The organism is Alkalidesulfovibrio alkalitolerans DSM 16529, assembly GCF_000422245.1.
Classification (GTDB): Bacteria; Desulfobacterota; Desulfovibrionia; order Desulfovibrionales; family Desulfovibrionaceae; genus Alkalidesulfovibrio; species Alkalidesulfovibrio alkalitolerans.
This window is the reverse complement of the sequence record NZ_ATHI01000026.1, coordinates 166,721-282,063: the sequence shown is the minus strand read 5'-3', so window position 1 is coordinate 282,063 and position 115,343 is coordinate 166,721. Positions and strand designations below refer to the sequence as shown.

The following is a 115,343-nucleotide window of genomic DNA, read 5'->3' as shown; positions in this document are numbered from 1 at the left end:
TGCATGATCATGCGCATGCTCAAGATGCCCGACGGGCGCCTGAAAGTGCTCGTGCAGGGCCTCACGCGTGCCAAGGTACGCGACTTCACGGCTTCCGAGCCCTTCCACAAGGCCTCCATCGAGGTCATCGAAGAAGAGCCCATGACCGAGACCACCTCCGAGGTCGAGGCCCTGATGCGTTCCTCGCGCGAACAAAGCGAGAAGATCATGGCCCTGCGCGGCGTGCAGAGCCAGGATATCGCCGGTGTGCTGGCCTCGGTGGACGACCCGGGCCGTCTGGCCGACCTTATCGCTTCCAATCTGCGTATGCGCGTGGACGAGGCCCAAGCCATCCTCGAATGCGGCGACCATGTGGAGCGGCTACGGCTGGTCAATCGCCAGCTCCTGAAAGAGGCCGAGGTCGCCACCATGCAGGCCAAGATCCAGTCCATGGCCAAAGAGGGTATGGACAAGGCGCAGAAGGACTACTTCCTGCGCGAGCAGATGAAAGCCATCCGCAAGGAGCTTGGCGAGACCGGCGACGAATCCGAGGAATTCGAGGAACTGAGGAAGCAGATCGCCAAGGCGGGCATGCCCAAGGACGTGCGCGCCGAGACCGAGAAGCAGCTCAAGCGCCTGGAGTCCATGCACCCCGACTCATCCGAGGCCTCGGTCATCCGCACCTACATCGACTGGATGGTCGAACTGCCCTGGAAAAAGGCCACCAAGGACCGTTTGGACATCGTGGAGGCCAAGCGCATCCTCGAAGAGGATCACTACGGCCTGGACAAGGTCAAGGAGCGTATCCTCGAATACCTCTCGGTGCGAAAACTCAATCCGGGCATGAAAGGCCCCATCCTGTGCTTCGTCGGCCCTCCGGGCGTGGGCAAGACCAGCCTGGGCCGCTCCATCGCCCGGGCCCTGGGCCGTAAATTCCAGCGCATGAGCCTTGGCGGCATGCGCGACGAGGCCGAGATCCGGGGCCACCGCCGGACCTACATTGGGGCCATGCCCGGCCGCATCATCCAGAACATCAAGCAGGCCGGAGCCAGAAACCCGGTCATCATGCTCGACGAAATCGACAAGGTGGGCGCCGACTTCAGGGGCGACCCTTCCTCGGCCCTGCTCGAAGTCTTGGACCCCGAACAGAACCACACCTTCCAGGACCACTACCTGAACGTGCCCTACGACCTCTCCAAGGTCATGTTCATCTGCACGGCCAACGTGCTCGACACCATCCCCGGCCCCCTGCGCGACCGCATGGAGATCATCCGCATCCCCGGCTACACAGAGCAGGAGAAGACCCGCATCGCCAAGCGTTACATCTTCCCGCGCCAAGCCAAGGAGAACGGTCTGGCCAAGGGCGAGGTCCAGATGTCGGACGCGGTGCTCGCCAAGGTCATCCGCGAATACACGCGCGAGGCCGGGCTGCGAAACCTCGAACGCGAGGTCGGCTCCATCTTCCGCAAGTTCGCGCGCAAGAAGGCCGAGGGGCAGAAAGGGCCGTTCCGCGTCACCGCGGCCTCGCTGACCAGACTCTTGGGCGTACCGCCTTTCCGCGAGGACCAGCGCGAGCGCGACCTGCCTCCTGGCGTGGCCAACGGCCTGGCCTGGACCCCTTACGGCGGCGAGATACTGCACATCGAGGTCTCGACCATGAAGGGCAAAGGCAAGCTGACCCTCACCGGACAGCTCGGCGAGGTCATGAAGGAATCCGCGCAGGCCGCCATGTCCTGGGCGCGGGCCAAGGCGGAGTCGCTGAAAATCGACCCGGACTTCTCTGAAAAGCTCGACATCCACATCCACGTCCCGGCCGGGGCCACGCCCAAGGACGGCCCCTCGGCGGGCGTGACCCTGGTCACGGCGCTCGTCTCGGCTCTCACCAGCCAGGGCGTGTGCGCCGAGACGGCCATGACCGGCGAGATCACCCTGCGCGGCAGGGTGCTGCCCGTGGGCGGCATCAAGGAGAAAATCCTGGCCGCTGTGGCCGCAGGCATGAAAACCGTTATCATCCCCAAGGACAACGAGAAGGACCTGCGCGACGTGCCGCCCGAACTGGCCCGCCGCATCGAGGTACGGCTCGTGGAGCGCATCGACGAGGTCTGGCCCCTGGCCTGTGCCACGCGACAAGATGAAAAACCCGCGTCCAAGCCGGGCAGGAAAACCGTAGCCAAACCTGGAAAGCCCGCCGCGAAAAAGGCTGGCGGCAAAGCCCGGAAAGTTCCCGCCTAGAAATTCCGATTGCCTGCCAGACGATTCAGGCCCCGCGTCCAAATCAGGCGCGGGGCCTTTGTTTGTCACCGGCTCCATTTTCCGGGCTGCGCTGATTTCGCCTTCTCTTCCCGCCGTCCTTCGTGCTAGGAAAGCCCCTGGAGGCGCGATGATCCTCGACGACAAACCCTACACTCTCGACCGCATCTTCCGCATCGCAGTCGGCGTTGTCTTCCTCGTGGGTCTGGTGCTCACGCTGCGCTGGTTCTCCGACGTCCTCCTGCCCTTCGCCATCGCCCTGGTTCTGGCCTACCTCCTGAACCCCGTGGTGCGCGCGGCGCAAAACCGCCTGGGCGGCCGCCGCGTCCCGGCCGTACTGCTCACGCTGACCCTGGTCGCAGGCATTCTCGGCTTTCTCGTCTGGCTGCTCCTGCCCATGGTCGTCCGCGAGACAGCCCAATCCGCCGCTCTGCTGGCCCAGGCCGCCGCCCGCTCCGACTGGGCCGAATTTCTGGCCCGTTACCTGCCTGAGGACATCTGGAGCGAGATACGCCGCCTGCTCCTGCACAGCGACGTGCAGCAAATGCTGCGCTCGGGCCGGGCGCTCGACGCGGCCCAGGCCATCCTGCAACGCCTCGTGCCCGGCGTCTGGAACGTGGTCAGCGGGGCCACGAGTCTTCTGCTGGGCTTCGTCGGCCTGTCCGTCATCGTCCTGTATCTGGCCCTGCTGCTGGTGGACTTCGAACGCGTGGCCCGGACCTGGAAGGAATACCTGCCCGGCGAATGGCGCGAGCGCGTGGCCGGATTCCTGCGCGAGTTCGAAAACGCCATGGCCCGCTACTTCCGCGCCCAGGCGCTTGTGGCCAGCATCGTGGGCGTCTGTTTCGCAACCGGTTTCTGGCTCATCGGCCTGCCCTTCGCCATCGTCTACGGGCTGCTCCTGGGGCTCATGAACATGGTCCCCTACCTCCAACTTCTGGGCATGCCCCCGGCCTTCTTCCTGGCCCTGGTCATGGCCGCCAAGGGCGACATGAGCGTCTGGATGGCCCTGGGCCTCGTGGCGCTGGTCTTCGCGCTGGTTCAAGTTCTCCAGGACGGCTTCCTCATCCCCAAGCTCGTGGGCGACGCCACGGGACTCGCGCCTTGGCTCGTGCTCCTCTCCCTCTCCATCTGGGGCAAGCTGCTCGGTCTTTTAGGCCTGATCATCGCCATCCCGGCCACCTGCCTCGTGCTCGCCTGGTACCGCCGCTATCTGGCACGCCTGGGCACGCCGCCACCTTCGATATCACCGGAATAAAACATGCACACCCACCTCTGCCTGCACGGGCATTTCTACCAGCCCCCGCGCGAAGATCCCTGGCTCGACGCGGTCCTTCCCGAAGCCTCGGCCGCGCCCTCCATGAACTGGAACGAACGGATCACACGCGAGTCCTACACGCCGCTGGCCTTCGCCCGCAGGCTCGACGGCCAGGGCCGGGTCGCGGACATCGTCAACTGCTACGAGTGGATGAGCTTCAACGTCGGCCCGACCCTCATGCACTGGCTGGAGAACCACGCCCCCGCAACCTACGCGCGCATCGTGGAGGCCGACAGGCGAAGCGTCGAACGCCTGGGCCACGGCAACGCCATGGCCCAGATCCACCATCACGTGATCATGCCCCTGGCCTCGTCACTGGACAAGGAGCTTGAGGTCGCCTGGGGCATCCACGACTTCGAGCGCCGCTTTTCGCGACGTCCGGAAGGCATGTGGCTCTCCGAGGCCGCAGTGGACGTGCCCACCCTGGAAGTCCTGGCCGCGCACGGCATCCGCTACACCCTGCTCGCTCCCCGCCAGATCAGGTCGGTCGCGCCCATCGACGACGGCGAGTGGCGTGACGTGGCCGAGTGGGAAGTGGACATCACCCGGCCTTATCTCGTGGAATTGCCCTCGGGCCGCTCCATCGCCGTGTTCTTCTACCACGGCCCCATTTCGCAGGCCGTGGCCTTCGAGGGCCTGTTGCGCGACGGGGAAAAATTCTGGCAGCGGCTCACCGGCGATCCCGCGCCCGGCCTTCGGGCCGTGGGCACGGACGGCGAGACCTACGGGCATCACTTCGCCTTCGGCGAGATGGCCCTGGCCTACGTCATCGAACAGGCCCGCTTGGGGCGCGACGACGTGCGCCTGACCAACTTCGCTGCCTTCTTGGCCGAGCACCCGCCCGTGATGCGCGCGCGGCTGCACGAGCCCTCGTCCTGGAGCTGCGTGCACGGCGTGGAGCGCTGGCGCACGGACTGCGGCTGCACCGACGGCGGCCACCCGGAGTACGACCAGAAATGGCGCGGCCCCCTGCGCCAGGCCCTGGATATGGTGAAGAAGAACGTGGACGGCCACTACTTCACCCGGGGCCGGGAGTGCTTCGCCGATCCCCAGACGGCGCTGCGCGAATACGGCCGGGTACTCGCGGGCAGCCTCGACCAGGCGGCGTTCGAGGCCGCCCACTGCAAGAAAAAGTGCGGCCCGGCCGAACGGCGACTGGGCTGGACGCTTTTGGCCATGCAAGCCCACGCCCTGTCGGCGTTCGCCTCCTGCGCCTGGTTCTTCGATGAAATATCGCGCATCGAACCGCTGAACGCCCTGACCTATGCGCTTCGCGCCATGGAGCTTGCGCGCGAGACCGGCGCGCCGGACATGGAGCGCCAGGTCATGGACGTGCTTTCCGCAGCGCGCTCGAACCGGCCCGAGTTCGGCAGCGGCGCGGACCTGTGGCGCTCGCAGGTGGCCGTGCGACGCGAGACGCCCGCCCGACTGGCCGCGCAGGGGCTCTTGACCTTGTGGGCGCGCCACGCCTTACCCGAACCGGGCGAGACCGCGTCCGTGCAATGGTCGGGCCTTGGCCTGACCTTCACCGCCGATCCTGACGGGCAGGCCGATTCCGTGGCCCCCAGGAGCGGAGTCATGATCGTAAGCGAACGGCTACGCGCGGACAGCCCTGCATACCGCTGGCGGATGTGCACGGACCTGAGCTTCTCGCCCCTGGCTTGCCGGTTCGAGGTCGAGGCCGAAAACGGCCCCGCGCGAAACGGCGGCGATGCGAACGGAGTCTGCATCCCGGCCACCGACCTGCCCTGGGGCAAGCAGCAGGCCCTGGCCGTGGAGTGGGCGCGCCAGTCCGAGCGCGTCTTATGGCGCGATTCCGTGCTCGCCGCCCTGGGCGGCTGCCGCATGTTCCTGCCCTGGCAGGAGGCCCAGACCGACCAGCCGCTGGGCAACTCGTGGATGACCCTTCTGCCCGCCCTGTGCTGGAACTATTGTCTAGGTCTGCCCAGGGGCGATGCCGGCGAGGAGCATCTGGCCGACTACCTGGGCAGACGCGCGGTCTCGCACCCCGGCACCGGCGAACTCACGTTCCGCCTGGAGCGCGAATTGGCCCGGCTGATCGCAGATACCGAGGACGCGCTCGAAGGCGTACGCGACGCGGCCGACGTTTACGCCAGGGCGCGGCGCATCGGCCTTTCGCCCTCTCCATGGCTGGCCGAAAACGCCCTGTGGTCGCGGCGCGGCGATCTTCCTCCGGACGCGGCCCGTCTAGCCGAGGAGGCTTTCGGCTTCGTGCCCGGCCTGCTCGATCTCAAGTGAAGGCCAGCATCCAGGCCAACACGGGCAGCGCAAGCGCCGTGACCAACAGGCCTGCGTCCAGTGCCCGGCCGGGCATTCCCATGCGGTTCGTGGCGCGCCCCGCGGCCACGCCCAGCGGGACTCCCACCAAAAAGCCGAAGATGTGAGCGCCAAGGTCCGTGTTCTCTCCGCCCGTACCAAGCATGGCCGTGAGCCCGAGCCCGGCCGCGAGCGGCACGAAGCCGCCACGAAGCCCGGAATAGGGTCCGGCCACGGCGCGAAGCCCGGCGATGCATCCGGCCGCGCCGAACACGGCCGTGGAAAAGCCGATGGACAGGTGATCAGGCCCCAGCACCGCCGCGTTGACCAGGTTGCCCAGGATTCCTGCCAGGAGCATCAGCAAGAGCCCGGCGCCAAGGCCGAGTTCCGCGCAGAGCACGGCCCCGAAGATCGTGCCCACGGCCACGTTGCCCAGCAGATGGCCCGCGTCGGCGTGCAGCGTAAGCGCCGTGGCCGCGCGCCACCACTCGCCCGCCCAGATCAGGCCCGCGTCGGCCCGGCCCTGCTGCCGCCAGATGTGCGGGTACCAGCCCTGGCGCGGCAGCACTTGAAGCGTCAGGAGATGAAAGGGGATGAGCAGCCCGAGGAAGAATCCCACGGGCACGATGGCCGAGCGAGTGTCCGGCGGCGGCGAGAGCGAGGCCAGCCCCCGCCGGTTTTCTGCCACATAGGCGTCGAGTTCTTCGCGTGCGCGGACCGCCTCGTGCGCCGGAGACACGATCACGGTGTTGCGCCCGGTTTGGCGCAGCATGTGCTCCACATCGCGCGCCTGCAAGACCAGGGAGAATTCCTCGGCCCGGCGCAGCGAAAGGCCCACAACCACTTCGCGCCAGCCGTCATCGCGTTCTTGCGGCGCGAGTGCGTCTTCCCCGTCAGGCCTCGCGGTGCTGTCGGCCCCTTGCGGCGCTGCGCGCGTAGCGGAACGCCCCAAGGCGCGGCTTTGGGCCCGCCAGACGGCCCGGGCATTCTCGCGCCGCTGGGCATCGGATTCGGCCCTGGATCGACTCACGCCCCCACGGCGAGAATTCATGGAGATTCTCCGGGTTGCCGCCTGCCGCGTACCCTTTTCAAGCCAGCCGCGATGGTGTAGGCAAGGTCCAAACCTATTTGAGCGGAGCGTTTCATGAAAACCATCCTGGCAGTCGCCGCCCTGGCCGTCTATATGATTCTTGTGATCGGAGATTTCGTGCTCATGCCCGAAGCCATTTTCATCCCGGTCTCGCTGGCCCTTTCCGCCTCCATCTTCCTTGGCGCCCCCTACGCCGTCCGCCGCTTCGCCTGCGCCAAACCCCTGCCCATGCCTTTGGCCCTGGGCGCGACCCTGAGCCTGGTGGGCATCGTCTACATGCTGTTTGCGGCCATCACGCCGGAAAAACTCACGCTCTTCGCCATCATCTGCCTGCTTGCGCTAAACGCGGTCCTGGCCCTGCTCTGCGTCGTGCTGCTGACCCAGGACAAGCAGGGCTCAAACGGCGGCGTCGCGGCCTAACGCGCGCCCAACCAGGCGACGAAGGCCTCTCGCGCACGCGCCGCGTAGGTCTCCTTGCGCTGCTTCTTCTTCACGCGGCCCGAAAGCTCGGGCATCAGACCAAAATTGACGTTGCTCGGCTGAAACCCTTTGGCCTCGCTCTTCAGATGGCCGAGCAGCGCGCCGAGCGCAGTTTCGCGCGGCGGACGGGCGAGCGTCCTTCCCGCCTCGCGCGCCGCCAGGACCATGCCCAGCCACAGGCCGCAGGCCGCCGACTCCAGATACCCCTCCACACCTGTGATCTGCCCGGCCAAAAAGGTGCCCGGCCGGGCGCGCAGTTCGAGATCATCCGTGAGCACGCGTGGCGCGTCCACGAAGGTGTTGCGGTGGATGCTGCCGAAACGCAGGAACTCGGCCTTGGCCAGGGCCGGTATCAGGCGGAAGACGCGGTCCTGCTCGGGGTACTTAAGCTTGGTCTGAAAACCCACCAGATTGAAGGCCGTGCGCTCGCGGTTCTCAGCGCGCAACTGGACCACGGCGAAGGGCCGCTTGCCCGTGCGCGGATCGACCAGCCCCACGGGCTTGAGCGGTCCGAAGGCCAGGGTCATCTCGCCGCGCTCGGCCATCTCCTCCACGGGCAGGCAGCCCTCGAAGTGCACGGCCTTCTCGAAGTCGCGGCAGGGCACCTTCTCGGCCGCGAGCAGCGCGGCCACCAGCGCCTTGTACTCCTCCTCGCTCAGCGGGCAGTTCAGGTAGTCGTCGTCCTCGGGCCGCCAGCGCGAGCCCCAGAAGGCGTGCTCCATGTCGATGCTCGCCGCATCCACGATGGGCGCGATGGCGTCATAGAAATACAGCCCCTCGCCGCCGATGTTTGCGGCCAGGCTCTTGGCCAGGCTGTCCGAGGCGAGCGGCCCGGCGCACACGGCCACGGCCTTGGCCCCGACCAGGGCGGGATCGTCCAGGCTCTCGATCTCGCAGCGCAGGACGTGGATCAGGGGGTGTTCGCTCACGGCGCGGGTGATCTCGCGGGCGAAAAGTTCGCGATCCACGGCCAGGGCCTTTCCGGCCGGCACGGACGTGGCCCGCGCGGCCCGCATGACCTCGGAGCCCAGCGCGGCCATCTCTTCCTTCAAAAGTCCCACGGCCGTGACCGGCTCGTCGGAGCGAAGCGAGTTGGAGCAAACGAGTTCGGCCAGGAGGTCGGTCTGGTGCGCGGGCGTGGTGCGCGCGGGCCGCATCTCGAAAAGGGTCACGGCCAGTCCGGCCCGGGCCAGGGCCAGGGCGCATTCCGCACCCGCCAGCCCGCCGCCGACAACGATATGGGACAAGGAGAACCTCCGGTGTTTCGCGAATAAGGGAAAGACATTGTTGACAAAAATTATTTCTTCAGGCTGTTCAAAAAGCCACAGGTGCAAGGCGCACAAAAAGTTCAAGACCGACGCGTATATCCAATACGCGAGGGTTTGAACTTTTTGCGGCAACGCGGCAGATGGGGCTTTTTCAACAGCCTGGAAAGCAGCTATACAAAAGGACCACGGAAAGGCAAGGAGCGCGACGTGACGGATTTCGGACAACCCGCGTCAGGGGCCGCCTTCGACCCGGAGCAGCAGGAGCTTTTGCGCGCCGCGAAAGAGGCGGCTGCAAAGGCCTATGCGCCCTATTCCAAGTTCCGCGTGGGCGCGGCCGTGCTCGCGGCGGACGGCCGGATATTTCGCGGCTGCAACGTGGAGAACGCCAGCTACGGCCTCACGCTGTGCGCCGAGCGCATGGCCCTGGCCCTGGCCGTGAGCGAAGGCGCGTGCGATAAGGTCGGCGGAATCGCCGGGGTGGCCGTGTTCTGCCTCGACGCCGCGCCAGACGCGGACGGGAGATTGCCCGAGGGCGCGGCAGCGCCTTGCGGGGCCTGCCGCCAGTGGCTGGCCGAACTCGCGCCCGAGGCCTGGGTGGTCACGAACTCCTTCAGCGCCCCGCGCACGACCCGCGAATTGCTCCCGCTCGGCTTCAATATTTAGCCGATAGCATCCTGAATCACCGGCTGCGGCGTTGGTGCGTAAGTGCCGGGCTCCGCACCTGCATCCTCTTGAATTCGACTTGGATCGCTGAAAATCTGAGCACCCCGCAGGCTGTTCAAAAAACGTCGGATGCAAGGCGCAAGGACAATCCAGGCCCGACGCGTATCGAGAAATACGCGAGGGACTGGATTGTTCGCCGCAACGCAGCAGATGGCGTTTTTTCAACAGACTGCGGAAAGCACCCCGCGCATGAGAAGGCCGATTGGGGGCGCTTGAGGGCCTACGGCCACGGCCTCGTCCACCAGGGGCAGCACCGCGTCGATCAGGGATTCGCTCGCGGCGTGCAGTTCCAGAACCGGCTCCCCGGCCTTTACGGCGTCCCCTTCCCGGGCCAGAAAGATCATCCCGGCGGCCGGGTCGATACGGTCGTCGAGCCTCAGACGTCCCGCGCCCAGGCGCACGCAGGCCTTGCCGAGCCCAAGCGCGTCGAGCCGCGTGACGAAGCCCGTCTCGCGCGCGGCCACGACGCGCCGGACCAAGGCCTGCGGCAGGCGCTCGGGCCGTTCGAGCACCGAGGCGTCGCCGCCCTGGGCCGCGACCATGCGCGAGAAGACCTCGAAGGCCCGGCCCGAGGCCAAGGCCCGCCGGGCGAGCCCCCTGGCCTCGTCCACGCTGAGCGCCGCGCCGCTCAGAAAAACCAGGTGAGCGGAAAGCTCCAGCGACAAGGACAGGAGTTCAGCCGTGCCGGGCGGCTCCTCGCCGCACAAGAGCGCGGCCGCCTCGGCGATCTCCAGGGCGTTTCCGGCTGCGCGGCCAAGCGGCTGGTCCATGGCCGTGAGCAGCGCCGTGACCCGCACGCCGTGCGCCGCGCCGATCTCCACGATGGTCCGCGCAAGCTCGCGCGCCCCTGCCTCGTCCTTCATGAAGGCCCCCCGGCCGCACTTCACGTCCATGACCAGGGCGTCGAGCCCCTCGGCGAGTTTCTTGGACATGATCGAGGCCGCGATCAGCGGCACGCTCTCCACTGTGCAGGTCACGTCGCGCAAGGCGTAGAGGCGACGGTCCGCCGGGGCGATCTCCGCGCTTTGCCCGGCCATGCAAAGGCCCACCGCGCGCACCTGGGCCTCCATCTCGGAGGGCGAGAGGTCTGTGCGCAGGCCCGGAATGGATTCGAGCTTGTCCACGGTGCCGCCGGTGTGGCCGAGCCCCCGGCCCGCGATCATGGGCACGGCCACGCCCAGCGCCGCGCACACGGGACCGACGAGAAACGAGGTTGCGTCGCCCACGCCGCCGGTGGAGTGCTTGTCGCCCACGCGGGGCAGGCCGGGAAAGGCGAGGGTGCGGCCCGAGCGCAGCATGGCTCCGGTCAGGGCGGCTGTCTCTTCGACCGACATGCCGCGCAGACACACGGCCATCAGAAAGGCGCTCATCTGGTAGTCGGGCACCTGCCCGTGCGTGAAGGCGTCCACCAGAAACGACAAGGCCTCCCCGGTGAGGGGGAGGCCGTCGCGTTTGGCGGCGATGATCTCGACCGCGTCCAATGAGCCCATGCGAACGCCTACTTGACGCCCTCGCGCAGGGGCATGAATTCGGGTTCGTCGGGCTTCTTCGACGGATCGTCGTAGTAGGGATCGAAATCAGGGCGATTCCTGTACTGCATGTAGAGGTCGCGCAAGGCCACGTAGGGATCGAGGCTGGCTTCCTTCATCGCCTCGTAGTCGCCCAGACGCAGGCTCAGGGCGTTCGTCTTCTCGCCGATCCAGATGAGCGTGGGTACGTACCAGGGCCTGAGGTAGGTCGGCGGCCACAGGAAGGTGTCGCCGATGTCGCCGAAGGTATGGCGCACGGAATAGGGGCCGAAGATGGGCCAGACCACGTAGTTGCCGCTCTCGATGCCCCAGGTGCGGAAAGTCTTGTCCAGATCCTGTTTGGGCGGGTTGAGATAGGCGTGGTCGCGGCTGCTCTCCACGATGCCGCCCAGGCCGAAGATGGTGTTCACCAGAAATTTGAGCAGTTCGCGGAAGGAGTTCTCCACCTTGCCCTGGAGGAGGTTGTTCACGAAGCGGATGGGAAACTTGATGTTCTCGAAGGCGTTGGCGATGCCGATACGCGCGGGCTGGGGCACCAGGATGGCATAGCCCGTGGCCGCAGGATCGAATATCCAGAAGTAAAGCGTGTCGTTGAACTGGAACATGGCCCTGTTGAAGCCTTCCCAGGGATCGTCGTGCGGCTCGTGATGTCCCAGGTCGTCGTCCTCGGGTACGTAGGCCGCGTCGAGATCGGCGTCGGAGAAGACGCGCGTGCTCTGCTCCCCGGTGGTTGCCGAGGTCGTAGTCACGAGCAGGAGCGAGGTGTCGAAGTAGCTGCGGCTGACGATGGTCACGTCACGCGGGTTCTGGCCTGACTGGGCGGGAATTGCCGCCGTCTCGAGGGCGACCGCCTGTTCTGCCGGGAGGACGGGAGCCACCGCACCGGGCTCGTGCCAGTAGCAGATCGAGGACCAGTCCTGCGTCTGCGCCGGGCCTGCCGGACCATGCCCGGCAACCGCGGCGACCGCGACCAGCGGAGTCAGCAGGACGGCCAGGACGGCGAGGACGGTCAGACTCGGCGACAGCGGGCGACGGGCTCCGGTTTCCACGGCGTCTAGGCTCCTTCCGCGACCTTGCGTCGCAGATCCTCGATCATTTCGTCAGGGGACTTGCTCGCCAGAATGTTGTTGAACTGGGTACGATAATTCTGCACCAAACTCACGCCCTCGACCTGCACGTCGTAGATCCGCCAACTGTCGGCGCGGTTGATAAGCCTGTAATTGATGGGGATGTTTTTGCCTTGGGAGCGCACCGTGGTCTGTATCTCGACCTGGGTATCGGAGAGCGAGGATTGTCCGCTGAAAACCACTTCCTCGTCCTTGTAGTCTTGGATTCGGTCCATGTAGGTCCGCTCCAGGAGCTGCTTGTACAGTTCGACGAAATCCCTGCGCTGGTCGCTGTCGAGCCGGTTCCAGTTCAGGGCCAGGGTGCGCCGCGAAAGCTCCACCCAATCGAAAATGTCGTCGGCCAGGGCGGAAAGCTTGTTGCGCTGCTCCTGACGCATGGCCCCGTCCTTGAAGGCCGGATCGCGCAGCACGTCGAGCACCTTGCCCACGAAATCCTTCATGGCGTCCATGGGCTTTTCCGCCATTGCCGGAGCGGGCGTGAGGCACACGGCCGCCACAAGGCACGCGGCCAGGAGGCGCCAGACCCCCCTAAGCCGCGACGTCCGCACGCCGGGCGCGGACACGAAAACCTGTACCGACATGATGCTCCCCCTGCTACTTTTCGACGTTACCGAACGCATATTTACTGATCAGCCCTTCGATGTCCACAGCGGATTGCGTATCCACGATTCGTCCGCCCGCAGCCAGAAAGTCGCCCGAACCACCCGGCGAAATCTCGACGAACTTGTCGCCGATGAGGCCGGAAGTTTTGATGCTGGCAATGGAATCATCCGACAGGCGCACGCTGTTGGCGATGCGCAGGGTGACCACGGCGGCCATGTCCTGCGGGTCGAGACTGATGGAGCCCACGCGCCCGATGGGCACGCCCGCGACTTCCACCGAACTGCCCGCGCGAAGGCCCGTGACCGAGGTGAACTTGGCCTCCAGGGGATAGTTGTCCCCGCCGACCAATTCCATCTTGCCGAGCTTGATGGTCAGATAACCCACGCTCAAAAGGCAGATGAAGACAAAGACGCCCACCGCCAATTCCAGTTTCACCCTGTTGCCGCTCATACTCATGACTCCCCGTCGCCGCATCGCATGCGGCCCAATTCATGAACCGAGGCACGCGCCGCGACGGCGGCCTCAATGCATCCCTTGGATATGTCCGCTGGCGCGCCGAGCACGCCGGGACTCGCAAACAGGCCCTCGGCTCCGAAACGGCAGACAGCCTCGCCGTTGCCCAGCGCCGCGCCCACCGCGTCGAGAAAGCGGGATGCATCGCCTCCCGTCGGCAGAACGCACAAAATCTCTCCGGGCCCCGTGCGGCCGAGCAGCGCGCCCTCCCCACCCTTGGCCCGGGCCAGCCCGGCCAGGGCGTCGAGCACCCGGTGCGTTGCCAAGTCGCCTATCCCTGAGCGCAATTCAGCCACGTCGGCCAGGGACAAAAGCGCGGCCGGACGGCTCTGCCCGCCCTCTTCCGCCAGCGCGACGGAAAGGGCGTGCGGACCCACAAGGCCCACGAGGTCGTTCTCGAGGTTCTCGAGGCTGGCCAAAAATTCCGCGGCCACCTCGTTGCCCGAGCGTTCGAGTTCCACTGGACTGCCCTGGAAGAGAATCTTGCCCTTGTCCAGGATGGCGATGCGGTTCGAGATATAGAAGACGTCGGGCACATCGTGGCTGACCATGATGGCCGTGAATCCGAAACGGCGCTGGTAGTGGCCGACCATGGCCAGCACCGAGTTCTTGCGCAGGGGGTCGAGGCCTGTGGTGGGCTCGTCGAAGAGCACGATCTCGGGATCGCTGACCAGGGCCCTGGCCAAGGCTACACGCTTTTGCATACCGCCGGAAAGCTGCGAGGGATAGCGGTCGGCTGCGGCCGGAAGCTCCAGGATGTCGAGCAGCCCCATGACCTTCTCTCGGATCTTGGCCTCGGGCGTCTTGCGGCGCTCCCGAAGGGGCAGGGCCACGTTGTCGAAGACGTTCATGGAGTCGAACAGTGCGTTGCTCTGGAACATGTAGCTCACGCGGCTCTTGAAGGCCCGCCGCTCCTCGCGGTCCATGGTCGAAAGAGGGCGCCCGCGCACCAAAATCTCGCCCGAATCGGGGGCCAGAAGACCCACGATGTGCTTGATCATCACGCTCTTGCCCGCGCCGGACTTGCCGATGATGGTCGTGACCTGGCCCTCAAAGAATTCGAGATCCACGCCGTCTAGCACCACGTTGTCGCCGAAGCGCTTGCGCAGGTTCTTGAATTGAATGAGCGATTCGGCCATGGCTTACATGAAGAAAGAGGTTATGACGTAATCGCTGATGAGCACCATGACGCAGGAAATGACCACGGCCGTGGTCGTGGAGAGTGAGACGCCCACCGCGCCGAAACCCTGCCTGCGCAGGTGGGTGTAATAGCCCTGGTAGCAGCACATGGTGGCCACGATGAGCGCGAAGACCAGCGACTTGACGAAGCCGCCCGTGACGTCGGCCATCTCCACGGCCGTCTCAATGCGGTACCAATAGACGCCCGCGTTCACCCCGAGCATGACCACGCCCGTGAGGTAGCCGCCGATGATGCCCATGACGTCGAAGAAGGCCGTGAGCAGGGGAAAGCTTATGACTGCTCCGGCCACCTTGGGACTGACCAGGTAGCGCACGGGATTGATGTCCATGGTGTCCAGTGCGTCAATCTGCTCGGAGATGCGCATCACGCCGATCTCGGCGGTCATGGCCGAACCCGCGCGGCCGATGACCATGATGGCCGTGAGCACAGGACCCAACTCGCGAATCAGCGACAACGCCACGGCCGCGCCAAGCATGCCTTCGGAGCCGAACTTGACCAGCGCGTAATACCCTTGAAGGCCGAGGACCATGCCCGTGAAGAGACCTATGAGCAGGATGACGGACATGGAGCGCACACCGATGAAATAAACCTGCTCCACCACCCTGACGGGCTGAAACGGCGGCCGTAACGCAAGGGCCGCGGCGCGCGCGGAAAAGCAGGCGTAGCGCCCGGATTCGAGCAGAAAAGAGAGGGCCCTTCGGCCCAGCCACTCAAGTGGCGCGCTGACCATCATCCGTGTTCCCCATGGCTGCCTGACGCGGCACCGAGCCACAAAAAGGCTCGTCTTGCACGACAACCCCTCCCACACGTGCATTTGCTGCCGCAGCGGCCCAAGCCGCCACGCGGAGCACCTAAACATCCGTTTAAACCGGTGTCAAGAACATCGCTCCGTCCAGACCCACGCCCTGACGGTTCGACTTGGATACTGCATCGTATCTGCCTTTTCCAGGTGGCAAAGTCAAATTCCGGACCGTCCGAGGCGATGGCGCTCTCTTCCGGTACACGCCACCACGTGGCGGGGCCATGATATTTTTTCCCCGCGCTTCTTGCCGGGCGGCCTCGCATTGCGCTACTCATCGCGCAGGCGGACCCGCCGCCTCGCAAAGGAGCCTTGCATGATCGACGCACGCACAGTCTGGAAGGACGTGGAGCGCATCCGCCAAAGCGCCCCCCTGGTCCACAACATAACCAACTACGTGGTCATGAACACCACGGCCAACGCGCTGCTCTCCATCGGCGCCTCGCCGGTCATGGCCCATGCCCTGGAGGAGATGGACGAGCTCGCGGCCATCGTCAAGGCGCTGGTCATCAACATCGGTACCCTCTCGCCTGGCTGGATCGAGGGCATGCGCCGGGCCGGCCTCGCGGCCAGGGAACACGGCGTCCCCGTGATCCTCGATCCCGTGGGCGCGGGCGCGACGAGCCTTCGCACCGACACCTGCGCGGCCCTTCTGACTGAGGTCGCGCCGGGCATCGTGCGCGGCAACGCGTCCGAGATACTGGCCCTAGCCCAGGCGACCTGCGGCCTTGTGGCCGAGGGCCGCACCAAGGGCGTGGACAGCGCCCATGAAAGCGCGGCGGCCCTGAACGCCGCCACGGCGCTGGCCAGCCGCTTCGCCTGCGTAGTCGTGGTCTCGGGCGCGGTGGACTACGTCACCGACGGCCTGCGAGGCCTGCGCATCGAGAACGGCGACGCGCTCATGCCCAGGGTCACGGGCATGGGCTGCACGGCGTCGGCCCTGATCGGAGCGTTTGCGGCCGTCAACACCTCGGGACTTGCGGCCGCGGGCCACGCCATGGCCGTCATGGGCGTGTGCGGCGAGCTCGCCGCCGCCATCTCGCAGGGGCCTGGCTCCATGCAACTCAATTTCCTCGACGCGCTCTACACGCTATGCCCCGAAGACATCGAGGCAAGGCTGAGAATCATCCCGCTCGAAAACGTCGCTCAGCAACCCTGAAGGAGGCGGTCATGGCTCAGGCGCTCATCATCTACGGCAGCGAAACAGGCAACACCAGACGCGCGGCGGAGATGATCGCCGCGAACATGGTCGAAGGCGGGCATGAAGTCCGCGTGCTCGACGTGACCGAAACCGGAGTCGAAATCCTCGGCGAGCCCTACGACGCGCTGCTGCTCGGGGTTTCCACCTGGGGAGCCATCGACGAGGAGGTCTGTGAGGACTTCAAGCGCTTCTACGCCGACTTGGCCGGGGTCGATCTCGCTGGCCGCCGCGTCGCGGTCTTCGGCTGCGGCGACACCGGCTACGACCGTTTCGCCAAGGCCGTGGACTTCGTGGCCGAGCGCGTCCGGCAGCGGGGCGCGACCATCATCGCCGAGCCCCTGAAGATCGACCGCGACCCGGCCAAGTCCAAGAATCTGGTCGAAACCTGGGCCGTGGCCCTGGCCCGCGCGATCTAGGCGGGACTTCGCCGCTTCCGCCCCCGGTCGAGGGGCCGGAGCGGACCCGACACGCACGAAACGATGCACATCACGCCCAGGGGGAGAACCATGTCCCGCGACGTCCAACCAAGCGCCCTGCCCGTTATCGCCTTGGGAATATTTGCGGCCGCATCCATCCTCGCGGCCCAGACCCTGCCCTCCCTGTGGCTGGCCGTCTCGCTCGCGGTTCTCGCCCTTGCGGGCGCGGTCTTCATCGGCCTGTCCGCCTCCCGGCGCGCGGCCCTTGTGGACGAGACGGCGGCCTCCGCCCAGTCGGCCGCCGCCCTGGCCGAGGCCAAGCTCAAGGGACTTCAGTCGGCTCTTGGCGAGAGCCCCCTGCCGCTCGGGCTCTTCGGCCCCGATTACGCGCCGCGCCTCGTGAGCCGAGGATTCGAGGCCCTGGCTCCACAAGCCGGTTCACGCTCCCTCAAGGACACTCTGCGCCTCGATGGCGGCGACCTGGCAGGGCTCTTCGCCCAGGCGCGCGCGCCGCGCGAGGGAACGCTCGGTTCACGTCCGGTGACGGCCACCGCCCTGCCCCTGCCGGGCGAGGAAGGCCATTTCCTGCTCGTCCTCGAGGACCGCTCCAAGGCGCTGGCGGCCGTGGCGGAAGCCGAGGCCCGGGCCAAGGAATTTGCCGAGGCCGCAGGATCCATCGTGCAACTGGCCCAGCAACTCGCTTCGGCTTCGGAGTTGATGAGCGCCTCGGCCGAGGAACAGGCCGGAAACTCTCGCCGTCAAAAAGAGCAAACCGACGCCGTGGCCGCCAGCGCCGAGACGGTCTCGGCCTCCATTTTCGACGTGGCGGCCAACGCCTCCGGGGCCTCGGACGCCACGGAAGAAGCCAGGGAGGCGGCATTTTCCGGCGTGGAACTGGTGCAGCGCTCGCTCTCGGGCATCAACGCCGTGGCCGAATCCGCGCGCAAACTGGCCGACGTGTTGCGCGCCCTGGACGAGCGGGCGGGCCGCATCGGCGACGTCATCGGCGTGATCAACGACATCGCGGACCAGACCAACCTCCTGGCCCTCAACGCCGCCATCGAGGCCGCGCGGGCAGGCGACGCTGGCCGTGGTTTTGCCGTGGTCGCGGACGAGGTGCGCAAGCTTGCCGAAAAAACCATGACCGCAACCAAGGAAGTGGCCCAGGCCGTGCGCGAGATCCAGGCCGGCTCCTCGCAGGCCGTGTCCTCCATGGAGCAGACGGCCGGACGCGTGGCCGAGAGCACGGACATCTCGAACCAAGTCGGAGAATCGCTGGAGCACATCAAGGAATTGGTGGAGCGGGCCGCAAGCCGCGTGCGGCAGATCGCCTCGGCCTCGGAGGCCCAGGCGGCCGCCGCCGAGGAGATCAAGGCCAGCACCGGCGAGATGGCCGAGATCGCCCGCGACGCCTACGAAGGCGCGGACCAGCAGGCTCAGGCGACCAAGGATCTGGCCCGCTACTCCCAGGAGCTTCTGGCCCTTTCGCGGCGCATCGGCGGACAGACGGCGCGGGGCGAGACCCCGCGCCCTGCCGCCAGCGGCAAGGGCGGGCTGATGAAGGGCATCCTGCCCAAGCTCATGCAGGAGCACCTGCGCCAGGCGCTGGGCGAGAAGGTTTACGCGGCCGTGCACAAGGATCTGGGCGAGCCCGTGTTCCTGCCCCAGGAGAGCTATCCCGGCGACATCATCCGGCAGATGGCAGAGAGCGCGGCGCGCCACTCGGGCCAGCCTATGAAAAAGCTGCTCTACGAACTGGGCTTCCACACCCCGGCCCAGTTCGCCAAGTATTATCGCAAATACTTCAAGACCGACTCGTTCAAGGATTTCCTGCTCGCCATGAACGAAACCCACGCCCAGGTCACGCGCGACATGCCCGGCGTGCTTCCGCCGCGCTTCACCTTCGAGGACAAGGGCGACGTCCTGTTCATGAACTACCGCTCCGCGCGCGGCCTGTTCGACTACTTCGAGGGCATCCTGAACGGCATGGCGGCGCACTTTAAGACCCGCGCCCGGATCACGGTCAAACCCCTGGACGCGGAGACGGCCCGGGCCGAGATCAGGTTCGGTTGAAAAATCAGCGAGGAGAAACCATGGACGTTTTCGAAGCCATGCTCACGCGGCGAAGCATCCGGGCCTTCGCGCCCGGCGAGGTGACGCCCGAGGATTTGGAGGAGATGTTGCGCGCGGCCATGATGGCCCCAAGCGCAGGCAACGCCCAGCCCTGGCAGTTCGTGGTCGTGGACGACCGCGCCATCCTGGACGCCGTGCCCGAATTCAGCCCCTACGCGGCCATGGCCAAGCAGGCCCCGCTCGGTGTGCTGGTCTGTGGCGACCTCTCGCAGGAGAAGTACCCCGGCTACTGGGTGCAGGACTGCTCCGCGGCCATCCAGAACCTCCTGCTCGCGGCCCACGGGCTTGGCTACGGCGCGGTCTGGACCGGCGTCTACCCCATGCCCGACAGGGTGCTGGGCTTCAAGAAGCTTTTGTCCCTGCCGCACCACATCATCCCGCTGGGCTTCGTGGTCATCGGCAGGCCCGGACAACGACCCAAGCACCGCGACCGCTACGACGAGGCCAAGATCCACCGCAACGGCTACCGCGCCTGAAAAGGCATTGCAAACCGCCGCCCCGCAAACCTGTTCAAAACGTGGCGGATGCACGGCGCGAAAAAAGCGCAAAGTCCGACGTGACACGGCGTGCACGTCGGCCTTGAATTTTTTCGGCAGCGCGGCAGAGGGCTTCTTTTCAACGGCCTGTCAGGCGCGGGCGAGCGTGGCCTCCAAAACCTCGCGCACGAGGTCGAGGGGCACGTCGTCGCGCCGGGTCGTCTGGCCGATGGCCGTGGGCAGGATGAAGGTGATGCGGCCGCCCGCGTTTTTCTTGTCGCCATGCGCCAGGTCGATCAGCCGCTCCGGGTCCATGTCCAGCGGATCGAGCGCCAACCCGTAGCCGTCCAGAAGGCGCTCCTGGCGGGCCAGATCGCTTTCCGGAAAAAGTCCCAGGGCATTCGCTATCCTGGCCTCCGCTCGCATGCCGTAGGCCACGCACTCGCCGTGCGTCAGGGCGTATCCGGCCGCGTCCTCGATGGCGTGGCCGATCGTGTGGCCGTAATTGAGGACCATGCGCGGCCCGGCCTCGCGCTCGTCGCGCTCCACGATGCCCGCCTTGATGGCGCAGCAGGTGGCCACGGTCCGGACCACGGCCTCCTCGTCCAGGGTCAAGAGCGCCTCCCGGCCTTGCTCCAGGAACTCGAAGAACCCGGCGTCGGCGATGACCGCGTGCTTGATCACCTCGGCCAGACCGCTCAAAAGCTCGCGCCGGGGAAGGCTTTGCAAGGTGCGCACGTCGATGAGGACTTTTTTCGGCTGGTGGAAGAGCCCGACGTAGTTCTTGGCGCCGGGTAGGTTCACGGCCACCTTGCCGCCCACGCTCGAATCCACCTGGGAGAGCAGCGTGGTGGGCGCCTGGACCACGGGCAGGCCGCGCATGTAGCATCCGGCCGTGAACCCGGCCAGGTCGCCGACCATGCCGCCGCCCAGGGCCAGCACGAAATCCTTGCGCGTATAGCGCAGGTCGCGCAGGCGGCCAAGCAGCCCCTCGAACACGGCCAGCGACTTGCTGGCTTCGCCCGGCGGCACGTCCAGCACGTCGCAGGAGAGCCCTGCATCCTCGGCGCGATCGAGCAGCGCCGGGACGAACAACTCGCGCGTGGTGAAGTCGCAGACCACGGCGCAGCGCCCGCCCGAAACGAGGCCCGAAAGCTCCTTTGCCAGGCGATCCATGAGCCCCGCCTCGACCACAATGTCGTAGGAGGCGTCCACCTCCTTGCGAAGCGAAACCCTGATGCGTCGCATAGGGCTAGTCCTTGGCCCCTTCTTCCTGGTGGCGGATGGATTCCTCGTGGATATACTGATAGACGCGCAGCAAAAACTCCTCGTCCAGTCCCAGATCCTTGCCCTTCCTGATGCGCGTCGTGAGCGTCTCCTTCCAGCGCTTGGGCTGGAACAGGGTCAGCCGCGTCTTGCGCTTGAAGCGGCCGATCTCCGTGGCGATGTCCATGCGCTGCTTGAGCAGGCCGATGAGCGTCGTGTCGAGTTGGTCGATGATGTTGCGAAGCCCCTGGATATAGGCCAGTTCGTCCTCAGACGGGGTCGAGCGCATGGGCATGAGCCCGGCCAGCATCCGGCCGAGTTCGGCTGGCTTGAGCTGCTGTTTGGCGTCGGAGAGTGCCACGTCCGGGTCGATGTGCGACTCGACCATCAATCCGTCGAAAGTCAGATCCAGCGCGGTCTGCGAAACCTCGGGCACGAGCTTGCGCGTGCCCGCGATGTGCGAGGGATCGCAGATGATGGGCAGGCTGGGCACCCGCCGCCTGAGTTCGATGGGAATCTTCCAGTTGGGCTTGTTGCGGAAACGCGACTTCTTGTAGGCCGTGAAGCCCCGGTGGATGGCGACGAGCTTGCTCACTCCCGCCGCGTTCAGCCGCTCCAGGGCCCCGAGCCAGAGCTCGATGTCCGGGTTGATGGGATTCTTGACCATCACCGGGATGTCCACGCCCTTGAGCGCATCGGCGATGGGCTGCACGGAGAAGGGGTTCACCGTGGTCCGCGCGCCGATCCACAGCACGTCGATGCCAGCCTTGAGCGCCTGTTCCACGTGCTGGGTGGTGGCCACTTCCGTGGTCACGGGCAGCCCGGCGGCCCGGCCCGCGTCCTTGAGCCAGTAAAGTCCGGGCTCGCCAACGCCCTCGAAGCAGCCAGGGCGGGTGCGCGGCTTCCAGATGCCCGCGCGCAGCATGTTCACGGGCTGTTTGGCCAGTTCGGCCACGGTGGCGTGCACCTGATCCTCGGTTTCGGCGCTGCACGGCCCTGCAACGACGAGATAGTCGCCGAAGGGAATGCCCCAGTCGCGCAGGCCCTGGGCCTTGATCTTCACTGTCATCAGGATGTCCTCGCGTTCGATGTGCGGCCGTGACGTGAACCGGAGATCGCGGTTTACGAGGCTGCCGGAACGCATGCTAGGCCCTTTCCGGGCGGCCCGCAAGCACGCCCGACCGGTCCGAAACAGACGTCCCGCCCAATGCCTGGCTGTCGGCCGTTTATTGGTAGTTGCGGCGGCAGTACAGCGTGCAGGTCGTCGCGACCTGATTGGCAACTTCCTGGCAGGTCCAGTGGTAGACCTGCTGCGAGTACATTTCCGCTGACGCGTCGCGGCACATTTGCAGACATTCGTCGAGGGTGCCGCTGAAGGCCTCGATGCGGCTGGAATATCCGCGGCAGATCTCCGCCTGGGCAAAGGGGTCGCAGCCGGTGGGGCCGCCGTCGGACCCGTCCCGCAACTGCGTGCCGCCGGTGCGGCCCGCCATGTTGCATTCCCAGCGGAAGTCCGAAAGCGTCATGGGCGGCGGCTTGCCGCAGGCTCCAATCCCGAAGGTCGCAAAACCCACGACCAAGATGATGAAACATATCCGCTTCATATGGTTTCTCCTTTTTCAGGCCACCCCAAAAATCCAAGCTGCCTCGGTGCCGCAAAACGCTCAAACTCTCGCGTAACGTTGCCGCTCGCCGACCCTGAACCTTGCTTGCGCCGCGCATCTGGATTTTTTTGAACGGCCTGTGAAATCGAAAACATCAATGGATCCTTCCTTTTTCGATCCTATACCATCTTTTGATCGAATGTGGAGGGGGACGAGGGACCATTCCCGGCATGCAGGGCAAGAAATTCCTCAGCCAGGGCCTGGGCCTGGGCCGCGTCGCCAAGCGCCATGTCCATAAGCCTCGTCTTCCCCAGAAGAACGCCGAGCAGGCGCAGGGCGCCAAGCGTCTCGGCGGCCGGACGCCGCGAGAACACGGCGTCGATCAGGTCGCCCCTGGTCTTGATCGCAAACCCCTGGCGGGCCAGCACCTCGCGCAGGAATTCCAGGCGCAGCAGACGGCGGTCGAAATCCGCGCCGCCACCCTTGAAGCGGAAAGAGACATAATTGGCCTCGTCGCGCTCTCCGCTCAGGGCGTCCACCACGGCAAAGTGGTAGCCGAAGCGGATCATGGCATGACAGTAGTCGCGCGCCAGCAGCGCGAAACTCGACAGGTTCTTGTCCGAGAGGCTTATAACCCCGCCCGCGACCCGGTCGAAGTGTTCCCAGTCGAGGTGCTTGAGCCCCTCGCTCCAGGTCACGGAGGGATCGGTCAACCCTTCCCACAGAGCGTGCATGGGTGCGGAGAGAAGCGCCTCGGCAGGCACCGAGGCGTCGGCTAGGTCCCAATTCACGCCGCCGTCCAGATCGAGCACGTAGAACGAGAGCGGCAGGCTCGTGGCCAGGGGCCGTGCGCCGCCAAGACCGCGTCCGCCCTCCGAGAGACTGAACATCTCGGCCACGCCCTTTTCGTGGCAAAAGCGCACGATGTCGTGCAGGCTCTCGCAGTTTTCGGGCGAAAAACTCGGGGATTCGGGGTCGAGCAGCGTGAGGCGCGCAAGCGACGGCATGACCGGGGCCAGCCGTTCGCCAAGACGCGTGGGAGGCCTCGCGCGCTCTCGCCGGGCGCGCTCGCGCAGTTCCTCGACCACGCCCTCGTAGACCACGCCCGCGTCCGCATCCACGGTCACCACCCTGCCGGGCGAGAGCGCGCTCATGACGTCTTTCGCGCCCACGAGCACCGGCACTCCGTGCTCACGCGCCACGGAGGCGAAGTGCCCGGCCCGGCTCCCGGCGGGCGAGACCACGGCCGTGAGGCGGCCCATGGCCGAGACGAGGCGGGGCGAAAGCGTACGGCAGACGACCACTGCTCCGGCCGGAATGTCGCGGCCGTCGTCGCCGTGCGAGGGAAAATGGACCCGGCCCACTGCCACGCCGCCAGAGGCGGTCAGCGCGCCCGAAAGGAGCACCGGATTGGCGATGCCGGGGCAGGTCTCGACTCTCGGATCGCAGGGCGCGGCCTCCTCGCGCCGAAACGGCCTCGCCTGAACCACGTAAAGACCGCCCGAAGCATCCAGGCACCATTCGATGTCCTGCGCCACGCCCGCGTCCTTTTCCAGGGCCATGCCCCAGGCGAAGAGGTCGCGCAGATGCGAATCGTCGAGCAAGGCCCCTTCTTCGGGACGCTTTTGTACCGCGCCCGCCTCGCGCTCCAAATGCCAGACCGCGGGATCGGCCGACCCGTCCACGAGCTTCTCGCCCACCCCGGACACGGCGAAGATCGCGAAATGTGGCTCGTTTGGGGGGCCGTCGGCCGTGTAGCACACGCCCGAGACGGCCGGATCGAGCATGCGCAGCACGCAGGCCGCCATGGGAGACTCCTCGTCCGGCACGCCGTTTCGTATCCTGTAGGTCACGGCACGCGGCGAGTACTTGGAGGCATAGACCTCGCGCAGGGCGCGCGCCACTTCGTTCTTCGGCACAAACAGACGCGAATCGTAAAGCCCGGCGTAGGACAGCACGCCGTCCTCGCCCACGGCCGAGGAGCGCACCGCGAACAGCCTGGCCCCGGACTCGGCGAGCCGTTCCACGGCCGACTCGACCTCGGTCGCGACCTCATCGGGCAGTTCCGCCTCGTCAAGGGACTCCTGCATGAGCGCGCACAACTCGTCCAGGCCGTCGGGATCGTCCAGACGCGCTCGGGAGAGCATTTCCTCCACGGGGCCGGTCAGGCCGCCGCGTTCGAGGAACAGTTCGAAGGCCGCCGTGGTTACGGCAAAGCCTTCGGGCACGGGGATGGAAAGGGATGCGATCCGGCCGAGTCCGGCGGCCTTGCCGCCGCAAAGCTCCGGCCGCCCGGCCGCCTCGGCCATGGAAAGGATGTAGGGCGGCCCCAAGGGACTTCTAAGCGATGCGAAGACGGACGCGACCTCGGCCTCGATGGCGTCGAGACGTTCGCGCAGCGCCTCGTAGACCCCGGGCCGCATCTCGCACAGGGCATCCACAAGTCCGTGCACGGACCAGGAAAAAGCGCGCTGCAAGGCCGCGACCCTGGTCCAGTCGGCCGCGATCTGACCGTGATGGATCTCCTCGATCTCGGTCATGCTCTCCAGGGCGCGCTTGTCGTGGGCCAACAGGCGTCGAAAGGCCTCGTAACGACGCCTGAGCGACGCCTCGGGCGTGAACAGGCGCTCGGCCCAGATGCGCAGGAAGCGGGCTAGCTGCATGGCGCTCCCTCATGGCCCGGCCGACCCGGAAAAGGCTCCCCCCTTCAACCGGGCATTGCCGAACAGCCGGCAGATAAACGGATCAAAAGACCGTGCGACCCTAAAGACGCGCAGAACGTTCCCCGAAGGCCGATCAGCGGCTTCCTTCCTCCAAGGCGATGGCCACTTTTTCTTCAAGCTCGTCCTTGTCGATGGGCTTGACGCAGTACTCGAAGGCTCCGAGCTTCTGGGCCTCGCGCGCCGTCTCCAGAGTGGGATAGCCGGTGAGCATGATGACCCGTGTGCCCGGGGAGCGGCGCTTGAGCTCGTCGAGCACCTCCACCCCGCTCATCTTCTTCAGCTTGATGTCGAGGATGGCGATGTCCACATGATTCTTCTCCACGTAGGCCAAGGCTTTCTCCTCCTCGGTGAATGCCTCCACCTCGTGACCCTTGCGCGTCAGGATGCGCTTGATCATCACTCCGGCATCCAGCACGTCGTCCAGCACTATGATCCTGGCCATGCGTCCTCCTCGCTATGATCCGCTGGCCCGAGCCAAGCGTTCCTTTCAATCTAGCCGCAATCCCGCTCTTTTGCCAGCCTCGCCGTTTCGGCCTGCCGACTTTCCAGGCAGGGCTCGTGAAAGTTGAAAAGCCTTTCCCATCCGGCCCGTTTGCAGGTAGGATATATAAAACTCCGTCATCATCCGCCGCGCGCGGCCCAACAAAGGAGCATCCCATGACCGACATCGCCTCGCTGCTCGGCGCTGAAGCCGAAAGCCTGCTCACCCACCGCTGCACCACCTTCCCCAAGGAGAACCTGCATCTGCCCGGCCCGGACTTCGTGGACCGCGTCTGGGCGCTCTCCGACCGCTCGCCGGGCGTCCTGCGCAGCCTGCAGAGCCTCTTCGACCACGGCCGCCTGCGCGGCACGGGCTACCTCTCCATCCTGCCCGTGGACCAGGGCATCGAGCATTCGGCCGCGGCCTCCTTCGCTCCGGAGCCCGCCTATTTCGACCCCGAGAACATCGTCAAGCTGGCCATCGAGGGCGGCTGCAACGCCGTGGCCTCGACCCTGGGCGTACTCGCCTGCGTGGCCAGAAAATACGCCCACAAGATCCCCTTCATCCTGAAGCTCAACCACAACGAAACCATGACACTGCCCGCCAAGCACGACCAAATTCCCTTCGCCAGCGTCCGCCAAGCCTTCGACATGGGCGCGGTGGCCGTGGGCGCGACGGTCTACTTCGGCGCGCCCGAATCGAACCGCCAGTTGCAGGAGGTCGCCGAAGCCTTCCAGGAGGCCCACGAGCTGGGCATGGCCACCATTCTGTGGGCCTACACACGCAACAACGCCTTCAAGAAGGACGGCGTTGACTACCACACCGCCGCCGATCTCACGGGCCAGGCCAACCACCTCGCCAGCACCATCCACGCGGACATCGTCAAGCAGAAGGCCCCCACGGTGAACGGCGGCTACAAGAACATCGGCTTTTCTTTCGCCTATACCAACGACCGCGTGTACGGCGAGTTGTGCACCGACCACCCCGTGGACATGACCCGCTACCAAGTGGCCAACTGCTACATGGGCCGCTGCGGACTCATCAACTCCGGCGGCGGATCGGGCGCGAACGACTTCGCCGAGGCCGTGCGCACGGCGGTCATCAACAAGCGCGCGGGCGGCATGGGACTCATCTCGGGCCGCAAGGCCTTCCAGCGGCCCATGGCCGAGGGCGCGAAGCTGCTGCACGCCATCCAGGATGTCTATCTGGACTCTTCCGTGACCATCGCCTAAAGCGTCATAACAGACCATGCGGGGCGGAAAATCCCTTTCCGTCCCGCTCGTCCTGACCAGGAAACCGCATGCCGCCGAGTCCCGAACGCGTCTTGCGCTCCGCGCGCCGCCCGCGCGCGACCAGACCCCGCCGCCACGGAGCAGCCACGTGAACGAGCGCGCGCCCTCAATCAAGCAGGCCGTGCTCCTGCCGGTGGCGCTATGCATCCTCGCGCTCATCGGGCTGGCCACGGCCGGATTCTGGCGGCTGATGGTGTCGCAGTCCGAGCACGAAGCGCTCGCCATGGGAGCGCGCCTCGAACGCGAGATCATCCGAAGCATTGAGCACGACGCCGCACTCTTCTCGGGCTTCATGGATTTCCTGGCCAGCGATCCGCCACTCATCGCGGCGCTGGCCACCCGCGACCGCGTACGACTGGCCTCGCTCGCGGGTCCGGCCTACGAGCGGCTGAACAGCCGCTTCCGCGTGACGCATCTGTATTTCATCGACGCGCAGGGCACGGCGCTCTTGCGGATGCACTCTCCTTCGCTCTTCGGCGACCGCATCGACCGCAAGACCCTACGCGACGCCCGCGCCACGGAAAAGGAGGCGCACGGCTTGGAGCTTGGGCCGCTTGGCTCGTTCAGTCTGCGCGTGGTCCGCCCCGTGTCGCTCGACGGCCATGTGATCGGGTTCATCGAGATCAGCGAGGACATCGAGCACATCCTTCCCGCCCTGGCCAGGCTGTTGGACGTGGAACTCGTGCTGACCCTGGACAAGCGCCACCTGGACCGCGACTCGTGGCTGCAAGGCAAGGGCGCGCAGATCGGCAGCGACTGGGACCGCCTGCCCGGCGCGGTCGTGGTCCAATCGACCTTGCCCGCCTTCCCCGACGACCTTGCCCGCCGCCTTGATCCGTCCACGAACGAAGGGCTGACCACAACCCTGAACGGAAATTTAGGCGCAAACAGTCCCTTCGTGATCGAAACCGGCGAGCGCCGCTACCTGGCCGTGACCATGCCGGTAAAGGATGACTGGGGCGAGCCCGTGGCCCGACTGGCCATGCTCCGCGACACGAGCGCGCGGTTTGCGGCCATGCAGGGTTTTTTGGTCTCGCTCGGCCTTTCCGGCCTCGTCATCGCCTTGTTCCTCATGCTCTTCATCAACGCGCGCATCGGCCGCGTCGAGGGCGACCTCGAAAAGGCGCTGGACAGCCTGCGCAGCGAGGTGGAGAAACACGACAGAGCGCGCTCCGAATTGGCCGTGGCCACGCAGCGAGCGCTTGCGGCCAGCCGGGCCAAGTCGGAATTCCTGGCGACCATGAGCCATGAGATCAAGACTCCCCTGAACGGCATCATCGGCTTCACGGAAATGACGCTCGAAAGCGACCTCGATCCGGAGCAGGCCCAGAACCTAAAATACGTGCTCTCCTCGGGCCGCTCGCTGCTGGCCGTGGTCAACGACGTGCTGGAACTGTCCGGCATCGATGCCGGACGCATGGAGATATCCACATCGCCGTTCGCGCTCGAACCGCTCGTGGCAGGGGTCCGGGAACTCTTCGCGCCGGAGGCCTCGCGCAAGGGGCTTGGGATCGAAGCCGGGGTGGACGAAGGGCTGCCCCAGGTGTTCCTGGGCGATCCGGGCCGCATCCGCCAGGTGCTGGTGAATCTCGTGGGCAACGCGGTCAAGTTCACGGATCAAGGCGGCGTGCGGCTGCGCGTGCAGGGCCACGCCGATAAGGACGGCCGAACGCGCCTGTCCTTCGCCGTCTCCGATACTGGGCCGGGCATTGCGCCGGACGATCTGGAACGCATCTTCGAGCCCTTCACCCAGCTTGAGGAGACGCGCACGCGACAGCACTCCGGCATGGGCCTTGGACTCGCCCTGGCGCGCCGTCTGGCCCAGGCCATGGATGGCGAGGTGCATGCCGAAAGCGTCCCCGGACGCGGCTCGACCTTCACCTTGTCGCTGGCCCTGCCTCCGGCCGATGAAGGCGAGGACGTCCCTGTTCCTTCCGCGCCCGCGCGGCCGCGCGTGCTGGCGGCCGAGGACAACCCGGTCAATCGCCATCTGGTCAAGCGTATTCTGGAAAAGCTGGGATACGAGGCCGTGCTCGCCGCAGACGGCCAGGAAGCGCAGGAGATGTTGCGCGAGGGCGGCTTCGCGGCCGCGATCCTCGACCTCTCCATGCCCAGGCAAAGCGGCGTCGATGTCGCAAGGGCCGTGCGCGCGGGACTGGCCGGGCCAAGCGACCTGCCGCTGCTGGCCGTGTCCGCGCACATAGAAACCTGGGAACAGGACGAAGCCCTGGCGGCGGGCTTTTCCGCCTTTCTGCAAAAGCCCTTCTCGCAGGACTCCCTGGCAAGCGCCCTTTCAGGAATTCTCGCCGCCTCCCGCGAGGGTTGAGGCCGAAAAGCCCGCTACTGCCGCTCGTCGAGCACCCGGCGCGACTTGGCGAAGGTCCGGGGCAACTCGCCGTGGTCCACGATGCGGATCTGGGCCGAGACGAGCAGGGACTTGTGCATGACTTGGCCCACGGCCTTGGCCAGCGCCTCGTCCCCGCCGCCGGTCGCGCCCTCGGCGCGCTCCACGGTCACGGCCATGTAGTCCTTGCCGTCCACGCGGGTGAGCACAATCTGGTATTCGCTGGAAAGCTCGGGGAAGCGCCCCAGCACCTCGGCCACCTGGCCGGGGTAGATGTTCACGCCGCGCACGATGACCATGTCGTCGGAGCGGCCGAGGATCTTGTCGTGACGCGGCAGCCTGACTCCGCAGGCGCACTCGCCCTCGATAAGGCGCGTGAGGTCGCGCGTGCGGTAGCGGATCAGGGGCGCGGCTTCCTTGGAGAGCGTGGTCACGACCATCTCGCCGATCTCGCCCGGAGCCACGGGGCGAAGCGTCTCGGGGTCGAGCACTTCGAGGATGTAGCAATCGGCCCAGTAGTGGATGCCGTCGTGGGCCGGGCACTCCAGGCCCGTGCCCGGACCGTAGAGTTCGGTCATGCCCACGATGTCGAAGGAGTCTTCAAGGCCCAAAAGCGCCTCGAAGCGCTCGCGCATCTTCGGGGTGTGGGGTTCGGCCCCGAAGATGCCACGCTTGAGCTTCAGGCGCGAAGACAGGCCGCGCTTCTCGACCTCCTCGGCCATGAGCAGGGCCATGGAGGCCGTGGAGCACAGCGTGGTGGCCCCAAGGTCGGTCAGGATCTGGACCTGGATGTCGAGCATGCCCGGCCCCACGGGCAGGGCCATGGCTCCAAGCCGCTCGCAGCCGAGCTGAAAGCCCACCCCGGCCGTCCACAGCCCGTAGCCCACGCAGATCTGCACGCGATCGAGCGGAGTGCAGCCCGCAAGCTCGTAGCAGCGGGCCATCATGTCCATCCAGGTGTTCACGTCGTTCTGGGTGTAGGCCAACACCTTCCTCTTGCCCGTGGTGCCCGACGAGGCGTGGATGCGCACCACCTGTTCCTCGGGCACGGAGAGCAGCGGCAGCGGGTAGCCCTCGCGCAGATCCTCCACGCTCGTGAAGGGCAGCCGCGATAGGTCGTCGAGGGAGGTCACGTCGCCGGGGCGAAGCCCCACCTCGCGAAACGTCCGCTGGTAGTGCGGCGAACCCGCGAAGGCGTGCTCCACGGTCCACTTGAGGCCCTGAAGCTGGCGCGCGGCGATCTCGTCCGCGGAAAGGTCGGGAAGGAAGCGGTGGCCCATGATCTCTCCTTATTTCAGAAACGGCCTGAGAAATTCGGCCGCGCCGCCTCCCTGGCCCACGTGCGTGACCAGGGCGCTGCCCACGACCACGGCGTCGGCCTCTCCGGCGGCCCTGGCCTGCTCCGGGGTGCGGATGCCAAAACCAAGCGCCACGGGCACGGAAAAGCTCCTGCGCGCCAGGGCCAAGCCCTCGCGCACCTCGCCCGGCAGGCTCTCGCGCGCGCCCGTAGTGCCGAGCACCGAGACGAAATAGGCGAAGCCCGAGGCATTTGCGGCATACAGCGCCATGCGTTCGGCGGATGTGTTTAGCCCGACCAGGGGGATCAGGTCCAGCCCCTCGGCGCAAAGGATTTCGCGCACCTCGTCCGCCTCCTCATAGGGCAGGTCGGGCACAATGAGCCCGTTCACCCCGGCCTTTGCCGCGTCGCGCGCAAGCCGCTGCCAGCCGTACTGCATGAAGGGGTTGACGTAGCCCATGAGCACGAGCCCGGCCGAAAGCCGCCCCTTGCGCGCCGCAAGACCCTCGATGATCTCGGCCAGGGTCACGCCGCTGGCCAGACAGACGTTGACCGCCTCCTCGATGACCGGGCCATCGGCCACTGGATCGGAAAAGGGCACGCCGATCTCGATGACGTCGGCCCCGGCCGCGTCCATGGCCTCGATCTCGGCCCAGAACCGCTCACGGTCGGGCCAGCCGCAGGGAAGATAGGGGATCACGGCCTTGCGGTCCTGTTCGTTGGCCGCGCGGATGCGCTGTTCGAGCACGGATGCCATCTATTTGCCCTCCTTGGAGAAAATCTCCTCGACGATGCCGAGGTCCTTGTCGCCCCGACCCGAAAGGCAGACCAGCACGTGCCCACCCTTGGGCAGGCGGTCCGCGTTGTCCAGCACCCAGGCCACGGCGTGCGAGGATTCGAGCGCCGGGATGATGCCCTCGCGGCGGCACAGGGCCTTGAAGGCCCTAAGCGCCTGGGCGTCGTTCACGCAGTGGTATTCCGCGCGGCCCAAGGCCTGAAGATGCGCGTGCTCCGGCCCCACGCCCGGATAATCCAGGCCCGGCGCGACCGAGTGCGAGGGCTCGATCTGGCCGTCCGGGGTTTGCAGGAGCATGGTGCGCGTGCCCTGGAACACGCCCAACGAGCCCGTGCTCAGGGTCGCGGAATGATGGCAGCCCGGCTCGCCCGTACCCGCCGCCTCCACGCCGATCAGGCGCACCGAGGTCTTGGGCACGAAGGCATGGAACATGCCCATGGCGTTGGAGCCGCCGCCCACGCAGGCCACCACCGCGTCGGGCAGCGCGCCAAGCCCCCTGGACGCGAACTGCTCCAGGGCCTCCTGGCCGATCACGGCCTGAAAGTCGCGCACGAGCTTGGGGAAGGGATGCGGCCCCACCACCGAGCCGATGCAGTAATGGGTGTCGGCCTGGTTGGCGATCCAATCCTTGAGGGCCAGGTTGATGGCGTCCTTGAGCGTCTTGGTGCCCGAGTGCGCGGCCACCACGCGCGCGCCCAGAAGCTCCATGCGGCGCACGTTGTGCGCTTGGCGCTCCACGTCCACCGCGCCCATGTAGACCACGCACTCCAGGCCGAGCATGGCCGCGGCCGTGGCCGTGGCCACGCCGTGCTGGCCCGCCCCGGTCTCGGCGATGATGCGCGGCTTGCCCATCATCTTGGTCAGCAGGGCTTGGCCGATGGTGTTGTTGATCTTGTGCGCGCCGGTGTGGTTCAGATCCTCGCGCTTGAGCCACAGATTGAGCCCCAGGTCGGCCGAAAGATTCGGGCAGCGATACAGCGACGAAGGGCGGCCCACGTAGTCGCGCAGGATCATGGTGAACTGGTCCTGAAATTCCCGTGACGGCACGATGCGCTCGACCGCCTGGGTAAGCTCCAGGATGGGCGGCATGAGCAGCTCGGGCACGTAGCGGCCGCCGAAGTCGCCGTAATAGCCCCTCTCGCTTGGTATGTGCGCGGATTGCATGATGTTTCCTTCTCAGTTTTTCAGGAGCGCGAAGGCCGCGCCCAGTTTTTCCGGATCTTTGACGCCCGGCGCGGACTCCACGCCGGAATTGAGGTCCACCCCGGCGATGCCGGGCAGGGCCAGGGCGATGGCGAGATTTTGCGGACCAAGCCCGCCCGCCACGAACACCGGGCAAGGGCTTTCGAGGCCCGCGAGCAGGCCGGGGTCGAAGGCTTGGCCGTGGCCGCCGCCCGAAGTTCCCGCGTCGAGCAGGAAAAAGGCGGCCGCGTCGGCATAGGCCCGCATCTCGTCCGCGAGCGCTTGGCCTGGAAGGCCGTCGGCCTCGTACGCGGCATAACGGGCGGGCCAAAAGACCCGGATGACGCGCGGCGCGCCCACGCGGGCGCAAAAAACCCGGTCCTGGTCGCCGTGCAACTGGGCCAGGTCCAGGCGGGCCGCGTCCATGATGGCGCGCACCTCGTCCGCGTCCTGGTCCACGAAGACGCCCACCTTGCGCGCCGAAGTCTTCGGCAGCGCGGCCACAAAGGCCGGGTCCACGTTGCGCGGGCTCTTCTTGTGGAAGATGAAGCCGAGCAGGTCCGCGCCGAGTTCGTCCGCGCGGCGAACGTCCTCCTCGCGCGTCAGGCCGCAGACCTTGACCAGGAGCCGTTTCACGCCGCGCCTCGGGCGAGCGCGGCCAGGGCCGCGCCGGGATCGCGCGCGGCCATCAGGCTCGTGCCCACGAGAATCGCGCCGTAGCCCGCGCGGCGCATGCGGGCCGCGTCGGCCGGGCCGGTGATGCCGCTGGCCGCGATCCACACTTCGTTCCCGCGCGGGCCGCCCGCAGCCTCCATGAGGCGTTCGGCATTGCCCAGGTCCGTGGTCAGGGTGTCCAGATCGCGGTTGTTGACCTGAATGAGCAAGGCCCCGGCCTCGCGCGCCATGGCAAGATCGGCCGTATCGAAGATCTCAACCACGGATTCGAGCCCAGCCGCTCCGGCCAGGGCCATGAGCCGGGCCAGGGCAGCCGCGTCGGGCAGCATGCGCGCGATGAGCAGCAGGGCCGAGGCGGGCGTGGCCGCCGTCTCCCTGATCTGCACCTCGTCGAAGAGGAAGTCCTTGCGCAGCATGGGCAGCCCCACGGGGCGGCACTGGGTGAGAAAGGCCGGATCGCCCTTGAAGTGGTCGCGCTCGGTGAGGATGGACAGCGCCGCGGCCCCGGCCTTGGCGTAAGCCTGACAGGCGTCCAGCGCCGGGATGCCGAGGTTGATGTCGCCCTTGCTCGGCGAGGCGCGCTTGTATTCTCCGATGACCGCGAGCGGCCCCTTGGCGCGCAGCGCATCCGAAAACGACGGACGACCGCCCAGATAGAAACCGGGAAGCTGGCCGCGCTTCTCGCGCTCGCGCAGGGCCTCGATCTCGGGGAGCTTGGCGGCCCGAAAACGCTCCAAGATGCCGGAAGCCATCAGCAGCCCCCCGGATGTTTGCCCTTGCCGCCGAAGGGGTCCATGAATCCGGCCAGGGGATCGAGTTCCGCGCCGTCGCTCGCGGCCGGGGCGAAGAGCGTCGCGGCCGCGCCGTCGAAGACCGCGCCGCGCGCCTGCATGGCCGCGGACTGCATGTCCCCTGCCTCGCCCAGCACGTAGAGCGCCACGGCCAGGTTCAGCATGACCATGTGCTGCATGATGATGTGGCCCTTGCCCGCGAGCAGTTCGCGCATGGCCAAAAGCGCCTCGTCCCGGCCCGCCACGGCCACGTCCTTGGGCCTGCCGCCGCCAAGGCCGAGCGCCTCGGGGTCGATGACGCCCTCGGCCACGCGGCCGCCCTCGATCCAAAGCACGCGCGAAGGGCCAAACGGCGTGACCTCGTCGAAGCCTTCGGCCCCGTGCACCACGGCCGCGCGCTCAACGCCCGAGCGGGCCAGAACCTCGGCCACCACGGGCATCAGGTTCGGCTCGGCCACGCCCACGATCTGGTGCGTGGGCCTGGCGGGGTTGAGCAGCGGCCCCATGACGTTGAACAGGGTGCGAAGCCCCAGGTCGCGGCGCACCGGGCCGACGTTCTTGAAGGCCGGGTGGTAGGCGGGCGCGAAAAGGAAGGCGAAGCCCGTGCGGGCAAGCTCGGCGGCCACGTCCTCGGGCGGCAGGTCCAGGGGCAGGCCCAGGGCCTCCAGCACATCCGCGCTGCCGCACGACGAGGAGACCGAGCGGTTGCCGTGTTTGACCACCTTGTGGCCCATGGCCGCCAGGATCAATGCCACGGCCGTGGAGCAGTTGAAGGAGCAGCGGTTGTCGCCGCCCGTGCCGCAGGTGTCGATGCGCGGCCCGAAGAGGCCGGGCACGGGCCTAGCCGCGCGCAGGCAGACGTTCACCCCGGCGGCCAGTTCGTCGGCCGTCTCGCCCTTGGCGCGAAGCCCCATCAGGAACGCCCCGGCCTGGGCTGGCGTCATCTCGCCGGAAAGGAGCAGGGAGAAGGCTTCCTCGGCCTGCCCAGGGGTCAAATGCTCGCGCCGGGCGAGCGATTCCAATATCTCGCGCATGTATCGTCTCCTTTCAGGACAGGAGGGCCTTGGGGAAGTTCGCCAAGAGCCGCATGCCGTCCGGGGTGAGAATGGATTCGGGATGAAACTGCACCCCGGCCCAGGGGCGGTCCTTGTAGCGAAGCCCCATGACCTCGCCCTGGTCCGTGGTCCTGGCCGTGACTTGCAGCAGGTCGCTTCGCTCGGCCGGGACCAGGAGCGAATGGTAGCGGCAGACCTCCATGGGCTCGGGCAGGCCCGTGAAGAGCCCCGTACCGTCGTGGCCGACCTCGGAGGTCTTGCCGTGCATGATGCGCTCGGCAACGAAGACCGGCGCGCCCGCGAAGTGGCCCAGGATCTGGTGTCCCAGGCACACGCCGAGCACGGGCGTGGTCTTGGGCAGCCGTTCGAGGAATTGCAGGCACAGTCCCGCGTTCTCGGGCCGCGAGGGACCGGGCGAGATGCAGACCATCTCCAGGTCAGGCGAGGCCGCCAGATCGAGGAGTTCGGGACGGTCGTTGCGCACCACCACGGGATCGCGGCCGAGCATCTGGAAGGCCTGCACGAGGTTGAAGGTGAAGGAGTCGAAGTTGTCAATCAGCAAAAACATCGCCCGTCCCTCCGCCTTCGAGAATCTTGCGCACCGCGCGCAGCTTGTTGTTCACCTCGTCCCATTCCTTTTCCGGCACCGAGTCGTGCACGATGCCCGCCCCGGCCTGCCAGGAGACCGTGCCGTTTCGCACCCACAGGGTGCGGATGAGGATGCCGGTGTCGAGGTCCACGCGCCCCTCGTCCAGGCCGAGCCAGCCCACGGCCCCGCCGTAAGGGCCGCGCGGCAGGTTCTCCAGGTCGGCGATGATCTCCATGGCCCGCACCTTGGGCGCGCCCGAAAGCGTCCCGGCCGGGAAGGTCGAGGCCAAAACGTCCAGCGCGTCCACGTCCTTTCGCGCCGTGGCCTCCACGTAGGAGGTCAGGTGCATGACGTGGGAGAAGCGCTCCACGTTCATGAACTGCTCCACGCGCACCGTGCCCGGCGCGGCGATGCGGCCCAGGTCGTTGCGCCCCAGGTCCACGAGCATGACGTGCTCGGCGCGCTCCTTGGGATCGGCCAGCAGGTCCAGGGCCAGCGCTTCGTCCTCGGCCGGGGTCTCGCCGCGCGGCCGGGTGCCCGCGATGGGCCGCGTCTCCAGGAGGCCGCCCTGGCACTTGACCAGCAACTCGGGCGATGAGCCCGCCAGGGTGATCTCGGGCAGGCGCATGTAGAACATGTAGGGCGAGGGGTTCACCTGCCTGAGCCTGCGGTACAAGGTGAAGGGATCGCCCGAGAAGGGGGCCTCGAAGCGGTTGGCCACGACCACCTGGATGCACTCGCCCTGGCGGATCATCTCCTTGGCCGCGCGCACGTTGTCCATGAAGCGCTCGGGGCCGGGCCGCATGGCGATCTCGCCCACCACCGGGGCCTTGGCGGGCCGCGTGACGCGCGCCTGATCGAAGGCCGGGGGGGCGGCTTCGTCGGCCTCCCAGGTCAGGTGGCAGCAGCGGTGGTGCAGGTGGTCGTAGAGCACCACATGGCCGGGCAGGACCATCACCCCCTCGGCCTGTTCGGGCGGAACCAGGGGGGCGATCTTCTCCTCGAAGAGCCCGGCCATGCCGTAGCCGAAATAGCCGATCAGGGAACGGGTGATGGGCGGAAGGTCCAATGCCTCGTCGGGCGGCTCGATGACGATGCCCTGCATGGCGCGGCGCAGGCCGTCGAGATAGTTCTCGCCGTGCAGGCGGTTGCAGGCGGCCACGCGGGTGTCGCCCGCGAGCACCTCCATGCGGCCTTCCTTGCAGGAGAGGATGAGCCTGAAGTCCCAGGCGATGAGGGAGTGGCGGCCCAGCCGCCCGTCCACCTCGGCGCTCTCCAGGAGAATGCCGGGGCCCTCGCCCACCAGCCCGAGATAGAGGCTGATGGGCGTCTGGATGTCCGCGGGCAGGAACCTGGCCCGCTGCTTAAGCCTGATTGGTCGCATGATCCGCTCCTGACGTGGTTTCCTGGCGGCGGGCTTCATCGCTCCACCACCAGCGGGCGCGCTCGACCAGGAGATCGACATCGCCACCCGCCGCCACGTTCAAGTGGGAACGGAAGATGCGGACAGCCTCCTGGCTGGCCGGGTTGGATTCGAACATTGCCTCGAACATGGGCGCGTCGCGCAGGCACATCTTGCGCGCGGCCTCAAGACGGCGGCGAAAGCTCGGGGTGACGAACTTGAGCACGCCTTCATGGCTGGCCACCGTGGCCAGATAGGCCACCGTGGTCACGAAATTGAGCCCCTGCACCAGCGATTGCCCCTGGTCGTGCTCGCGGGCGCTGACCGTGAAGGAGATGAAGCCAAGCCGCTCCATGAAGGCCGAGACCTCGGCCAGGGCTTCGTCGCCTCGGCCGGGGCACACGGCCACGCGCCTGTCCTCGGGCGCGGGCAGCACGCCGCCGAAAAGCGGGTGCGTGCCCACCACCGGGCCCTCGTGGACCGCGAGCATCTGACGCAGCGGCGTGGCCTTCACGGAACAGACGTCGCACAGGATCTGGGTCTTCGTGAGCAGCGGCGCGAGAATGCCGAGCACCGGCCCCATGGCGTCGATGGGCACGCACAAAAGCACCATGTCCGCGCCCGCCAGGGCCTCGCGCGCCGCCTTCTCCACAAGCGGCTTGTCCAGGGTCCGCACCTCGCACCCGGCGGCCTTGGCGCGCGAGACGAACATCGCGCCCATCTCGCCGCGCGCCCCGACCACGGCCAACGTCCTGATCTCGCGGCTCACGCGCCCCTCCCGGCCATGACCCTGGCCCACTCGGCGAAGAAGCCGGGGAAGGACTTGGACACGCAGCCCGGATCGTCCAGGCGGACCTCGATGCCCGCAAGCCCGTAAAGGCTCGCGCTCATGGCCATGCGGTGGTCGCCGAAGGTGGCGAAGTCGATGCCGCCCGTCCTGAATGCGCCGCGCGCGACGCGGATGCCGTCCGCGAAGACTTCGGCAGTGGCCCCGGCGCGGCGCAGGTTCTCGGCCGCCGCTTCGAGCCTGTCGGACTCCTTGATGCGCAGGTGGGCCACGTTCCTGATCACGGTCTCGCCTTCGGCGAAAGCGGCCAGGGCCGCGACCGTGGGCACGAGGTCCGGGCAGCGGCCCATGTCCACCTCGATGCCGCGAAGCCCGGCCGGAGCGATGGTCACATGGTCCTCGCCGCGCGCGATGTCCGCGCCGAAGGCGGCCAGGATGTCCAGCATGGCCCGGTCGCCCTGGGCCGAGTCGGGCCGAATGCCGCGCACCGTGACCGGCGCGGGGCCGATGGCCCCTGCGGCCAGGAAGTAGGAGGCGCTGGACCAGTCGCCCTCCACGGAGTAGGCGCGCGGCGTGTAGGACGAGGGCTCCACGGCCAGCCTCAGTTCGCCGGGCCTGGCCTCGGCCACCTCGCGCCAGGCGATGGGCGCGAAGGTTTCGCCCCGGCGCGCCAGGACCTGGAAGCGGCAGCCGAAATCCTCCATGACCTGCAAGGTCAAGGAGACGTAGGGCCAGGAGACGACCTTTTGCCCCGCGATCTCCAGGACCACGGCGCGCTCGGCCAACGGCGCGGCCAGAAGCAGCCCGGAGAGGTACTGGCTCGACTCGTCGAGCGAGACCTGGGCCAGCCCGCCCCGCAGGCCGTCGGTGAGCACGCGCAGCGGCGGAAAGCCGGGCTTCTCCAGCCACTGCACCTCCGCGCCCAGGCTGTGCAGGGCCGTGGCCAGCGAGCCGATGGGCCGCTCGTGCATGCGCGGCGCGCCGCGCACCTCGAAGACGCCGTGCCCGGCCGCGGCCACGGCGGTCAGCAGGCGGCAGGTAGTGCCGGACTCGTGCACGTCCAGGACCACGGGCGCGTCGCCGCCGCGCAGGGGGCCGCCGCACAGCCCGCCCGGACGGCCCACGACCTCGAAGTCGCCGCCGTCGAGTTCGGCGATGCGCACCCCGCCCGCCTCCAGGCAGGCCCGGGTCACGGAGAGGTCCACGCTGCGCAGGACGTTGGCGATGCGACTCACGCCGTTGGCCAGGCCCGCGGCGATGAGCGCGCGATGGGAAAGAGACTTGGACGGCGGTGCGGTGATGGTCACGGCGTTCATGCGTCCTCCGGTGCGGCGGCCGAATCCGGCTTGGTGTCCAAAAGCGGCCCCCTGGGGTATGCGCCGAGCACTTTGAGGCTCGCGCAGGCGTCTGCCAGCCCGGCCAGCGCGGCGGCGTTGTCCTCGCGGCCCAGATCGCATTCGAGGTCCGCGAAGAAGGCGTATCTCCACTTCTCGCCCTTGACCGGCCGCGATTCGAGCTTGGAGAGGTTGACGTCCTGCGCGGCCAGGACGTCCAGGACTCCGGCCAGCGCGCCGGGCTTGTCGGGCGTGGTGAAGATGATCGATGTCTTGGCGTTTTCCGGCCCCGGCTTGTTGGCCGCGCGAGAGATCACGAAAAAGCGCGTCCAGTTGTCGGGATAGTCCTCGATGGGCGCGGCCAGCACGTTCAGCCCGGTCATGGCCGCAAGGCGCGGATGGCCGATGGCCGCGCTGCCCTGGCCCCGTCCGGCCGCCACCTTGCGCGCGGCCGCGGCCGTGCTCTCCACGGGCAAAAGCTCGGCTCCGGGCAGGTTGGCGCGCAACCAGCCGCCGCACTGCTCCAGCGGCTGCGGATGCGAGAGCACGCGGCGCACGTCGGAGAGTTCGCCGCCCTTGGCCATCAGGCAATGGCTGATGCGCGCGAAGAGCTCGGCCTGCACGTGGACGCCGTATTTCATGAGGCAGTCCAGGCTCTGGCCCACGGCCCCTTGCAGCGAATTCTCGATGGGGATGACGCCCAGGTCGGCCTCGCCCGAGGCCACGGAGGCGAAGACGCCCTCGATGTGCGGACGCGGCGTGTACTCCGAGGACGCGCCGAGATAGCTGAGCCCAGCGAAATGCGAGAACGTGCCCTCGGGCCCGAGATAGACCACGGAAATGGTGCGCTGCAGGCTGCGCGAGGAGGAGATGATCTCGCGGTAGATGGCCCGAAGGTGTTCGTCGGGCAGCGGCCCCTGGTTCATGCGGCCGAGCTTTTCGAGCAACTTCTCCTCGCGGCCGGGCTTGAAGACCTGCCCCGAGCCGCCCGCCTTGATGCGCCCCACGCGGCGCGAGACGCGCGCGCGGCGGTTCAAGAGTTCGAGGATATCCTCGTCGATGGCGTCGATCTCGCGCCGCACGGCCGAAAGCACGGTCTCGTCCGCGATGCGGCCCTCGCCGCGCGTCTCGTCGCGGCCTTTCTCGGCCCGCGCCTCGGGTTTCACGTCATCGGGGTTCATGCTTCCACGATCTCCTCGTCAACGGCCATGCCGAAATGGCGTCCGGCCTTGTCCAGGCGCACGAGCACCTCGTCGCCTTCCTTGATCTCCACCACGCTCACGGGCGAGCCGTCGGGCCGCACCAGGCGGATGGTCTCCGCGTTCTGCAAAAAGACGCCGCCGCGCCTGCCGTCCACCTCGGCCTCGAAGGCCAGCATGGGCCGGATCTCGACCTTGGCGCGGCCGACCACGGCCGTGCGCGTGGAGCCGTCGGCAGAGGCCACGAGCACCTCGTCGCCGCCGCGCAGTTCCTCCAGATAGCGGGTCCGGCCGTCGGCCATGAAGACGTAGGCATGCACGGCCCCAGCATTGACCCTGAAGGGCCGCGCGGCCACGTAGGGGTTGGATTCGGTCTCGGCGTGCACGAGGAAGGTGAAGCCCGATGAGTTGCCCGTGAGCAGCCCCTGCCCGCGCGCCAGCACCGAGAGGGTGTCCACGCAGACGCGATGCCCCAGGCCGACGTTTCGCACGGCCACGACCCGTGCGGGCACGAGATCCACCGCGCCGCGCGAGAGCTTCAGCTCGGCCACGATGCGCGAGAGCTCGCCCGCGCCCTCGGGCGTGACCACCACTTGCGCGACGCCGCGTTCGAGCACCCCGGCCGCGAGCCGCGCCTCGTCGAGGCTGCGGGCCTCGGCGGCCAGCGCGCCGCTGCCGGGGTTTCCGGCCACGGCCAGCAGGTTCTCCATGGGGATGATCTCCCAGGGAGCCTCGATGAGCACGGCTCGCCCCTGCGAAAGGGCGCTCGCGGCGCGCTCCTCGTCGGACTTGTCCTCGATGCGCACGACCTCGTAATCGGCGGGCGTAAGCACGCTCACCCGGCCCAGGGCGCGCACGTCGTCGGCCCGCTCGGGCTCGCAGAGCACGGCGTCCACGCCGCTCTCAAGGGCCGTGGTCACGTCATCCTTGGCGAAAGGAACGGCCCGAAAGATCACGCGGCGCATCTACGCCTCCTTCCCGGTTTCGAGGAACTCCATGGCCTGGGCCACTTCCCAGTCCTCATGGACCACGCCGCGCAGCGCCCTTACCACGGCGCGCGGGTCGTCGGCCTGGAAGATGTTGCGGCCGATGGACAGGCCGCGCCCGCCCGCGAGCACGGAGTCGTGGACCATCTGCACCAGATCGCGGGTGTTCTCGAGCTTCTCGCCGCCCGCGATGAGCACGGGCACGCAGCAAGCCTCCACGACCCGGGCGAAGGATTCGATATCGCCGGTGTAGGGCACCTTGATGACGTCCGCGCCGAGCTCGACGCCCGTGCGCGCGCAATGGGCCACCACGTCGGGGTCGTAGGGATTGTCGATCTTGGGTCCGCGCGCGTACATCATGGCCAGGACCGGGATGCCGTAACGCGCGGCGTCGGAGGTCACGCGGCCCAGGTCGCGCAGCATGTCGCGCTCGGTCTCGTCGCCCAGGTTGATGTGCAGCGAGACCGCGTCCGCGCCCAGGCAGATGGCGTCCTCCACCGTGGCCACGATGCATTTGGCGTTGGGGAATGGAGAGAGCGCGGTGGATGCGGAGAGGTGGCAGATGAGGCCGATGTCCTTGCCGCCGCCGCGGTGCCCGCAGCGGATCAGCCCCTTTTGCATGAGCACGGCGTTGGCCCCGCCGGAAGCGATGTGGTTCACGGTCTCGCGCAGGTCCACAAGGCCGTAGATGGGCCCCACGGAGACGCCGTGGTCGAGCGGGACCACGATGGCGCGGCGGGTCTGGCGGTTGAAGATGCGTTCGAGGCGGATGCTCTTACCGATCTGGATACTGCCCTGGTCCATGATCCTTCTCCTTGGCCTTCCTCGGGTTTCGCGCCGACGCCCGGCGGTTTTTCCCCCGAAAAAAACAAGGGGCCGCCGGCTTTTCGCCTGCGGCCCCTCGGGTGGCTTGCTTTGGTTGTATGATTCCTAGGCTATGCCACGCACCTGACCACAGGCCTGTCCATAATACCAATACCAGCGCCAAAAGGAGGCGGCGGAAAAGGAGGAGAGGACGGTGGTCGGACGGTTCATGGCGTTGCTCTTATCCCCGTGTCGAAATCGGTGTCAAGCGAAAAAGCGGATAAAATAGAGCCGGTATCGAAATCCTCGAAACTTTGTTTTCGCGAATGAAAAAATTTACAGCTTTCAGTGGCGCGTATTTTTCAGTTTTATTCTTTTTTGTAAAAATAAATTTTGGATAACAAAAATGTACCTACCTGGCGCGACGCCCTCCTGCCGGGCATACGCGCCATGCGGGGCAGCCCACACCACCGGCTCCCCATTTCCATGCCCAAGCTGTCGAATCACTTGAGATTTCATAGCCACAGCCCCCCTGGGACGCCTCGTCGACAGACCGTCTCCGCTATTGCCGGAACGCCCCCGACTCCCTGTTCAGCACCGCTTTCGGAGCTGTGAAGCACCTCAAGACACGCCTCTTGATATTTACAAAAAAAGAAAACAGGGATGGATGTCAATTTGCTATTATCAAACAAAATCAACTCATTATGAATTGGCACAGCTTTTTGCAATGTCCGAGCGTGCCCACGGCCCCGGCCGATACCCGAACACATTTCTGGAGGAGGTTTTCCATGACGATTTCCCGCTTCTCGCCCGCAAAGGCCGCCAGATGGGCCCTGCCCGCCGCCCTGGCCTGCGCGTTCCTGGCGCTGCCCGACCCGGCGCACGCCGAAGACGGCATCGAGTTCCTGACCCAGGCCAACGCCAACATCCTGTGGACCCTCGTGGCCGCCCTGCTCGTCTTCTTCATGCAGGCCGGATTCGCATGCGTGGAGGCTGGGTTCACCCGTGCCAAGTCCGCAGGCAACATCATCATGAAGAACTTCCTGGACTTCGGCGCTGGACAAGTGACCTTCCTGTTCCTGGGCTTCGCCCTGATGTTCGGTACCGACGCCTTCGGCCTCTTCGGCACGAGCGGATTCGGTCTTTCGGGCCTGACGCTCGACTACGGCAACTTCGACGATTCGAGTTGGAACATCACCTTCTGGCTCTTCCAGAGCGTCTTCGCGGCCACCGCCGCGACCATCGTTTCCGGAGGCATGGCCGAGCGCACCAAGTTCAGCTCCTACATCATCATCTCCGTGCTGGTCACCGGCCTCATCTACCCCATCTCCGGCCACTGGGCCTGGGGCGGCCTGAACGGCGACGCCTCGGCCGGCTGGCTCGAGAATCTCGGCTTCATGGACTTCGCGGGCTCCTCCGTTGTCCACTCCGTGGGCGGCTGGGTGGCCCTGGCCGGCGCCCTGGTGCTCGGCCCGCGCATGGGCAAGTACGGTCCCGACGGCAAGCCCCGCGCCATCCCCGGCCACAACATCCCGCTGGGCGCGCTTGGCGTGTTCATCCTCTGGTTCGGCTGGTTCGGCTTCAACGCCGGGTCCACCACCACGGCCGACAACACCATCGGCCTGATCGCCGCCAACACCTCCCTGGCCGCCGCCGCCGGCGTGCTCGGCGCCATGGCCACTTCCTGGGTGCGATTCGGCAAGCCTGACATGTCCATGACCATGAACGGTGCGCTGGCAGGTCTCGTGGGCATCACCGCTCCCTGCTTCACCGTCTCGCCCATGGGTTCTCTCGCCATCGGCCTGGTCGCGGGCGTGCTCGTGGTGCTCTCCATCGAATTCATCGACAAGGTCTTGCGGGTCGACGACCCCGTGGGCGCGGTCTCAGTGCACGGCGTGTGCGGCGTGTGGGGCACCCTGGCCTGCGGCCTGTTCACCGTGCCGGGCCTGAACGACGGCGCGGGCGGCCTCTTCTACGGCGGCGGCTTCGACATCCTGGGCGTGCAGGCCCTGGGCGCGGCGGCCTACTTCGTCTGGGCCTTCGGCATGGGCCTCGTGGTCATGCTGCTGGTCAAGGCGCTCTTCGGCCTGCGCGTCTCAGAGGAAGAGGAAATCAAGGGGCTGGATATCACCGAGCACGGCTCCGAAGCCTACTCCGGCTTCCAGATTTTCCGCACCGAGTAACCGTACACGACGAAAGGAGCGACCATGAAACTCATCATCGCCTACTTCCGCCCTGAAAAGCTGAACAGCGTCAAGCAGGCGCTCTACGCCAAGGGCATCTACTCCATGTCCGTGACCAACGTGCTCGGCGCGGGCCGCCAGAAGGGCTTCACCGAAACCTATCGCGGCGTGACCATGGAAGTGAACCTGCTCAAGAAGGTCCGCCTCGAAGTGGGCCTCAATGAAGACAAGCTCGACGACGCCGTGACGGCCATCCGCGACGGAGCCCTGACCGGCAAGGAGGGCGACGGCATCATCCTCGTGCAGGACGTGGCCAAGGCCATGCGCATCCGCACCGGCGAGGAAAGCATCCTCTGATCAAGCGCCGCGCGAGCGGCCGAACACGGGAGACGCCCTCGGGCGTCTCCCTTTTTTTCCGGACAACGCCCGAAAACGACCTCGACCCCACCCAGGACCCGCGCATGCAGACCTTCGAACTCTCCCTGGACGCCATCCTCGCGCGACGCCTGCTCACGGCGCACCTGCAACCCATCGTCTCGCTCAAGCGCCAGCGCGTCTTCGGGGTCGAGGCCCTGGCGCGGGGACTCTCGCCCTGCACCGGGAACGGCAAGACCATCATCCCGCCCGCGACCCTCTTCGCCATGGCCGACGAATCGTCTTCGCGCCTGGCCCTGGACCGGCTGTGCCGCGAAACCGCGCTCGCGGCCTTCGCCGCCCTGCACGCAAACGATCCAGGGCTCTTGCTGCACGTCAATCTCGACGGCTCGATCCTCAACGACCGCACCGTGGGCTCGGGCCACATGCTGCGCTCCGCGCGCCAGCACGGCGTCGCGCCCGGCAACGTGGTCATCGAGGTCATCGAATCGCGCGTGGACGACTCCCAGGCCCTGCTGCGCTTCGCCGAAGGCATGCGCGAGGCGGGTTTTCTGCTGGCCTTGGACGACGTGGGCGCGGGCCACTCGAACCTGGACCGCATCCCGCTGCTTCGGCCCGACATCATCAAGATGGACAGGAGCCTGATCGCGGGCATCGACCAAGTCTACCACCAGCAGGTCATCGCCGCCTCGCTGGTCAAGATGGCCGCGCGCATCGGCGCGCTGGTCATCGCCGAAGGCGTGGAGCACGAGGCAGAGGTGCTGACGCTCATGGAGATCGGCGTGGAGCTGTTCCAGGGCTGGCATTTCGCCAGGGCCGCCGAGGCGGCCAATCCGCTCCCCGACCTCTCACGGCTCATGAGTGACACCGCGACGACCTTCCGCCGTCACCAGATGGCCAAGATCACCGCGCGCAAACGGCTGCACGCCATGTACGCGGGGCTCTCCAGCGAAATCGCCGAGCGCCTGGGCGCGCGGCCTCCCGAGGAATTCGACGAACTTTTGTGCGAGGCGCTGGCCCTGCACCCGGCCCTGGAATGTCTCTACGTGCTCGACGAAAGCGGTCGCCAGTCAAGCGAGACCGTCTGCCGCGAGCCCGCGCCGCGCCAGGGGCGGCTCCTCTACCAGCCCGCGCGCAAGGGCGCGGACCACTCGCTCAAGGACTACTACCTGCCCCTGGCGGCCGGGCTCTCGCGCTACACGTCCGAGCCATACATCTCACTGGCCTCGGGCAGCCTGTGCCAGACCATCGCGGCGCGCTTCGAGGACCGCGACGGCGCCCTGCGCATCCTGTGCATGGACGTGGTCAGCCAGACCTGACGTGAATTCCATCTCACCGCACGTAATTTAGCTGAGCAGCAGTCAACGACACCCTGGCAAGGCATGCCCCCTATTTCTTATCTGTCATTGCATTAATGCCTTTGATTGAAAAATTCTTTGAAAATTTTGGAGAGACATAAAACCGACCACGCGCAACAGCTGTCTCCATCAGCTCTTCTACAGCATCGCAGATCCCGTCATCAAGGTACGCTATTGATTTTGTACGAGGATGCGGAGGGTTGTTCATTTCGCAGTTGACTGTTGGATGCCTAATCTCCTCTAGATATTTATAGAAAGATTCTTTCGCCAAACATAACCCATAAACTCTCCAGGCATACTTCTTCCCCCACCAATATCCACTCCTCTCTGAATGAATCACCCTTTCATCATTCTTTGCTCTTTCTGCATTATAGATTTCTCTTCCTATCTGGAAGGCCGCAATCACACTTACCTTTGGAGACACCTTGCTTGAATTACAAATAGAGGAAGGATCAACAATACGTATTCCGCCAACATTCTTAAAACCAACATCATATCTATCACCTTCAACAATAACTGGGGACCGACTTGTGGTCTCAATCTGATAGATTGTATCTGTTCCCTGAGGTGTAAATCGGTGTAAGAAAAGGCCACCAGAATCTGTTATTGTATAGTTGCTTGCAATAAGATCAAACTGTGTATACATTTCCCTTGCCCTCATATTGCCTACCTCCAGAGATTTATAGATTCCTGACTATAGCACCCTGCATGAAAAAAATTAAAATATGACTACGGGTGAATCCACAAAAGCCATAAAACTCGCCCCAACAAATCCGAAGTGCAGGAACTTAATTAAAAGCTGCCAACATATATTCGCCATTTGAAATTTCCGCAAGCGCAAGGCGCAAGAAAGCGCCGGGCCCGACGTGTATAAAGATATACACGAGGGATCGGCGCTTTCGCGGCAACGCAGCAGATGGCGTCTTTTCAGCGGATGGATTTCAGCGAGGCGTCAAAAAACGCGAGGGCAAGGCGCGAGAGCCGGTCAAGACCGACGCGTATTCCCCATACGCGAGGGTTTGACCGGCTTAAAGCAACGCAGCCATCGCGGATTTTTCACGCCTCGCCTCTTGGCGGGCCGCTCAAAGGCGTCAGATGCAAGGCGCAAGAAAGCGCCGGGCCCGACGTGTATAAAGATATACACGAGGGATCGGCGCTTTCGCGGCAACGCAGCAGATGGCGTCTTTTCAGCGGATGGATTTCAGCGAGGCGTCAAAAAACGCGAGGGCAAGGCGCGAGAGCCGGTCAAGACCGACGCGTATTCCCCATACGCGAGGGTTTGACCGGCTTAAAGCAACGCAGCCATCGCGGATTTTTCACGCCTCGCTAGAAGAAGTCGACCATTTCGCGGGTAATCTCGCGGAAAAGATCGCCGATCAGGATCACGCCAAGCGGCTTGTCGCCCTCTTCCACGATAACCCAGTTGCGCTTGGACTCCACCAGGGCGTTCAGCACCAGCAGCAGCGGGTCCGAGGGTTTGACCATGGGCGCGTCCTTGCGCATGACCTTCTTGACCTCGACGCCGCAGCACAGCGCGCAGGCCCGGCCGAAGGCGCGGTCCCAGTCCGCCTCCTCCAAGTGACGCAAGTCTTCCTTGAGCACGCAATCCTCGGCCGTGCGCAGCACGTCCCAGGCGGTAACCACGCCCGCGAATTTTCCAGTATCGGTGACCACGACGATGAGATGGGCCTCGGGCTGACCCTTGAGCCGTTCGCGCATGGTCTTCATGACGTCGCCGAGCTTCGCCGTCTCCGCCACGCTGGCGAAATCCTCCCGCATCACGTCCCAGGCCCGCTTGCGCAATATCATGCAACCCTCCGTTCAGATCGTGCGGCACACCTTGTGCTTTGCCGCCGTGCCCGCTACATTGGCCAGCGGCTCATCAGCCTTTTGTTCCTCTAACCCGACCGGCCCCGCATGCCAAGCATCCGCAAGAGCCTTTTGCAACTCCTTTTTTCCGGCTCGTCCATGAAACGCTGGAACGACAAGCTCAGGCCCATGGAGTTGTTCGAGGTGGACAAGCAGGCGCACAAGATGATGGTCGCCTGGATGCTCTACGAGACCAACGCGCGCGGGTTGCCCCTGGACGAGCGGCTGGCCCTGGGCGAGGCCGTGGTCGAGGGCGGGCTCTTCGAATATCTCTACCGGCTGGTCATCACGGACATCAAGCCGCCGGTCTTCTATAAGATAAAGGCCAACCCGGACCATTACCGCCGCCTCACGGCCTGGGTCATGGACCAGCTCACGCCGCGCATCCAGGTGCTGGGCGAGACCTTCACGCAGCGCTTTCGCGAGCATCTGGCCGTGCCCGACCGCCGCGACCCGGCCAGCCGCATCCTGCACGCGGCCCACATCTACGCCAGCCGCTACGAATTCCACCTCATCAAGCACCTCAACCCCTGGGACGAGGAACTCGACGAGATCGAGGAGGACTTCACCGCCACCCTCACGGCGCACTCGGACATCAAGGGCGTGCCCGAGTTGCTCACCGAGGGCCACCCCTTCGAGCGCTTCGCAAGCCTTTGCGGCCGCCTGCGCTTCCAGACCCGCTGGTCGCAGACGCCGCGCATCCCCGAGACCACGGTGCTCGGACATCTGTTCATCGTGGCCGCCTGTGCCTACCTCTTCTCGCTGGAATTGAACGCCTGCCGCGCCCGGCGCGTGAACAATTTCTTCTCCGGCCTGTTCCACGACCTGCCCGAATTGTTGACCCGCGACATCATTTCGCCGGTGAAGCGCAGCGTGGAGGGCATCTCCGACCTCATCGCGCAGTACGAGCACGACGCCCTGGAACGCCGGGTTTTCTCGCTTTTGCGCCAGGCCGGCGCGCCCGATCTGGCCGATCGGCTGGCGTATTTCCTGGGCATCGAGTTCGGCTCGGAATTCGAGACCGTGGTGCGCAAGAAGGACGGCAAGGTGCTGCGCACGGACTGGCGCGCCTTGGCCGAGTCCTACAACCACGACGAATTCGACGCCAAGGACGGCGGGCTGCTCAAGATCTGCGACAATCTGGCCGCCTTCCTGGAGGCCTATACCGCGCTTCGCAACGGCATCACCTCGGACCAGCTCCAGCACGCCCTGTGGCGCATCCAGGGGGCGTATGCCCAGGAGCCGTTCCAGCATGGCGTGCACATCGGCTCGCTGCTGGCCGACTTCGACTAGGGGCCGGACGAGATGACCAGCACCCCGGCGAAATCCCCTCCTGCGGCCGCGCGCGGCATGGCCGCGCTGCCGCCCGGACTGCGCGAACTGTTGCGCTGCCCGGCCTGCCGCGCGGAACTTTCGGGGCCGGGGCCGGACTTCTCCTGCCCGGCCTGCGGCCGGGACTTCGCGGCCACGCCGGACGGGCGGCCGGACCTGCGGCTGCGCGATCCCGTGCGCATCGGGCTTTCCCTGACCCTGGGCGAGCCGTTGGACATCCCGGAGCACTTGGATTTCGCGCCGCTGGCGTTTAACCGCGGGCCTGAGGTCGATTTCGCCGGGCTGCCCGTGCCCAGGCATCTTTCGCTCGAGATTCTGTCCTGGTTCCCCAAGGCCGAAGCGCCGGGCAAGATCGCCCTGGACCTGGGCTCGGGGCGGGGGCTTCACCGCGCGGCAGTGGAACGGGCCGGGTTCGCCTGGGCGGGCCTGGACTATGCCAACAAGCGCGCCCCGCTGCTCGCGGACGCGCACGCCCTTCCCTTTGCCGACGCAAGCTTCGGGTTCATCCTCTCGGTGGCCGTGCTGGAGCACCTGCGCCACCCATATGCGGCGCTGGCCGAGATCGGCCGGGTGCTCAGGCCGGGCGGGCGGCTCATCGCCACCATGGCCTTCCTGGAGCCCTTCCACAAAAACAGCTTCTTCAACATCTCGCATCTGGGCGCGCTGTCGCTTTTGCACCACGCCGGGCTTTTTCCGCGCGCCGTGGCGCCGGGCAAGGGCGGCCTCTTCGCGCTTTCGCGCATGGGGCTCTTCGCCGGTCTGCCGCGCGGGCTGGCGCACGGGATCGTGACGCCCGTGCATTGGCTGCACCGCGTCTGGTGGAAGATCGGCCGCCGCTGGCATCCCCGGCTCACCGAACCCGCGAGGCGGCTCATCCTGTCGGGCGACATGACCGTGGTGGCGGATCGTCCGGTATGACTTTTTACGCCCCTTTGCTTGACAGGTCCGGGCAAAGGGTCTATGCAATCCCTCCTTTGAGTGGAGAATCCGCAAGGAGACGAAAGAGATGAAAACCTGGACCCCGACGCTGCAGGAAATCAAACGCGACTGGATCGTGGTCGACGCGCAGGACAAGATCCTGGGCCGCCTCGCCACGCAGATCGCCATGCACCTGCGCGGAAAGCATAAGCCCGAATACACCCCGCACATGGACAACGGGGATTTCGTGGTCGTGGTCAACGCCGAGAAGATCGCCGTCACCGGCAACAAGCTGCAGGACAAGAAGTACTACCGTCACAGCGGCTTCCCCGGCGGCATCAAGGAAATCAGCCTGCGTGACCAGCTGAACAAGAAGCCCGAGGAAGTCATTCGCCTCGCCGTGCGTGGCATGCTGCCCAAGAATCGCCTGGGCCGCCAGCTCTTGAAGAAGCTCAAGATCTACGCCGGCCCCGAGCACCCCCACACGGCGCAAGAGCCCAAGCCCCTGGACATCTAGGGACATTTCCAAATCGGAGCAGCAATGAGCCAGGAATTTTTCTACGGAACGGGCAAGCGCAAGAACGCCGTGGCCCGCACCCGCGTCTACCCCGGCAAGGGCGAAATCATCGTCAACGGCCGCCCCTACGAAGACTACTTTCCCCGGGCGACCCTGCAGATGATCATCCGCCAGCCCCTGAACCTGACCAAGACCCTTGGCAAGTTCGACATCAAGATCAACGTCTGCGGCGGCGGCGTTGCGGGACAGGCCCAGGCCGTGCGCCACGGCATCTCCCGCGCCCTGCTGAACGTCGATCCCGAACTTCGCGGCCTGCTGAAGAAGGCCGGCTTCCTGACCCGCGATTCGCGCGTCAAGGAACGCAAGAAGTACGGTCTGGCCTCCGCCCGCGCGCGCTTCCAGTACTCCAAGCGCTAGGCCGAAGTCCTACGCCTTTTGGCATCTCTGAGGCGGGGTCCGCGAGGATCCCGCCTCAAGCCGTTCAAAACGTCCCATTTGCCGTTTTGTTGCGCGGCCCTTGCGCTACGCCAGGTCGGCGGCCTTATCCGCGCGGAAAGAGAATGCTTTCGACGCTTCCGCCCGAGGTGGCGAGCGGCGTGGCGAAATGAACTCCCGCCTGAAGCCCGCTGCGCCAGACTACCTGCGCCTTGCGTGAGCCGAGAAGATTGTTCAGGCCCCGCCGCTCCGTGAGCATCACCAGATCGCCCGCGTCGAAGGCCGCCTCGCCGAGCGTCACCTCCAGGCGCGCGCCGGTCTGCGAAATGTCGCGCACAAGCGTGGGGCACTCGTTCCCCCGGCAAAGCATCATGCACAGCGCCTCTGTGTCCAGGGTCAGGCGCGGCGCGCGGCGGCGGTCGTCGTGAAAGGATATCTCGAAATCGCCCCAGGACGGGGAACCAGCCGCTCTCCCCTTTTCGATTCTTCCCTGGGAGCGGGCGCTGCCGCGGCGTCCCTGGGCCTCGCCATAGGCGGCCTCGCGGACCGTCGTTGGCATGGACGGAATCACGATACCACCGCGCGTGGCCCATGTCCTGTTCCCGTTCGCGGGCTTCGCGCCTCGCGGCTGCCCCGCGCCCGTCTTCCTGTGCACGAAGTCGAGAAACATCTCCGCCTCCGGAAAGGCGGGATTAAGATCCAGAGCGCGGTTCAGATGCTCCGCGCATTTGGCCGCCTCGCCCATGTGCCAGTAGGCCCGGGCCAAGTTGAAATGCAGGTGGTCGTCGGTCGGATTCAGACGCAAGGCCTTGTGGTAGTAAGCCACGGCCCTGCCGTAGTCTCCTTCCTTGCGCAGGGAGATGGAGCGGGTGTTGACTTCGCTCTGATGGCGGAAAGTCATGACCGAGACGTCCGGGATGGTGGCGAGCAGATCGCTGACGATGCGCAACCTGCCTGCCGCCGGGGTCTCGACCTTGGCGTCCTTGTCGTCGATCTGCAGGGCCTTGAAGACCAAGCGCTCATGCTCACTCAGGGTCTTCGTCTCCACGGTGCCCTGGGCGACGGAGACCTTGGCGGCCAGCCCCTTGAGCACCGGCAGCAGGTGCGTGGTGAAATGCTCCGGGTCGGGCACGAATCCCGCCAGGAAATCCTCCTGCCCGACCACGCGCTTGAGTCCCGCGGGCATGTGCTCGTTATTCAGCGGCTGCAGCAACACGCGCTCGTCGTCCAGGCGCACCGCGAACCAGTGCACGCGCGTCACGGTTGCCTTGCGCGTGGCTCCGGTGCCGACGTGATCATCTCTCTCGCTGAAATAGACGCCAAGAATATGCGGCATAACACCCCCTGATCCCCGCTTCCTTTCTACCATCGCGCGCCGTAACGGGTCAACGTTTTGCCGTTATTTTTTACTGGATGATCCGGCAGTCATTCCCGCAGGATACGGAAACGGATTAAAATTGCCCGTACTTCTCTGACGCTGACAAGAGGAACAAATCAGCCGTTGCCTTTTGCCCGGCGATGTGCGACCTGCCACGCCATGGCCACCCGCGAACGCCTCACGCCGCATCTTCTCGCCGCCACCCCTGAAGGGGAGATCATTGAACATCCGGACCTCCTGATGGTCGTCAGGCGCGGCCACGAACTGGCCCTGCCCCGGCCCGACGAACTCATCCCCCTGCCCGAGGAATCCGAGCTTTTCCTGCTCGAGGGACGCCGCGCCGTGGGGCTCGATCCCGAATCCGGCCGGGCCGAGGTGGTGGACGACTTCGCCGTGGCCGCTTTCGTGGCCCCGGCGCACACCCTCTCCGCCACGGCCGCCTTCGCCGTGGAGGACGACGCGCCCGTGCTGCCGCTTTTCGCCTACGGCGCGGTGGGTTTTGCCAACGGCCGTTTTTACGTCTGCGCCAAGCGCGTGGATCGCGACCGCCGCCAGGAGTTCTCGGGCATCGACCCGGAGAAGATCCGGCAGGGCGCGAACCGCCTGCTCAAGAGATTTCCTGACAACCGGCTGGTGCGCCATCTGGCGGGCTGCGCCCTGACCTACTCCTGCCCGGCGGCGCGCAATCTGGCCCTGGGCCGCTTCGAGTGCCCCCTACCCACGGCCCGGACCTGCAACGCCTCGTGCATCGGCTGCCTCTCGTCCCAGCCGCCGGACTCGGGCTTTCCGGCCACGCAGGAGCGCATCGGCTTCACGCCCAAACCCGAGGAGATCGTGGAGGTCATGCAGGCGCACGGCGCGCGCGCCAAGCAGCCCATCTTCTCCTTTGGTCAGGGCTGCGAAGGCGAGCCGCTGACCGAGGCCAAGATCATCGCCAAGGCCGTTGCGCTGTTTCGCGGCGCGGGCGGCAAAGGCACCGTGAACGTCAACACCAACGCCAGCCTGCCGCAGACCATGGCCCCGCTCGCTGCGGCCGGGCTCTCCTCCATCCGCGTGAGCCTCAACTCGGCGCGCGAATGCTCCTGGCTGCCCTACTACCGGCCGCGCGGCTACGCCTTCGCCGACGTGCGCGAGACGATCCGAGAGGCCAAGCGCCACGGCCTGTTCGTGTCGCTCAACTTCCTGTTCTTTCCTGGCTTTTCCGACACCGAGGAGGAGTTCGACGCGCTGGCCGGGCTCATAGCGGACGAAAAGGTGGACTTCATCCAGATGCGCAACCTGAACCTGGATCCAGAGCTGTATCTCGACACGCTGGCCGCCGTGCCCATGGGCCCGAGCATGGGCCTCGCCAACTTCCTCACGCGCCTGAAAAAGGCCGCGCCAACACTCGGCGTGGGCTACTTCAATCCCTCTCTCGAAACCGCGGGTTAGCCCGCGCCACGCAAAAAAGCCGGGACGCGAAACGCGCCCCGGCCCTTATTTCGCTCGCTGAAGCGGCGCTTACGGGCAGGCGTCCTCGGGGAAGTCCACGATCACCTGTTCCATGCCCTTCTCCAGCGGCTCGATACGGCCGATGACGGAGGCCGGAATGTGCATCCCCGAAAGACGATCGATGACGTCCTGGGCGACCTCCGGGGCCACGATGCACATGTAGCCCACGCCGCAGTTGAAGACCTGCAGCATCTCGGGCCAGGAAAGATTCCCCTGGGCCTTGAGCCAGGCGAAGACCGGCGGCACCGCGAAGGAGCCGAAAGCGATGCGGGCGGCCACGCCGCGCGGCAGCACGCGGGGAATGTTGTCGTAGAAGCCGCCGCCGGTGATGTGCACCATGCCCTTGATCTCCAGGTCGCGCATGATGGCCTTGATGGGCTTGACGTAAATGCGCGTGGGCGCGAGCAGCACCTCGGCCACGGTCTTGTCCGTGCCGGGAAACGCGTCGCCGCCCGAAAGATTCGAGGCGGCCAGGATCTTGCGGATCAGGGAGTAGCCGTTGGAGTGCGGGCCGGTGGAACCGAGCCCCACGATCACGTCGCCCACGGCAATGCTCGACCCGTCCACGATGCGCGCGTTGTCCACGATGCCGACGCAAAAGCCCGAGAGGTCGTATTCGCCGTCCGCATAGAAGTCCGGCATCTCGGCCGTCTCTCCGCCGAGCAGGGCGCACTCGGCCTCGCGGCAGCCCTCCACGATGCCCTGGAGCACGGTGGTGGCCTTGTCGCCGTCCAGTTTGCCTGTGGCGAAGTAGTCCAGAAAAAACAGCGGCTTCGCCCCCTGCACCAGGATGTCGTTGACGCTCATGGCCACCAGGTCGATACCCACGGTGTCGTGGCGGTCGAAGGTGAAGGCGAGCTTCAGCTTGGTGCCCACGCCGTCTGTCCCGGCCACCAGCACCGGCTCCTGCATGCCCGCGATGTCGGGCTTGAACAGGCCGCCGAAACCGCCGATGTCCGAGATCACTCCCTTGGTGTAGGTCGATGCGACCATGGACTTGATGCCGTCGATGAACCGGCCTGCGGCCTCGGTGTCCACTCCCGCGGCCGTGTAGGCGTCCGTGCGCTTGCTCATGGCATGATCCTTGATAAATTCCCCCGAAAAGGTGAAGGGATGTATAGGGGTTTCAGACCCGAACCGCAAGAAAAAGCACAAGATATCATACCCTGCGAGGAACAACCATGCAATGCCGCCACCATTTTATCGACGCTTTTATGACGCGGTGTCCCCGCGCGCCCCGCCGATTTTCGCTGCCCGGCCTGCTGCTGGCGGGTTTGCTGCTCGTCGGCTCGGTTCCGGCCGCGTGGGCCGAAGGCCACGGCGGCTACACGCCGAACCCAGACACGGCTCCCGACCGCCGCGATGTGCAGATGGGCACGGGCGGCCGCCAGGGCGCGCCGTTCATCGGCCAGGACCCCGTGACCGGCGATCAGGTCATGGAAACCGCGCCGAGGCCGCCGGTCGATCAGCCCGCGCACAACGCCACCATCGAGATCAAGGAGGTCAAGCCAGTCATCATCTGGCCCGGCAAGTGATGTCGCATTCCCCAAAAACGTGATAGCATTTCGACGCATCCAGTCGGCGTCGGGCAGCCCACGGACGGGCTACCACGCGGCAAGGACGGGACCGGGCAGGGGCCAGACGGCCCAGGGAGGTGCGTCATGCACGAGGCGCTTTTGTGGAAACCGCTTTCCAAGGACCGCGTTCATTGCGAACTGTGCAGTCATTTCTGCGTCATCGAACCGGACAGCCGGGGCAAATGCGGCGTTCGCGTGAACAAAAACGGCAAGCTGTACACCCTTGTTTTCGACCGCGTGGCGGCCATGAACCTCGATCCCATCGAGAAGAAGCCGCTCTACCACTTCCTGCCGGGCACGACCTCCTTCTCCATCGGCACCATGGGCTGCAACCTGGAATGCGGCTTCTGCCAGAACTGGTCGCTCTCTCAGTCACCCAAGACCGGCCAGCCCATCCAAGGTCAGCACGTTTCGCCCGAGGACATCGTGCGCGCGGCGCGCGAGACCGGCGCGGCCTCCATCTCCTACACATACTCCGAGCCAACGATCTTCTTCGAACTCGTACAGGCCACGGCCAGACTGGCCGCGCAAGCCGGACTCGCCAACGTCCTGGTCTCCAACGGCTTCATGTCCGGCCGCTGCCTGGAGGAACTCGCGCCGCTCGTCCAGGCCGCCAACATCGACCTGAAGGCCTTCAGCGAACGTTTCTACCAAGAGGTATGCGGCGCCCGACTGGCCCCGGTGCTGGAGAACCTGAAGACTATCCGCTCCCTTGGCTGGCACCTGGAAGTCACGACCCTGGTCATCCCGGACCTGAACGATTCCAAGGAAGAGCTTTCGGCCATCGCGGGCTTCATCGCCAAGGAGCTTGGCGCGCACACGCCGTGGCACGTCTCGCGCTTTCACCCCACCTACAGGCTCACGGACCGGGGCCCGACGCCTGTGGAAAGCCTGGAGCGCGCCAGGGCCGCGGGCATTGCGGCGGGCCTTGAACACATTTACGTGGGCAACGTTCCGGGCAGGGAAGACAACGCCACGGTCTGCCCCTCCTGCGGCTGCGCGTGCGTGACGCGCGACGGCTTCACGGTCCTGCGCAACCGGCTCAAGGACGGCCGCTGCCCGCAGTGCGGGGGCGAAGTTTCGGGCGTGTGGTCCAGGGCAACTTGAAAGCCCGGCCGCTTTGCTGTAGGCATCCGTTTCCGTCGGGGCGTGGCGCAGCCTGGTAGCGCGTCAGCTTTGGGAGCTGAATGTCGGAGGTTCAAATCCTCTCGCCCCGACCAAAAAAGATACAACGTACTCAGCGAAAAGCCGCGCTTCTGGAAGAAGCGCGGCTTTTCGCTTTTTTTGCGCAGAGGATTCCAGCTTTGCCAGACGATGACGCATATTCTCGCAGATTGATCGTCATTTCAAACATCACCCTGCCTTTTCGTCGCAAAGCGCATTCATCCCCTTCTGGACGACAGGCATCCAATATTTGTACAAAGACGGCAGGCCACGCCCATACCCACAGACAACGCTCGTGCATTGCCCAAAAATCACTGAAAAGCGCGACGACACGGAGCCACGAGAATGCCCGACGACAGCCTGCCGCCCATCGTCTTCGAGGAACCGGGCATCCCCTACGCCGACTCGTCCGAGGCGGCCCTGCTCGACTTGTTCTCGCGCGAGGCGGCCCACGACGAATACGGCCTCGTCGGCCACGACCTGCCCTGGGCTGTGCACTACCACCTCACGCCGCGCCGCAAGTCGCTTCTGGCCTGGATGGACTTCGGACCGGACGCCTCGGTGCTGGAGCTTGGCGCTGGCTGCGGCGCACTGACCTCGCTGCTGGTCGAAAAGGCCGGGCGCGTCGTGGCAGCGGAAGGCTCGCCCGACCGGGCCAAGGTCATCCAGATGCGCTGCCGCAAGGCGAAAAACCTGCGCATCGTCGTGGGCAACGCCGCGAACCTGCCGTTCACGGACGAGTTCTCGCACGTGATCCTGGTCGGCGTGCTCGAATACGCGCAGACCTACGTGCGCCACGAGCGGCCGCACGAGCACCTGCTTCGCGCCGCGCGCCGCTACCTGCGGCCGGACGGCGTCCTGATCCTGGCCATCGAGAACGCCATGGGCCACAAATACCTCGCGGGCATGCCCGAGGACCACACGGGCCGCCCCTACTGCGGGGTCAACGGCTATGCCGGGCCGTTCGGCGCGCGCACCTTCGACCGGCCCGCGCTCGCCGCGCTGCTCGCGGACGCGGGCTTCGCAGCGCAGTCCTGGTTCTATCCCTCGCCCGACTACAAAGTGCCCGACGCCGTCCTTTCCCAGCACGCCTTCGAAACCCCCTCTTTCGATCCCCTGCCGCTTCTGGACCTGCCCACGCGGGACTACGGCGGCAGGCACGAACCGGCCTTCAACGAACGCACGTTCCTGCAAAGCGCCCTGGACGCGGGCTGCGCCCACAACTTCATGAACTCCTTCCTGGTGCTGGCGGGCGATGGCGCCCACGCCCCGGCCCTGGGCGCCGACTCCGCCATGCTGGCCACGGCCTTCAACGTGGACGGCTGCCCGCGCGCCTTCCAGACCCAGACCCGCTTCGACGCCCGCGACGACGGCTCCATCAGTGTCTCGCGCCGCCGCGTCCACGACCTTGCGCCGCGCGCCTTCGCCAGCGGAGAACAACACGTGAAGCCGGTCGAGCCCTACCTCGCCGGGTACGTGAGCGTGCTCATGCGCGTCCTGTCATTGCTGGAGCGGGGCGACGCCCCTGGCGCGGGGACCGCGCTGCTCGCCTGGATGGACCTCATGGCGGCGCGAAGCATCCCGGCCTCGCCGAAGATCGCGGAGGATTTCGCCGCCTTTTGCGCCGCCCGCATCGGCAGGCCCCTCTACGCCGAGCGCGCCGCCGGGCCTTTCGTACCTGGCGCGCTGCTCGACGCGCATCCCGGAAACGTGATGTTTCATCCGCAAAGCGGCGACGTGCGCTTCATCGATCTGGAGTGGAAGCTGGCCGTACACCTGCCGCTGCAACTCGTCATCGACAGGGGCATAAACTACGTGGGGCAGAAGATCGGGGCGTGGAGCAGGCATTACGCCTACGAGAACCCGGGCCAGGGCGCGTTCCCCCCGGCCATGGAGAACGTGCTCAGACGGCGGGCCGTTTATCGCTCGGCCGACATCGCGTCGCTCACGGCCTTCAACAACTGGTTCATGGCCTGTGTGCGGCGTGGGGATCTGGATTATGCGGCGGGCGGCTAGCTAACTACGGAAAACTGGCCGAGAGCCAGAGACCGGGCTATGGCGCCCACTCGCCATCCCAGTCCGGCGCGCAGACGAGCGGCGGCAGCCCTGGCAGCTCCAGCCGCCAGGCATGCAGCATGAGCGGCGTCGCGTGCGGCGGCGCGCCGTACTTGCGGTCGCCAAGCACGGGATGGCCGCGCGTGGCGAGCTGCACCCTGATCTGGTGCGTGCGGCCGGTGAAAAGCTCCACGGCCAGAAGGCTCGCCCCCTCACCCAGGCGCAGGGGCCGCACGCGCGCCAGGGCCTGCCTGCCCGCGCCCGCGCGCACCTTCTCCAGCCCCGTGCCCGAGGCCGCCTTCTCCAGCCGGTCCGAGAGCGTCACGGCGCGTTCCTCGGGCCAGCGCCCTGCCACCCAGGCCAGATAGGTCTTTTTGGCCTCGCGGCCCGCAAAAATCTCCGAGAGGCGGCGGCGCGCCTCGTGCGTCTTGCCCGCCACGAGAATGCCCGTGGTCTCACGGTCCAGCCGGTGCACCGGCGCGGGCGAGACGTTCGTGCCCGCGTACATGGCAAGCAGCCGGTCGGCCACGGAGTCGCTCAATCCCGTTCCGCCCTGCGCAGCCAGGCCGCGCGGCTTTTTCACGACCACTGTTTCGGCGTCCTCGTACAGGATTTCGAGCGGCGGACCGGAGGCTTTCAGTCGTTCCGGCGCGGTCTCGCCCGGCTCGTGCGGCGGGATGCGCACGCTCTGCCCGGCCAGGAGCCTGTCGAAGGGCTTGGCCCGGCCGCCGTCCACGCGCACCTGCCCGGTGCGTATCCACTTCTGGATGGCCGCGCGCGGCACGCCCTTGCCCAGGCGCGCCTCAAGAAACAGCAGGAGCTTCATCCCGGACTCGGCCGGGCCGACCGTGACCGTGACGACGCCCGCCATGTCAGTTCGCGTGCCCCGAAAGCCAGAGCACGAACTCCGGGAAAATGAGCATCATGGCCAGGCAGGCGAGGAAGCCGAGCAGGAAGTAGTTGCCGCCGCGAAAGACCTCGGAGAGCGTGAGCCCCGGCGACATGGCCGCGACCACGTAGCTCGATATGCCCACGGGCGGCGTGATGGCCCCCATGGTCGTGAGCACGCAGATGTAAGCGCCGAACCAGACCGGATCGTAGCCGAGCGTCATGGCCAGGGGGAAGAAGATGGGCAGCGTGATGAGCAACAGCGCCAGGGCGTCCATGATCATGCCGCCCAGAAGATAGATCAGGCTTATTACCAGCATCACGCCGAAGCCCGGCAGTTCGAGCCCCGCCACCCAGTCGGCCATGTCGAAAGGCAGCCGCGTGACCGCCAGGAAGCGGCCGAAGATGACCGCGCCCATGATGATCACCAGGATCATGCACGAGACGCGGATGGTGTCCATGACCGCCACCCAAAGCCCCTTGAGCGAAAGCTTGCATGTGGCCGTGTTCATGAGGATGGCCAGCCCCGCGCCCGCCGCGCCCGCCTCGGAAGGCGTGAACACGCCGAAGGCGAGGCCGCCCATGACCAGCGCGAAGAGCGCGGCCATCTCCAGGGAGCCGGTCAGCGAGGCGATCTTCTCGGCCCAGGTCACGCCTGGCCCGGCCGGGCCCCAGGTGGGGTGAAGGCGGCAGACGAAATGGATGATGACCAGAAACGACGAGAGCAGAAAGAGCCCCGGCACCACGCCTGAAAGGAAGAGCTTGGCGATGGAGGTGCCGGTCTGAAGCCCGTAGATGATGAAGACCACCGAAGGCGGGATGACCACGCCGAGTGTCGAGCCCGCGGCCACCGCGCCCGACGAGAGCACGGGGCTGTAGCCGTATTTCTTCATCTCGGGCAGGGCCACGGTGCTCATGGTCGCGGCCGTGGCCGAATTGGAGCCGGAGATGGCCGCGAACCCCGCGCTGGCCATAACCGTGGCCATGGCCATGCCGCCCCTGATGGAGCCGAGCCAGCAGTAGGCCGTGTGGTACAATCGCTGGTTGACCCCGGAATAGAAGCAGACTTGCCCCATGAGCACGAACAGGGGGATGACCGTGAGTCCGTAGGAGGAGAAAGTCTCCCAGATCTCGCTGCCGGTGAGGCCGAGCGCGGCCGCAAGGCCCATGACGTGCACGAGCCCCGAGAAACCCACGGCGGCCATGGCAAAACCCACAGGCATACGCAGGAAGAAAATGACCGCCAGCAGGACGACGACGCCGAGCAGGCCTTCGAGCATCATGTTCATGCGGCGCGCTCCGGGGTCTTTCTCAGGGCCGCGAGCATGTCCACGAAGAGGACGAAAGCCATGAGCAGGCAGCCGCCGCCCACGCCCCAGACGAACCAGTAAAACGGCAGTCTGAGGGTCTCGGAAAGCTCGCCCGTGGCGACCATGAAGTTGCCGAAATCGACCACCTCGACCCCGGCCACGGCGAAGAAGGCCCCGCCGATGGCCGCGCCCAGCGCATCGAGCAGGCGGCGCAGGCGGCGCGGCAGATGCTCGTCAAGGATGGTCACGGCCACGTGGCCCTTGGCGAGTTGCGAGTAGCCCAGCGCAAAGGCCGCGGCCACGGCCCCGAAGAAGCCCATCAACTCGTAGGTGCCGCCGATGGGCGAGGACAGGAAGGTGCGGCCGATGATGTTGGCGCAGGCCAAGGCGACCATGGCCAGCACGGCCAAACCGGCCACGGCGGCCAGGGCGTTGCAGGCCAGACGGCGGAAACGTTCAAGCAATGCGATCACGAATGCTCCAGGCAGCAGGCGCGGCGGGGCCGCCCGGAACGCGTCCGGACGGCCCCCTCATGCGCGGACGACCTTTGACGGGCCTATTTGCCGTAGGCGGCTTCGGCCTCGGCCTTGAAGGTTTCGATGTCCTTGAGGATGGCCTCGGGATCGAGTCCCGCGGTCCGGGCCTCGACCTTCCAGGCGTCGATGAGCGGGGCCACGGCCTGCATCATGGCCGACTGGTCCGCTTCGGAAAGATCGTAGACTTCGATGCCGTAGGTCTCCTTGGACCAGTCGAGTGCGGTCTGCACGTGCGCATCCCAATACTTGCCGGTCCATTCGGCCTGCTCAAGGGCGAGGTCGTCGATGACCTTTTGCACGTCCTTGGGCAGGGAATCCCAGGTGCGCTTGTTCATGATGACCGCAAAGGGATAGACCGGCAGGTTCATGACTGTCTGGTAGCGGCACATCTCGGCGAAATTCATGTCCTTCAGAACCTCGAAGGAAGTCAGGAGCCCCTTGACCACGCCCTTTTGCACGGCCTCGGGCGTCTCGGGCATGGGCATGGAGACCGGCACCGCGCCAAGGCGGGCGAGCACGTCGGAGAGGTTGCCCGCGCCACGGATCTCAAGGCCCTTCATGTCGTCGAGGGTCTTGACCGGCACCCGCGACATGAGGTTCGAGGGCGCGGAGGTGAACATGGCGACGACCTTGACGGCCTCGAACTCCTGGGGCTTATATTTCTCGAACATCTTCCACAGCGTGACCGAGGCCGTGGTGGCCGAGGTGAAGCCCACGGGCTGGCTGAGCGCGAAAGAGAACGGGAACGCGCCCGGCTGGTACGACATGGAGATGCAGCCGATGTCGGCCTGGCCGGTCTGCACGCCGCGCAGCATGTTGCGCGCCGTGAGCAGGGTGCTGCCGGGGTAGGTCTTGACCGTGATGGCCCCGTTGGTGCGCTTTTGCACCTCCTCGGCCCAGCGCTCCATCTGCACGCACGGCACGGTGGACGCGGGCGGGAAGTTGGCGTAGCTCAGGGTTCTGGCCGCCAGCGGCTGGGAGGCGAGGCCCGCCGCGAACAGCAGCGTGGCCAGGAGAACGGCGAGAGTGCGCATGTCGTGGACTCCTTTCCTCGGGAAAAGACGGTTGCTGACAACGCCCGGTTTGGCAATTGCGTGAAAAAGGTGCCTACATGATTGCCTTGCAAAACGCAAAGCTGGAACAGCGTTTCTATCTATGGAGCCCGCGCGGGTGAGCCGGGCCAACCGTTCCTTTCGTCTGGTCTGCGAGCCCGGCGAGGCCGCGGCCGTCGAGGCCTGGCTCGCGGCGCAGGGCTTCGCCTTCGAAGCCGAGCCCTTCCACCCCCTGTGCCGGGTCTGCACGCTCGAACCCTTCGCCCTGGGCGACTCCCAGGCCGCGCGCTTCGGCTACATCTACATCCAGGACCGCTCCTCCATGCTCCCGCCGCTGGCGCTGGCCCCGGCGCAGGGCTCGTGTGTGCTCGACATGTGCGCCGCGCCCGGCTCCAAGACCGGCTTTTTGGCCCAGCTCACGGGGCGCGCGGGTTTCGTGCTCGGCAACGAGCCTGGCCACGGCCGCCTGCCCACGCTGCGCCAGAACCTGCGCCGCATGAACCTGGTCCAGGCCGCCACCTGCTCCTATCCGGGCGAGTCCCTGCCGCTTCGCGACGAAAGCTGGGACTTCATCCAACTCGACCCGCCCTGCTCGGGCTGGGGCACCGAGGCCAAGAACCCGGAAGTGCGCGCCATCTGGACCCCGGAGAAGACCGGGCCGCTCGTGTCCCTGCAACGAAAGCTCCTGGCCCGCGCGGCCTCGCTGCTCGCGCCGGGCGGCCGCGCGCTCTACTCCACCTGCACCACCAACGTGGAGGAGAACGAGGCCCAGACGCTTTTCGCCATGGACGAACTCGGCCTCGATCTTTCGCCCCTCGCTCCGCCGCCCGGCTTCGCGCTCGATGCGCCGATGCTGGGGCTCTCGGGCGTGGTGCGCACGGACATGACCGCAGGAGAGGGCCAGGGCTTCTATCTCGCGCTGCTGCAAAAGCCCGGTTCGGACGAGCCGCACCCCGACAAGGGCGCGCAAGCCGCCCCGAGCCTGCCCGGCCGCCGCCTTGATCCGGCGCGCCTCGACTGCCCGAACGATCCCGCCCCGGCCTTCGAGCGCCTGCCGCCGGGCGAGATATGGGATTTCGCGGGCGCGGCCTTCTTCCTGCCGCGCGCGGCGCTCGGCCTGCCGCCGGGATTTCGCTGGCAGGGCTTCCCGCTTGGCAAGATCGTCAAGAACCGCTTCCGCCCCGATCCGCGCTGCCGCGCGCTCCTGCCTCCCTGGCGCGAGGGCGCGGGCCTGAACCTGACCGACCCAGCCGGGCTTTCGGCCCTGCTCTCGGGCCAGAGCATCGCTGCCCCGCCGGGCGCGGGCCTTTATTTCCACGGCCTGCCGCTGGGCTGGCTGACTCGCAAGGGCAAGCGCGCCATCTGGTAGCAGGCCGCCCCAAAAACGCCATCTGCGGCGTTGCCGCAAAAAGTTCAAACCCTCGCGTATCTGAAATACGCGTCGGCCTTGAACTTTTCTTGCGCCTTGCATCTGGCGCTTTTGGAACGGTCTGCCCAAAATAGTTGAGCAGCAGCCTGCGCGGCGGCCGCGTTGACTTGGGCGGCTGCTTCCGTCATTACCATTAGGGAAGCCGCTTGTTGACAAACGTTTTCTTCGAGTTGCCCGCCCCCAAGATGCCAAGACAGGGAGCACGCCACATGCGCCTCACCGAATCCCCCGCCTACACCGCCCTGACCCGCCACAGCGAGACGATGCGCAAGACGCACATGCGCGACCTCTTCGCCGCCGATCCGGGGCGTTTCGCGGCCATGCACCTCACGCTCGGCGACATCCTCTTCGACTACTCCAAGAACCGCGTCACGGCCGAGACCTTGCGCCTGCTCCTCGACCTGGCCCGCCAGGAAAAGGTGGAGGAGCGCCGCGAGGCCATGTTCGCGGGCGAGAAGATCAACGTCACCGAGGGCCGCGCGGTGCTGCACACCGCCCTGCGCAACCGTTCGGACAGGCCTGTGCTCGTGAACGGCCGCGACGTGATGCCAGAGGTGCGGATGGTGCTCGCGCGCATGCGCGGCTTCTGCAAGGCCGTGCGCTCGGGCTCATGGAAAGGGTTCACGGGCAAGGCCATCGAAAACGTGGTCAACATCGGCATCGGAGGCTCGGACCTCGGCCCGCAGATGGTCTGCCAAGCCCTGGCCCACTACGCCCGGCCCGACCTGCGCGTGCACTTCGTCTCCAACGTGGACGGCACCCACGTCATGGAGACCCTGGCCCAGGTGGACCCCGAGACCACCCTCTTCCTCGTGGCCTCCAAGACCTTCACGACCCAGGAGACCATGACCAACGCGCACACCGCGCGCGACTGGCTCCTGGCCCACGCCCGGGACGAGGCGGCCGTGTCGCGCCACTTCGCGGCCCTGTCCACGAACGAAAAGGCCGTGCGCGCCTTCGGCATCGACCCGGACAACATGTTCGGCTTCTGGGACTGGGTGGGCGGCCGCTATTCGCTGTGGTCGGCCATCGGCCTTTCCATCGCGCTCTACGTGGGCATGGACCGCTTCGAAGAGCTGCTCGACGGGGCCTTCGCGGCGGACGAGCATTTCCGCTCAGCGCCGCTTGAGCAGAACATCCCCGTGCTCATGGCCCTGCTCGGCATATGGTACAACAACTTCCTCGGCGCGCAGACCCACGCCATCCTGCCCTACGACCAGTATCTGGCGCGCTTCGCGGCCTATTTCCAGCAGGGCGACATGGAATCCAACGGCAAGCGCGTGCGCCTGGACGGCCAGCCCGTGGACTACCAGACCGGCCCCGTGGTCTGGGGCGAACCCGGCACCAACGGCCAGCACGCCTTTTACCAGCTCATCCACCAGGGCACCAAGCTCATCCCCTGCGACTTCCTGATGCCCGCGCGCTCGCTCAACCCCGTGGGCGAGCACCACGCCATCCTGGCCTCGAATTTCCTGGCCCAGACCGAGGCGCTGATGCGCGGCAAGACCGAGGACGAGGCGCGGGCCGAACTTGAACGGCAGGGGCTTTCGGACGAGGCGATCGAGCGCCTGTTGCCGCACAAGGTCTTCCCCGGCAACAAGCCCACCAACTCCTTCCTCTTCCGCGTCCTCGACCCGAAGACGCTGGGCACGCTCATCGCGCTCTACGAGCACAAGATTTTCGTGCAGGGCGCGATCTGGAACGTGAACTCCTTCGACCAGTGGGGCGTGGAGCTCGGCAAGCAGCTCGCAAACGCCATCCTGCCCGAACTGGAGGACGACGCCCCGGCCACGGGCCACGACTCCTCGACCAACGGCCTGATAGACTGGTTCAAGAAGCTGCGCTGAGAGATGGAGCGGGCCGGACCCTCTCCAGCCGCCTTCATTTTTTCGCCTCGGGCTTGTCCGCGACGCCCGAACGGGTGTACATGCGGGGCAATATCCCCTGATCCCCCGATCCGGCCGGCCGGGCGCATGCCCCTTCACCCGGACGGCCGGGGCGCGCACGGAGGCCCGCATGACGCCGACATCCCTTCCCCCCGGCTTCGCCGATCTGCTCGATTTTCCGCTCGTTGCGGCCCTGCTCGGCAGGCGCTCGCGCCGTTTCGGCCTGGGTATGCAGATCCCGGACGGCCCCTTCGCCCACAAAAGCGGCCACGCGCCAAAGCCCCTCTCCGAGATCGAGACCATGCTCGTGGTCGGGGCCTGCGGGGCCAACACGGGCTGGCACAACATGATCTACCGCGCGGCCCGCTACGCGCCGCACCTGTCCAACTACGCGGGCGCGGCGGGCGGCCGGGTCTTCCCCTCGGCCGCGGGCTTCGAGACGAGCATGACCTTCTTCACGGACGACTCGGGCGTCTACGTGCTCGACGTGCGCGACGCCCCGGCCCTTGCCGGGCGGGACGCGGACGGCGGACTCGATCTCGACGCCCTCGTGCGCGCCCACGCGGAGCGGGTGCGAAAGCTCGCCGACGGCCGCCTGAAGCTGCCCGCCGAGACGCCCTTCGTCGAGGCCCACAACACCTGGGTGGTCAACAAGCCGGGCACGCTCCTGGTCGTCCCCGTGGGCGACCTGGCCCAGCACGTGCTCCTGGGGCTTTGCTACTACCTGCAAAACGGCCAGGTCTTTTTCGACGACCTGAACCGGCGGCCCATGCCGGGCCTGTCCGAGTTCGCCGACCTCGCGGCCGTGGACGCGCCCCTGCCGCTGACGTTCCTGGAACAATGGGCGTTTGGCGAACTGACCGCCGAATTGTCCTGCGCGTGCTACGCCGGGGCGCTCATGCTCCAGGCCATGGGGCTCGGCGGCTGGATGTTCAACGGCATCGACCCCTTCGCCATGCTCGGCGCGAGCGGCGATCCGGCCGTGCCGGGCCTGGGATTCAGGTACGACACCGACGAGCGCTGGGCGCTGCCCAACCCCACGGGCCTGCCCGGAGTCATGGAGGGCTTTTGCCCGCCCCACCACCCGGACATGCGCGCGGCCGTGGAGGCCCTGTGCGAGCGCAAGTTCGGCCCTGGCGGGCCGTTTCATCCCGGCACGCCCGGCCCCTGGAAGGACTCGCGGGCCGTGCGCGGCGCGGCCAGGGTCCACGACGAGCGCTTCCGGCGCTGCGTGGCCTTGCAGGCCAGCTACATCCTCGAAACCTTCGGAAAATTTCCGGGCACGGTGCCGAGCATCTTCTGCCTGCCGTATCTGCAGGCCTGCCACCTGGACCTGGAATTCTACGACCGCTTCTACGCGCCCGGCGCATACCTGCCCAGCCATCGCGGGCACATGGCCCGCTGGCACCCCGAAGACGGGTAGCGGCCCGCCCCCGGCACCGTCCCCGCGCCGCAGCCGAGCCACCGCGCTTGCGCACCGTTCCCATGCGGCGTAGTGTGCGCCGCCATGAAAAACATCTGCGTCTTTCTCGGCGCCAATCACGGTCTGGACCCGGCCTACGCGGCCACTGCCCGGCTTCTGGGCGCGGAACTCGTCCGGCGTGGCCTTGGCCTTGTCTACGGCGGCTCGGCCGTGGGGCTGATGCGCGTCCTGGCCGACGCGGTCATGGAAGCGGGCGGCGAGGCCACGGGCGTCATCCCCAAGGCGCTCTTCGACAAGGAGATCGGCCACACCGGCCTGACGAGCCTTGAGGTGGTGGACTCCATGCACCAGCGGAAGGCTCGCATGGCCGAGCTTTCCGACGCCTTCGTGGCCCTGCCCGGCGGCATCGGCACCCTGGAGGAACTTTTCGAGGTCTTCACCTGGGCGCAGCTCGGGTTCCACGCCAAGCCCTGCGGCCTGCTCGACGTCAACGGCTACTATTCGGGCCTGTGCGCCTTCCTCGACCACGTGCGCGACCAGGGATTCATGAAGGACGCCCACCGGGGCATGCTTTTGTGCGACGCCGACGCCTCGCGCCTTCTGGACCGCCTGGCGGACTACGAGCCGCCGCGCGTGCAGAAGTGGGTGCGCCAGCCGACGCAGCTTTAGCAGGCCGCTGGAAATCCCCGCTAGCCGAAGAGCTTGATGTCCGCGCCGAGCACGCCCGCGACCTCGCCGTTCTCCATGATCGGCACGGAGACCGTCAGGCAGTAGTCGCCAGAAGCGTCGGAGACGTAGATCGAGGAAAGGAACGTTTCCTTGTTCTCGACCGCGCCCTTGTACCAGGGCCGCGAGGACCAGTTCTTGCCGAGGGCCGAGGCATGACTGGCGCCCTTGAAATCCTTGGGCGCGATGTTCTCGGTCACCTGGCGGCCCGTGCCGTCCGTGAGGTAGAGCAACTCCAGGAACGAGAGGCGATCCACATAGCCGCGCATGGCCTTTTCGGCCCGCGCGCGGTCCAGGCTCGCGATGTCCTTGTTGCCTGCCATCTGTTCCACCTCGGCCAGAACCTTGCCCTCGGCGATGATCCGAAAGACCCCGCCGAGCTTGACCAACTCCTGGATCTGGGCGTCGAGCCTGGTGATGGATTCCATGGCGCCGGTCATGTCGCTGGCCGTCTCGGCCGAAAAGCGCGACAGGTTCTCCATGTTGCGGGCCACATCCTCGCTGGCCGCCGATTGCTGCGAACTGGCCGCGGCGATGGCGCGCATCTGGTCCGAGGTGGAGTTGGCCAGTTCCACGATCTCGGAAAGCATCTCGCCCGAGCGTCCGGAGGACTCCTCGGCGCTGGTCATGGCGGTCGCGGCCTGGGCCATGGAGGATAGGCTCTTGGCCGACCCCTCCTGGATGCCCCGGATGACCGTCTCCACCTCCTTGGTGGCGGACATGGTCTTCTCGGCGAGTTTCCTGACTTCGTCCGCGACCACGGCAAAGCCCCGGCCCGCCTCGCCCGCGCGGGCGGCCTCGATGGCCGCGTTCAGGGCCAGGAGGTTGGTCTGGTCGGCGATGTCCCCGATCACGGTCATGACCTGGCCGATGCTCTCGGCCTTGCCTCCCAGGGCCTCCATGTCGGTTCGAAGCCCCTGCATCACGCCAGTCAGTTCGCGGATGGCGGACACGGAGTTGCTGACGACCTCGGCTCCCCGCACGGCGGTGCCCCGCGTGCGTTCGGCGATTTCGGCCGCGCTCTGGGCGCTTCTCGCTACCTCCATGTTGGTGGCGTTCATTTCCTCCACGGCGGCCGCCGCGCTCTCCACGCGGCCGCGCTGCACCTGAGCGCCCTCGCTGACCTTGCCGGTGTCCGTGGCCAGGGAAGCCGCAAAGGTGGTGATGGAGTCCGAGACCTCCTTCAGGGTTCCGGCGGCCTCGAGCATGCTTTGCTTGGTGATGGTGTCGCGGCGTTTGGCCTTTTGCGCTCCGGCCACGGAGAGCTTGTTGGCCTTGCGCCATTTCTCGGCCTGCGCCTCGGCCACCTGGACGCGTTCGCGCGAGGACTCCAGGGCCTCGGCAAGCGTCTGGACCGCCGCGGCCGCCGGGGCCAGGGGGCCTGCAACGTCGGGCAGGGCGATGCCTTTTTCCTGGGCCAGGTTTTCGGCCGCCTTGACCAGGGCGGCCAGAGGCGCGGCAACGGCTCTTTGGACGAGGAGGAAGGCCGCGCCGCCGAACACGGCCGCAACAACGGCCGCGAATATGAAGAAAAGCGATCCGTCGTGCGCGAGCCGTCCAACGGCTGCGCCCGCAAGGGCGGCTACGGTGGCGAGGACGGTTGCGACGACGGCTGGATGCATGTGAAACCCCCAATATTACTGCATCGTAATTGACAAAATCCGTTTGGAGCTATCGTCTGGTGCGGGAAAAATCAAGAATTCTTTCCAAAGTGTGAAATATTTGCTGCCCTTGGCGCATGGGCGATGTATCGAAAATATTCGTTGGGAAACCGTCCCGCGAGGTCGGGATCGATACGATCGGCATCATGTGGATATTGCCAGGCGAAAGCGCAAGCCGATACCAGTTGACGAGAGCGGCAGTCCATGAGGGGGAGACTGAGGTAAAGAACGCACTGTGCGATCGCATACCTGCATAATTGCGAATTATTTACTTTTTTGCAAGATTTGTCTCGCAAGCCCAAGGAACACCGCACACCGTCTCTGGAGAAGACGCCGTGGCGTAGTGGACTTCAACCTGCCACGGGGGTATTGAGGGCGAGATATCGCCATGCTTTCACCCGTGCTCCCGGCATCGGCGCTGGCCGCACGAGACGCGCGCGAGGGGTTTCAGCCATGCATCGTTTCCCAAAAAGTCATCGCATCCGGGCCTTCCGGCGCGCATGCGCGCTTTCCTGCCTCGTACTGTTTCTAGCGGCCTGCGGGGGCGAGGACTCTGGCAAAGCCAAGGCCGATGCCGACGCCCCCAAACCCACACCGGTCTCGGTCATGACTCTTGCGCCACGGGACGTGGTCCTGAATTACGAGTATCCGGGGCGCATCTCGGCCAAGGAGAGCGTGGAGGTCCGCGCCCGCGTGGAGGGGTTCCTGGAGAAAATGGCGTACGTGGAGGGCTCCCTCGTCAAGCAGGGCGACCTGCTGTTCGTCATCGACGAGCGGCCCTACAAGGAGACCTTGAACCAGGCCCAGGCCGACCTTAACCGCACCCAGGCCGCTCTGGACAAGGCGGCCGTGGACGAGCGCCGCTTTTCCTCCCTGGTCAAGCAGGGCGTGGTCAGCCAGGAGGAATACGACTCCGTGCACACGCGCTACCGCGAGGCGCAGGCCGCGCGCGACGCGAGCAGGGCCGCCGTGGAGCAGGCCCGGCTGAACCTCGGCTACTGCCGCGTAAACGCACCCATCGACGGCCGCGCGGGCAAGGCCCTGGTCAAGGTGGGCAGTCTCGTGGGGCGGAGCGAATCCACGCTGCTCACGACCGTGGACTCCATCGATCCCGTGTACGTCGATTTCAGCATCAGCGAGCAGGAATATCTGGCCTACGTGCGCGAGCACCAGCAAAAGGTTGCCGAGGGGATTCCCGATCCCGCGCCGCCGCTGCATCTCATCCTGGCCGACGGCCGGGATTACGGGATCACGGGCACGGCCGATGTGGCCCAGCGCACCGTGGACCCGACAACGGGCACCTTGTCCATCCGGGGCATTTTCGGAAACCCCGACGGCCTGCTCCTGCCCGGCCAGTACGCCAAGGTCGTCGTGGGCGCGGGCGTGATGAACGGCGTCCTGCTCGTGCCGCAGCGCGCGGTCATGGACGTGCAAGGAAAGAAGAGCGTTTACGTGGTCGGCGAGAAAGGATTGCTCGAATCGCGAGCCGTCACGCTCGGTCCGAGCCACGGCAGCGACTTCATCGTCGCCGAGGGGCTTTCCTCGGGCGACCGGGTCGTGGTCGAGGGAACCCAGCGGTTGCGGCCCGGCATGCCAGTGGCCCCCCAGGCCGCGCCCCAGGCCCCGGCCGGAGCCGGGCAGGCCGGGAACTGACCCGTGCTCGTCCATTTCTTCATCGACCGGCCCGTCTTTTCGGCCGTCCTCTCCATCGTCATCACCCTGGTGGGGGCCATCTGCCTCTACCTCCTCCCCGTGGCCCAGTACCCGGAGATTGTGCCGCCCACGGTCCAGGTCAAGGCGACATATCCGGGCGCGAGCGCGGGCGTGGTCGAGGAGAGCGTGGCCACGCCCATCGAGCAACAGGTCAACGGCGCGGAAGGCATGATGTACATGCAGTCCGTCAGCGCCAACGACGGCACCATGACCCTGACCGTGACCTTCGAGGTAGGCCGCGACCTGGACATGGCCACCGTGGACGTGCAAAACCGCGTGGCCCTGGCCGAACCGCAACTGCCGCCAGACGTGGTGCGCCAGGGCATCACGGTCAAGAAGCAGTCGCCCAACATGCTGGCCGTCATCAACCTGATGGCCGACGATCCGGGCTACGACGCCCTCTTCCTCTCCAACTACGCGACCATCAACCTGGCCGACAACCTTGGACGCATCAAGGGCGTGGGCAACGTCATGGTTTACGGCGCGGGCGACTACGGCATGCGCATCTGGCTCGATCCGGAGAAGCTTGCCCGAATGAATCTGACCGTGGCCGACGTGATCGCGGCCGTGGGGGAGCAGAACGTGCAGGCCCCGGCGGGCCAGATCGGCTCGCCGCCCTCACCGCCGGGCCAGGAGGTGCAGCTCGCCATCCAGACCAGGGGCCGCCTCTCCGAGCCCGAGGAGTTCGGCGCGATCATCGTGCGCGCGGGCGCGGACGGCTCGCTCCTGCGCGTGCGCGACGTGGCCCGCGTGGAGATGGGCTCGCAGTCCTACAGCGCCTTTTCGCGCCTCAACGGCAAGGACACCGCCTCCATCCTCGTCTACCAGCTTCCCGGGGCCAACGCCCTGGACGTGGTGGCCGAGGTGCGCGCCGCCATGGGGGAGATGGCCAAAAGCTTCCCGCACGGCATCTCGTACCAGGTCAGCCACGACACGACCAGCTTCGTCACCGACTCCATCAACGAGGTGGTCCAGACGCTCTTCGAGGCGCTGCTCCTGGTCTTTCTGGTGGTCTTCATATTCCTGCAGAACGGCCGCGCGGTCTTCATCCCCATGCTGGCCGTGCCCGTCTCGCTCATCGGCGCGTTCGCGGCCTTTCAGGTACTCGGCTTCTCCATCAACACCCTCACGCTCTTCGGCCTGGTGCTGGCCATCGGCCTGGTGGTGGACGACGCCATCGTGGTCGTGGAGGCCGTGCAACGCCTCATCGACGAGGAAGGGCTCTCGCCCCGCGAGGCGGCCAAGAAGGCCATGGACGAGGTTACGGCCCCGGTCATCGCCACCTCGCTCGTGCTCATCGCGGTCTTCGTGCCCGTGGCCTTCCAGGGAGGCGTGGCCGGACGGCTCTACCAGCAGTTCGCCCTCACCCTCTCGGTCAGCGTGGCGCTTTCGACCATCGTGGCCCTCACGCTCTCCCCGGCGTTGTGCGCCCTCCTGCTCCGGCCGGAGAAGACCACGCGCGGCCCCCTGGGCTGGTTCTTCGGCAAGTTCAACGCAGGCTTCGCGCGGCTCACGGCCGGTTACGAGGCCTCGGTCACGCGGGCCATCCGGCGCTTCGGCCTCGTCTTGTCGCTCATGGCCGTCCTTTTCGGCGCCACCTGGGTGCTCCTGGAGAAGCTGCCCACGAGCTTCGTGCCCGCGGAGGACCAGGGCTATCTCATCGCGGCCGTGCAGCTTCCCGAGGGCGCGTCGTTGCAGCGCACCGACGCGATCATGCGCCAGATCGAACAGATCGCCGCGAACGAACCCGCCATCCGCGACATCCTCACCCTGGGCGGCCTGAACATCTTGACCAGCGCCAACAGCTCGTATGCGGGCACCTGCTTCATCATGCTCAAGCCCTTCGAGGAGCGCACCGAGCCCGGCATGTCGGCCCAGGCCGTACAGCAACGCCTGCAGCGAGCCTTCATGAGCCTTTCCGAGGGACTGGCCATGGCCTTCAACCCGCCCGCCATCCAGGGACTTTCCACCACGGGCGGGTTCGAGTTCCAGGTGCAGCAACGCGGCGGCGGCGAGGTGGCCGATCTGTCCCAGGCGGCCCAGGCCTTCATGCAGGATGCGGGCAAGCGGCCCGAGGTGACACGGCTCTTCACCACCTTCAGCGACAACGTGCCGCAGGTCTTCCTGGATCTCGACCGCGACAAGACCAAGCTCCTGGGCGTGCCCGTGGACTCGGTCTTTCAGACCCTGCAGACCTACCTCGGCGGCTACTACGTCAACGACTTCAACAAGTACGGCCGCACCTACCGCGTCATGCTCCAGGCCGCTCCCGAATACCGCCAGCGGGCCGAAGACGTGGGCGTCTTCCACGTGCGCGGCCAGGATGGGGCCATGGTCCCGCTCTCCACGCTCGTGACCACGCAAGGCGTCTCCGGGCCAGAGTACATCACCCATTTCAACCTCTACCGCTCCGTGACGATCAACGGCGACACGCCGCACGGCTTCAGCTCCGGCCAGTCCATCGCGGCCATGGAGAGCGCGGCCCGGAGCCTGCCCCAGGGCTACGGCTTCGAGTGGTCGGGAATCTCGCTGCAGGAGAAGCTTTCCGGCGATCAGGCCATGTACGTCTTCCTGCTGGCCCTGGTCATGGTCTTCCTGTTCCTGGCCGCGCTTTACGAGAGCTGGGCCATTCCCTTCGCGGTGCTGCTCACCGTGCCCCTGGGCATCTTCGGCGCCATGGCCGGGCAGTGGCTGCGGGGGCTTGAGAACGACGTCTACGCCCAGATCGGCCTGGTCATGCTCATCGGTCTGGTGGCCAAGAACGCCATCCTCATCGTGGAATTCGCCAAGATGAAGCACGACGCGGGCATGGATGCGCGCCAGGCCGCGATCATGGCCGCGCGCCTCAGGTTCAGGCCGATCCTCATGACCTCCTTCGCCTTCATCCTGGGCGTGGTGCCGCTCGTGATCTCCACGGGCGCGGGCGCGGCCGCGCGCCATGCCCTGGGCACGTCGGTCTTTGCCGGCATGATCGCGGCCACCTGCCTGGGCGTGATCGTGGTGCCGGTGCTTTATTCGCTCATCCAGGGCTGGGCCACGCGCATGCGCACGGGCCGGGCATCCGGTGAGGCGGCAAATGGATCACGGGAGAACGCATGAGCGGCAACACTTTCGGCAAGCTCTTTCGCCTGACCACCTTCGGAGAATCCCACGGGCCGGGGCTTGGCGGGGTCATCGACGGCTGCCCGGCAGGCATTCCCCTGACCGAGGCCGACATCCAGGTCGAACTCGACCGCAGAAAGCCCGGCACGGGCGGGATCGCGGCCACGGCGCGGCGCGAGGACGACGCCGTGCACCTTCATTCCGGCGTCTTCGAGGGCCGGACCACGGGCACGCCCATCGGCTTTTTCATCGCCAACCAGGACATGCGCTCGCGTGATTATTCGGCCATCAAGGACGTCTGGCGGCCGGGCCATGCGGACAGAACCTACGACGCCAAGTTCGGCTTCCGCGACTACCGCGGCGGCGGCCGCTCCTCGGGCCGCGAAACGGTCTCGCGCGTTGCGGGCGGCGCGGTGGCGGCAGCGTTTCTGGCCACGCGCGGCGTTTCGGTCCTGGCCTACCCCGTGGAGGTGGGCGGCGTTCCCGCGCGGGTGATCGACCCGGAGAACGCTCATGCCCGGCCTTTCTTCAGCCCGGACGAGGCGGCCGTGGCCGCCTTCGAGGAGCGTTGCAGGCAGGCGCGCGCGGCCGGTGACACCGTGGGCGGCGTGGTGGAAGTCCGGGCGCGCGGCGTTCCCGCAGGCCTTGGCGAGCCGGTCTTCGACAAGCTCGACGCGCGGCTGGCCTACGCGCTCATGGGCATCGGCGCGGTCAAGGGCGTTGAGATCGGCGCGGGCTTCTCGGCCGCGCGGGCCACGGGCGCGACGAACAACGACCCGATGACGCTTGATGGCTTCGCCTCGAACAACGCGGGCGGCATTTTGGGCGGCATCTCCTCGGGCCAGGAGATCGTGGTGCGCTGCGCCGTGAAGCCCATCCCCTCCATCGGCCAGCCGCAACGCACCATGACGCGCCAGGGCGAGGAGACCGAAATCACGGTGGGCGGCCGCCACGACGTCTGCGCCATCCCGCGCATCGTGCCCGTGTGCAAGGCCATGGTCCTGCTTGTCCTGGCCGACATGTGGCTGCTCGACCGAAGGCTCGGCGGCGAATGCCCAAGGAACTGACGCACTGGCTGGTGGCGCAGGCCACCGCAGAGAGGCTTGCGGACACGCCCTGGCAGTCCCCTCTCGCGGCCTGCCCGAACATGCTGCGCATCGGCTCGGTGGCCCACGACGCGCTCTACTACCTGCCCGCCTCGGCCCCGGCCGCCTGCCGCCGCGTGCCCTACGTCCTTTCCGGCCACGAGGGCGAGGATTCGCACGAGATCCTGCGCCTTTTGGCCCGCGATCACGCCGCGCACCCGCGCCCCTGGCTGGCCGCCTGGCTGGCCGGGCTGGCCACGCACATCGCGGCCGACACGACCTTTCATCCCCTGGTCTTCTGGGCCACCGGCGACTACCACCATCCGGACCCGAGGCGGCGCACCAGGGCCGTGCAGCGGCACCGCGCCTTCGAGACGCTCATGGACATCCATTTCATGGGCGGGATCGGGCGCGTGCTGCCCATGTCGCTCTCCCGCACGCTGCGCGGGGCCGAGACGCCGCGCGAGACGCTCTTCGCCGAGGGCAGGCTGACCGACACCACGGGCGTGGAGGCGGGGCTCGCGCGCGATTGCCAGGCGAGGGCCTGGCGCATATTCGCGGTCATGCAGGCCCTGGCCCGCACGACCTGGCTGTCGAGCGGGCTGTATGCCGCACGGGGCCTTCTGCCGTCCGGCGCGCGCGAACTTTTGGCCCTGCACTACATCCCGGCCATGACCACGCAACTTCCCCGGCTCGCGGGCGAGATAGATTATCGTCACCCGGTTACGGGCGAGGAACGGCGCGAGAGCCTCGACGCGCTCTTCGAGCGGGCCGTGCAGCGCGCGGCGGAACTGTTGCGGGCGCTCACCCCGGCCGCGTTCGAGGGCAAGGAGCCGGACCTTGCGCCCGGCCTCCCCCTGGACGGCGGAACAGCCGGAGCGCTGACGCATTTCGCCGATCCGCCGTTGATCGAATTCTAGCGAAACGCGGAGGGCTCCTCGACGCGGCTTGCGGCGCTGGCGACACGCTTGCGCCGTGGAAGATTCAGCGCCCAAGGGCTCCAAGACGCGAAAAGCGCTCCACCGGTTTTCGGGAGAGCGCTTTTCGTTCACGCACGGCAATCCAAAGGGATGGCGGGCTCAGGCCTTATAGAGAAAATCAGCCTTGAGGGCGAAGGAAACGAGCTCGGCCACGGAGTGCAGGCCGAGCTTCTTCATCAGGTTGGCGCGATGCTTCTCCACCGTCTTGACGCTGATGCACAGCCTATCCGCGATCTCGCGGTTGCGCATGCCCTCGGCGGCCATGGCCAGTATCTCGCGTTCACGCTTGGTGAGGGCGGCGAACCGGTTGTCGTCCTTTCCGCACGGAACGTCGCCCGCCTCGATGCACAGGTCGGGTTCGAGAAAGGCCCCGTCCTGCATCAGGGTCTCGATGGCCTGGGCCAGCCTGCCACGATCGGCGTTCTTGAGCAGATACCCGCTGGCCCCGGCCTTCATGGCCAGACGCACGAGATTCCTGTCTTCATGGGCCGTGAGGATGAGGATTCTGGTCTCCGGCCGCGCTTCCTTGATGCGCGCGGTGGCCTCGATGCCGTCCATGCCAGGCATCCCGATGTCCATGAGCACGATGTCGGGGTCCAGATCCAGGCAGCGCGCCACGGCCTGCGCGCCGTCCGCGGCTTCCCCGCAGACCTCCACCCCTGGCTGCGAGGCCAGGAGACGCCCCAGGCCGTCGCGCACGATGGCGTGGTCATCCGCCACGAGCAGTCTGATAGGCTTCGCCACGCAAACTCCACTTCGTATAAAGGTTCCGCAACAGGTTCTTTTTGCAGGCGATCTTTATGCGGCATAAACATTTTTTCAGTCACATACAAGGGAATGCGGCGGCAGGGGGCAAAGAAATCGCGTCCCAAAAAGGTTCCGCGAAGAAAAAAGCGCGGCATGCCATGGACATGCCGCGCTGACTCGCCGCCGGGCGATACCGCCCATCCGGGAAGACGGCGGACAATGTCCCGAACGGAGGCTGACAGACTTTTGCCTAACACCGTTCCGCAGACCGTTCGAAGGACGCCGGATTACGGCGCAAGAAGAATCCAGACCCGACGCGTATAAGAACATGCGCGAGGGGCTGGATTCTTCGCGGCAACGCGCAGGCGGTGCTTTTTGGACGGTTTGCTAAAGCCGGTACTAGCGTTTCATCTGGTTCAAGGTGCTGATAATGGAATCAGCCGTGGTGATGACCTTGGTGTTGGCCTGAAAGCCCCGCTGCCCGAGGATCAGATTCGCGAACTCCATGGCCAGATCCACGTTGGATTGCTCCAGCGTGGACTGGGCAATGGCACCCAGGCCGTCCTCGCCGGGAACGCCCTCGATGGCCGCACCGGAATTCGGCGTCTCTGAGAAGAGATTGCCACCCTCGCGCCTGAGTCCGTACTCGCTCGGGAAGTTGTAGAGCGAGACTTGGTAGAGGTCTTCCTTCTGCCCGTTGGAATAGTAGGCCGTAAGAACTCCTCCCGTATTCACGCTCAGGTAGTTCAGATAGCCGGTGGAGTAGCCGTCCTGATTCTGGGTCAAGGTCACGGAGGAACTAGCGAAGCTCGTGGTGAAGAGCGCGCTTTGCGGCGTGGCGCTCATGCTCGGCAGGCTGCCCGCATTGGAGCCCACGGCCGAGGCGCGCGCGCCCGGATCGCTCCAGTCGTCGCCAGCCACCAAGCCAAAATTGAGGTTCATGGACTGCGGGGCGAGCGTTCCACCGCCCGAGGCGCGAAACACCGCATCGAAGGAGGGGCGTCCATCTGCCAGGGTGGCCAGCCGCCAATTGTCGAGATCGGAGGAGTCGGTTGCCGACGGATCGAGCACGTAAGCCGTCTGGTCGATGACGTTGCCCGCCGCGTTGAAGGTCAGGGTGCCCATCATCAGGAGCCCCCCGGCCCTTGGATCGGCCAGCGCGCGGCCATCCTCGGAGGGATCCACCGTCACCACGTATTCCCAGTAGCGGGTTCCTCCCGGCCCGGCGTTATTGACGCCGCTGCGCACGGGATCGAAATAGATGCTCACGTTTCGCGCTGTGCCGTCCGCGTCGTAGATCTTGATGCCGTTCAGGTAGGAGTACTGCGACTCGGCCAGGGGAGGTTGGCTGGTCCCGTCCCAGGCGAGTCCCAGCGAGAAGAACGGATTCGCGGGATCGTGCGTCCGGTCAGGGCTTCCGGAGTCGAGGTTGGTGATGACCGTCATGTTTTGCGTGGCCCTGGGGTCGGAACGATAGACGTTCACGATCTGACCGTCGCGTTCCTCCTCCCCCATGGGCAGACGGATGGTCTGCGACCCGCCGCCGGACAGGCCTGTCACGGGGTCGATGGGTACGCCCTGCAACGCGAAGCGATTCATGTCGCGCAGCACGCCCTCATTGTCGAAGCGGAAGCTGCCCGCGCGTGTATAGAAGGCCCGTCCCTGGTCGTCCACGACGCGGAAGAAGCCCTTGCCGCCTATGGCCAGGTCCGTGGCGAATGTGCCCATCTCGAAGGAGCCCTGACTGTAATCGGTCATGATGTCCGAGACCCGCACGCCCTTGCCCACCTGCCCCGCGCCGAACACCGCGCCGCCGGGAGAGACTCCGCCTCCGGTAGGCTTGTTCTCGTACATCAGATCCTCGAACAGCGTGCGCGTGTTCTTGAAGCCGATTGTGTTCACGTTGGCCAGGTTGTGGCCGATGGTCTGGATCATGGTGTTGTGCGCCACGGCTCCCGTGGCGCCAACGAACATGGAACTGAACATCGCGTTCTCCCGATGCAAAGGTGCGGCAAAAATTTCTCGCCGTCCGGCTTATCGCAAGGGCGATGCCAGCCACATCCCAGAAATCGTCAACACACTGATACTGCTTGATAAAAAAGTTTTCACGGCCCATTCTGGCCCCATGGGCTGAAAAAAGTGCCCGTCCCTGCTACAGAAAAGGCGGGACGGCTCGGCCTCCCCAAAACCCGATGCGCCACATGAAGGAGAAACCGTGAACATAGCCCTTGCCGACACCTCCGCACTCACAACCGCCGAAACCCTGATGCTGCCGCTGTTCGCCGACCGCCCCGCGCCCCTGCCCAGCCCCTTCGAAGCGCTGGCCCAGACCCCTGGCCTTAGCGAGGCTTCCGCCAAATTCAAGGAGACCGGCCTTTTCTACACCCTGCCCGGCGCGCCCTGCCGCCGCCTGCTGACCGTGGGGATGGGCGACGCGGCCGACTTCTCTCTCGACAAGCTGTCCCGCGCCCTGGCCGTGGCCGCGCGCGTGGCCCGCGACCGCCTCTGCGAGCGCGCGGGCGTGTTGCTCGCCGGGCTGCCCGAGATTGAAAGCGCAAGCGCGCCGCGCATCGTGCGCGAGGCGACCGTGGCGCTCTGCCTGGGGCTTTACGCCTTCAAGCTGCTCAAGACCACGGACGAGGCCCCGGCTGACCCGAAGGAGTTTTTGCTCCTGCCGGACGAAAACGCCTCGCGCGAGAAGCTTTCGGCCGCGTTGGCTCTGGGTCTGGCCGAGGCCGAAGGCGTGTGCCTGGCCCGCGACCTCGTGAACCGGCCCTCGAACCACGCCTCGCCCGCCATCGTGGCCGAAACGGCGCGCGAACTGGCCGCGCGGCACGGCTTCTCCTGCCGCGTGCACGGCCGGCAGGAAATCGAGGCCATGGGCATGGGCGCGTTCGCGGCCGTGGCCCAAGGGTCGCGCGCCGAACCCGCGTTCATCGTCCTGGACACCGACCCCGACGGCGGCAAGCCCCTGGTCTTGATCGGCAAGGGCGTGACCTTCGATACCGGCGGCATCAGCCTCAAACCCGCAGCCAAGATGGAAGAGATGAAGAGCGACATGGCTGGCGCGGCGGCTGTGCTGGGCTGTCTGGAGACGCTCGGCCGCCTTGGAGGTGGGCGGGGCGAACGCCGCGTGATCGGCCTCTTGCCCTGCACGGACAACATGCCCGACGGCGGCAGCGTGAAGCCCGGCGACGTGGTCGAGAGCCTTGCCGGACTGACGGTGGAGATCGTCAACACCGACGCCGAGGGCCGCCTGCTGCTGGCCGACGCCCTGGCCTTCGCCGCACGCCTCTCCCCTGCCACGGTCATTGATGCCGCGACCCTCACCGGAGCCTGCCGTATCGCCTTGGGCGTGCACTATGCGGGAGTCTTCAGCCCAAGCGACGAGCTCGCCGAGCGCATCCGGGTCACGGGCGCGGACGTGGGCGACCGCTTCTGGCGGCTGCCGTTGGACGAACTGTTCGCCGAGGAGTTGAAGAGCGACACGGCGGACCTGAAGAACGTCGGACGCCGCGAGGGCGGGGCGATCACGGCCGCGATGTTCCTCAAGCGCTTCGTGCCCGAAGGCGCTTCGTGGGCGCATCTGGACATCGCGCCCACATCCTTCGTGGACGCGGCCTCGGACCTGTGGCCCAAGGGCGCCACGGGATTTGGCGTGCGCACTCTGGCGGCCCTTGCGCGCGGCCAGGGCTGATATTTGGGGATTCTGACACGGAACGGGAGGCGGCCATGCAGAATGCGCAACGCGGCGTTTCGCGCGGCGAAACGCGGGTCACGGGCTTCAGCGACCGCGAAATGGATTTCCAACTTCTGCGCTCGCTGGGCAACGGGGCCTACGGCGCGTCGAGCCCTGGCGAATGCCTGGCCCTGGTCCGCTCCATCCGGGCGGACGATCCCGCATCCTGGACCGCCGCCTTCGCCGATCTGGCCGAGCGGCTCCTGGCCGACGGCGAGACGCGCCTTGCACGCGGCCACACGGTGAGCGCGCGCGACCAATTTCAGCGCGCGGCCGAGTATTTCCGCGCGGCCGAATACTACGCCGACCCCCTGGACGCATCGCGGGCCGCCTTGGACGAGCGCTGCCTGCGCGCCTTCGCGGCCTGGCTGTCCCTGGCCGGACAGACCGCCATGCCGGGCTTCTCGGCCGAGCGGTTGCTCATCCCCTATGAAGGCGGTGACATCCCGGCCTATCTCCTGGCGCCCGCCCGCCGCCCCTCGGGGAGCCTGCTCGTGGCCATGAGCGGTTTCGACGGCACGAGCGAGGAATTGTTCAGTTGCCTCGGCCTGCCAGGCGTCGAGCGCGGCCACCGCGTGCTGCTTTTCGACGGCCCCGGCCAGGCCGGATACCGCCGCCTGCACCCGAGCGGCGTATTCAGACCGGATTGGGAGCGGGTGATCGGCCCGGTGCTCGACCACGCCCTGAGACTGCCCGGCGTCGATCCCGAGCGCGTGGCCCTGGCGGGCATCTCGCTCGGCGGCTACTTCGCCACGCGCGCGGCGGCCTTCGATCCGCGCGTCCGGGCGCTCGTGGCCAATTCGCCCATCGTCGATCTTTTCCAATACCTGGTCTCGTTCCTGGGTGGCGAGGAGGCTGCGCTGCGCATGCCCTCCTTCACCATTGCCGAGATCGTCTCCGCCCCGCCCGAGGAACTGCCGCCGCGAAAACGCTGGGAGGCCTTGAGCGCGCTCACGCGCTTCGGGTGTGAGAGCACGGGCGAGTGGCTGAAACGCTTACGGGACTTCACTATCACGGGCGAGATGCTTTCGGCCGTCCGCTGTCCTTCACTGGGGATTCTCGGCGAGGCCGAGGGCGAGGTGCCGCGCACGCATTACGAGACATTTCTCGCGGGCGTTTCGGGCAAGGCCACGGGCAGGATCTTCACGACCCAGGAGGGCGCGGACGCCCACTGCCAGGTCGGCAACCAGCGCCTGCTCGCGGCCGAGGTCTTCGACTGGCTGGAAGACGTCTGGGCGATGCACCAGACCTAGCAGGCCGTTCAAAAACGTCATTTGCGGCGTTGCCGCGGAAAATCCAGTCCCTCGCGTATTCCTTGATACGCGTCGGGCCTGGATTTTCCTTGCGCCTTGCATCTGACGCTTTTGAACGGCCTGCGGAGCGAAGTTTTTCAATTGCTGGACAGCCGGGTGGCGAGCGCCCTGCGTACAAAACAGCCTTGTTTGGAGAACAAAACGACGGATAACGGCGCATTCTCGCGCCTCAACGCGTCCGCCCAAGCCTACAGACGCGCGCCGAAACGCTCAGCGAGGAAGCTCGGCGGCAGCGTCCAGGCCCTGAGGTGCGCCTCGCGCATCAGGCCGGGGTCCGCGAGCAGGATATTCTTGTCGCGCGCCGAGAGCGCGGACGGCCCCTTTTGGAGCAGCCGCTCCAAAAGCGCCCGCCGCTCTAGGGCCACGCTCGACGCGAGGCTGCGCTCACCGCGCGCCAGACGCAGGTGCACGGCGTTGGTCAACGGGTCGACCACGGCCCGCGCGAAGCCGAAACCCAGCGGATCGGCCAGTCCCTCGGCCGGAGCCTTGAGATGTTCCTCCCCGCTCGCCGTCTCGGCCAGTTCGCGCGGAGGTTCCACTTCCTCGGGCGTGACGAAGATGCCCATGCGCCGGGCCGCCCGGCCAAGCTGCGCGCTCGACGTGAGCGAGGAGAGCGGCGCGGAGAGCAGGAGCGAAAAGATGATCGGGCACGTCCACCAGAAAAAGGCCGGGTTCACGTGCCACAAAAGAAGGCCCCACACCGCCGCGAGGCAGGTGTCCAGGCCATGGAAGCGCAGGGCCTCGGAAAACGGCGTGCCCGAGTCGGAGCGGTCCTGGCTCGGCCAGCCCGAAGCGCGGCCGATAAGGGTGTTGGCCACGAACTTGGTGTGGAACATCATGCGAACCGGCGCAAGCAGCGTGGACAGGACAACGTCCGCGACGATGCCAAGGCTGAGCGAAAGCACCCCGCCGAAACGCCTAGCCCCTCCCTTGGTCACGACCAGGAACCAGCTCGCGACCTTGGGCAGGAAAAGGAGCACAAAGGTCATGGCCAGGACCACCAGCGCCCACATGGGCTCCCAGACCGGCCACTCCGGGAAGAGCACCCTGTCTTGCGGGAAGTAGACCGGCACGGCCAGCGCCTCCAGGACCGCCTCGGCCGTGGACAGGACCAGGAACGCGAACCACAGAAAGGCCGAGAAATACGACATGAAGCCGTTGAGGAACAAAAAGCGGTGCGCGGGCAAAAGCCCCCTGGTGAGCAAAAGGCGCATGTGCTGCATGTTACCCTGGCACCAGCGGCGATCGCGCTTGAGTTCGGCCAAAAGCGTGGGCGGCACCTCCTCCCAGGTCCCCTCCAGATCGAAGGCCAGCCACACGCCGTAGGATGCGCGGCGCATGAGCGCGGCCTCCACGAAATCGTGGCTCATGATGTCCCCGCCAAGCGGCGGCTTGCCGGGCAGACGCGGCAAGCCGCAGTGCTTCATGAAAGGCTTGACGCGGATGAGCGCGTTGTGCCCCCAGTACTGGGCGTCGCCAAGCTGCCAGAAATGCAGCCCCGCCGCGAACATGGGACCGTAGAGGCGGTTGGCGAACTGCTGCGCGCGGGCGATGAGCGTCTCGCGCCCGGCGGTGCGCGGCGCCGTCTGCAGGATGCCCACGTGGCGGCGGCGCTCCATGATCTGCACCATGCGCACGAGTATGGAGCCCGACATGACCGAGTCCGCGTCCATGACCGCCATGTATTCGTATCCGGCCCCGAAGCGACGGCAGAAATCCGCGATGTTGCCAGACTTGCGCTTGAGGTTCACTCGGCGGCGGCGATAGAAGATGCGGCCTTGCGCGCCCAACTCCTCGCACAGTCGCCGCCAGATCGCCTCCTCCTGCACGAAGCGGTCGGGGTCCTTGGAATCCGAAAGGATGAAAAAATGGAAGCCCGTCAGCGCGCCCGCGCGTTCGAGGGACAGGTACGTGGCCCTGATTCCGGCAGCCGTGCGCTCGAATTCCTCGTTGCAGACCGGAAAGAGGATCGCGGTCATGGCCTTGCGCGGCTCGCTGACGTCGCCCTCGCGTTCCTTGGTGGTGGTGATCACGAAACGGTCGAAGCGCCTGAAGAGCGTCCAGAAACCGGCCATGGCCGTCCAAAAGCCGATGGATATCCAGGCGAAGAGAATCGAGAAGACGGCCACGATGGCCAGTTCGAGCGCAGTGGAGCCCTTGTGCGGCAAGACCGCACCCATATTCAGCGCGGCCAGGATCGTGGGCAGGAGCACGAGCACGATGAGCACGATGCGGCGACGGCTCGCCCGTTTCATCCAGGGTTCGTTCAGGTACTCGCGCGTCTGCCGCTCGGTCAGGAAGCCCTGTGCCGAGGGCTTTACGGGCGGCCTGCTCCACGGACGACGGTGCATCTCCTCGGGCGCCATGTGCCGCCTGACGAGCGGCGGACATGGCGTGGGGACGTCGAGCGTCTCGCTTCGGCCGAGTTCTTCCTGGACCGCCGCCACGGCGCGGCCGGTCAGCGTTTCGGCTGTCTCGCCAGGCTGCGGATCAAGGTCGCGCAGCACGCCAAGCGCCAGTTCCAGTCGCCGCGTTTCGGAGAGGGGAAAGCGGCGCAGATAGGCCGAAAGCCTGCGCCCGGCCTCGTCGAGGGCCGTGCGGATTTCCTTCGGCATCCGGCCCGGCGCGCCGGGCGTGCGTGTCTCGAACATGCTCACAGCCTGTAGGAGTAGCTCCACGTCTCGGTCAGCGTGTTCACGAGATCACGCAGAAAGACGCGCATCTCGATTGGCGGCCGCTTGTCCAGGACTACATGCAGCCCGGACGGATCGTCGGGCAGGATGCGAAACGTCAGACGCCAAGCCCCGGTGACCGGGTTCTTCTCGATGCGCTGCCCAACGAGCGTGGCCCCGGCGCCGACGGTGACCACCGCCTGAGGCGGGCTGTCGGAGGCCAACTCGCGAAGCTTCTGGCCGTCGAAGTCGAGGACGAAAACCCTGGTCTTGCCGTCGAGATCGCGACCGACACGCGTGGCGGTCACATAGCCATCGGGCGGGATGTCCTTGAAGGGGCCGCCCCAATAGACGCGGTAGGCGAAACGCAGGGGCTCGCCGGGCGTGGGCTGGACGGCCGGAGTCCAGAAGGCCGTGATGTTGTCGTTGTTCTCGTTGTCCGTAGGAATCTGCACCAGTTCGACGCGGCCTTCGCCCCACTCGCCCAGCGGCTCCACCCATATGCTGGGGCGAAGCTCCTGGCGCAGCGAAAGGTCCTGGTAGCTGGCGAAGTCGCGGTCGCGCTGCATGAGTCCAAAGCCCTTCAGGCCGGGCGCGGCGAACGAGTTGATCTGCAGCGTGCGCGGGTTCTGCAGGGGCCGCCAGATCCACTCGCCGTTTTGCAAGGCCACGAGCAGGCCGTCCGCGTCGTGCACCTCGGGCCGGTAATCTTCGAACCTGCGGCCCGTGGAGTTCTCGCCCATCAGAAACATGCTGTTCAGCGGCGCGATGCCGAGTTTATCCACGGGACGGCGCGGGAAGAGCACGCTCTTGACCTCGACTACCGTGGGCAGCCCCGGCTGCGAAGTGAAGGTGAACGCCCCGGTCACGCTCGGACTGTCCATGAGGGCATGGACCGTCAGTTGACGGTCTTTGGGCTTGGGCTTGACCACCCAGAATTTCGAGAACCAGGGGAACTCCTCGCCCCGGGGCTGGGCCGTGTCGATGGCCAAGCCGCGCGCCGAGGAGCCGTAGAACTGTCCTTTGCCCACGGAGCGGAAATACGTGGCCCCCAAAAAGACGAGGTACTCGTCCATGACCGTGGAGGAGTTGATGGGGGCGTGGGCGCGGAAGCCCGCAAATCCGAGATCGCCCGGAATCTCGTCCTGACGGGGGAGCGCGCCGTAGTCGAAGAGTTCCCGGGAGAAGGGCACGGGAGAGACCCGGCCGTCCTCGATCACGTGCACGGCCACGGCCCGGTCGTAGCGCCCGCCCGGATGGAAGAACTGCAGCGTGTGCGGAAGCTTCTCACCGTGCCACAAGGCCTTTTCTGCCTTGTAGCGGATGGCGTCCCAGTATTGATTGCCTTGCAGGAGGAAGGACGGAACGCCCGGCACAGGCGGTTCGTGCGGGGCCTTGGACAGAGCCTCGGCCATGGCCGCAACCTGTTCGAAGCCGAACGTTTCGGCGGATTCTTCCGCCATCCGGGGTTTGGCCGCGCTCTCGGCGGGCCGGGGCTGGGCGGGACGCGCCCCATTCCCTCCGGCCTCCTTGGCCGTCTTGGCGGGCAGGGCCAGCAGACAGAAAGCAAGACACAGGAGCAAAATGCGCCCCATGCGGCGAAAACGGCCGAATCGTTCGACCGCGCGTATGCTCATGATCATGGACCTCTCGTTGCGTGCGCGGGATCATCCCTTATACGCGGCGCGGTATCTAGCAGCACGGCGAAAGGAAAGCAATCGCGTCCATTCCGGCCCGCCGATCCACGGTTCGCGCCCGTCCCGCGGGAGAGGCCTGGGGATCAGGCGGTCCTGGCTGCGCCGTGCTGGTCGCAGTATCTGAGAAACTTCAGTGCCTCCGAAAACCCAGGGTTGAGGTCGAGGGCCCTGCGCAAATGCTCTTTGCAACTGTCCGTGTCACCCTTGTCGAAGTAGACGCGGGCGATGTTGAAGAAGACGTGCTCGTCGCGGTCGTTGAACTCCAAGGCCCGCTGGTAGAAACGCAGGGATTCCTCGAAGTGCCCGTTCTTGCGCAGGTTGATGCCGAAGGAATTGAAGCGCTCCCTCTGTTCCTGGTGGAATGCCTCGTCGATGCCGAGCAGCGTGTCGAGCACCTTCTTGAGCTTCACGAAGTCCTTCTTCTCCGAATAGACCTCGCCCAGGCCGTAGTTGGCGCGCACGTTCAGTCCATCGATCATCAGGGCCTTGAGAAACTGTTTCTCGGCCGCGTCGAGCTGATTCAGGGAAAAGAGGCGCTCGCCCTCCGCAATCTTCCTGGCCAGGGTCTGCAAGGCGGGAACGGTGTTCGTCCGGTAGTAGGTCGGCTCCGGCGCATAGGCAGTCAGGAACTCGATCTCCGGCAGTTCCTTGCGCAGCCCCGAGGGCACGTGGTGCGCGTTCAGCGGCTGCACTTCGTAGATCTCGGGCGAAAGCCTGCGCGCGTACCAGTACGTGATCTGTGCATGTCTAGAGGACGTGCCGCCCACGCCGATGCCGCCTTCCTTTTGCAAGGAATAGACTCCTAGAATCACCGGATACTCTTCTCCGTTCTTCACGCCGCGCCCCCCTGGGATAGTCGTTAGGGCGGGACGATACCCTGCAATGACCTGTTTCGCCAGTCCCGCGTTTGACAGCCGCACCCGCCAGACCTTTCCCAAGACCTCCGTGAAGGGGAAAAATCTGCCTTCTCCGTTTTCCACTCGAAAATATACATTTGGAATTGCTGGATTTTATTTTTTAGTACGGGCTTTGATTATTCCCGCCGCAAAGGAGCGCGAGAATGCAGATTCTTCCCGACACCAGTAAACAGACCGACCTCCTCTTCGGTTTCGGCGCGTCCGAGACGCAGAAGACGGCCGCATCCTTCGCTTCGATCCTGAACGATGCGGCGAGCGACGGCCGCGAGGCGGCCGCGCGCATCATGGGCCAGGGTGAAAACGCCGCCAGGCAGGGGCTGGCCGAGGGAGAGAATGCCCGCCGCAACGCCGGAAGCGTCGATACCCAGTCCTTCCGCCGCATCGAGAAGGAGCAGGGTGACCCGCGCGAGGTAGCGCTCACGCCCATGGATTTCGCCAGAGTACGGGAAAGCCTGCAGAAATACGGCTTGGCCAAGGCCGACATCGACGAACTCGAAGATCGCGTGAACAGCAAGGGCGGTCTCACCTGGGGCCAGCTCGTCTCCACGCTGATGCAAAAGACGCACGAACTTGGTGAGGGGAAGATATCCAATCCCCTCACCGCTCCGCAAAAACAGGAGCTTGATCTCTTTTTCCAAAAGATCGGCTTCTCGCCCGACGAATCCAAGGGACTCCTGAAGGACCTCGAACAGGGCCGCTTCCGCGATGTTCTGGCAGTGCTCCAGAAAAAGCTCGACTCCCTGCCGCCGGACAGGTTGCTGGATCTCTCTCCCAAAGGTGTGCATGCCCTGGCCGAGGCGATGAAGGCTCCGGCCGAATTGCGTGACCGGCTGGTGAGCCTGCTCGGCTCCGGAGAACGCGAGACTTTCGGTATCTCCGAGATCAAGAACGCCCTGTCCCAGCTCCAGAGCGAGGACGCGGCTCGCCTGGCCGCCCGCCGCGACGCCCTGGCCGAATTGCAGAAGGATCTGACCACTATCCTGCGTGACGCCAGGGAACGTGCCACGGGTGCGGACGGCGGCGCGGCCGACGAAGCCCGCAAGAAGATCATCTCCAAGGACAAGGACGAGACGCTGGTCGAACGCTTTCTGGGCAAGGACGCCAAGGACGACCAGAAGGTCGTGGGTGAAGCCGGGCGGGGGCGCGACGGCGAGCAAGCCGGCCGCGAGCGCGATCCCCGCGACTCATCTGAGAACCTGCGAGATCCCCGCGACACCCGCGAGGCGAACGCCAGAGCGTCCAAGGACGACCCCTCGGGCTGGAAGACGTTTTTCGAACGGCTGGACGAACGCGGCGGCGAGATGCGCCAAGCCACGGTCCGCTTCATGGAGCAGGCGCAGCTTCGGGCTCAGGACGCCGCGCCGAAATCCGAAAACACCGCGGCAAAATATTCCGACAGGGCGATCTTCGACCAGATCGACAAGGGGCTGTTCAAAAATCTGCAAAACGGAGCGAGCCGCCTGACGCTGCAGCTCGAACCCGAAAACCTGGGACAAGTCCATCTGACCCTGCAGGTCCAGGGCAAGGAAGTGCGGGCCCTGATCCGCACCGAGCATCAGGACGTCACCCGGGTCCTGGCCGAACAGCTCGCCCAGGTGCGCGAATCCCTCGAACAGCAGGGACTGCGCGTGACCGAGTTGGAGGTCAAGACCGGATTGTCGGACAATTCGCTCGAAGGCCGTCAGTGGACCAGCACCGAGCAGCACAACATGGAACAGCAGCGCCAACTCATGGCCGATCTGCGCAACCGCATGCGCGTCCTGCGCGAAGTCATCGGCGACACGAGCATGTCCCGCGACCAGACCGGCCAGTCCGTGGCCGCCCTTCTGGGCGAGAACGGCCTGTACGTCGTGGCCTGAGCGGAATCTTGAGGGAGTAGGATCATGTACGGATTTCAGGGCATCGGACGGGCGGAAAAGGATTTCTACAAGGATCCGACCAAGAGCGAGCTGAAGAAGGATCTCGACCGGGACGCCTTCCTCACGCTTCTGGTCGCGCAGCTCGGCCACCAGGACCCCCTGAACCCCATGGAAGACAAGGAGTTCACGGCGCAGCTCGCGAACTTCTCGCAGCTTGAGCAGTTGACTCACATCAACGAAGGCATCGGCAAGATGATCGAGGCCACGAACCGGCAGGAAGTGCTCTCTGCCGTGAGCTACATCGGCAAGGACATCCGCGCCGAGGGCAACGTATTGAGCAAGGTCGGCGGCCGGGTCTCCACGGCCTACTACGAACTCGAGGACACGGTCTCCGCTGTGTACGTGAACATCTTCGATTCCTGGGGCAACGTCGTCCAGACCATTCAGGGCGGAGCCATGCAGCCCGGCAGCTACGAATTCTCCTGGGACGGCCTGGATTGGCAGGGCAAGAGCACTCCCGATGGCGTGTACGGCATCTCCATCGTCGCCGAAGGCCTCGAAGGGCAGCCGGTATTCGTCAATACCCAGGTCGTGGGCCGCGTGGCAGGCGTGGTCACGGAGGACGGCCAGAACTACCTGCGCCTCACCGACGGTCGCGTGGTCAACTTCATGGACATCAAGGAAGTGGTCAACCCGTCGGCCAGCAGCGGCAACACCGGCGGAACCGGTGGAACCGGCGACTCGGACGGAACTGGCGATTCGGACGGCGATTCGGGCGACGCCGAAGCCGCCTAGGCTTCCTGATCACGACAACGAAGCACAATTTCGCACCAACGATTCACGGAGGGTCATATGGGTCTTTCAGCAGCACTTTTCTCGGGCATCACCGGACTGTCGGCGCACGGCGAGAAGATGTCGGTGCTCGGCAACAACATCGCAAACGTCAACACCGTGGGGTTCAAATCCTCGCGCATGCACTTCGAGGATGCCATCAGCCAGAACGTGGCCACGGCCCAGGGCGTGGGCCAGGTCGGACGGGGCGTGAAGATCGGGGCCATCCTCTCCGATTTCAGCCAAGGCTCCTTCGAGACCACCAACGAGTCCACTGACCTGGCCATCGGCGGCAGCGGCTTCTTCCTGGTCAAGGTCAAGAACGAGGAGCAGGTCTACTACACACGCGCGGGCAATTTCCGCTTCGACCGCGACGGCTATCTCGTGGACCCGCACGGCTACGTGCTCCAGGGCTGGGAGGTGGACGACACGAGACTCACGGCGGCCACCACGACCGCCGCGGCCATCTCTTCGGCCAGCACCCGCATCAAGGGCGTGCCCACGGACATCAGGCTCGAGAACTTCCAATCCTCCCCGCGCGAGACGAGCTCAGTGACCATCATCACCAACCTCGACTCGGGCGAGCCCAGCCGTTCGAGCGACCCGGTGGATCCTTTCTTCGCCATGTTCAAGCGCTGGGACGGCCAAGCCGACCAGCCCATAGGCCAGACCCAGTACGCCTACCAGACGACCCTGAAAGTCTACGACGAGAACGGTTCGTCGCACAACCTTTCGGTCTTCTTCGATCCCGTCACCGTGAGCAACGCGGGCGGCCGCAAGGTCTGGGAATTCATCGTCTCCGTGCCGCCCTCCGAGGACGGCCGGTTTTTCACCACCTCGGGTGGCGCGCGCATCGAACTGCGCAACACCTCGGCCGCCGGCCTTCTGGCCACGGGCACGCTGACCTTCAACGCCGCGGGCGAACTGGAGAACATGAGCCTTTTCCAACTCCAGTCGGGGGCCATGCCCAACCCCGGGAACCTCATGGACCTCTCCAACTGGCGCACGCCGCAGACCTTCTCGCAGAACGGCTACCCCATGGTCGTGGCCAACTTCCTCTCGAGAGACAGAGCCAGCTTCACCGACTCGGCCGACGCGACATCATCGAACGTGCTCATCGAACTGAACTTCGGCCTGCGCAGCCTGGAGACGCAATGGCGCTCCGGATCGGTCTCCAACGCGGCCGCGCTCTCGGGACTGCCCGCCAACGGCGCCACGGTGCAAAACTTCCTGCCGGGCTTCAATGACAGCGAACGCGCCGCCCTGGCCACCACGTCCTTCAGCGCAGGCTCCACGACCATCTTCCAGTCCCAGGATGGTTTCTCTGCCGGGTTCCTACAGAACATCTCGGTGAATCGCGACGGCGTGCTGACCGGGCGATACTCCAACGGACAGGTGCTGAAGCTCTACGTCATCACCCTGGCGAACTTCAACAATAACTGGGGATTGACCCGCGAGGGCGGCAATCTCTTCGCCGAAACCCGCGAGTCCGGTCCGGCCGTGACCAACAGGCCCAACACGGCCGGCCTTGGCAGCATCGCCTCCAACTCGCTCGAACAGTCCAACGTGGACATGGCCCGCGAGTTCGTGAAGATGATCACCACGCAGCGCGGCTTCCAAGCCAACTCCAAGGTCATCACCACCACGGACACCATGCTCGGCGAACTGATCCAGCTCAAGCGCTAGGCCTGACGGACAACTGCCTCTCCCTTCCCGGAGCCGCCGCTCCCTCCCAAGACCCAGGCGGCGGCTCCGGATCGTTTCGCCCTCCGTATCAGCCCAAGGGCAAATCAATATCCCAACGGGATCGGGCCGAAAGAGACTGCTCCTTCCGGCTTGGCACGTTCACATACCTGCTTGCCACCGCTTTCCTTGCCAACGGCAAGTAGATCATGTATAGATGCCCAAGTTGCGCTGGGCGACCTGATACCTGAGACAGCCAGAGATACCCGTTGCCGATGCTTGACAGGGCCAATGGACATGGGTAGTTGTATTTACAACAAGCCCGAATGCCTCTCATGTGCGCAGTCGTAGACTGATCGCGTGATGCCAAACTTCGGGTTTTTTTATGCCTTCTTCCTTACGTCCGTACTCGAAACCCGTGCTCTGCTGCGCGGATCTCATCGCCTACCTCCAGCGAAAGGGTCTTGCCGTGGACGACACGGCGTTCGCAGCCAAAATCATCTCCACCTACAGCTACTACCGCATCAAGGGCTACGCCTTGGCGCTCCGTGATTGCCGAGACCCCGTCAAACCATTTTTCCCTGGCTCACGTTTCGAAGACATCTTCGAACTCATGGCATTCGACAAAGCCCTCAGATTGCACGCCCTTGAGGCGATAATGCATTGAGCTGGCTTTCAGAACCGCATTCAACGAATGGATGTGCGCGAAATACGCCACTCCGTTCTGGTATCAAGACGAATCCATCTTCAAGCGAGGGAAGTTCAGGCACAAGGAATTTCTCTGCCAGTGCGAACGGCAGTTTGAAAAATCGAAAGAGCTTTTCACCCGCCACTACAAAAACAATTACGACACGCCGCACCTCCCGCCAGGATGGATGCTCATCGAGATTACCACCCTCGGAACATGGTCGCGGCTCTACCAGGAATTGGCCGATCACCGTGACAAGCAAGAAATCGCGGCACGTTTCGGTCTCCCCAAGGTGATCATGGAAAGCTGGATACATTCTCTGAGCTATGTCAGAAATATCTGCGCTCACCATGGAAGACTCTGGAACAGAGTCCTCGGGGTCAGCCCTAAACAGATGCGAGGCGCATCTCCGAATTCCCTGACTGCGGAGGATAGGTTTTCCGCAGTGGCCTACATGATCCACCACCTGTTGATGACAATAAACAACGAAAACAAATGGATACATGATTTTCGCACACTTGCGAGCGGATTTGGCGACCAGCGGCATTTCAACATGGGTTTCAAGAGTGACTGGCAGGCCGATCCCTTCTGGGGGCTGTAGCCGCTCCGCTCGACATGGTCGCCAAACGTCACAGGATGCGCCGGAAATAGCCGCGCGGCCGCTTTTGACAGGACGGAAATCTCAGGCCGGAGGCTTCGCCGCCGGCTCTTTCATTTCCGCTTCGCAGGAATCCCTGGCCGCCCCTGGCAGGGTGATGGTGAAGACGCTGCCCTCGCCGGGCGTCGATTCCACGCCGATGGTTCCGCCGTGGGCCTGCACGGTCTGGCGGGCGATGAACAGCCCAAGTCCCGTGCCCCTGGAGCCCTTGGTCGAGAAAAAGACCGTGAAGAGCTTGTTCTTGGTCTCGGCAGGCATGCCCACGCCGTTGTCCGCGATGGAGAGCGCCAGCGCGCCGCTGTTCCTGCGCACGGCGAAGGTCACCTCGTGCTCGCGGCGCGAGGCGTCGGCCAGGCAGGCCTCCACCGCGTTCTCCAAAAGATTCACCAGAGCGGCGGAAAGCGCGCCCTCGTCGAGCATGAACGTGCCCAGGGAAGGCCCGAAATCGCGCACGAAGCCAACGCCGTGCGTCTCGGCCTTGGACTCGATGACGTCGGCCACGCGGGCCGCGAATTCAGCCACGTCCACCCGGGCCAGGTTGGGCTCGCGCTTCTTGGCGCAGTAGAGAATGTCGAGAACCATGCCCTTGACCCGGCCAAGGAGCGTGCGCACCTCGGCCCAGCCGTCCACGAGCCTTTCCCGATCGTCGCGCTTGATGCCCGAGTCCACCTTGTAGACCGCGCCGTCCAGGGCCGTGAGCAGCCCCTTGATGCCGTGCGAGAGCGAGGCCATGAGCATGCCCAGTTGCGTGAGGTGGTTTTCGAGCTGGCGGACCTCGGTGATGTCCGCGGCAAGCTCCATGACCTGCTCCACCTCGCCGTCCGGCCCCAGGATGGGCGCGGTGCGGATGAGCACGTGCAGCGGCTTTCCCTCGCGTGAGACAATGACCGCCTCGGCGCGGTGCGATTGACCATCGCGGAAGGTCGCCTGCACCGGGCATTCGGGGCAGCGGCTCGCGCTGCGTTTGAGGGCCTTGTGGCACAGCTCGCCCACATGGCCGCCGATCTCCTCCTTGAGACGTCGGTTGGCCGCCGTGATGACCAGATTCCTGTCCAGGACCGCGATGAAGCAGGGGGCCTCGTCGAAGAGAAGCTGGAACCGCAACTGCGAAGCGGCCAGTTCGTCGTGCAGCCGCCGCTGCAACTCCTCGGACTGGCGGGCGAGCTGCTCGCGCAGGCCGATCTTGGCCTCGGCGCGCCTGATGGCGATCTCCAGAACCTCGGCCCGCACGGGCTTGGCGATGAAGTCGCCCGCATCCAGGCGCAAGCCCTCGATGGCCAAATCGAGGTCCGCATGCCCGGTGATGATGATGACCTCGGTGCCGGGACGCTCGGCCTTGATTCGCCTGAGCAGATCGAGGCCGTCTACGCCGGGCATGCGCACGTCCGTGACCACGATGTCGGGGCGGCGCGCTTCGAACAGCGACAGGGCCTCGCGGCCGTCGCGGGCCTCGATGACCTCGTGGCCCAGGTCGGACAGGATCAACCCGAGCATCCTGCGAATGCCGTCCTCGTCGTCGGCAAGCAGCACCGTACGCGGCATGGAACTCCCTTTCGAGCAGTGATGGAGATCAGCGGCGCATGCCGCACGTCCTGTTTCTTTTACCCTACCCCGGTGCCCGAGGAAAGGCCACCGGCATGGGTCACCCCTCTGCCCTTGTCCCGGAAAGGAGCCTTTCGGCAGCCTCAAGAAGCGCCTCGGGCGTGGGCGGCTTCTCCACATAGGCTTCCGGAGCCCTCAGGCCGTCCGGCAGCGTGGCCCGCAGCATGGCCAGGGAATGGCCAAAAGCCTTGGGCGGCACGGCCGAGACGATGAGCACCGGAACGTCGCAAAGCCCGGGATCCTCGCGCAGCCCCCGGTACATGACGAGTCCGCCCTGGCCGGGCATCATCAGGTCCAGGGAGACGAGATCGGGTCTCGCCTCCCTGGCCTTGACCAGACCTTCGGCCCCGCTCGCGGCCGTGACCGTCCGAAAGCCCGCGGAACGGAACACGGCGGCGAGAAAGACCCGCAGATGCGGCTCGTCATCCACCACCAGAACCGTGCGCGCGGGGCCCTCGGCCATCGCTACTCGCCTTCCCCGGCCGGACGCACTCCGTAGGGCGTCACATCCACCTTGTCGGGATGGTTCACGCTGCACACCGGGCAGGCCGAGCGCAGCACGACCTGTTCCACGGTGCTGCCCAAAAGCGCCTGCTCGGGATCGACTTCGCGCGTGTGGTGGGCCAGCACGATGAGGTCGGCCTTGTGCTCGCGCGCGAACTTGAGGATCTCCACGTAGGGCATGCCCTCCCATATGTCGGCGGTGTAGTTGTCGAAGTCGCCCATCTTGGAGATGTACTTCTCCTCCATCTTCTTGCGCGCCTTGGCCACGCGCTCCTCCACCTCGCCCTGCGTGGGCGGGGTCAGCGCTGGCTCGGTCGAGAGGTCGATGCAGTGGAAGACGTGCAGCTTGCAGCCGATCTCCTTGGCCACGTTCAGGGCGAAGGCGAAGGCCGAGTCGCTGGCCTTGGTGAAGTCCACGCCGACCACGATGTTGGCGAAGTACGACCAGCAGGTCACGCAGGGCCGACTGACGATGAGCACCGGACACCGAGCAGCACGGGCCACGCGCTGCATGGTGCTGCCCGTGATGGCCCTGTGGCGCGTCGCTCCGATGTCTTCGGCCCGCGAGTGCGCGCCCATGATGATCATGTTCACGTCATCCTTGCGCGCCTTGCGCAGGATCTCGGTGGCCGGTTCGCCGGTCACCGCCTCGATGGCGATCTGGTCGTAGGTCGGCAGGAACTTCTCATACGTGTGCCGCATCTCCTCCACGACCAGCGCGGTGTAGTTCTCGTCCGGTTCCTCGATCTCGCCGGTGCGGATGTCGCGCACGAAGGTGCTGAAGCCGCGCGTGGGGATGCCGAAGACGTGAAACACCGACAACTGCGACTTGTTCTTCTTGGACAACTCGAAGGCCACTTTGGCCGCGTCGTCGCACGTGGGCGAAGCCGTTGTCGCGAAAAGGATCCTCTCGAACATAACTACCTCCTCAAGGCACATTCCATGGGGGTTCCGTGAAAGCCCAACTGCCACGCCATACCGTCGATGAACTCGAAGAGGGTGTGCCTCGTCTCGAATTCCATCTCTTCGAGCCTGTCGCCTAGCACCCTGTGTTTGAGACGGCCCAGCCGAACCGGCAGATCCACGATGGTCTTGACCGGATGGGCCTTCAATTCCACCTCCTCGCCGCCGCACACGCCCGTGAGGGCGGTATAGATCTCCAGGCGCGGCGGGCCTGGAAATCCGATCAACTCCACAACCTTGATCACGACGATTTCCTCGATGCCAAGGGGTTCCGGGCAGCGTCCGGGCCACTGGGCGTATTGCTCCATAAGCCCCGGCAGAAAGGGGCTGACGCGGACGAGCACCGGATGGCGCGCAAGCATGGCGAAGAAGTCGCGCAGCCGCGCGTCCGCGTCGAGGGCCAGGGCCGCGCCGAGCCAGGGCAGGGGATCGTCCCCCACGGCCCACCCTTCGGCTTCGAGCAGCCCGCCGCGCCTGAGCGTCACCTGTTCCATGCGCGTCTCCCTCTCCTTCACCTGGGCTCGCGGGCGGGAATTCCGACCACGAAAACCGCGCCGCCGCCCGGTGTGCTGAAGACCTCGATGCTTCCCCCGTGGGCCTCGGCGATTTGCTTGGCAGAGAGCAGGCCAAAGCCCGTTCCCCTGCTTCCCTTGGTGCTCAACGGCTCCGTGAATATGCGCCGCCGGATGGCCTCGCTCATGCCTGGGCCGTTATCCGCCACGCTGAACCACACGAACCCGTCTTCGCGCGAGGTAGTCAGGGCAACTCGTCGGGGACCCTGTTCAGACTCGGCGCAGGCGTCGATGGCGTTGGTCACGAGGTTCAGGAGACAGCGGTGCATGGCCTCGGCGTCAAAAAGAACTGGACCCGGTCCGGCTCCGCATTCAATCGAGAACGCTATGCCGCGTTCCTTGGCCGAAGACGCCATGAATTCCGCGACCTCGCGCGCCGTCCCGTCCGGGTCGTGAGTGCCGATGCAGAGCATGGTGCGGCCCGAAAGTCGCAAGAGTTCCATGGAAAGGTTCTTGATGCGCTGCACGCTCGCCTTGAGCATCTCCCATCCCTGGTCCAGGGATTCGGGCCGACAGGTGGTCCGCCCCTCCTCGATCATGAAGATGGCTCCCTCAAGGCCCGAGGCGATGTTCTTGATGGCGTGCGAGAGCCCAGCGGCGGTGCGACCCACGGCGGCGAAACGCTCCGCCGCGATCAGGTCGCGGGTCTTTTCCTCGACTAGGCGCTCCAGGTTCTCGGTATGCTCGCGGATCTGGCGGCGCATGGCGATTCGCTCCGCCGCGCGGGAAAGCGCGATCTTCAGGATTTCCTCGTTGACCGGCTTGGTCACGAAATCCGTGGCCTGGTGCTTGATGCTCTGGATGGCCAGGTCCACGTCGCCGTGGCCGGTGATCATGATCACTTCCGTGTCCGGCGAGAGTTCCTTGATGCGGCCGAGCACCTCGATACCGTCCATGCCCGGCATCTTGATGTCCGTAAGCACGATCTGAGGCCGCTCGCGCGCGAAAACCGCCAGCGCCTCCTCCCCGCCTCCGGCAGTGAAGACCGTGTATCCGGCGTCGCGCAAAGTCAGGCCGAGCATCTTGCGAATGCCCTCTTCGTCATCCACGAGCAGAATGTGTTCAACCATTGCCGTCCTCCGCCCGAGGCAGGCTGATGGTGAAGGCGGTTCCCCGACCCTCGGCCGAATCCACCTTGATGGAGCCTCCCATGTCCTGGATGATGCCGTAGCTGATGGAGAGTCCAAGCCCTGTTCCCTTGCCGACCTTCTTGGTAGTGAAGAACGGTTCGAAGATGCGCTCCATGACTCCCTTGGGGATGCCCGCGCCGTTGTCCGCCATGCGGATGACCACCTGGCCGTCCTCCTGCCTCGTCTCAAGCGTGATTCGCTTTCCTTCGTCTCCAGGCGGAGCTGCTGCCCATCGCTCCTCGATGGCGTCGCGGGCGTTGATGAGCAGGTTCACGAAGACCTGTTCGAGTCTTCCGGCGTCCGCCATGACGGGAGGCAGGTTCTCGGCCAGGTCGAAGACCACCTCGATCTCGCGCAGTTTGAGTTGTTGGCTGAAGATGTCCAGAGCCCGGCGCAGGATGTCATTGGCCTGCGCCGGCGAGAGCTGCATGTCGGGCTTGCGGCCGAACTCACGCAGATGGTTGATGATTCGCGATGCGCGGTCCACGTGCCCGTCCACCTCGCGCGCCAGGTCCGCAAGCAATTCCGGGGGCACTTCCTGGCCGCGTCCGACCCTGCCAAGGATGAACCCGCTGGCCGCCTTGATGACCGTGAGCGGCTGGTTCAGTTCGTGCGCCACGCCAGCGGCCATCTCGCCCAGAGTAGCCATCTTACCCGCCTGGATGAACTTCTGCTCGGTCTCCAAGCGCTTGGTGATGTCGCTCGTGGTCACCAGCCAGACCTTGTGTCCTCCGTACTCCGAGGGTGAGACGCGGATGGTCACGAAAATCCTGCGCCCCTCGGCGGCCATGTGCACCGCGCGGTCGATGACCTCGTGCTCACGGAGCTCGCGCGCGTAGCGCTCACGTTCCGAGGGCCTGAAAAGGTCCAGAAAGGAGGAACTCATAAGCCGTTCGCGCGTGATGCCGTAGACCGCCTCCACGCTCTGGTTGCAGTCGAGGATGTTCAGGGTCTCGTGGTCGAGGACGAAGACGGGATTTGGGATGTTGCTGAAGATGGCCTGGTATTTCTGCTCGGACTTGGTCAACTCGCGCTCCAACTCCTTGCGCGGGGTGATGTCCAGGCACATCTCCATGGCCGCCACGACTTCGCCCGCCTCGTTGGTGATGGGCGAGGTGGTGACCAGCCAGTGGCGCATGTTGCCGTCCTTGTCCGGACCGGATTCCTCGCTGGTGTGCGAGCGGTTGGTGGCGAAGGTCTGCTCCACAGGGCAGTCGGGACACTTGGACGTCCTGTTTTTATAGGCGTGGTAGCAAAAGTCGCCGGGCCTGGGCTTGAACTTCTCGGCAAACTCGCGGTTGTAGCGGATGAGGCGGTAGTTGCGGTCCTGCACGGTGATGATGCAGGGCACGCGGGCGAAGAGGTTCTGATACTCGTCGCGCTGCCGGTTGAGTTCGGCCTGCTTGGCCGCGATGGCCCGCCCCATGCTGGTGATGGACGAGGCCAAAAGGCCCACCTCGTCGTCCTGCCGCACGTCGATGTCGGGGTTGGGTTCGCCGCGCGCGATAAGGCGCGTTCCGCGCACCAGTTCCATGATCGGCTTCCTGATGACCTTGACCATGAAGACGTAGATGGCCCCGCTGATGACGATGAAGATGAAGGCGGTGAAGAACATCAGCCGACGTTCCAGGGTGATGATCTCGCCGTCCGTCCGGGCGAGGGAGACGACGAAGTCGATGGCTCCCAAAACCTGCTTCTCGGGCGGATGGAAATGGCATTCGCCCACGCATCCGGGCTCGTTGTGGATCGGCGCGATGATGCCAAGCCGCCGGAACCCGTCGGGGCCCTCGAAGAGGCGAGTGCGCTCGGACAATTCCAGGTTCACGAGCGGAGGCTCCACGCGGTGGCAAACGAAGCAGGCCTCGTCGCGGATGTTGGTCACGGAGTCCACCTCGGCCTGGTTGTTGGAAAATTTGATCTGCCCTTCCTTGTTATAGATGCGTAGGCTCTCGATGCCCTCCTGGCTGCCGATGTTGGTGATGATCTGGGTGATGTCGTCGCGCGAGTTGAGCATCATGGCGTAGTGCGTGCCAAGCTTGATGGTCGTGGAAAGCTTGTCGCCCTGCGCCAGAAGGTTCTTCATCAGATAGTCCCTGTGGTTGGCGATGGCGAAGTAGGACAGGGCCGTGATCCCGACGAGCAGAATACCGCCGATGAGCACGATCAACTTTCCGGTGAGGCTTCGCGTCACGGAGACCATGTCCCGACCGCCTTTTCCCGTCACTTCCGCCGCCTCGCATGGGGCACGACGATTTTTTCGCCCATGTGGTACGGGTTGGAACGTTTTCTGTAAGAACAGCATTATGTGTGCCAACAAAACATCCTGTCTTTTCAGGGGAGTTGCCCATGACAACCACGAATGCGTCCCGAAACGGGCGCGAAACGAGCCCGGACAAAAACAAGGATGAAAAGGCGTCCGAAACGGTCCGCGCCGACTTGTCCCGGGGACCGGTATGGGGTAACCTGCACGGCAACCTCAAAGCGAAGAGCCTCCCGGAGGCCGCCATGGGACTGCACATCGAAATTCCATGCGAATCCATCATGGAGAGCATCGCCGACGGCGTGTTCACCGTGGATCGGGAATGGACCGTGACCTTCTTCAACAGGGCCGCCGAGGAGATCACCGGGGTGCCGCGCGACGAGGCCGTAGGCCGCAAGTGCTGGGAGGTCTTCCGCTCCAGCATCTGCGACGGGTCGTGCGCCCTGGAGCACAGCATCCATAACGACAGGACTCTTTCCAACAAATCCATCTTCATTCTCAGGCCCGACGGCAGCAAGGTCTCGGTGAGCATCAGCGCCTCGCCGCTACGCAATGAAGCAGGCGAGATCGTGGGCGGGGTGGAGACCTTCCGCGACATCACGGCCATCAAGCTCATGCGCCAGAAGCTCGAAGGGCTCTACACGCTCGAAGACATCATCACCAAAAGTCAGTCCCTGATCCGCGTCCTGCAGATCCTGCCCCAGATCGCGGCCAGCGACTCCACGGTGCTCATCCTGGGCGAATCGGGTACGGGCAAGGAACTCTTCGCGCGCGCCCTGCACAACCTCAGCCGCTTCAGGAAAGGCCCCTTCACGGCAGTGAACTGCGGCGCGCTGCCCGATACCCTGCTCGAATCCGAACTCTTCGGATACAAGGCAGGAGCCTTCACCGACGCCAAGACCGACAAGCCGGGCCGCTTCCATGCCGCCCAGGACGGAACAATACTGCTCGACGAGATCGGCGACATGCCCCTGCCCTTGCAGGTCAAAATCCTGCGCGTGCTCCAGGAGCGCACCTACGAGCCACTGGGTTCAGTCAAGAGCATTTCCACCAACGCCCGCGTCATCGCGGCCACCAACCGCGACCTGCAGGCCCTGGTGGAGCAGGGACGCTTCCGCGACGACCTCTTCTACCGGCTGAACGTTGTCCAACTCCGTCTGCCGCCGCTTCGCGAACGCCCCGAGGACATCCCCCTGCTCATCAGCCACTTCATCAACCGCCACAACTGTCTCACGGGCAAGAGCATCCAAGGGGTCTCCGAAGACGTCTTCCAGATGCTCCTCAGACACCCCTTCCCCGGTAACGTCCGCGAACTCGAGAACATCATCGAATACGCCTTCATCCTCTGCCAAGACGGCTACATCCAGGCCGAGCATCTGCCCGAGAACCTCCATCCGCGCGAGGAGCCGCGCCTGTCGCGCGGCAGGCGCTGCACGCTTCGCGACATCAAGTACGCCGCAGCCGTGGAGGCCGTGCAACGCCACAAGGGCAAAAAAATGGCCGCCTGCCGCGAACTCGACATTTCAAAGGACACCCTGCGCAGAATTCTCTCCGGTGGCGCGCAGGCGGACGAATAACGCGTCCTTCTCCCCTTCCGGGGGGCGTACTTTTCGCCCCCCGCGCAGGGCGCAAGTCTCTTCCGGTATCATAACAATCCGTCATCACTTCGCTTTTTATCTGGTACGCCCCATGCTTAGACAAGGACCGTCGGCACGCACGGCCTCGACTCCGAGGCATGGTCCCGCCGCGTGCGCCGGGCGGGACCGGAACCGGAACCAAGGGCACGAGCAAAGGAGCGCGTATGCAGAACAGGGCGTCGTGGGACTGGGAGTCCGGAAGCCGCATCGTCGCGGACTTGCGGGACTGCTCGTCTACCGCACAATGGGTCGAGGAACCCCACGTTTCGCCGGACGGCGAACGTTTCGCCGCCGTGGCCTGCGTGGGGGAGGCCGAATTCACGCTCTGCGTGAACGGCCAGATGTGGGAAAACGTCTTCGAGAAAGTCTGGTACCCACGCTATTCACCTGACGGACGCCTCACGGCCCTGGCTCAGAGTGACGGCGAGTGGACCGTGGCCGTGGACGACACGCCCTGGGACGAGACGCATAGCTACGTCTGGGGCACACGCTTCAGCAAGGATGGGTCGGTCATCGCGGCTTGCGTGCAGCAAGACGGCGAGTACGGCATGGTCGTGGATGGCGCGATATGGGAGACGCTGCACGAGAACGCCACGGACTTCGTCCTCAGCGAGGACGGCGGCTCGAGCGCGGCCTCGGTGCAGGTCAAATCCCTGGGCCAAGCCGACATCTTCACGTTTCAGGAGGGTGTCTACAGCATCGCGGTCAATGGCGAGGCTTGGCCCCGCCCCTTCGTCAACGCCTGGAACCCGGCCTTCGATTCGACGGCTTCGCGCGTGGCCGCGGCCGTGCGCCACTCCCTCTACGAATACGGCATCGCCGTGGACGGCGTGCCCTGGAAGGGCACCTACGCCTGCGTCTGGGAGCCGACCTTCAACCCCGCCACCGGGCAGGTCAACGCGCCGGTGCGCATCAAGGGCGCCTGGGGCCTGGCCGTGGACGACCACGTCGCCTGGGCTCCCGTCTATTCGCAGTTGTGGCACGTGACCTTCTCCGAGGACGGCCGGACCACGGCGGCCATCGTGGCCCCGAGCTTTGGCGCGTTTACCGTGGCCGTGAATGGAGCACCGTGGAGCGCCACCTTCCCTGTGGTCACCGATCTCGTGGTGGCCAAAAACGGCCGCGCGGCCTGCCTGACCAGCGAGAACAACACTCGGTTCGCGGTCTGTGTGGACGGCAAGGCCTGGGGCGGCCGCTACGACATGGCCTTTGCGCCCGTCTTCTCCGACGACGGCGCGCACGTCGCCGCCGTGGTGGAAAAGAACGGCAAACGCACCGTGGTCCTCGACGACATGGTCTACAAGGAGTGGTTCGACCACGCCTTCACCCCGGTCTTCTCCCCCGACGGCCGCAAGGTGCTCATCCGGGGCATCTCCGGCGGAAAATGCATGCGCGTCGTGGCCTCGCCGGACGCGTTCCACGCCTGAAGGAGGCTGCCATGCGAGAACTCTATGAATTCGCCGTCGGCCCGCTGGCCTGGGGCGCCTTCGCCGTCTTCTTCCTGGGCTCGATCGCGCGCCTTGTGGCCATGTACAGCCTGGCCAAGAAAAAAGACGCGCCCTTCCTGAGCTACATGAGTTGGCGCTACGGTCTTCGCTCCATCGGCCACTGGCTCGTGCCCTTCGGCTCACTCGGCTGGAAAGAGAATCCGGCGCTGACCGTGGTCACCTTCATCTTTCACATCTGCCTGATCGTAACGCCAATCTTCCTGCTGGCCCACGTGGTGCTGCTCGACCTCTACCACGGCATCGAATACCCCACGCTGCCCGAGGCGGTAACCGACGTCATGACCATGCTGGTCGTGGCGGCCTGCATCTTCTTCGCGGCCCGCCGCTTCTTCAACCGCACCGTGCGCTACGTGACCTCCACCCAGGACTGGATCGTGCTCGCCGTGGTCTTCCTGCCTTTCGCCACGGGCCTTTTGGCCTACCACCAGGTAGGGCCGCCGCTGACCATGGCCACGCTGCACATCCTCTCGGCCGAACTCATGCTTGTGGCCATTCCCTTCACCCGGCTCTCACACATGATCTTCGGTCTCTTCACCCGCGCTTACATGGGCTCGGAATTCGGCGGAGTCCGCCACGCCAAGGACTGGTAACGGGAGGCAGCCATGGGCATCGAAACCAGACGAATAGAGGACGCGGGGCTCGCGCGGGGCATTGAGCGCCTGACCCCGGACCGGATAGCCGAAACCTTTCAGGCATTGCTCGCCGGAGAGACCGGCGCACGCCTGAAAACCTACGTCGAAACCTGCGTGCGCTGCGGCATGTGCGCGCCCGCCTGCCACTACTGCATTTCCCACGACGGCGACCCGAGCTATTCGCCCGTGGGCAAGGTGCGGCAGACCATGTGGGAACTTCTGCGCCAGGGAGGCCGCGTGGAGCCGCGCTTCCTGGCCGACTGCGCCCAGATCGCCTACACCGAGTGCAACCTGTGCCGCCGCTGCATGCACTACTGTCCCCTGGGCATCGACACGGCCTACATCATGACCGTGGTGCGGCGGCTGTGCTCCAAACTCGGCATGACTCCCATGTACATCCAGGACACCACGCACAGCCACTCGGCCGTCTTGAACCAGATGTGGGTCAAGGACGACGAATGGACCGACAGCCTGCAATGGCAGGAGGACGAAGCCAGAGCCGAGTTCCCTGATCTGCGCATCCCCCTGGAGACTGAGGGAGTGGACTTCATGTACTCGGTCATCGCGCCCGAGCCCAAGTTCCGCACCCAGCTCATCTACCAGGCCGCGGCCATTTTCCACAACGCCGGATGCAGTTGGACCATGCCCGCCACCCCAGGCTGGGACAACAGCAACATGGCCATGTTCTCGGGTGACTTCGAGATCATGGGCCGGGTGGAACGCTATCACTTCGAGACCGCGCAAAGGTTGCGCGTCAAGCGCATTGTCATGGGCGAATGCGGCCACGCCTTCCGCGCGGTCTACGACGTGGGCAACCGCTGGCTGGGCTGGAAAATGCACCCGGTGCCGGTGGTCCATTCCATCGAGTTCTTCTGGGAACTCCTGGACCAGGGCAAAATCCGCATCGCGCAGAAACAGCCCGGCCCCGTGACCATCCATGATCCCTGCAACGTCATTCGCGGACGCGGCCTGATGGACAAGCTGCGCGAGGTGGTCCATGCCCTGTACGACAACGTGGTGGAGATGACCCCCAACCGCGAGCACAACCTGTGCTGCTGCGCGGGGGGCGGCGTCATCAACTGCGGCCCGCCGTTCAAGAACGTGCGCATTGTGGGCAACAAGGCCAAGGCCGACCAACTCAAGGCCACCGGCGTGGAAACGGTCATCGCGCCCTGTCACAACTGCCATGGCGGACTCGAAGACATCATCCACCACTTCAAGCTGGGCATGAAAATCAAGTTCCTTGGTGATGTTATCTACGCCAACATGGAGCGGCCGGCCGAGGCCTAGGCCTCGCGGGCCTGGAAAACCCTGCGCGGCGAACCCGAGGAGGAAAAGCCATGCAACATATGAGGTTTTTCGCGGTGGCGGCGCTCCTGGCCGGTCTGGCCTGGGCGCTTCCGGCGCTCTCCCAGGACGAGATGGAGCGGGTGCCAAACACCGTCTTCCCCTCTCCGCAACGGTCCGAGGCCACGTTCAAGCACGACGAGCACAACGACAAGGCCGGGCTCTTCGAGTGCGGGGTGTGCCACCACGGCGAAACGGACGGCAAGGCAGATCCGACCTTCGAGACGCCGGGCCAGCCCTGCGTCGAGTGCCACCCCGTGGAAGGCGCGCCGGGCAGGACGCCGCTGATGCGGGCCTACCACCGGCAATGCGTGGGCTGCCACCACGATGCGGGCAATGGGCCGCTGACCTGCGGCGAGTGCCACAACTGATCAAGCCACAAGGAGGCGCTACATGGCCAAGAAGATAATGGTCGTGGACGACGATCCGGCCATCGTGGAGTATCTGACCACGCTCTTTGCCGACAACGGTTACGAAACGTGCAGCGCTCCCGACGGCGAGGCCGCCATGGACATCCTGGAGCGCGAGAGGCCGGACCTGATCACCCTGGACCTGGAGATGCCCAACGAATGGGGGCCGCGCTTTTTCCGCAAGTTCTCCCAGAAGGCGGAATTCAAGGATACGCCAGTGATCGTCATCAGCGGGCTGTCCGGCATCCACTTGGCCATCCGCAGGGCCGTTGCGACCATCAACAAACCTTTCGAACCCGAGCATGTGCTCAGGATCGTGGAGCAGACCATCGGCAAATAGGTAATGCGGCGGCGGTCTTTTGCGAGCACGGCCAACGGGATAATGGGCGCGTTTCACGCCCGCGTTCAAGACAAACGGACGAGGAACGCGCCCATCCCAACCCAGCCGGACCGAAAAGGGGAGCCATGAACCTGTGCCTCGCCACATACGGCAACCGCCTCGCGGCGCTGCTCGAAAACGCCGCCGAACTCCATTTCTTCCAGGTCCGGGGCCACGCGGCGACGCCCAAGGGATACAGCCCCATGCCCGGCGGCGGCCCCGCCAACCTTCTCTTGACCCTGCACTGCTTCGGCATCGACACCCTTGTCTGCGGAGGCGTTTCGCCACACTACCTCGAAGCGTTGCACGGGGGTGGGATCAAGGTCCACGCCTGGCTCGGCGGCGAGACGCCGGAAGTGCTCAGGGCCTTCACCGAGGGCGGGCTCGACGCCCTGCGCCTGCCCGGCGCGCCGAAGGCACCCGGACAACGATCCTAGTCGGCCAAACCGGGCCACCCAGGCCCGCACGCCACCCACCCCAAGGCCGCGCCCGACGAATAACGCGCGGACTTCATCCGGAATTCCCCCCACCTCGCCCGCAGCAAAAACCGGGGACGCCCCGAAGGGCGTCCCCGTTGGCGTAAGATGGCGTGGACCGGCTATTTCACCAGCTTCTGCTTGCCGGAGATCAGGTCCGGGATGACCGACGGATCGGCCAGAGTCGAGGTGTCGCCGAAGTCCTCCGCGCCCGTGGAGCCGGCCGCGATCTTCCGAAGCACGCGGCGCATGATCTTGCCCGAGCGGGTCTTGGGCAGGCCTTCCGCGAACTGGATGACCTCGGGCGTGGCGATGGGGCCGATCTCGTGCCGCACCCAGCCCTTGAGCGCCTTGCGCAGATCCTCGGACTCGTCCACGCCCGCCTTGAGCGTGACGTAGGCGTAGATGGCCTGGCCCTTGATCTCGTGGGGCATGCCCACGACCGCGGCCTCGGCCACGGATTCGTGCGCCACCAGGGCGGACTCGATCTCGGCCGTGCCCATGCGATGGCCCGAGACGTTGATCACGTCGTCCAGACGGCCCATGATCCAGAAGTAGCCGTCCTTGTCCCTGCGCGCGCCGTCGCCGGATTCGTACATGCCCGCGAAACGCTCGAAGTAGGTCTTCTTGAAGCGCTCGGGGTCGCCGAACACGCCGCGCAGCATGCCGGGCCAGGGCCGCTTGACCACCAGGTGCCCACCCTCGCCGGGCTCGGCATCCGAGCCGTCGGCGCGCACGATGGCCGCCTCGATGCCGGGCATGGGCCGCGTGGCCGAGCCGGGCTTGAGCGGCGTGGCGTAGGGCAGCGCGCTGATCAAGATGCCGCCGGTCTCGGTCTGCCACCAGGTGTCCACGATGGGCAGCCTGCTCTTGCCCACGTGCTCGTGATACCACATCCAGGCCTCGGGGTTGATGGGCTCGCCCACGCTGCCAAGGACCCTGAGCGAGGACATGTCGTTGGCGTCGCACCACTGCGCGCCCTCGCGCATCAAGGCGCGGATGACCGTGGGCGCGGTGTAGAAGATGTTGACCTTGAACTTGTCCACGATCTTCCAGAAACGGTCGGGCTTGGGCCAGGAGGGCACGCCCTCGAACATCAGCGAGGTGGCGCCAAGTGCCAGGGGCCCATAGACGATGTAAGTGTGGCCGGTGATCCAGCCGCAGTCGGCCGTGCACCAGTACACGTCGTCGTCGTGCACGTCGAAGACGAGCTGCGTCGTGTGTGCGGCGTAGGTCAGATAGCCGCCCGTGGTGTGCACCACGCCCTTGGGCTTGCCCGTGGAGCCGGAGGTGTAGAGGATGAACAGCGTGTCCTCGGCCTCCATGGGCTCGCAGGGGCATTCGCCCTGCACGTCGGGCGCGGCCATCTGCTCGTGCCACCACGTGTCGCGGCCCTCGGTCATCTTGATCTCGTTGCCCGCGCGGCGCACGACCACGCACTGCTCCACGCTGGGGCAGGTGGCCAGGGCCTCGTCGGCGTTGGGCTTGAGCGAGATGGTGCGGCCCGCGCGCAGGACGGCGTCGGCCGTGACCAGCACCTTGGCCTCGGAGTCCTGGATGCGGCTTTGCAGCGACAGCGCGGAGAAGCCCGCGAAAACCACGGAATGCATGGCCCCGATGCGGGCGCAGGCCAGCATGGCGATGGCCAGCTCCGGAATCATGGGCAGATAAATGGAGACGCGGTCGCCCTTTTTGACGCCCATCTTGCGCAGCACGTTGGCGAAGCGGCAGACCTCGGTGTGCAGCATCTGGTAGGTGTAGACCTTGACGTCTTCCTCGGGCTCGCCCTGCCAGATGATGGCGGCCTTGTTGCGGCGGCCGTTGGTCAGATGCCTGTCGAGGCAGTTGTGGGCCACGTTCAGTGTGCCGCCGGAGAACCACTTGATCTCGGGCTTGTGGAAGTCGGCGTCCAAAACGCGGGTGAAGGGCGAAAACCAGTCCAATAGCTCGGTGGCGCGCTCGCCCCAGTAGCCCTCGGGATCGTCGGAAGCGCGCTTGTGCAGGGCCTCGTACTCCTCCATGCTCTTGACGAAGGCATTCGCGCGCCCTTCCTCGGGCGGCTGGAAGAGACGCTCCTCGTGCATCATGCTTTCAATGGTGGACTGTTCGCTCATGCCGTCACCTCGCATACGGTTTTTTCCGGACCGCCGAGACCGGAAGCGGGCGGCCCGAAGTGGGCGGGTCAAGGTCCAAGTCTATACCTTTCGGGGAATTTCATTCCAGACCTTTTTTTGGTAAACGGTCGAAAAGGGCCCCGTGAACGGCGCGGGACCTCGAAGCACTCGCCAAGCGGAGCCCACATGAGCCTCTCCAATCTCGACGCCCTGTTCAAGCCGAGCGCCGTCACGGTCGTCGGCGCCTCCAGCGATCCCGGAAACGCAGGGTTCCTGGCCATGCGCAACCTTCTCGCGGGCGGCTTCAAGGGACCGGTCATGCCCATCACCCGTACGGCCAAAGCCGTGTCCGGCGTGCTGACCTACGAGAGCGTGGAGGCCTTGCCCATGCCGCCGGACCTGGCCCTGATCTGCTCTCCCGCGGCCCAGGCGCCGGGACTCTTGCGTCGCCTGGGCGACAAGGGCGCACGCGCAGCCGCCCTGCTCGGCCCCGGCTTCGGGGCCTTGAGCCCCCACGCGCGCGAGGACCTCAAGAACGACGTGCTGACCGCGGCCCGCGAATACGGCATGCGCATCCTGGGGCCGGGGTGCCTGGGCCTGATCGTGCCCGGCTCGGGGCTGAACGCCTCCCTGGCCGAGGAGACCGCCCTGCCCGGCCGCATCGCCTTCGTCACCCAGTCCGACTCGCTGTTCACCATGGTCCTGGACTGGGCCAAGGCCAACCAGATCGGCTTTTCGCACTTCATCTCCCTGGGCGATCAGATCGACGTGGACTTCGCCTCGGTCATCGACTGGCTCGGCTCGGACCCCAACGTGCGCTCCATCCTGCTCTACGTGGAGTCCGTGCAGGCCGCGCGGCGCTTCATGTCCGCCGCGCGCGCGGGCGCGCGCAACAAGCCCGTGCTGGTCATGAAGCCCGAGGACGTCTTCGCCCAGGACACGAGCGAGGACAACTGCCTGTTCTCCCTGGACGACGAGTCCGACGCCATCTACGACGTGGCCTTCCGCCGCGCGGGCATCGTGCGCGTGCCCGACATCGACTCGCTGTTCGACGGCGCGCGCACCCTGGCCCGCGCCCTGCCGCTGCACGGCGACGCCTTGGCCATCCTGACCAACGGCCGCTCCACCGGCCTTTTGGCGGCCGACGCCTGCCTCAAGGGCGGCGCGCCCCTGGCCTGCGTGGGCCCGGAGACGGCCGCCGAGATCGAGAAGGTGGTGCGCCGCGACCGCGCGGGCGACAATCCCGTGGTCCTGCCCTACAACGCCGACGCGCGCATGTACGCCGACGCCCTCTCGCTGCTGGTCAAGGACAAGGGCGTCAACGCCGTTCTCGTGGCGCACGTGCCCTTCGCCGGGGTCAAGGGCGAGGAAGTGGCCCGCTCCGTGGCCGAGATGGCCTCGCGCACCAAGCGTCCGGTGCTGGCCTGCTGGTCGGGCGCGAACCGCTCGCGCGAAGCCAGGGCCATCTTGCAGGAGGAGGGCGTGCCCACCTTCGAGACCACGGACCAGGCCATGCACGCCTTCCTGCACATGGTGCATTACCGGCGCAACCAGGAAATGCTCATGGAGACGCCGGACTCGCTGCCGCGCGACTTCTTCCCGGACACCACGCACGCGCGCGAGGTGGTGCGAAAAGCCCTGGCCGAGGAACGCGCGCGGCTGACCGATCCCGAGACCAAGGAGCTGCTCACGGCCTACGGCGTGCCCATGGTCGAGACGCGCGTGGTCAAGAGCGCGCGCGAGGCCGTGCTCGCGGCCGAGGAGCTGGGCTATCCCGTGGCGCTCAAGGTGCGCTCGCCCGAGGTCAGGCAGCCCTTCGAGATGGGCGGCGTGGCCCTGGACCTGGAGACGCCCGAGCAGGTCTGGGACGCGGCCGCGCACGTGGCCCATCGCCTGCACCGCCACATGCCCACGGCCCACATCAGCGGCTTCACCGTGCAGCAGATGGGGCGGCGGCCCGGCGCGCACGAGCTGTACATCGGCATGTATGTGGACCCGGTCTTCGGCCCCACCGTCCGTTTTGGCCACGGCGGCCTGGCCTCGCGGGTCATCAAGGATTTCGCCGTGTCGCTGCCGCCGCTGAACATGGCCCTGGCCCAGGACGTCATCGACCGCACGCGCATCTCGCGCCTCTTGAAGACCACGGACACCGCGCGGCAGGTGGACCTCGACGACGTCTGCCTGACGCTCATCCAGGTCACGCAGCTCATCATCGACGTGCCGCAGATCGCGGCCCTGGAGATCAACCCGCTGTTCGCGGACGACAAGGGCGTGCTGGCGCTCTCGGCGCAGGTCTGGGTGGCGCCCTACGAGGGCGAGGGCGCGGACAGGCTGGCCATCCGGCCCTATCCGAGCGAGCTTGAGGAGTGCGTGACGCTGAAGGACGGCCAGCGGGTCACGCTGCGGCCCATCCGGCCCGAGGATGCGCCCGCGCACCTGGAGTTCGTGCGCAACCTGGACAAGGACGACCTGCGACTTCGGTTCTTTGGGGTGGTGCAGAACTTCGAGTTCTCGGACATGCCCAAGTTCACGCAGATCGACTACGACCGCGAGATGGCCTTCATCGCCTCAACGGAGGTGCGGGGCACGCCGAAGACGCTGGGCGTGGTGCGCACGAGCACCAAGCCGGACAACTCCGAGGCGGAGTTCGCGATCATTGTGGCCACGGACATGAAGGGGCAGGGGCTCGGGTCGCTGCTGATGGAGAAGATCATCCGCTACACCAAGGCGCGCGGCACCACCTGGCTCACGGCCGAGACCCTGCCGGAGAACAAGGGCATGGTCGGCCTGGCCAAGAAGTTCGGCTTCGAGATCAACGTGATCTACGAGGACGACTTGGTGAAAATGCGGCTGCGGATGAATTAAGCGGACATGAGGGGACATGGGGAGACAGCCCCCTTTCGGACGAAAAAAGGGTCCCGGCAAACTGCCGGGACCCTTTGACTTGGTAATGGCTAAGCCAATGCGTGGCGCAAAGGATCAAGTCGCGGCGATTTGGGTGACCAGCCACAACGAGGGCTACGGCATCGCCATCCGGCGAACTCGGTGATCAACTGTCCCCTTGGTGCCGACGCCTTCGATTGAGCCTCAGCAATCCGACCAAACCTGCCCCGAGCAGCAGGGCCGTGGCAGGCTCCGGCGTCGGAACCGGGTGGTCGCCGACGATCTGAGTACGGTAGATTTCCGGGTCAGCCGCAAAGGGATCAGCCAGATAAGCGATTGTGAAGTCAAAGTAGATGTGTCCGCCCCAGTATGGCCCTATTGTCTCAAAGTCATATGTCCACGACCCGCCTATGGGGATCACTACGGGGCTGTCCACGGCATTTGTTGCGACGCTGAAATCGATGGCTGACAGCTCATCATAGTACGTCATTGAAGCTAGGAGATTGAAATGCTCCAACCATATGTCAGTAGCTTCAAAATCATTGTATATGATTATTTTGTGGATAAAATCGTCAACATCACCGTCGTCTCCTTGACCATCCGCTAGAGTTCTGATTTCACCACTACTTTTTGGGATTTTTACAGGATCTCTAACAACCGCCCCAACCTTTTTCTTGGCCATCGGAATGGGGACAGTATCTCTTGTCCAATCCCAACTCACCCAAATATTATTCTTCTTGTTCATATCAACAATAAAGCCCACAATTGCAGTGTTGCGCGGGGCGAGTGTGCCCCCGGACAGATTCATCTCCGCATTGTGATCACCAACCAACTTGCCCTTCAAAGTAGTGAACTGGTCACATTTTGCCCAGATTCCTGTGAAATGTACGTCAGTTTCTTCTTGCTTCAAGCTAATGTGGAGATCGTTAACCTCTTGCCCGGTATCATTGGGAATAATTTGATTCCAGCGATATTTTATTTTTCCTTTTTTACCGATCTGTCCGCTAGTTCCAGCCAAGGCCTGCCCTGAAAAAAGTACACATAACGCGATAAGGCACAGCAACAGCTTGTTCATCTCTTTGCCTCCTCTTTTCATACCAAAGGCGTCTGATGTTAATGGTACCTGACGCTTCGTCTGCAAAGCGGTTGTCACAGACTTCAAAAACAAGAGAGAGATGGAGAGAAAGAGAAAGAAACGGAGGATGAGCCAATGAGGAGAGGAGATGCGAGCGGACTAGGTTTTTGTATGACAAAATACAGCTGCAATAATTATGCAAATTATAGCGTCATAATGATTTCATGCGCTTAATCATGATATCAATACCGAGGAATGTATTGCATTGTATGGACTCTCGACAATGCGTCGAATACTTTTACAGTTTTAAGAATAATATAGGCTCGAACATCAATCTTGTCCTGCATCTCCAAGGTCACTCACAGCAGTTGCCGCAGGATATGCGTACAGAAATAACATTCATCTTACATTGCCGCGCTTGGCGGGCGGCGTTGCGCTGCGGCCGCTTTTCCCGCGTCACACAGGGCGGCGGCTATCAACAGCAAGTTGCAACCAACAACAAACTGTTTCCCCCTCGAAACGCAGGGGATGGCGGAGACGCCTGCTCGCAACACGTGCGCACACTGACGTTTCCCCTCTCGACGCGCGGGGGCGGCGGGGATAGGATGTGGGTATGCAGCCTGCCGAATTCACCGAAGCCTACATGCGGTTCACCTCGTTCCTGTACGAGAACAGGATATGGTACGGCGGGGCCGGGGCGCTCATCCTCCTGATCGTGGGGCTGTGGGCCACGCGACGGCCCTGACGCGGTTTATTTGCCCTTGGCCGGAGTCTTGGCCGGAGCCGCCTTTTTGGCCGGGGCGGGCTTCTTGGCCGAGGGCTTGGCCGAAGCCTTGCCCGTTGCCGGTTGTGCGGGCGACGCTTTTTTCGCGCTGGATGGCGGCTTGGATTTCGAAGCGGATTTCGGCGCGGGCTTTTTCGCCGGAGCGGGTTTTTTCGCCGCGCTCGCCGGGGCGGGTGGCGTGGGCTTTGCTTCGGCAGCGGCCGGGGCCGCGCCTTCGGTGCGAAGCGACGGCAGGGCGGGCTCGGGCCTGATCGCCGGAGAGGCAGATTCGGGCCGCGTGGCCAAGGACCCGGCTTCCGGGCGCATGGCCAAAGACCCCGCCTCGGGCCGCATGGCCGGGGAACCGGCCTGCTCACGCACGGCCACAGCCTCGGCCTCGTCGCGCCTGCCCGCAGCCTGAGCGCGCTCCCACATCCGGGCTGGATCGACGCCGCCTGACTCACTTTCGCCCGGCCTCTGCGGGCCGTCGAAAATATTCTTGCAGGCGGAGCCGGGCACCCCGCCCGGCGCGACCACGCCTTGCCTGGGCGGCGTGAAGAACGCGGTCACGTCGCTCGTCTCGCCGCGCACGTCCGGACCCCAGAAAAGCTTGAGCGAAAGCCGCTGCCCCTTCTCCCCGGCCTTGAGCTTCAGGCTCGCGGCCACGGTGTCGCCGGGCGACATGCTGACCAGCCCCTTCTCGCCGACGATGTCCGCGCGGCCGGTGCCAAACCCCATGGCCAGATCGGCGAGCAGCGCGGCCACGCGCGGCGCGCTCACGCGGCCCTTGGCCGCGAGCTTTTTGAGCAGCTTCGGCGCGACGATCTCGCCGGGGCCGACGCGAACCCCATGCATCACGGCGAGTTGCGGGAAGGATTCCATGTCGCCGTCCTTGCCGGGCGCGGCGCTCCATTCCAGCTTCAGTCCGAGCTTGCCCTTGCCCGCACGGCTCTTGGCCTTGAACGAGACTTGCGCCAGCCTGCCCGGAGCGAGGCGCACGAGCACTCCCTCCCTGGCCACGGCGATCTCGCCCGCCATCAGGCATTCGCCCAGATTGCACAGCACCGCTCCGGCATCGGCGACGCGAAGCAGCCCCTCCACACGCATGGCCTTGGCTTCCATGGCTCGTCATCCTCCTCGTTCGCGCCTGCTCCGCCGCGAAAAGCGGCGGTTTTGCCCGCGCCCGTAGGCGGAGCGCAAAACGTCCCTGCTAGCGGGAGCCCTCCAGCGGGGCGTACCACGTGACCTCGATTTCGAGCTTGTTCTTGAAGCCGTCAGACTTCTCCTTGCTCTTGGCCGAACACGAAACCTTGACCTGCTTGCCCACTTCCAGGACGTGCTCGCCGCTGCCGTCGTTGAGCCGCAGGCTGCCGCGCGCCAGACCGTCGGCGATGTGGTGCAAGAGCACGGCCGCGTTGTAGGTGAGTTGCGTTTCCTCGATCTCGAAAAGCTTTGACTTGGACATCGGCGTCTCCCTCGCTTTCGCTTGGCTGCATTTTCCGTCAGATTCCGCCAGATTCCGGCAAATGCCAGACGAATCTTTCCACATTTTCACGCCTAAGCCGAACGCGTCATGACGTCAAGACGCGGGCGCGGGAATCGCTTCCCGCATCGGCACCCTATCCCACCATGCCCCGACCATGGTGACGGTTGCGCGACGATCCAGCGACGCGGGCGTGGGCGCTTTTGGATCAGCCCGCCCCCCAATACCACTACACCTAATACAGGCTTTACCATTCATGTGTTTTAGCTTATAGCGGCTGTCCAGAACTGAGCCGACATCCATTCACAAAAACAGCTTCGGTGGAGGGGTTTCATGCGCTGCGCAAAAGCTTCAGCGATCATGGTGAG

Annotated in this window: 98 protein-coding genes and 1 tRNA gene (2 of these 99 running past the window's edge); 49 read left to right on the top strand and 50 right to left on the bottom strand. The window is 65.7% G+C overall.

The window, feature by feature from the left end:
• The 3 genes from lon to DSAT_RS08765 form a co-directional block, all read left to right on the top strand.
• Positions 1–2,211, top strand: partial view of an endopeptidase La gene (lon, locus tag DSAT_RS08775; protein WP_020887143.1) — the 3' portion only. Its footprint begins 333 nt before the window's first position; only the last 2,211 of its 2,544 coding nucleotides appear in the window; its start codon lies off the left edge, out of view; the stop codon is at positions 2,209–2,211.
• 148 nt (positions 2,212–2,359) lie between these two features.
• A complete protein-coding gene (locus DSAT_RS08770) occupies positions 2,360–3,487 on the top strand; it encodes an AI-2E family transporter (RefSeq protein WP_020887142.1) in 1,128 nt (375 codons plus the stop codon).
• Positions 3,488–3,490: 3 nt separating this feature from the next.
• On the top strand, positions 3,491–5,806 hold the full coding sequence (locus DSAT_RS08765) for a DUF3536 domain-containing protein (RefSeq protein ID WP_020887141.1): 2,316 nt from the start codon (positions 3,491–3,493) through the stop codon (positions 5,804–5,806).
• Here DSAT_RS08765 and DSAT_RS08760 read toward each other — a convergent pair.
• Positions 5,799–6,875 carry a rhomboid family intramembrane serine protease gene (locus tag DSAT_RS08760; protein WP_020887140.1) on the bottom strand — a complete coding sequence of 359 codons (1,077 nt, stop codon included), beginning with the start codon at positions 6,873–6,875 and terminating at the stop codon, positions 5,799–5,801. The two genes, DSAT_RS08765 and DSAT_RS08760, sit on opposite strands and share 8 nt — an antisense overlap.
• Before the next feature lie 93 nt (positions 6,876–6,968).
• On the opposite strand from DSAT_RS08760, the gene DSAT_RS08755 reads away from it, so the two are divergent.
• Entirely contained in the window at positions 6,969–7,334 is a 366-nt protein-coding gene (locus DSAT_RS08755) for a hypothetical protein (protein ID WP_020887139.1), read from the top strand.
• On the opposite strand, the gene trmFO is transcribed toward DSAT_RS08755, so the two are convergent.
• Positions 7,331–8,641, bottom strand: a complete 1,311-nt coding sequence (gene trmFO, locus DSAT_RS08750; protein WP_020887138.1) for a methylenetetrahydrofolate--tRNA-(uracil(54)-C(5))-methyltransferase (FADH(2)-oxidizing) TrmFO — start codon at positions 8,639–8,641, stop codon at positions 7,331–7,333. The two genes, DSAT_RS08755 and trmFO, sit on opposite strands and share 4 nt — an antisense overlap.
• Before the next feature lie 228 nt (positions 8,642–8,869).
• Here trmFO and DSAT_RS08745 point away from each other — a divergent pair, with 228 nt between their 5' ends.
• A complete protein-coding gene (locus tag DSAT_RS08745) occupies positions 8,870–9,325 on the top strand; it encodes a cytidine deaminase (protein ID WP_020887137.1) in 456 nt (151 codons plus the stop codon).
• A 221-nt stretch (positions 9,326–9,546) separates the two neighbouring features.
• Here the strand turns inward: DSAT_RS08745 and DSAT_RS08740 are convergent, their stop codons facing one another.
• The 6 genes from DSAT_RS08740 to DSAT_RS08715 are packed head-to-tail and all read right to left on the bottom strand — an operon-like array spanning position 9,547 to position 15,088.
• Positions 9,547–10,875 (bottom strand): thymidine phosphorylase, encoded by a 1,329-nt coding sequence (locus DSAT_RS08740; RefSeq protein ID WP_020887136.1) that lies wholly within the window; start codon positions 10,873–10,875, stop codon positions 9,547–9,549.
• 8 nt (positions 10,876–10,883) lie between these two features.
• The gene (locus tag DSAT_RS08735; RefSeq protein WP_020887135.1) at positions 10,884–11,963 is read right to left on the bottom strand and encodes an MlaA family lipoprotein; all 1,080 of its coding nucleotides are present in this window, start codon (positions 11,961–11,963) and stop codon (positions 10,884–10,886) included.
• 5 nt (positions 11,964–11,968) lie between these two features.
• Positions 11,969–12,622: an MlaC/ttg2D family ABC transporter substrate-binding protein gene (locus DSAT_RS08730; protein ID WP_020887134.1), complete on the bottom strand. Its 654-nt coding sequence runs from the start codon at positions 12,620–12,622 to the stop codon at positions 11,969–11,971.
• Between the two features lie 13 nt (positions 12,623–12,635).
• Positions 12,636–13,094, bottom strand: coding sequence for an outer membrane lipid asymmetry maintenance protein MlaD (mlaD, locus tag DSAT_RS08725; protein WP_020887133.1), 459 nt, complete (start codon positions 13,092–13,094; stop codon positions 12,636–12,638).
• A gap of 2 nt (positions 13,095–13,096) precedes the next feature.
• Complete coding sequence (locus tag DSAT_RS08720) at positions 13,097–14,296, bottom strand: ABC transporter ATP-binding protein (protein ID WP_020887132.1); 1,200 nt, start codon at positions 14,294–14,296, stop codon at positions 13,097–13,099.
• A 3-nt stretch (positions 14,297–14,299) separates the two neighbouring features.
• Positions 14,300–15,088, bottom strand: coding sequence for an MlaE family ABC transporter permease (locus DSAT_RS08715; protein ID WP_020887131.1), 789 nt, complete (start codon positions 15,086–15,088; stop codon positions 14,300–14,302).
• A gap of 385 nt (positions 15,089–15,473) precedes the next feature.
• Here DSAT_RS08715 and thiM point away from each other — a divergent pair, with 385 nt between their 5' ends.
• The 4 genes from thiM (at position 15,474) to DSAT_RS08695 (ending at position 19,383) form a co-directional block, all read left to right on the top strand.
• A complete protein-coding gene (gene thiM / locus DSAT_RS08710; RefSeq protein ID WP_020887130.1) occupies positions 15,474–16,316 on the top strand; it encodes a hydroxyethylthiazole kinase in 843 nt (280 codons plus the stop codon).
• Between the two features lie 11 nt (positions 16,317–16,327).
• Positions 16,328–16,774, top strand: coding sequence for a flavodoxin domain-containing protein (locus DSAT_RS08705; RefSeq protein WP_020887129.1), 447 nt, complete (start codon positions 16,328–16,330; stop codon positions 16,772–16,774).
• A 90-nt stretch (positions 16,775–16,864) separates the two neighbouring features.
• Positions 16,865–18,847, top strand: a complete 1,983-nt coding sequence (locus tag DSAT_RS15885; RefSeq protein ID WP_020887128.1) for a methyl-accepting chemotaxis protein — start codon at positions 16,865–16,867, stop codon at positions 18,845–18,847.
• A gap of 20 nt (positions 18,848–18,867) precedes the next feature.
• Positions 18,868–19,383, top strand: a complete 516-nt coding sequence (locus tag DSAT_RS08695) for a nitroreductase family protein (RefSeq protein ID WP_020887127.1) — start codon at positions 18,868–18,870, stop codon at positions 19,381–19,383.
• A gap of 150 nt (positions 19,384–19,533) precedes the next feature.
• Here the strand turns inward: DSAT_RS08695 and aroB are convergent, their stop codons facing one another.
• The 5 genes from aroB to DSAT_RS08670 form a co-directional block, all read right to left on the bottom strand.
• The gene (gene aroB / locus DSAT_RS08690; protein WP_020887126.1) at positions 19,534–20,631 is read right to left on the bottom strand and encodes a 3-dehydroquinate synthase; all 1,098 of its coding nucleotides are present in this window, start codon (positions 20,629–20,631) and stop codon (positions 19,534–19,536) included.
• Between the two features lie 4 nt (positions 20,632–20,635).
• Positions 20,636–21,793 (bottom strand): bifunctional 3-deoxy-7-phosphoheptulonate synthase/chorismate mutase type II, encoded by a 1,158-nt coding sequence (locus DSAT_RS08685; RefSeq protein ID WP_020887125.1) that lies wholly within the window; start codon positions 21,791–21,793, stop codon positions 20,636–20,638.
• A gap of 82 nt (positions 21,794–21,875) precedes the next feature.
• Positions 21,876–22,253 (bottom strand): hypothetical protein, encoded by a 378-nt coding sequence (locus DSAT_RS08680; protein WP_020887124.1) that lies wholly within the window; start codon positions 22,251–22,253, stop codon positions 21,876–21,878.
• Positions 22,254–22,432: 179 nt separating this feature from the next.
• Positions 22,433–24,916: a PEP/pyruvate-binding domain-containing protein gene (locus tag DSAT_RS08675; protein ID WP_020887123.1), complete on the bottom strand. Its 2,484-nt coding sequence runs from the start codon at positions 24,914–24,916 to the stop codon at positions 22,433–22,435.
• A gap of 133 nt (positions 24,917–25,049) precedes the next feature.
• Positions 25,050–25,418: a response regulator gene (locus tag DSAT_RS08670; protein WP_020887122.1), complete on the bottom strand. Its 369-nt coding sequence runs from the start codon at positions 25,416–25,418 to the stop codon at positions 25,050–25,052.
• A 215-nt stretch (positions 25,419–25,633) separates the two neighbouring features.
• Here DSAT_RS08670 and DSAT_RS08665 point away from each other — a divergent pair, with 215 nt between their 5' ends.
• Both DSAT_RS08665 and DSAT_RS14875 read left to right on the top strand, forming a co-directional pair.
• On the top strand, positions 25,634–26,689 hold the full coding sequence (locus DSAT_RS08665) for a class I fructose-bisphosphate aldolase (RefSeq protein ID WP_020887121.1): 1,056 nt from the start codon (positions 25,634–25,636) through the stop codon (positions 26,687–26,689).
• Between the two features lie 148 nt (positions 26,690–26,837).
• Positions 26,838–29,075, top strand: coding sequence for an ATP-binding protein (locus tag DSAT_RS14875; protein ID WP_020887120.1), 2,238 nt, complete (start codon positions 26,838–26,840; stop codon positions 29,073–29,075).
• Positions 29,076–29,089: 14 nt separating this feature from the next.
• Here the strand turns inward: DSAT_RS14875 and DSAT_RS08655 are convergent, their stop codons facing one another.
• The 13 genes from DSAT_RS08655 to DSAT_RS08595 are packed head-to-tail and all read right to left on the bottom strand — an operon-like array spanning position 29,090 to position 41,990.
• Positions 29,090–30,373, bottom strand: coding sequence for a phenylacetate--CoA ligase family protein (locus tag DSAT_RS08655; protein ID WP_020887119.1), 1,284 nt, complete (start codon positions 30,371–30,373; stop codon positions 29,090–29,092).
• A 9-nt stretch (positions 30,374–30,382) separates the two neighbouring features.
• Positions 30,383–31,147 (bottom strand): tryptophan synthase subunit alpha, encoded by a 765-nt coding sequence (gene trpA / locus DSAT_RS08650; protein WP_020887118.1) that lies wholly within the window; start codon positions 31,145–31,147, stop codon positions 30,383–30,385.
• Positions 31,148–32,350 carry a tryptophan synthase subunit beta gene (trpB, locus tag DSAT_RS08645; protein WP_020887117.1) on the bottom strand — a complete coding sequence of 401 codons (1,203 nt, stop codon included), beginning with the start codon at positions 32,348–32,350 and terminating at the stop codon, positions 31,148–31,150.
• Between the two features lie 12 nt (positions 32,351–32,362).
• On the bottom strand, positions 32,363–33,004 hold the full coding sequence (locus DSAT_RS08640) for a phosphoribosylanthranilate isomerase (RefSeq protein WP_020887116.1): 642 nt from the start codon (positions 33,002–33,004) through the stop codon (positions 32,363–32,365).
• Positions 33,001–33,795 carry an indole-3-glycerol-phosphate synthase gene (locus tag DSAT_RS08635; RefSeq protein WP_020887115.1) on the bottom strand — a complete coding sequence of 265 codons (795 nt, stop codon included), beginning with the start codon at positions 33,793–33,795 and terminating at the stop codon, positions 33,001–33,003. Before DSAT_RS08635 ends, DSAT_RS08640 begins: the two co-directional genes overlap by 4 nt.
• Complete coding sequence (gene trpD / locus DSAT_RS08630) at positions 33,795–34,868, bottom strand: anthranilate phosphoribosyltransferase (RefSeq protein WP_020887114.1); 1,074 nt, start codon at positions 34,866–34,868, stop codon at positions 33,795–33,797. Before trpD ends, DSAT_RS08635 begins: the two co-directional genes overlap by 1 nt.
• A 13-nt stretch (positions 34,869–34,881) precedes the next feature.
• Positions 34,882–35,457, bottom strand: coding sequence for an anthranilate synthase component II (locus DSAT_RS08625; protein WP_020887113.1), 576 nt, complete (start codon positions 35,455–35,457; stop codon positions 34,882–34,884).
• Positions 35,441–36,862 carry an anthranilate synthase component I family protein gene (locus tag DSAT_RS08620; RefSeq protein WP_020887112.1) on the bottom strand — a complete coding sequence of 474 codons (1,422 nt, stop codon included), beginning with the start codon at positions 36,860–36,862 and terminating at the stop codon, positions 35,441–35,443. Before DSAT_RS08620 ends, DSAT_RS08625 begins: the two co-directional genes overlap by 17 nt.
• Entirely contained in the window at positions 36,843–37,649 is an 807-nt protein-coding gene (locus tag DSAT_RS08615) for a prephenate dehydrogenase/arogenate dehydrogenase family protein (RefSeq protein ID WP_020887111.1), read from the bottom strand. Before DSAT_RS08615 ends, DSAT_RS08620 begins: the two co-directional genes overlap by 20 nt.
• Positions 37,646–38,983, bottom strand: a complete 1,338-nt coding sequence (aroA, locus tag DSAT_RS08610) for a 3-phosphoshikimate 1-carboxyvinyltransferase (RefSeq protein ID WP_020887110.1) — start codon at positions 38,981–38,983, stop codon at positions 37,646–37,648. The genes DSAT_RS08615 and aroA overlap by 4 nt, the downstream gene beginning before the upstream one ends.
• Positions 38,980–40,182 (bottom strand): prephenate dehydratase, encoded by a 1,203-nt coding sequence (gene pheA / locus DSAT_RS08605; RefSeq protein WP_020887109.1) that lies wholly within the window; start codon positions 40,180–40,182, stop codon positions 38,980–38,982. The genes aroA and pheA overlap by 4 nt, the downstream gene beginning before the upstream one ends.
• Entirely contained in the window at positions 40,179–41,165 is a 987-nt protein-coding gene (locus DSAT_RS08600; RefSeq protein WP_020887108.1) for a 3-dehydroquinate synthase II domain-containing protein, read from the bottom strand. The genes pheA and DSAT_RS08600 overlap by 4 nt, the downstream gene beginning before the upstream one ends.
• Positions 41,166–41,990 carry a 2-amino-3,7-dideoxy-D-threo-hept-6-ulosonate synthase gene (locus DSAT_RS08595; protein WP_020887107.1) on the bottom strand — a complete coding sequence of 275 codons (825 nt, stop codon included), beginning with the start codon at positions 41,988–41,990 and terminating at the stop codon, positions 41,166–41,168.
• 788 nt (positions 41,991–42,778) lie between these two features.
• On the opposite strand from DSAT_RS08595, the gene DSAT_RS08590 reads away from it, so the two are divergent.
• The 3 genes from DSAT_RS08590 (at position 42,779) to DSAT_RS08580 (ending at position 45,867) form a co-directional block, all read left to right on the top strand.
• Positions 42,779–44,173: an ammonium transporter gene (locus tag DSAT_RS08590; RefSeq protein ID WP_020887106.1), complete on the top strand. Its 1,395-nt coding sequence runs from the start codon at positions 42,779–42,781 to the stop codon at positions 44,171–44,173.
• Between the two features lie 24 nt (positions 44,174–44,197).
• Complete coding sequence (locus DSAT_RS08585; protein WP_020887105.1) at positions 44,198–44,530, top strand: P-II family nitrogen regulator; 333 nt, start codon at positions 44,198–44,200, stop codon at positions 44,528–44,530.
• Positions 44,531–44,634: 104 nt separating this feature from the next.
• The gene (locus DSAT_RS08580; protein WP_020887104.1) at positions 44,635–45,867 is read left to right on the top strand and encodes an EAL domain-containing protein; all 1,233 of its coding nucleotides are present in this window, start codon (positions 44,635–44,637) and stop codon (positions 45,865–45,867) included.
• Positions 45,868–45,937: 70 nt separating this feature from the next.
• On the opposite strand, the gene DSAT_RS15390 is transcribed toward DSAT_RS08580, so the two are convergent.
• Positions 45,938–46,567, bottom strand: coding sequence for a hypothetical protein (locus tag DSAT_RS15390; protein WP_020887103.1), 630 nt, complete (start codon positions 46,565–46,567; stop codon positions 45,938–45,940).
• A gap of 665 nt (positions 46,568–47,232) precedes the next feature.
• Positions 47,233–47,715 (bottom strand): CBS domain-containing protein, encoded by a 483-nt coding sequence (locus DSAT_RS08575; protein WP_020887102.1) that lies wholly within the window; start codon positions 47,713–47,715, stop codon positions 47,233–47,235.
• Between the two features lie 108 nt (positions 47,716–47,823).
• On the opposite strand from DSAT_RS08575, the gene DSAT_RS08570 reads away from it, so the two are divergent.
• The 4 genes from DSAT_RS08570 to rpsI all read left to right on the top strand — a co-directional run bounded on the left by DSAT_RS08570 (position 47,824) and on the right by rpsI (position 50,959).
• A complete protein-coding gene (locus DSAT_RS08570; protein WP_020887101.1) occupies positions 47,824–49,068 on the top strand; it encodes an HD domain-containing protein in 1,245 nt (414 codons plus the stop codon).
• A gap of 12 nt (positions 49,069–49,080) precedes the next feature.
• Entirely contained in the window at positions 49,081–50,025 is a 945-nt protein-coding gene (locus DSAT_RS08565; protein WP_020887100.1) for a class I SAM-dependent methyltransferase, read from the top strand.
• An 88-nt stretch (positions 50,026–50,113) separates the two neighbouring features.
• The gene (gene rplM / locus DSAT_RS08560; RefSeq protein ID WP_020887099.1) at positions 50,114–50,542 is read left to right on the top strand and encodes a 50S ribosomal protein L13; all 429 of its coding nucleotides are present in this window, start codon (positions 50,114–50,116) and stop codon (positions 50,540–50,542) included.
• A gap of 24 nt (positions 50,543–50,566) precedes the next feature.
• Positions 50,567–50,959, top strand: coding sequence for a 30S ribosomal protein S9 (rpsI, locus tag DSAT_RS08555; RefSeq protein WP_020887098.1), 393 nt, complete (start codon positions 50,567–50,569; stop codon positions 50,957–50,959).
• A 124-nt stretch (positions 50,960–51,083) separates the two neighbouring features.
• On the opposite strand, the gene DSAT_RS08550 is transcribed toward rpsI, so the two are convergent.
• Positions 51,084–52,313: a tetratricopeptide repeat protein gene (locus DSAT_RS08550; protein ID WP_020887097.1), complete on the bottom strand. Its 1,230-nt coding sequence runs from the start codon at positions 52,311–52,313 to the stop codon at positions 51,084–51,086.
• Between the two features lie 201 nt (positions 52,314–52,514).
• On the opposite strand from DSAT_RS08550, the gene DSAT_RS08545 reads away from it, so the two are divergent.
• The gene (locus DSAT_RS08545; RefSeq protein ID WP_020887096.1) at positions 52,515–53,786 is read left to right on the top strand and encodes a radical SAM family protein; all 1,272 of its coding nucleotides are present in this window, start codon (positions 52,515–52,517) and stop codon (positions 53,784–53,786) included.
• Positions 53,787–53,855: 69 nt separating this feature from the next.
• Here DSAT_RS08545 and purM read toward each other — a convergent pair whose 3' ends face one another.
• The gene (gene purM, locus DSAT_RS08540) at positions 53,856–54,920 is read right to left on the bottom strand and encodes a phosphoribosylformylglycinamidine cyclo-ligase (protein ID WP_020887095.1); all 1,065 of its coding nucleotides are present in this window, start codon (positions 54,918–54,920) and stop codon (positions 53,856–53,858) included.
• A 140-nt stretch (positions 54,921–55,060) separates the two neighbouring features.
• Between purM and DSAT_RS08535 the strand changes: the two genes are divergently transcribed.
• The 4 genes from DSAT_RS08535 (at position 55,061) to DSAT_RS08520 (ending at position 58,603) form a co-directional block, all read left to right on the top strand.
• Positions 55,061–55,381 carry a hypothetical protein gene (locus tag DSAT_RS08535; protein ID WP_152490272.1) on the top strand — a complete coding sequence of 107 codons (321 nt, stop codon included), beginning with the start codon at positions 55,061–55,063 and terminating at the stop codon, positions 55,379–55,381.
• Between the two features lie 126 nt (positions 55,382–55,507).
• Positions 55,508–56,530, top strand: coding sequence for an AmmeMemoRadiSam system radical SAM enzyme (amrS, locus tag DSAT_RS08530; RefSeq protein ID WP_020887093.1), 1,023 nt, complete (start codon positions 55,508–55,510; stop codon positions 56,528–56,530).
• Between the two features lie 36 nt (positions 56,531–56,566).
• Positions 56,567–56,643, top strand: a tRNA-Pro gene (locus DSAT_RS08525).
• A gap of 289 nt (positions 56,644–56,932) precedes the next feature.
• Positions 56,933–58,603, top strand: a complete 1,671-nt coding sequence (locus DSAT_RS08520) for a class I SAM-dependent methyltransferase (RefSeq protein ID WP_020887092.1) — start codon at positions 56,933–56,935, stop codon at positions 58,601–58,603.
• 37 nt (positions 58,604–58,640) lie between these two features.
• Here DSAT_RS08520 and DSAT_RS08515 read toward each other — a convergent pair whose 3' ends face one another.
• The 4 genes from DSAT_RS08515 to DSAT_RS08500 form a co-directional block, all read right to left on the bottom strand.
• The gene (locus tag DSAT_RS08515) at positions 58,641–59,513 is read right to left on the bottom strand and encodes an RluA family pseudouridine synthase (RefSeq protein ID WP_020887091.1); all 873 of its coding nucleotides are present in this window, start codon (positions 59,511–59,513) and stop codon (positions 58,641–58,643) included.
• A gap of 1 nt (position 59,514) precedes the next feature.
• The gene (locus DSAT_RS08510) at positions 59,515–60,819 is read right to left on the bottom strand and encodes a TRAP transporter large permease (RefSeq protein ID WP_020887090.1); all 1,305 of its coding nucleotides are present in this window, start codon (positions 60,817–60,819) and stop codon (positions 59,515–59,517) included.
• Positions 60,816–61,313 (bottom strand): TRAP transporter small permease, encoded by a 498-nt coding sequence (locus DSAT_RS08505; RefSeq protein ID WP_020887089.1) that lies wholly within the window; start codon positions 61,311–61,313, stop codon positions 60,816–60,818. Before DSAT_RS08505 ends, DSAT_RS08510 begins: the two co-directional genes overlap by 4 nt.
• 83 nt (positions 61,314–61,396) lie before the next feature.
• Complete coding sequence (locus DSAT_RS08500) at positions 61,397–62,410, bottom strand: TRAP transporter substrate-binding protein (RefSeq protein WP_020887088.1); 1,014 nt, start codon at positions 62,408–62,410, stop codon at positions 61,397–61,399.
• Positions 62,411–62,546: 136 nt separating this feature from the next.
• Between DSAT_RS08500 and DSAT_RS08495 the strand changes: the two genes are divergently transcribed.
• The 4 genes from DSAT_RS08495 (at position 62,547) to DSAT_RS08480 (ending at position 67,835) form a co-directional block, all read left to right on the top strand.
• Complete coding sequence (locus DSAT_RS08495; protein WP_020887087.1) at positions 62,547–63,797, top strand: RsmB/NOP family class I SAM-dependent RNA methyltransferase; 1,251 nt, start codon at positions 62,547–62,549, stop codon at positions 63,795–63,797.
• A 269-nt stretch (positions 63,798–64,066) separates the two neighbouring features.
• Positions 64,067–65,704, top strand: coding sequence for a glucose-6-phosphate isomerase (gene pgi / locus DSAT_RS08490; protein ID WP_020887086.1), 1,638 nt, complete (start codon positions 64,067–64,069; stop codon positions 65,702–65,704).
• 169 nt (positions 65,705–65,873) lie between these two features.
• Positions 65,874–67,166 (top strand): hypothetical protein, encoded by a 1,293-nt coding sequence (locus tag DSAT_RS08485; protein WP_020887085.1) that lies wholly within the window; start codon positions 65,874–65,876, stop codon positions 67,164–67,166.
• Positions 67,167–67,250: 84 nt separating this feature from the next.
• On the top strand, positions 67,251–67,835 hold the full coding sequence (locus tag DSAT_RS08480) for an LOG family protein (protein WP_020887084.1): 585 nt from the start codon (positions 67,251–67,253) through the stop codon (positions 67,833–67,835).
• Positions 67,836–67,855: 20 nt separating this feature from the next.
• Here the strand turns inward: DSAT_RS08480 and DSAT_RS08475 are convergent, their stop codons facing one another.
• Positions 67,856–69,514 (bottom strand): methyl-accepting chemotaxis protein, encoded by a 1,659-nt coding sequence (locus DSAT_RS08475; protein WP_020887083.1) that lies wholly within the window; start codon positions 69,512–69,514, stop codon positions 67,856–67,858.
• Between the two features lie 492 nt (positions 69,515–70,006).
• Here DSAT_RS08475 and DSAT_RS08470 point away from each other — a divergent pair, with 492 nt between their 5' ends.
• From DSAT_RS08470 to DSAT_RS08455, 4 genes are read left to right on the top strand one after another with little or no spacing between them, the layout of a single operon-like run.
• Positions 70,007–71,206 carry an efflux RND transporter periplasmic adaptor subunit gene (locus DSAT_RS08470; RefSeq protein WP_020887082.1) on the top strand — a complete coding sequence of 400 codons (1,200 nt, stop codon included), beginning with the start codon at positions 70,007–70,009 and terminating at the stop codon, positions 71,204–71,206.
• A gap of 3 nt (positions 71,207–71,209) precedes the next feature.
• On the top strand, positions 71,210–74,365 hold the full coding sequence (locus tag DSAT_RS08465) for an efflux RND transporter permease subunit (protein WP_020887081.1): 3,156 nt from the start codon (positions 71,210–71,212) through the stop codon (positions 74,363–74,365).
• Positions 74,362–75,435, top strand: a complete 1,074-nt coding sequence (gene aroC / locus DSAT_RS08460; RefSeq protein WP_020887080.1) for a chorismate synthase — start codon at positions 74,362–74,364, stop codon at positions 75,433–75,435. Before DSAT_RS08465 ends, aroC begins: the two co-directional genes overlap by 4 nt.
• On the top strand, positions 75,420–76,373 hold the full coding sequence (locus tag DSAT_RS08455; protein ID WP_020887079.1) for a zinc dependent phospholipase C family protein: 954 nt from the start codon (positions 75,420–75,422) through the stop codon (positions 76,371–76,373). Before aroC ends, DSAT_RS08455 begins: the two co-directional genes overlap by 16 nt.
• A gap of 159 nt (positions 76,374–76,532) precedes the next feature.
• Here DSAT_RS08455 and DSAT_RS08450 read toward each other — a convergent pair whose 3' ends face one another.
• On the bottom strand, positions 76,533–77,177 hold the full coding sequence (locus DSAT_RS08450; RefSeq protein ID WP_020887078.1) for a response regulator: 645 nt from the start codon (positions 77,175–77,177) through the stop codon (positions 76,533–76,535).
• 402 nt (positions 77,178–77,579) lie between these two features.
• Positions 77,580–79,166 carry a flagellar hook protein FlgE gene (locus DSAT_RS08445; RefSeq protein ID WP_020887077.1) on the bottom strand — a complete coding sequence of 529 codons (1,587 nt, stop codon included), beginning with the start codon at positions 79,164–79,166 and terminating at the stop codon, positions 77,580–77,582.
• Between DSAT_RS08445 and DSAT_RS15505 the strand changes: the two genes are divergently transcribed.
• The 3 genes from DSAT_RS15505 to DSAT_RS08435 all read left to right on the top strand — a co-directional run bounded on the left by DSAT_RS15505 (position 79,153) and on the right by DSAT_RS08435 (position 82,172).
• Positions 79,153–79,314 carry a hypothetical protein gene (locus DSAT_RS15505; RefSeq protein ID WP_153304088.1) on the top strand — a complete coding sequence of 54 codons (162 nt, stop codon included), beginning with the start codon at positions 79,153–79,155 and terminating at the stop codon, positions 79,312–79,314. The genes DSAT_RS08445 and DSAT_RS15505 overlap by 14 nt on opposite strands.
• A gap of 81 nt (positions 79,315–79,395) precedes the next feature.
• Positions 79,396–80,877 carry a leucyl aminopeptidase gene (locus DSAT_RS08440; RefSeq protein WP_020887076.1) on the top strand — a complete coding sequence of 494 codons (1,482 nt, stop codon included), beginning with the start codon at positions 79,396–79,398 and terminating at the stop codon, positions 80,875–80,877.
• Between the two features lie 35 nt (positions 80,878–80,912).
• A complete protein-coding gene (locus DSAT_RS08435) occupies positions 80,913–82,172 on the top strand; it encodes an alpha/beta hydrolase (RefSeq protein ID WP_020887075.1) in 1,260 nt (419 codons plus the stop codon).
• Between the two features lie 248 nt (positions 82,173–82,420).
• On the opposite strand, the gene mdoH is transcribed toward DSAT_RS08435, so the two are convergent.
• The 3 genes from mdoH to DSAT_RS08420 form a co-directional block, all read right to left on the bottom strand.
• Entirely contained in the window at positions 82,421–84,883 is a 2,463-nt protein-coding gene (gene mdoH / locus DSAT_RS08430) for a glucans biosynthesis glucosyltransferase MdoH (protein WP_020887074.1), read from the bottom strand.
• A 2-nt stretch (positions 84,884–84,885) separates the two neighbouring features.
• Positions 84,886–86,547 (bottom strand): OpgD/OpgG family glucan biosynthesis protein, encoded by a 1,662-nt coding sequence (locus DSAT_RS08425; protein WP_235695935.1) that lies wholly within the window; start codon positions 86,545–86,547, stop codon positions 84,886–84,888.
• A 137-nt stretch (positions 86,548–86,684) separates the two neighbouring features.
• Positions 86,685–87,437: a tetratricopeptide repeat protein gene (locus tag DSAT_RS08420; protein WP_020887072.1), complete on the bottom strand. Its 753-nt coding sequence runs from the start codon at positions 87,435–87,437 to the stop codon at positions 86,685–86,687.
• A gap of 224 nt (positions 87,438–87,661) precedes the next feature.
• Here DSAT_RS08420 and DSAT_RS08415 point away from each other — a divergent pair, with 224 nt between their 5' ends.
• The 5 genes from DSAT_RS08415 (at position 87,662) to DSAT_RS08395 (ending at position 93,180) form a co-directional block, all read left to right on the top strand.
• Positions 87,662–89,377, top strand: coding sequence for a flagellar hook-length control protein FliK (locus DSAT_RS08415; RefSeq protein ID WP_020887071.1), 1,716 nt, complete (start codon positions 87,662–87,664; stop codon positions 89,375–89,377).
• A gap of 24 nt (positions 89,378–89,401) precedes the next feature.
• Positions 89,402–90,172 (top strand): flagellar hook assembly protein FlgD, encoded by a 771-nt coding sequence (locus DSAT_RS08410; RefSeq protein WP_020887070.1) that lies wholly within the window; start codon positions 89,402–89,404, stop codon positions 90,170–90,172.
• 57 nt (positions 90,173–90,229) lie between these two features.
• Positions 90,230–91,894, top strand: a complete 1,665-nt coding sequence (locus DSAT_RS08405) for a flagellar hook protein FlgE (protein ID WP_020887069.1) — start codon at positions 90,230–90,232, stop codon at positions 91,892–91,894.
• A 415-nt stretch (positions 91,895–92,309) separates the two neighbouring features.
• Positions 92,310–92,558 carry an Abi family protein gene (locus tag DSAT_RS15855; RefSeq protein ID WP_040371027.1) on the top strand — a complete coding sequence of 83 codons (249 nt, stop codon included), beginning with the start codon at positions 92,310–92,312 and terminating at the stop codon, positions 92,556–92,558.
• Positions 92,559–92,589: 31 nt separating this feature from the next.
• Complete coding sequence (locus tag DSAT_RS08395) at positions 92,590–93,180, top strand: Abi family protein (protein ID WP_020887067.1); 591 nt, start codon at positions 92,590–92,592, stop codon at positions 93,178–93,180.
• Between the two features lie 81 nt (positions 93,181–93,261).
• Here DSAT_RS08395 and DSAT_RS08390 read toward each other — a convergent pair whose 3' ends face one another.
• The 6 genes from DSAT_RS08390 to DSAT_RS08365 form a co-directional block, all read right to left on the bottom strand.
• Complete coding sequence (locus tag DSAT_RS08390) at positions 93,262–94,779, bottom strand: hybrid sensor histidine kinase/response regulator (RefSeq protein ID WP_020887066.1); 1,518 nt, start codon at positions 94,777–94,779, stop codon at positions 93,262–93,264.
• Positions 94,780–94,879: 100 nt separating this feature from the next.
• A complete protein-coding gene (locus DSAT_RS08385; protein WP_020887065.1) occupies positions 94,880–95,302 on the bottom strand; it encodes a response regulator in 423 nt (140 codons plus the stop codon).
• Positions 95,303–95,304: 2 nt separating this feature from the next.
• Positions 95,305–96,261 (bottom strand): universal stress protein, encoded by a 957-nt coding sequence (locus tag DSAT_RS08380; RefSeq protein WP_020887064.1) that lies wholly within the window; start codon positions 96,259–96,261, stop codon positions 95,305–95,307.
• A gap of 2 nt (positions 96,262–96,263) precedes the next feature.
• The gene (locus DSAT_RS08375; protein WP_020887063.1) at positions 96,264–96,800 is read right to left on the bottom strand and encodes a hypothetical protein; all 537 of its coding nucleotides are present in this window, start codon (positions 96,798–96,800) and stop codon (positions 96,264–96,266) included.
• A 17-nt stretch (positions 96,801–96,817) separates the two neighbouring features.
• Positions 96,818–97,948: a sensor histidine kinase gene (locus tag DSAT_RS08370; RefSeq protein ID WP_020887062.1), complete on the bottom strand. Its 1,131-nt coding sequence runs from the start codon at positions 97,946–97,948 to the stop codon at positions 96,818–96,820.
• A complete protein-coding gene (locus DSAT_RS08365) occupies positions 97,941–100,232 on the bottom strand; it encodes a PAS domain S-box protein (protein WP_201764135.1) in 2,292 nt (763 codons plus the stop codon). Before DSAT_RS08365 ends, DSAT_RS08370 begins: the two co-directional genes overlap by 8 nt.
• 281 nt (positions 100,233–100,513) lie before the next feature.
• On the opposite strand from DSAT_RS08365, the gene DSAT_RS08360 reads away from it, so the two are divergent.
• From DSAT_RS08360 to DSAT_RS08330, 7 genes are all read left to right on the top strand, one after another.
• Entirely contained in the window at positions 100,514–101,845 is a 1,332-nt protein-coding gene (locus DSAT_RS08360) for a sigma-54 interaction domain-containing protein (protein WP_040371075.1), read from the top strand.
• A 224-nt stretch (positions 101,846–102,069) separates the two neighbouring features.
• Positions 102,070–103,332: an electron transfer complex subunit TmcD gene (tmcD, locus tag DSAT_RS08355; RefSeq protein ID WP_020887059.1), complete on the top strand. Its 1,263-nt coding sequence runs from the start codon at positions 102,070–102,072 to the stop codon at positions 103,330–103,332.
• Between the two features lie 11 nt (positions 103,333–103,343).
• On the top strand, positions 103,344–104,003 hold the full coding sequence (gene tmcC / locus DSAT_RS08350; protein ID WP_020887058.1) for a TmcC family electron transfer complex membrane anchor subunit: 660 nt from the start codon (positions 103,344–103,346) through the stop codon (positions 104,001–104,003).
• A gap of 12 nt (positions 104,004–104,015) precedes the next feature.
• A complete protein-coding gene (tmcB, locus tag DSAT_RS08345; protein WP_020887057.1) occupies positions 104,016–105,335 on the top strand; it encodes an electron transfer complex ferredoxin TmcB in 1,320 nt (439 codons plus the stop codon).
• Positions 105,336–105,385: 50 nt separating this feature from the next.
• On the top strand, positions 105,386–105,763 hold the full coding sequence (gene tmcA, locus DSAT_RS08340; protein ID WP_020887056.1) for an acidic tetraheme cytochrome c3 TmcA: 378 nt from the start codon (positions 105,386–105,388) through the stop codon (positions 105,761–105,763).
• A gap of 22 nt (positions 105,764–105,785) precedes the next feature.
• Positions 105,786–106,142, top strand: coding sequence for a DVU0259 family response regulator domain-containing protein (divK, locus tag DSAT_RS08335; protein ID WP_020887055.1), 357 nt, complete (start codon positions 105,786–105,788; stop codon positions 106,140–106,142).
• 125 nt (positions 106,143–106,267) lie between these two features.
• Positions 106,268–106,618 carry a NifB/NifX family molybdenum-iron cluster-binding protein gene (locus tag DSAT_RS08330; RefSeq protein WP_020887054.1) on the top strand — a complete coding sequence of 117 codons (351 nt, stop codon included), beginning with the start codon at positions 106,268–106,270 and terminating at the stop codon, positions 106,616–106,618.
• 161 nt (positions 106,619–106,779) lie between these two features.
• Here the strand turns inward: DSAT_RS08330 and acs are convergent, their stop codons facing one another.
• The gene (gene acs, locus DSAT_RS08325; RefSeq protein ID WP_020887053.1) at positions 106,780–108,771 is read right to left on the bottom strand and encodes an acetate--CoA ligase; all 1,992 of its coding nucleotides are present in this window, start codon (positions 108,769–108,771) and stop codon (positions 106,780–106,782) included.
• A 186-nt stretch (positions 108,772–108,957) separates the two neighbouring features.
• On the opposite strand from acs, the gene DSAT_RS08320 reads away from it, so the two are divergent.
• A complete protein-coding gene (locus DSAT_RS08320) occupies positions 108,958–111,636 on the top strand; it encodes a bifunctional acetate--CoA ligase family protein/GNAT family N-acetyltransferase (protein WP_020887052.1) in 2,679 nt (892 codons plus the stop codon).
• 184 nt (positions 111,637–111,820) lie between these two features.
• Here the strand turns inward: DSAT_RS08320 and DSAT_RS08315 are convergent, their stop codons facing one another.
• Positions 111,821–112,729: a PEP-CTERM sorting domain-containing protein gene (locus DSAT_RS08315; RefSeq protein WP_020887051.1), complete on the bottom strand. Its 909-nt coding sequence runs from the start codon at positions 112,727–112,729 to the stop codon at positions 111,821–111,823.
• Between the two features lie 613 nt (positions 112,730–113,342).
• Between DSAT_RS08315 and DSAT_RS15850 the strand changes: the two genes are divergently transcribed.
• Positions 113,343–113,474: a hypothetical protein gene (locus tag DSAT_RS15850; protein ID WP_020887050.1), complete on the top strand. Its 132-nt coding sequence runs from the start codon at positions 113,343–113,345 to the stop codon at positions 113,472–113,474.
• A 6-nt stretch (positions 113,475–113,480) separates the two neighbouring features.
• Here the strand turns inward: DSAT_RS15850 and DSAT_RS14870 are convergent, their stop codons facing one another.
• The gene (locus DSAT_RS14870; RefSeq protein ID WP_020887049.1) at positions 113,481–114,614 is read right to left on the bottom strand and encodes an amphi-Trp domain-containing protein; all 1,134 of its coding nucleotides are present in this window, start codon (positions 114,612–114,614) and stop codon (positions 113,481–113,483) included.
• Between the two features lie 88 nt (positions 114,615–114,702).
• A complete protein-coding gene (locus DSAT_RS08305) occupies positions 114,703–114,957 on the bottom strand; it encodes an amphi-Trp domain-containing protein (protein WP_020887048.1) in 255 nt (84 codons plus the stop codon).
• A 351-nt stretch (positions 114,958–115,308) separates the two neighbouring features.
• On the opposite strand from DSAT_RS08305, the gene DSAT_RS14865 reads away from it, so the two are divergent.
• Positions 115,309–115,343 carry the start of a S1C family serine protease gene (locus DSAT_RS14865; protein ID WP_020887047.1) on the top strand. It continues 2,182 nt past the right edge of the window, so the window shows 35 of its 2,217 coding nt (coding positions 1–35); its start codon is at positions 115,309–115,311; its stop codon lies off the right edge, out of view.

Coding starts and splice junctions, on each gene's coding strand:
- divK (WP_020887055.1), top strand. CDS start 105,786: ATGGCCAAGAAGATAATGGTCGTGGACGACGATCCGGCCATCGTGGAG.
- tmcB (WP_020887057.1), top strand. CDS start 104,016: ATGGGCATCGAAACCAGACGAATAGAGGACGCGGGGCTCGCGCGGGGC.
- DSAT_RS08470 (WP_020887082.1), top strand. CDS start 70,007: ATGCATCGTTTCCCAAAAAGTCATCGCATCCGGGCCTTCCGGCGCGCA.
- DSAT_RS08655 (WP_020887119.1), bottom strand. CDS start 30,373: ATGGGCCACCGCTTCCTTCCCGACCTTTCCGCGGACGAGATCGCCGCG.
- DSAT_RS08455 (WP_020887079.1), top strand. CDS start 75,420: ATGCCCAAGGAACTGACGCACTGGCTGGTGGCGCAGGCCACCGCAGAG.
- aroB (WP_020887126.1), bottom strand. CDS start 20,631: ATGCGACGCATCAGGGTTTCGCTTCGCAAGGAGGTGGACGCCTCCTAC.
- DSAT_RS08740 (WP_020887136.1), bottom strand. CDS start 10,875: ATGGGCTCATTGGACGCGGTCGAGATCATCGCCGCCAAACGCGACGGC.
- mdoH (WP_020887074.1), bottom strand. CDS start 84,883: ATGTTCGAGACACGCACGCCCGGCGCGCCGGGCCGGATGCCGAAGGAA.
- mlaD (WP_020887133.1), bottom strand. CDS start 13,094: ATGAGCGGCAACAGGGTGAAACTGGAATTGGCGGTGGGCGTCTTTGTC.
- DSAT_RS08665 (WP_020887121.1), top strand. CDS start 25,634: ATGACCGACATCGCCTCGCTGCTCGGCGCTGAAGCCGAAAGCCTGCTC.
- DSAT_RS08415 (WP_020887071.1), top strand. CDS start 87,662: ATGCAGATTCTTCCCGACACCAGTAAACAGACCGACCTCCTCTTCGGT.
- DSAT_RS08695 (WP_020887127.1), top strand. CDS start 18,868: ATGGACGTTTTCGAAGCCATGCTCACGCGGCGAAGCATCCGGGCCTTC.
- DSAT_RS08385 (WP_020887065.1), bottom strand. CDS start 95,302: ATGGCCGAGGGCCCCGCGCGCACGGTTCTGGTGGTGGATGACGAGCCG.
- DSAT_RS15850 (WP_020887050.1), top strand. CDS start 113,343: ATGCAGCCTGCCGAATTCACCGAAGCCTACATGCGGTTCACCTCGTTC.
- DSAT_RS08435 (WP_020887075.1), top strand. CDS start 80,913: ATGCAGAATGCGCAACGCGGCGTTTCGCGCGGCGAAACGCGGGTCACG.
- DSAT_RS08675 (WP_020887123.1), bottom strand. CDS start 24,916: ATGCAGCTAGCCCGCTTCCTGCGCATCTGGGCCGAGCGCCTGTTCACG.
- DSAT_RS08425 (WP_235695935.1), bottom strand. CDS start 86,547: ATGATCATGAGCATACGCGCGGTCGAACGATTCGGCCGTTTTCGCCGC.
- DSAT_RS08395 (WP_020887067.1), top strand. CDS start 92,590: ATGTGCGCGAAATACGCCACTCCGTTCTGGTATCAAGACGAATCCATC.
- purM (WP_020887095.1), bottom strand. CDS start 54,920: ATGAGCAAGCGCACGGACGCCTACACGGCCGCGGGAGTGGACACCGAG.
- DSAT_RS08680 (WP_020887124.1), bottom strand. CDS start 22,253: ATGAAGCGGATATGTTTCATCATCTTGGTCGTGGGTTTTGCGACCTTC.
- DSAT_RS08670 (WP_020887122.1), bottom strand. CDS start 25,418: ATGGCCAGGATCATAGTGCTGGACGACGTGCTGGATGCCGGAGTGATG.
- aroA (WP_020887110.1), bottom strand. CDS start 38,983: ATGAACGCCGTGACCATCACCGCACCGCCGTCCAAGTCTCTTTCCCAT.
- DSAT_RS08320 (WP_020887052.1), top strand. CDS start 108,958: ATGAGCCTCTCCAATCTCGACGCCCTGTTCAAGCCGAGCGCCGTCACG.
- DSAT_RS08375 (WP_020887063.1), bottom strand. CDS start 96,800: ATGGAACAGGTGACGCTCAGGCGCGGCGGGCTGCTCGAAGCCGAAGGG.
- DSAT_RS08330 (WP_020887054.1), top strand. CDS start 106,268: ATGAACCTGTGCCTCGCCACATACGGCAACCGCCTCGCGGCGCTGCTC.
- DSAT_RS08595 (WP_020887107.1), bottom strand. CDS start 41,990: ATGGACCAGGGCAGTATCCAGATCGGTAAGAGCATCCGCCTCGAACGC.
- tmcC (WP_020887058.1), top strand. CDS start 103,344: ATGCGAGAACTCTATGAATTCGCCGTCGGCCCGCTGGCCTGGGGCGCC.
- DSAT_RS08760 (WP_020887140.1), bottom strand. CDS start 6,875: ATGAATTCTCGCCGTGGGGGCGTGAGTCGATCCAGGGCCGAATCCGAT.
- pgi (WP_020887086.1), top strand. CDS start 64,067: ATGCGCCTCACCGAATCCCCCGCCTACACCGCCCTGACCCGCCACAGC.
- DSAT_RS08445 (WP_020887077.1), bottom strand. CDS start 79,166: ATGTTCAGTTCCATGTTCGTTGGCGCCACGGGAGCCGTGGCGCACAAC.
- DSAT_RS08475 (WP_020887083.1), bottom strand. CDS start 69,514: ATGCATCCAGCCGTCGTCGCAACCGTCCTCGCCACCGTAGCCGCCCTT.
- DSAT_RS08510 (WP_020887090.1), bottom strand. CDS start 60,819: ATGAACATGATGCTCGAAGGCCTGCTCGGCGTCGTCGTCCTGCTGGCG.
- DSAT_RS08715 (WP_020887131.1), bottom strand. CDS start 15,088: ATGGTCAGCGCGCCACTTGAGTGGCTGGGCCGAAGGGCCCTCTCTTTT.
- DSAT_RS08620 (WP_020887112.1), bottom strand. CDS start 36,862: ATGCGACCAATCAGGCTTAAGCAGCGGGCCAGGTTCCTGCCCGCGGAC.
- DSAT_RS08360 (WP_040371075.1), top strand. CDS start 100,514: ATGGGACTGCACATCGAAATTCCATGCGAATCCATCATGGAGAGCATC.
- pheA (WP_020887109.1), bottom strand. CDS start 40,182: ATGAACCCCGATGACGTGAAACCCGAGGCGCGGGCCGAGAAAGGCCGC.
- DSAT_RS08685 (WP_020887125.1), bottom strand. CDS start 21,793: ATGCGTTCCGGCAGCCTCGTAAACCGCGATCTCCGGTTCACGTCACGG.
- rpsI (WP_020887098.1), top strand. CDS start 50,567: ATGAGCCAGGAATTTTTCTACGGAACGGGCAAGCGCAAGAACGCCGTG.
- DSAT_RS08550 (WP_020887097.1), bottom strand. CDS start 52,313: ATGCCGCATATTCTTGGCGTCTATTTCAGCGAGAGAGATGATCACGTC.
- DSAT_RS08390 (WP_020887066.1), bottom strand. CDS start 94,779: ATGCCGCGTACGGTGCTGCTTGCCGACGACGAGGACGGCATTCGCAGG.
- DSAT_RS08625 (WP_020887113.1), bottom strand. CDS start 35,457: ATGTTTTTGCTGATTGACAACTTCGACTCCTTCACCTTCAACCTCGTG.
- tmcA (WP_020887056.1), top strand. CDS start 105,386: ATGCAACATATGAGGTTTTTCGCGGTGGCGGCGCTCCTGGCCGGTCTG.
- DSAT_RS08585 (WP_020887105.1), top strand. CDS start 44,198: ATGAAACTCATCATCGCCTACTTCCGCCCTGAAAAGCTGAACAGCGTC.
- DSAT_RS08565 (WP_020887100.1), top strand. CDS start 49,081: ATGACCAGCACCCCGGCGAAATCCCCTCCTGCGGCCGCGCGCGGCATG.
- DSAT_RS08370 (WP_020887062.1), bottom strand. CDS start 97,948: ATGGTTGAACACATTCTGCTCGTGGATGACGAAGAGGGCATTCGCAAG.
- DSAT_RS08720 (WP_020887132.1), bottom strand. CDS start 14,296: ATGGCCGAATCGCTCATTCAATTCAAGAACCTGCGCAAGCGCTTCGGC.
- tmcD (WP_020887059.1), top strand. CDS start 102,070: ATGCAGAACAGGGCGTCGTGGGACTGGGAGTCCGGAAGCCGCATCGTC.
- DSAT_RS08770 (WP_020887142.1), top strand. CDS start 2,360: ATGATCCTCGACGACAAACCCTACACTCTCGACCGCATCTTCCGCATC.
- DSAT_RS08315 (WP_020887051.1), bottom strand. CDS start 112,729: ATGAACAAGCTGTTGCTGTGCCTTATCGCGTTATGTGTACTTTTTTCA.
- DSAT_RS08545 (WP_020887096.1), top strand. CDS start 52,515: ATGGCCACCCGCGAACGCCTCACGCCGCATCTTCTCGCCGCCACCCCT.
- DSAT_RS08730 (WP_020887134.1), bottom strand. CDS start 12,622: ATGTCGGTACAGGTTTTCGTGTCCGCGCCCGGCGTGCGGACGTCGCGG.
- DSAT_RS08380 (WP_020887064.1), bottom strand. CDS start 96,261: ATGTTCGAGAGGATCCTTTTCGCGACAACGGCTTCGCCCACGTGCGAC.
- DSAT_RS08405 (WP_020887069.1), top strand. CDS start 90,230: ATGGGTCTTTCAGCAGCACTTTTCTCGGGCATCACCGGACTGTCGGCG.
- DSAT_RS08765 (WP_020887141.1), top strand. CDS start 3,491: ATGCACACCCACCTCTGCCTGCACGGGCATTTCTACCAGCCCCCGCGC.
- DSAT_RS08410 (WP_020887070.1), top strand. CDS start 89,402: ATGTACGGATTTCAGGGCATCGGACGGGCGGAAAAGGATTTCTACAAG.
- DSAT_RS08590 (WP_020887106.1), top strand. CDS start 42,779: ATGACGATTTCCCGCTTCTCGCCCGCAAAGGCCGCCAGATGGGCCCTG.
- trpD (WP_020887114.1), bottom strand. CDS start 34,868: ATGCGCGAGATATTGGAATCGCTCGCCCGGCGCGAGCATTTGACCCCT.
- DSAT_RS08485 (WP_020887085.1), top strand. CDS start 65,874: ATGACGCCGACATCCCTTCCCCCCGGCTTCGCCGATCTGCTCGATTTT.
- DSAT_RS08705 (WP_020887129.1), top strand. CDS start 16,328: ATGGCTCAGGCGCTCATCATCTACGGCAGCGAAACAGGCAACACCAGA.
- aroC (WP_020887080.1), top strand. CDS start 74,362: ATGAGCGGCAACACTTTCGGCAAGCTCTTTCGCCTGACCACCTTCGGA.
- acs (WP_020887053.1), bottom strand. CDS start 108,771: ATGAGCGAACAGTCCACCATTGAAAGCATGATGCACGAGGAGCGTCTC.
- DSAT_RS15390 (WP_020887103.1), bottom strand. CDS start 46,567: ATGAGGGCAAGGGAAATGTATACACAGTTTGATCTTATTGCAAGCAAC.
- DSAT_RS08480 (WP_020887084.1), top strand. CDS start 67,251: ATGAAAAACATCTGCGTCTTTCTCGGCGCCAATCACGGTCTGGACCCG.
- trpA (WP_020887118.1), bottom strand. CDS start 31,147: ATGGCATCCGTGCTCGAACAGCGCATCCGCGCGGCCAACGAACAGGAC.
- thiM (WP_020887130.1), top strand. CDS start 15,474: ATGATCGACGCACGCACAGTCTGGAAGGACGTGGAGCGCATCCGCCAA.
- DSAT_RS08755 (WP_020887139.1), top strand. CDS start 6,969: ATGAAAACCATCCTGGCAGTCGCCGCCCTGGCCGTCTATATGATTCTT.
- amrS (WP_020887093.1), top strand. CDS start 55,508: ATGCACGAGGCGCTTTTGTGGAAACCGCTTTCCAAGGACCGCGTTCAT.
- rplM (WP_020887099.1), top strand. CDS start 50,114: ATGAAAACCTGGACCCCGACGCTGCAGGAAATCAAACGCGACTGGATC.
- DSAT_RS08600 (WP_020887108.1), bottom strand. CDS start 41,165: ATGCGCCGCGTGATCTTTCGGGCCGTTCCTTTCGCCAAGGATGACGTG.
- DSAT_RS08500 (WP_020887088.1), bottom strand. CDS start 62,410: ATGCGCACTCTCGCCGTTCTCCTGGCCACGCTGCTGTTCGCGGCGGGC.
- DSAT_RS08535 (WP_152490272.1), top strand. CDS start 55,061: ATGACGCGGTGTCCCCGCGCGCCCCGCCGATTTTCGCTGCCCGGCCTG.
- DSAT_RS08305 (WP_020887048.1), bottom strand. CDS start 114,957: ATGTCCAAGTCAAAGCTTTTCGAGATCGAGGAAACGCAACTCACCTAC.
- DSAT_RS15885 (WP_020887128.1), top strand. CDS start 16,865: ATGTCCCGCGACGTCCAACCAAGCGCCCTGCCCGTTATCGCCTTGGGA.
- DSAT_RS08635 (WP_020887115.1), bottom strand. CDS start 33,795: ATGGCTTCCGGCATCTTGGAGCGTTTTCGGGCCGCCAAGCTCCCCGAG.
- DSAT_RS08570 (WP_020887101.1), top strand. CDS start 47,824: ATGCCAAGCATCCGCAAGAGCCTTTTGCAACTCCTTTTTTCCGGCTCG.
- DSAT_RS14870 (WP_020887049.1), bottom strand. CDS start 114,614: ATGGAAGCCAAGGCCATGCGTGTGGAGGGGCTGCTTCGCGTCGCCGAT.
- trpB (WP_020887117.1), bottom strand. CDS start 32,350: ATGCAATCCGCGCACATACCAAGCGAGAGGGGCTATTACGGCGACTTC.
- DSAT_RS15505 (WP_153304088.1), top strand. CDS start 79,153: ATGGAACTGAACATCGCGTTCTCCCGATGCAAAGGTGCGGCAAAAATT.
- DSAT_RS08520 (WP_020887092.1), top strand. CDS start 56,933: ATGCCCGACGACAGCCTGCCGCCCATCGTCTTCGAGGAACCGGGCATC.
- DSAT_RS08575 (WP_020887102.1), bottom strand. CDS start 47,715: ATGATATTGCGCAAGCGGGCCTGGGACGTGATGCGGGAGGATTTCGCC.
- DSAT_RS08515 (WP_020887091.1), bottom strand. CDS start 59,513: ATGGCGGGCGTCGTCACGGTCACGGTCGGCCCGGCCGAGTCCGGGATG.
- DSAT_RS08580 (WP_020887104.1), top strand. CDS start 44,635: ATGCAGACCTTCGAACTCTCCCTGGACGCCATCCTCGCGCGACGCCTG.